The organism is Haliea atlantica, assembly GCF_054779855.1.
On the sequence record NZ_BAAGXL010000003.1, the window covers coordinates 1 to 115,343 of the forward strand.

The 115,343-nt window shown below is 65.5% G+C and carries 90 protein-coding genes (1 of these 90 running past the window's edge); 28 read left to right on the forward strand and 62 right to left on the reverse strand.

Features of this window, described 5'->3' with window-relative positions; translation table 11 throughout:
• Nucleotides 1–273: 273 nt before the first annotated feature.
• Entirely contained in the window at nucleotides 274–1,104 is an 831-nt protein-coding gene (locus ACYVGS_RS00140) for an endonuclease/exonuclease/phosphatase family protein (protein WP_460586597.1), read from the reverse strand.
• Nucleotides 1,101–1,661: a CDP-alcohol phosphatidyltransferase family protein gene (locus ACYVGS_RS00145; protein WP_460586598.1), complete on the reverse strand. Its 561-nt coding sequence runs from the start codon at nucleotides 1,659–1,661 to the stop codon at nucleotides 1,101–1,103. Before ACYVGS_RS00145 ends, ACYVGS_RS00140 begins: the two co-directional genes overlap by 4 nt.
• 188 nt (nucleotides 1,662–1,849) lie before the next feature.
• Here ACYVGS_RS00145 and ACYVGS_RS00150 point away from each other — a divergent pair, with 188 nt between their 5' ends.
• Together ACYVGS_RS00150 and ACYVGS_RS00155 are read left to right on the forward strand one after the other, a co-directional pair.
• Entirely contained in the window at nucleotides 1,850–2,716 is an 867-nt protein-coding gene (locus ACYVGS_RS00150; protein WP_460586599.1) for a phytanoyl-CoA dioxygenase family protein, read from the forward strand.
• A gap of 117 nt (nucleotides 2,717–2,833) precedes the next feature.
• Complete coding sequence (locus tag ACYVGS_RS00155) at nucleotides 2,834–3,226, forward strand: hypothetical protein (protein WP_460586600.1); 393 nt, start codon at nucleotides 2,834–2,836, stop codon at nucleotides 3,224–3,226.
• Between the two features lie 118 nt (nucleotides 3,227–3,344).
• On the opposite strand, the gene ACYVGS_RS00160 is transcribed toward ACYVGS_RS00155, so the two are convergent.
• From ACYVGS_RS00160 to ACYVGS_RS00175, 4 genes are all read right to left on the reverse strand, one after another.
• The gene (locus tag ACYVGS_RS00160; RefSeq protein WP_460586601.1) at nucleotides 3,345–3,959 is read right to left on the reverse strand and encodes an AAA family ATPase; all 615 of its coding nucleotides are present in this window, start codon (nucleotides 3,957–3,959) and stop codon (nucleotides 3,345–3,347) included.
• On the reverse strand, nucleotides 3,956–4,408 hold the full coding sequence (locus tag ACYVGS_RS00165) for a hypothetical protein (protein ID WP_460586602.1): 453 nt from the start codon (nucleotides 4,406–4,408) through the stop codon (nucleotides 3,956–3,958). Before ACYVGS_RS00165 ends, ACYVGS_RS00160 begins: the two co-directional genes overlap by 4 nt.
• Nucleotides 4,409–4,781: 373 nt before the next feature.
• Entirely contained in the window at nucleotides 4,782–7,778 is a 2,997-nt protein-coding gene (locus tag ACYVGS_RS00170) for a Tn3 family transposase (protein ID WP_460586603.1), read from the reverse strand.
• 20 nt (nucleotides 7,779–7,798) lie between these two features.
• Complete coding sequence (locus tag ACYVGS_RS00175; protein ID WP_460586604.1) at nucleotides 7,799–9,055, reverse strand: site-specific integrase; 1,257 nt, start codon at nucleotides 9,053–9,055, stop codon at nucleotides 7,799–7,801.
• Between the two features lie 283 nt (nucleotides 9,056–9,338).
• Here ACYVGS_RS00175 and ACYVGS_RS00180 point away from each other — a divergent pair, with 283 nt between their 5' ends.
• Nucleotides 9,339–10,340: a DNA-binding protein gene (locus ACYVGS_RS00180; protein ID WP_460586605.1), complete on the forward strand. Its 1,002-nt coding sequence runs from the start codon at nucleotides 9,339–9,341 to the stop codon at nucleotides 10,338–10,340.
• Nucleotides 10,341–10,393: 53 nt separating this feature from the next.
• Here ACYVGS_RS00180 and ACYVGS_RS00185 read toward each other — a convergent pair whose 3' ends face one another.
• From ACYVGS_RS00185 to ACYVGS_RS00195, 3 genes are read right to left on the reverse strand one after another with little or no spacing between them, the layout of a single operon-like run.
• The gene (locus tag ACYVGS_RS00185; RefSeq protein ID WP_460586606.1) at nucleotides 10,394–11,590 is read right to left on the reverse strand and encodes a CaiB/BaiF CoA transferase family protein; all 1,197 of its coding nucleotides are present in this window, start codon (nucleotides 11,588–11,590) and stop codon (nucleotides 10,394–10,396) included.
• Between the two features lie 37 nt (nucleotides 11,591–11,627).
• Nucleotides 11,628–13,433, reverse strand: coding sequence for an acyclic terpene utilization AtuA family protein (locus ACYVGS_RS00190; RefSeq protein WP_460586607.1), 1,806 nt, complete (start codon nucleotides 13,431–13,433; stop codon nucleotides 11,628–11,630).
• Between the two features lie 8 nt (nucleotides 13,434–13,441).
• The gene (locus ACYVGS_RS00195) at nucleotides 13,442–14,263 is read right to left on the reverse strand and encodes an enoyl-CoA hydratase/isomerase family protein (protein ID WP_460586608.1); all 822 of its coding nucleotides are present in this window, start codon (nucleotides 14,261–14,263) and stop codon (nucleotides 13,442–13,444) included.
• A 245-nt stretch (nucleotides 14,264–14,508) separates the two neighbouring features.
• Between ACYVGS_RS00195 and ACYVGS_RS00200 the strand changes: the two genes are divergently transcribed.
• The 3 genes from ACYVGS_RS00200 to ACYVGS_RS00210 all read left to right on the forward strand — a co-directional run bounded on the left by ACYVGS_RS00200 (nucleotide 14,509) and on the right by ACYVGS_RS00210 (nucleotide 19,276).
• On the forward strand, nucleotides 14,509–15,204 hold the full coding sequence (locus ACYVGS_RS00200) for a TetR/AcrR family transcriptional regulator (protein WP_460586609.1): 696 nt from the start codon (nucleotides 14,509–14,511) through the stop codon (nucleotides 15,202–15,204).
• A gap of 326 nt (nucleotides 15,205–15,530) precedes the next feature.
• A complete protein-coding gene (locus ACYVGS_RS00205; protein ID WP_460586610.1) occupies nucleotides 15,531–17,756 on the forward strand; it encodes a TonB-dependent receptor in 2,226 nt (741 codons plus the stop codon).
• A 68-nt stretch (nucleotides 17,757–17,824) separates the two neighbouring features.
• A complete protein-coding gene (locus ACYVGS_RS00210; RefSeq protein WP_460586611.1) occupies nucleotides 17,825–19,276 on the forward strand; it encodes an MFS transporter in 1,452 nt (483 codons plus the stop codon).
• A 356-nt stretch (nucleotides 19,277–19,632) separates the two neighbouring features.
• Here the strand turns inward: ACYVGS_RS00210 and istB are convergent, their stop codons facing one another.
• The gene (gene istB, locus ACYVGS_RS00215) at nucleotides 19,633–20,388 is read right to left on the reverse strand and encodes an ATP-binding protein (RefSeq protein ID WP_460586612.1); all 756 of its coding nucleotides are present in this window, start codon (nucleotides 20,386–20,388) and stop codon (nucleotides 19,633–19,635) included.
• Nucleotides 20,389–20,399: 11 nt separating this feature from the next.
• Nucleotides 20,400–21,920, reverse strand: coding sequence for an IS21 family transposase (gene istA, locus ACYVGS_RS00220; protein ID WP_460586613.1), 1,521 nt, complete (start codon nucleotides 21,918–21,920; stop codon nucleotides 20,400–20,402).
• Between the two features lie 166 nt (nucleotides 21,921–22,086).
• Between istA and ACYVGS_RS00225 the strand changes: the two genes are divergently transcribed.
• Genes ACYVGS_RS00225 through ACYVGS_RS00235 form a run of 3 tightly spaced genes read left to right on the forward strand, consistent with a single transcriptional unit; the run spans nucleotide 22,087 to nucleotide 25,360 of the window.
• Nucleotides 22,087–23,352 carry a site-specific integrase gene (locus tag ACYVGS_RS00225; protein ID WP_460586614.1) on the forward strand — a complete coding sequence of 422 codons (1,266 nt, stop codon included), beginning with the start codon at nucleotides 22,087–22,089 and terminating at the stop codon, nucleotides 23,350–23,352.
• Nucleotides 23,349–24,347, forward strand: a complete 999-nt coding sequence (locus ACYVGS_RS00230) for a site-specific integrase (protein ID WP_460586615.1) — start codon at nucleotides 23,349–23,351, stop codon at nucleotides 24,345–24,347. Before ACYVGS_RS00225 ends, ACYVGS_RS00230 begins: the two co-directional genes overlap by 4 nt.
• Entirely contained in the window at nucleotides 24,344–25,360 is a 1,017-nt protein-coding gene (locus tag ACYVGS_RS00235; protein ID WP_460586616.1) for a tyrosine-type recombinase/integrase, read from the forward strand. The genes ACYVGS_RS00230 and ACYVGS_RS00235 overlap by 4 nt, the downstream gene beginning before the upstream one ends.
• Before the next feature lie 219 nt (nucleotides 25,361–25,579).
• Here ACYVGS_RS00235 and ACYVGS_RS00240 read toward each other — a convergent pair whose 3' ends face one another.
• The 6 genes from ACYVGS_RS00240 to ACYVGS_RS00265 form a co-directional block, all read right to left on the reverse strand.
• On the reverse strand, nucleotides 25,580–25,912 hold the full coding sequence (locus ACYVGS_RS00240; protein ID WP_460586617.1) for a hypothetical protein: 333 nt from the start codon (nucleotides 25,910–25,912) through the stop codon (nucleotides 25,580–25,582).
• On the reverse strand, nucleotides 25,884–26,270 hold the full coding sequence (locus ACYVGS_RS00245; RefSeq protein ID WP_460587571.1) for a transposase: 387 nt from the start codon (nucleotides 26,268–26,270) through the stop codon (nucleotides 25,884–25,886). The genes ACYVGS_RS00240 and ACYVGS_RS00245 overlap by 29 nt, the downstream gene beginning before the upstream one ends.
• 103 nt (nucleotides 26,271–26,373) lie before the next feature.
• On the reverse strand, nucleotides 26,374–27,063 hold the full coding sequence (locus ACYVGS_RS00250) for an RES family NAD+ phosphorylase (protein ID WP_460586618.1): 690 nt from the start codon (nucleotides 27,061–27,063) through the stop codon (nucleotides 26,374–26,376).
• Nucleotides 27,057–27,452 (reverse strand): antitoxin Xre-like helix-turn-helix domain-containing protein, encoded by a 396-nt coding sequence (locus tag ACYVGS_RS00255; protein ID WP_460586619.1) that lies wholly within the window; start codon nucleotides 27,450–27,452, stop codon nucleotides 27,057–27,059. The genes ACYVGS_RS00250 and ACYVGS_RS00255 overlap by 7 nt, the downstream gene beginning before the upstream one ends.
• A gap of 264 nt (nucleotides 27,453–27,716) precedes the next feature.
• Nucleotides 27,717–30,584: a YbcC family protein gene (locus ACYVGS_RS00260; protein ID WP_460586620.1), complete on the reverse strand. Its 2,868-nt coding sequence runs from the start codon at nucleotides 30,582–30,584 to the stop codon at nucleotides 27,717–27,719.
• Nucleotides 30,581–32,137: an NADH dehydrogenase subunit L gene (locus ACYVGS_RS00265; protein WP_460586621.1), complete on the reverse strand. Its 1,557-nt coding sequence runs from the start codon at nucleotides 32,135–32,137 to the stop codon at nucleotides 30,581–30,583. Before ACYVGS_RS00265 ends, ACYVGS_RS00260 begins: the two co-directional genes overlap by 4 nt.
• A gap of 120 nt (nucleotides 32,138–32,257) precedes the next feature.
• Here ACYVGS_RS00265 and ACYVGS_RS00270 point away from each other — a divergent pair, with 120 nt between their 5' ends.
• The gene (locus tag ACYVGS_RS00270; protein ID WP_460586622.1) at nucleotides 32,258–33,157 is read left to right on the forward strand and encodes a LysR family transcriptional regulator; all 900 of its coding nucleotides are present in this window, start codon (nucleotides 32,258–32,260) and stop codon (nucleotides 33,155–33,157) included.
• Between the two features lie 57 nt (nucleotides 33,158–33,214).
• Here ACYVGS_RS00270 and nspC read toward each other — a convergent pair whose 3' ends face one another.
• The 3 genes from nspC to speA all read right to left on the reverse strand — a co-directional run bounded on the left by nspC (nucleotide 33,215) and on the right by speA (nucleotide 37,716).
• Nucleotides 33,215–34,405, reverse strand: a complete 1,191-nt coding sequence (gene nspC / locus ACYVGS_RS00275) for a carboxynorspermidine decarboxylase (RefSeq protein ID WP_460586623.1) — start codon at nucleotides 34,403–34,405, stop codon at nucleotides 33,215–33,217.
• Nucleotides 34,406–34,430: 25 nt separating this feature from the next.
• Nucleotides 34,431–35,651 carry a saccharopine dehydrogenase family protein gene (locus ACYVGS_RS00280; protein ID WP_460586624.1) on the reverse strand — a complete coding sequence of 407 codons (1,221 nt, stop codon included), beginning with the start codon at nucleotides 35,649–35,651 and terminating at the stop codon, nucleotides 34,431–34,433.
• 157 nt (nucleotides 35,652–35,808) lie between these two features.
• Nucleotides 35,809–37,716, reverse strand: coding sequence for an arginine decarboxylase (gene speA / locus ACYVGS_RS00285; protein ID WP_460586625.1), 1,908 nt, complete (start codon nucleotides 37,714–37,716; stop codon nucleotides 35,809–35,811).
• A 309-nt stretch (nucleotides 37,717–38,025) separates the two neighbouring features.
• On the opposite strand from speA, the gene ACYVGS_RS00290 reads away from it, so the two are divergent.
• Together ACYVGS_RS00290 and ACYVGS_RS00295 are read left to right on the forward strand one after the other, a co-directional pair.
• Nucleotides 38,026–39,192 carry a GNAT family N-acetyltransferase/peptidase C39 family protein gene (locus ACYVGS_RS00290; protein WP_460586626.1) on the forward strand — a complete coding sequence of 389 codons (1,167 nt, stop codon included), beginning with the start codon at nucleotides 38,026–38,028 and terminating at the stop codon, nucleotides 39,190–39,192.
• Nucleotides 39,189–40,475 (forward strand): flavohemoglobin expression-modulating QEGLA motif protein, encoded by a 1,287-nt coding sequence (locus ACYVGS_RS00295; RefSeq protein WP_460586627.1) that lies wholly within the window; start codon nucleotides 39,189–39,191, stop codon nucleotides 40,473–40,475. The genes ACYVGS_RS00290 and ACYVGS_RS00295 overlap by 4 nt, the downstream gene beginning before the upstream one ends.
• Nucleotides 40,476–40,547: 72 nt before the next feature.
• On the opposite strand, the gene amt is transcribed toward ACYVGS_RS00295, so the two are convergent.
• Nucleotides 40,548–43,952: an ammonium transporter gene (gene amt / locus ACYVGS_RS00300; protein WP_460586628.1), complete on the reverse strand. Its 3,405-nt coding sequence runs from the start codon at nucleotides 43,950–43,952 to the stop codon at nucleotides 40,548–40,550.
• A 266-nt stretch (nucleotides 43,953–44,218) separates the two neighbouring features.
• On the opposite strand from amt, the gene ACYVGS_RS00305 reads away from it, so the two are divergent.
• Together ACYVGS_RS00305 and ACYVGS_RS00310 are read left to right on the forward strand one after the other, a co-directional pair.
• Nucleotides 44,219–45,421, forward strand: coding sequence for an acetyl-CoA acetyltransferase (locus tag ACYVGS_RS00305; protein ID WP_460586629.1), 1,203 nt, complete (start codon nucleotides 44,219–44,221; stop codon nucleotides 45,419–45,421).
• A 122-nt stretch (nucleotides 45,422–45,543) separates the two neighbouring features.
• On the forward strand, nucleotides 45,544–47,706 hold the full coding sequence (locus ACYVGS_RS00310) for a fatty acid beta-oxidation multifunctional protein (RefSeq protein WP_460586630.1): 2,163 nt from the start codon (nucleotides 45,544–45,546) through the stop codon (nucleotides 47,704–47,706).
• Here the strand turns inward: ACYVGS_RS00310 and ACYVGS_RS00315 are convergent.
• The 19 genes from ACYVGS_RS00315 to leuC all read right to left on the reverse strand — a co-directional run bounded on the left by ACYVGS_RS00315 (nucleotide 47,703) and on the right by leuC (nucleotide 70,616).
• Nucleotides 47,703–49,739 (reverse strand): HNH endonuclease signature motif containing protein, encoded by a 2,037-nt coding sequence (locus ACYVGS_RS00315; RefSeq protein WP_460586631.1) that lies wholly within the window; start codon nucleotides 49,737–49,739, stop codon nucleotides 47,703–47,705. The two genes, ACYVGS_RS00310 and ACYVGS_RS00315, sit on opposite strands and share 4 nt — an antisense overlap.
• A 229-nt stretch (nucleotides 49,740–49,968) precedes the next feature.
• Nucleotides 49,969–52,017: a transglutaminase TgpA family protein gene (locus ACYVGS_RS00320; RefSeq protein WP_460586632.1), complete on the reverse strand. Its 2,049-nt coding sequence runs from the start codon at nucleotides 52,015–52,017 to the stop codon at nucleotides 49,969–49,971.
• The gene (locus tag ACYVGS_RS00325; RefSeq protein WP_460586633.1) at nucleotides 52,014–53,006 is read right to left on the reverse strand and encodes a DUF58 domain-containing protein; all 993 of its coding nucleotides are present in this window, start codon (nucleotides 53,004–53,006) and stop codon (nucleotides 52,014–52,016) included. The genes ACYVGS_RS00320 and ACYVGS_RS00325 overlap by 4 nt, the downstream gene beginning before the upstream one ends.
• Before the next feature lie 5 nt (nucleotides 53,007–53,011).
• On the reverse strand, nucleotides 53,012–53,950 hold the full coding sequence (locus ACYVGS_RS00330; protein WP_460586634.1) for an AAA family ATPase: 939 nt from the start codon (nucleotides 53,948–53,950) through the stop codon (nucleotides 53,012–53,014).
• Between the two features lie 24 nt (nucleotides 53,951–53,974).
• Nucleotides 53,975–55,174, reverse strand: a complete 1,200-nt coding sequence (locus ACYVGS_RS00335) for an O-succinylhomoserine sulfhydrylase (protein WP_460586635.1) — start codon at nucleotides 55,172–55,174, stop codon at nucleotides 53,975–53,977.
• A gap of 3 nt (nucleotides 55,175–55,177) precedes the next feature.
• Complete coding sequence (gene purF, locus ACYVGS_RS00340; RefSeq protein ID WP_460586636.1) at nucleotides 55,178–56,701, reverse strand: amidophosphoribosyltransferase; 1,524 nt, start codon at nucleotides 56,699–56,701, stop codon at nucleotides 55,178–55,180.
• A 22-nt stretch (nucleotides 56,702–56,723) separates the two neighbouring features.
• The gene (locus ACYVGS_RS00345) at nucleotides 56,724–57,245 is read right to left on the reverse strand and encodes a CvpA family protein (protein ID WP_460586637.1); all 522 of its coding nucleotides are present in this window, start codon (nucleotides 57,243–57,245) and stop codon (nucleotides 56,724–56,726) included.
• A gap of 13 nt (nucleotides 57,246–57,258) precedes the next feature.
• The gene (locus tag ACYVGS_RS00350; protein ID WP_460586638.1) at nucleotides 57,259–57,912 is read right to left on the reverse strand and encodes an SPOR domain-containing protein; all 654 of its coding nucleotides are present in this window, start codon (nucleotides 57,910–57,912) and stop codon (nucleotides 57,259–57,261) included.
• Complete coding sequence (locus tag ACYVGS_RS00355; protein WP_460586639.1) at nucleotides 57,909–59,195, reverse strand: bifunctional folylpolyglutamate synthase/dihydrofolate synthase; 1,287 nt, start codon at nucleotides 59,193–59,195, stop codon at nucleotides 57,909–57,911. Before ACYVGS_RS00355 ends, ACYVGS_RS00350 begins: the two co-directional genes overlap by 4 nt.
• Nucleotides 59,188–60,144: an acetyl-CoA carboxylase carboxyltransferase subunit beta gene (gene accD / locus ACYVGS_RS00360; RefSeq protein ID WP_460586640.1), complete on the reverse strand. Its 957-nt coding sequence runs from the start codon at nucleotides 60,142–60,144 to the stop codon at nucleotides 59,188–59,190. Before accD ends, ACYVGS_RS00355 begins: the two co-directional genes overlap by 8 nt.
• A 47-nt stretch (nucleotides 60,145–60,191) precedes the next feature.
• Nucleotides 60,192–61,022: a tryptophan synthase subunit alpha gene (gene trpA / locus ACYVGS_RS00365; RefSeq protein ID WP_460586641.1), complete on the reverse strand. Its 831-nt coding sequence runs from the start codon at nucleotides 61,020–61,022 to the stop codon at nucleotides 60,192–60,194.
• Between the two features lie 9 nt (nucleotides 61,023–61,031).
• The gene (gene trpB / locus ACYVGS_RS00370) at nucleotides 61,032–62,246 is read right to left on the reverse strand and encodes a tryptophan synthase subunit beta (protein WP_460587572.1); all 1,215 of its coding nucleotides are present in this window, start codon (nucleotides 62,244–62,246) and stop codon (nucleotides 61,032–61,034) included.
• Between the two features lie 2 nt (nucleotides 62,247–62,248).
• On the reverse strand, nucleotides 62,249–62,893 hold the full coding sequence (locus tag ACYVGS_RS00375) for a phosphoribosylanthranilate isomerase (protein ID WP_460586642.1): 645 nt from the start codon (nucleotides 62,891–62,893) through the stop codon (nucleotides 62,249–62,251).
• 86 nt (nucleotides 62,894–62,979) lie between these two features.
• Nucleotides 62,980–63,819, reverse strand: coding sequence for a tRNA pseudouridine synthase A (truA, locus tag ACYVGS_RS00380; RefSeq protein ID WP_460586643.1), 840 nt, complete (start codon nucleotides 63,817–63,819; stop codon nucleotides 62,980–62,982).
• On the reverse strand, nucleotides 63,812–66,244 hold the full coding sequence (locus tag ACYVGS_RS00385; protein ID WP_460586644.1) for a FimV/HubP family polar landmark protein: 2,433 nt from the start codon (nucleotides 66,242–66,244) through the stop codon (nucleotides 63,812–63,814). Before ACYVGS_RS00385 ends, truA begins: the two co-directional genes overlap by 8 nt.
• Before the next feature lie 140 nt (nucleotides 66,245–66,384).
• Nucleotides 66,385–67,410, reverse strand: a complete 1,026-nt coding sequence (locus ACYVGS_RS00390; protein ID WP_460586645.1) for an aspartate-semialdehyde dehydrogenase — start codon at nucleotides 67,408–67,410, stop codon at nucleotides 66,385–66,387.
• A gap of 36 nt (nucleotides 67,411–67,446) precedes the next feature.
• Nucleotides 67,447–68,526 carry a 3-isopropylmalate dehydrogenase gene (leuB, locus tag ACYVGS_RS00395; RefSeq protein ID WP_460586646.1) on the reverse strand — a complete coding sequence of 360 codons (1,080 nt, stop codon included), beginning with the start codon at nucleotides 68,524–68,526 and terminating at the stop codon, nucleotides 67,447–67,449.
• A gap of 3 nt (nucleotides 68,527–68,529) precedes the next feature.
• Nucleotides 68,530–69,186 (reverse strand): 3-isopropylmalate dehydratase small subunit, encoded by a 657-nt coding sequence (gene leuD / locus ACYVGS_RS00400; protein WP_460586647.1) that lies wholly within the window; start codon nucleotides 69,184–69,186, stop codon nucleotides 68,530–68,532.
• On the reverse strand, nucleotides 69,183–70,616 hold the full coding sequence (gene leuC, locus ACYVGS_RS00405; protein ID WP_460586648.1) for a 3-isopropylmalate dehydratase large subunit: 1,434 nt from the start codon (nucleotides 70,614–70,616) through the stop codon (nucleotides 69,183–69,185). Before leuC ends, leuD begins: the two co-directional genes overlap by 4 nt.
• Nucleotides 70,617–70,723: 107 nt before the next feature.
• On the opposite strand from leuC, the gene ACYVGS_RS00410 reads away from it, so the two are divergent.
• Nucleotides 70,724–71,623, forward strand: a complete 900-nt coding sequence (locus ACYVGS_RS00410) for a LysR family transcriptional regulator (RefSeq protein WP_460587573.1) — start codon at nucleotides 70,724–70,726, stop codon at nucleotides 71,621–71,623.
• Here ACYVGS_RS00410 and ACYVGS_RS00415 read toward each other — a convergent pair.
• The 7 genes from ACYVGS_RS00415 to ACYVGS_RS00445 form a co-directional block, all read right to left on the reverse strand.
• Complete coding sequence (locus ACYVGS_RS00415; RefSeq protein ID WP_460586649.1) at nucleotides 71,601–72,104, reverse strand: PaaI family thioesterase; 504 nt, start codon at nucleotides 72,102–72,104, stop codon at nucleotides 71,601–71,603. The two genes, ACYVGS_RS00410 and ACYVGS_RS00415, sit on opposite strands and share 23 nt — an antisense overlap.
• Before the next feature lie 48 nt (nucleotides 72,105–72,152).
• Nucleotides 72,153–72,599 carry a flavodoxin gene (locus ACYVGS_RS00420; protein ID WP_460586650.1) on the reverse strand — a complete coding sequence of 149 codons (447 nt, stop codon included), beginning with the start codon at nucleotides 72,597–72,599 and terminating at the stop codon, nucleotides 72,153–72,155.
• Between the two features lie 290 nt (nucleotides 72,600–72,889).
• Nucleotides 72,890–75,214, reverse strand: coding sequence for a 23S rRNA (guanine(2445)-N(2))/(guanine(2069)-N(7))-methyltransferase (rlmKL, locus tag ACYVGS_RS00425; RefSeq protein ID WP_460586651.1), 2,325 nt, complete (start codon nucleotides 75,212–75,214; stop codon nucleotides 72,890–72,892).
• A 1-nt stretch (nucleotide 75,215) separates the two neighbouring features.
• Nucleotides 75,216–76,346, reverse strand: coding sequence for a hypothetical protein (locus tag ACYVGS_RS00430; RefSeq protein ID WP_460586652.1), 1,131 nt, complete (start codon nucleotides 76,344–76,346; stop codon nucleotides 75,216–75,218).
• On the reverse strand, nucleotides 76,322–77,011 hold the full coding sequence (locus ACYVGS_RS00435) for a hypothetical protein (RefSeq protein WP_460586653.1): 690 nt from the start codon (nucleotides 77,009–77,011) through the stop codon (nucleotides 76,322–76,324). Before ACYVGS_RS00435 ends, ACYVGS_RS00430 begins: the two co-directional genes overlap by 25 nt.
• A gap of 46 nt (nucleotides 77,012–77,057) precedes the next feature.
• The gene (locus ACYVGS_RS00440; RefSeq protein ID WP_460586654.1) at nucleotides 77,058–78,182 is read right to left on the reverse strand and encodes an acyl-CoA dehydrogenase family protein; all 1,125 of its coding nucleotides are present in this window, start codon (nucleotides 78,180–78,182) and stop codon (nucleotides 77,058–77,060) included.
• A 13-nt stretch (nucleotides 78,183–78,195) separates the two neighbouring features.
• Nucleotides 78,196–79,383, reverse strand: coding sequence for an acyl-CoA dehydrogenase family protein (locus ACYVGS_RS00445; RefSeq protein WP_460586655.1), 1,188 nt, complete (start codon nucleotides 79,381–79,383; stop codon nucleotides 78,196–78,198).
• Between the two features lie 189 nt (nucleotides 79,384–79,572).
• On the opposite strand from ACYVGS_RS00445, the gene ACYVGS_RS00450 reads away from it, so the two are divergent.
• The 3 genes from ACYVGS_RS00450 (at nucleotide 79,573) to ACYVGS_RS00460 (ending at nucleotide 83,750) form a co-directional block, all read left to right on the forward strand.
• On the forward strand, nucleotides 79,573–80,460 hold the full coding sequence (locus ACYVGS_RS00450; protein WP_460586656.1) for an LLM class flavin-dependent oxidoreductase: 888 nt from the start codon (nucleotides 79,573–79,575) through the stop codon (nucleotides 80,458–80,460).
• A gap of 270 nt (nucleotides 80,461–80,730) precedes the next feature.
• Nucleotides 80,731–83,337, forward strand: a complete 2,607-nt coding sequence (gene ppdK / locus ACYVGS_RS00455; RefSeq protein ID WP_460586657.1) for a pyruvate, phosphate dikinase — start codon at nucleotides 80,731–80,733, stop codon at nucleotides 83,335–83,337.
• 80 nt (nucleotides 83,338–83,417) lie between these two features.
• Nucleotides 83,418–83,750, forward strand: a complete 333-nt coding sequence (locus tag ACYVGS_RS00460; protein WP_460586658.1) for a cupin domain-containing protein — start codon at nucleotides 83,418–83,420, stop codon at nucleotides 83,748–83,750.
• A 32-nt stretch (nucleotides 83,751–83,782) separates the two neighbouring features.
• Here ACYVGS_RS00460 and ACYVGS_RS00465 read toward each other — a convergent pair whose 3' ends face one another.
• On the reverse strand, nucleotides 83,783–84,820 hold the full coding sequence (locus ACYVGS_RS00465; RefSeq protein ID WP_460586659.1) for a metal-dependent hydrolase: 1,038 nt from the start codon (nucleotides 84,818–84,820) through the stop codon (nucleotides 83,783–83,785).
• A gap of 134 nt (nucleotides 84,821–84,954) precedes the next feature.
• Between ACYVGS_RS00465 and ACYVGS_RS00470 the strand changes: the two genes are divergently transcribed.
• A complete protein-coding gene (locus tag ACYVGS_RS00470) occupies nucleotides 84,955–85,587 on the forward strand; it encodes an OmpA family protein (protein ID WP_460587575.1) in 633 nt (210 codons plus the stop codon).
• Between the two features lie 48 nt (nucleotides 85,588–85,635).
• On the opposite strand, the gene ACYVGS_RS00475 is transcribed toward ACYVGS_RS00470, so the two are convergent.
• The 3 genes from ACYVGS_RS00475 to ACYVGS_RS00485 are packed head-to-tail and all read right to left on the reverse strand — an operon-like array spanning nucleotide 85,636 to nucleotide 91,476.
• The gene (locus tag ACYVGS_RS00475; RefSeq protein ID WP_460586660.1) at nucleotides 85,636–89,100 is read right to left on the reverse strand and encodes a translocation/assembly module TamB domain-containing protein; all 3,465 of its coding nucleotides are present in this window, start codon (nucleotides 89,098–89,100) and stop codon (nucleotides 85,636–85,638) included.
• The gene (locus ACYVGS_RS00480) at nucleotides 89,097–90,860 is read right to left on the reverse strand and encodes an autotransporter assembly complex protein TamA (RefSeq protein WP_460586661.1); all 1,764 of its coding nucleotides are present in this window, start codon (nucleotides 90,858–90,860) and stop codon (nucleotides 89,097–89,099) included. Before ACYVGS_RS00480 ends, ACYVGS_RS00475 begins: the two co-directional genes overlap by 4 nt.
• A complete protein-coding gene (locus ACYVGS_RS00485; protein ID WP_460586662.1) occupies nucleotides 90,847–91,476 on the reverse strand; it encodes a class I SAM-dependent methyltransferase in 630 nt (209 codons plus the stop codon). The genes ACYVGS_RS00480 and ACYVGS_RS00485 overlap by 14 nt, the downstream gene beginning before the upstream one ends.
• A gap of 105 nt (nucleotides 91,477–91,581) precedes the next feature.
• On the opposite strand from ACYVGS_RS00485, the gene ACYVGS_RS00490 reads away from it, so the two are divergent.
• Nucleotides 91,582–92,067 (forward strand): asparaginase domain-containing protein, encoded by a 486-nt coding sequence (locus ACYVGS_RS00490; RefSeq protein ID WP_460586663.1) that lies wholly within the window; start codon nucleotides 91,582–91,584, stop codon nucleotides 92,065–92,067.
• Between the two features lie 9 nt (nucleotides 92,068–92,076).
• On the forward strand, nucleotides 92,077–95,907 hold the full coding sequence (gene putA, locus ACYVGS_RS00495; protein ID WP_460586664.1) for a bifunctional proline dehydrogenase/L-glutamate gamma-semialdehyde dehydrogenase PutA: 3,831 nt from the start codon (nucleotides 92,077–92,079) through the stop codon (nucleotides 95,905–95,907).
• Here the strand turns inward: putA and ACYVGS_RS00500 are convergent.
• Both ACYVGS_RS00500 and ACYVGS_RS00505 read right to left on the reverse strand, forming a co-directional pair.
• Nucleotides 95,904–97,955 (reverse strand): site-specific recombinase, encoded by a 2,052-nt coding sequence (locus ACYVGS_RS00500; RefSeq protein WP_460586665.1) that lies wholly within the window; start codon nucleotides 97,953–97,955, stop codon nucleotides 95,904–95,906. The two genes, putA and ACYVGS_RS00500, sit on opposite strands and share 4 nt — an antisense overlap.
• Nucleotides 97,956–97,992: 37 nt before the next feature.
• The gene (locus ACYVGS_RS00505) at nucleotides 97,993–98,451 is read right to left on the reverse strand and encodes a L,D-transpeptidase family protein (RefSeq protein ID WP_460586666.1); all 459 of its coding nucleotides are present in this window, start codon (nucleotides 98,449–98,451) and stop codon (nucleotides 97,993–97,995) included.
• Nucleotides 98,452–98,666: 215 nt separating this feature from the next.
• On the opposite strand from ACYVGS_RS00505, the gene ACYVGS_RS00510 reads away from it, so the two are divergent.
• Entirely contained in the window at nucleotides 98,667–98,927 is a 261-nt protein-coding gene (locus tag ACYVGS_RS00510) for an Lpp/OprI family alanine-zipper lipoprotein (RefSeq protein WP_460586667.1), read from the forward strand.
• Between the two features lie 20 nt (nucleotides 98,928–98,947).
• Here ACYVGS_RS00510 and ACYVGS_RS00515 read toward each other — a convergent pair whose 3' ends face one another.
• On the reverse strand, nucleotides 98,948–99,928 hold the full coding sequence (locus ACYVGS_RS00515; RefSeq protein ID WP_460586668.1) for a L,D-transpeptidase family protein: 981 nt from the start codon (nucleotides 99,926–99,928) through the stop codon (nucleotides 98,948–98,950).
• A 75-nt stretch (nucleotides 99,929–100,003) separates the two neighbouring features.
• Nucleotides 100,004–100,720, reverse strand: a complete 717-nt coding sequence (locus tag ACYVGS_RS00520) for a murein L,D-transpeptidase catalytic domain family protein (RefSeq protein WP_460586669.1) — start codon at nucleotides 100,718–100,720, stop codon at nucleotides 100,004–100,006.
• An 87-nt stretch (nucleotides 100,721–100,807) separates the two neighbouring features.
• Here ACYVGS_RS00520 and ACYVGS_RS00525 point away from each other — a divergent pair, with 87 nt between their 5' ends.
• The 3 genes from ACYVGS_RS00525 (at nucleotide 100,808) to ACYVGS_RS00535 (ending at nucleotide 104,407) form a co-directional block, all read left to right on the forward strand.
• Nucleotides 100,808–102,385, forward strand: coding sequence for a L,D-transpeptidase family protein (locus ACYVGS_RS00525; RefSeq protein WP_460586670.1), 1,578 nt, complete (start codon nucleotides 100,808–100,810; stop codon nucleotides 102,383–102,385).
• Between the two features lie 18 nt (nucleotides 102,386–102,403).
• Nucleotides 102,404–103,015 carry a PaaI family thioesterase gene (locus ACYVGS_RS00530; protein WP_460586671.1) on the forward strand — a complete coding sequence of 204 codons (612 nt, stop codon included), beginning with the start codon at nucleotides 102,404–102,406 and terminating at the stop codon, nucleotides 103,013–103,015.
• Nucleotides 103,016–103,096: 81 nt separating this feature from the next.
• Nucleotides 103,097–104,407, forward strand: coding sequence for an NAD(P)/FAD-dependent oxidoreductase (locus ACYVGS_RS00535; RefSeq protein WP_460586672.1), 1,311 nt, complete (start codon nucleotides 103,097–103,099; stop codon nucleotides 104,405–104,407).
• 78 nt (nucleotides 104,408–104,485) lie between these two features.
• Here the strand turns inward: ACYVGS_RS00535 and ACYVGS_RS00540 are convergent, their stop codons facing one another.
• The 6 genes from ACYVGS_RS00540 to ACYVGS_RS00565 all read right to left on the reverse strand — a co-directional run bounded on the left by ACYVGS_RS00540 (nucleotide 104,486) and on the right by ACYVGS_RS00565 (nucleotide 112,640).
• Nucleotides 104,486–106,633: a fatty acid beta-oxidation multifunctional protein gene (locus tag ACYVGS_RS00540; RefSeq protein WP_460586673.1), complete on the reverse strand. Its 2,148-nt coding sequence runs from the start codon at nucleotides 106,631–106,633 to the stop codon at nucleotides 104,486–104,488.
• Between the two features lie 35 nt (nucleotides 106,634–106,668).
• The gene (locus ACYVGS_RS00545; RefSeq protein ID WP_460586674.1) at nucleotides 106,669–107,877 is read right to left on the reverse strand and encodes an acetyl-CoA acetyltransferase; all 1,209 of its coding nucleotides are present in this window, start codon (nucleotides 107,875–107,877) and stop codon (nucleotides 106,669–106,671) included.
• 205 nt (nucleotides 107,878–108,082) lie between these two features.
• Nucleotides 108,083–108,802 carry a dienelactone hydrolase family protein gene (locus tag ACYVGS_RS00550; protein ID WP_460586675.1) on the reverse strand — a complete coding sequence of 240 codons (720 nt, stop codon included), beginning with the start codon at nucleotides 108,800–108,802 and terminating at the stop codon, nucleotides 108,083–108,085.
• The gene (locus tag ACYVGS_RS00555) at nucleotides 108,799–110,754 is read right to left on the reverse strand and encodes an aminotransferase class I/II-fold pyridoxal phosphate-dependent enzyme (RefSeq protein WP_460586676.1); all 1,956 of its coding nucleotides are present in this window, start codon (nucleotides 110,752–110,754) and stop codon (nucleotides 108,799–108,801) included. Before ACYVGS_RS00555 ends, ACYVGS_RS00550 begins: the two co-directional genes overlap by 4 nt.
• Before the next feature lie 27 nt (nucleotides 110,755–110,781).
• Complete coding sequence (locus ACYVGS_RS00560) at nucleotides 110,782–111,570, reverse strand: lysophospholipid acyltransferase family protein (RefSeq protein WP_460586677.1); 789 nt, start codon at nucleotides 111,568–111,570, stop codon at nucleotides 110,782–110,784.
• Nucleotides 111,567–112,640 (reverse strand): alpha/beta hydrolase, encoded by a 1,074-nt coding sequence (locus ACYVGS_RS00565; protein WP_460586678.1) that lies wholly within the window; start codon nucleotides 112,638–112,640, stop codon nucleotides 111,567–111,569. The genes ACYVGS_RS00560 and ACYVGS_RS00565 overlap by 4 nt, the downstream gene beginning before the upstream one ends.
• 137 nt (nucleotides 112,641–112,777) lie before the next feature.
• Between ACYVGS_RS00565 and ACYVGS_RS00570 the strand changes: the two genes are divergently transcribed.
• A complete protein-coding gene (locus tag ACYVGS_RS00570) occupies nucleotides 112,778–113,116 on the forward strand; it encodes a hypothetical protein (protein ID WP_460586679.1) in 339 nt (112 codons plus the stop codon).
• 6 nt (nucleotides 113,117–113,122) lie between these two features.
• Here ACYVGS_RS00570 and ACYVGS_RS00575 read toward each other — a convergent pair whose 3' ends face one another.
• Complete coding sequence (locus tag ACYVGS_RS00575) at nucleotides 113,123–113,575, reverse strand: hypothetical protein (RefSeq protein ID WP_460586680.1); 453 nt, start codon at nucleotides 113,573–113,575, stop codon at nucleotides 113,123–113,125.
• Nucleotides 113,576–113,714: 139 nt separating this feature from the next.
• Between ACYVGS_RS00575 and ACYVGS_RS00580 the strand changes: the two genes are divergently transcribed.
• A complete protein-coding gene (locus ACYVGS_RS00580; RefSeq protein WP_460586681.1) occupies nucleotides 113,715–115,118 on the forward strand; it encodes an SDR family NAD(P)-dependent oxidoreductase in 1,404 nt (467 codons plus the stop codon).
• Nucleotides 115,119–115,192: 74 nt separating this feature from the next.
• Nucleotides 115,193–115,343, forward strand: the 5' end (the start) of a protein-coding gene (locus ACYVGS_RS00585; RefSeq protein ID WP_460586682.1) for an epoxide hydrolase family protein. It continues 1,004 nt past the right edge of the window; the window shows 151 of its 1,155 coding nt (coding positions 1–151); it begins with the start codon at nucleotides 115,193–115,195; its stop codon lies off the right edge, out of view.

Below are 115,343 nucleotides of genomic sequence, written 5' to 3' on the forward strand. Positions count from 1 at the left end.
TAGCAAACACGGGGGCTTCGGAGGTTTTTGCAGTATTTGGAGGCAAAATCCCTAGGACCCCCGTGAGGCATTTTCTTGTTGTCACGGGTGTCCCCTTGCAGCCAAAAGAGGACTGTTGGCCGAATACGATATCCGCCGCTTCGGATCGCCCCCTGTTCTAATTTTCTCGAGCATAGCGCTTCACCGCCGCGCTGTCAGGCACGGCCGTGGCGAAATGTGATGTCTGTCAGGCTGTATGCCGGGTGGATACGCGCCCGGCTGCTTGTCCCCGGCTTAATCCAGTCCTGGTTGACCCAGGGATCCATCCAACGCAAAGCGCCCCAGCAGCGCCGCATGGTCCGAGAGATCGCGCCAATGCCCCTTGCCCAGGCGCTCGCAGGCAAGCGGAGTCAGGCCGCGGAAGTAGATCCGGTCCACCGGGAAAAGCGGTGCCCAGACCGGGAAGGTGCGGGCGTGGCGGCCCTGCAGGGTGACGAAGAGCTCGCGCATCTCCAGGCTGCTCTGCAGGTGATGCTCGGCGCGGCGGCGCCAGTCGTTGAAGTCCCCGGCCAGGATCATCGGCTCGTGGTGGGGCACGTGGTCCTCGATGCGCTGGGCCAGGGTCTGCAGTTGCTCGCGCCGCTCCTGCTCCAGCAGCCCCAGGTGGACACAGAGGGTGTGCAGCCGGGTGTTCAGGTGCGGCAGCTGGATCACCCCGTGGAGAATGCTGCGGCTGGAGCGCGGGAAAATCGAGACGTCGATGTTCTCCCAGTCGAGGAAGGGGTAGTTGCTGAGAATGGCGTTGCCGTGGTCGCCCTTCCGGTAGATGGCGTTGCGGGCGTAGGCGTAGTGCGGCCAGACCTGATCCGCCAGGTACTCGAAGTGGGGCTGGTCGGGGTAGGAGAAGCGCCGGCGCTTGGCGGCGCTCTTCACCGCGGTGCCGTGGACCTCCTGCAGGAACACGATGTCGGCGCCGGTTTCCTGGATGCGCTCGCGAATCGCGTCCAGCACAAAGCGCCGGTTGCCGGTGCAGTAGCCCTTGTGGATGTTGTAGGTCAGCACCCGCAGCTCGCGCTGGGGCGCCGGTGCGGCCTGCATTGCCCGGGCGTTTGCCGTCGCGGTCATGCGCCCCTCCGTCCGGCCAGGCGCGCCTTGCGGCTCCACAGCAGCACGTATTGCAGGCCGCTGCCCAGGGCCATGCCGGCGACCACTGCCATCAGCAGCTGCAGCAGCGCCACCGGCAGCCCGCCCAGCAGGGCGCCGGCCAGCAGCAGCACCAGGAAGCCGATCTGCAGCGCCATGTTGGCCTTGCTGAGCAAGGTCGGGGTGATCTGCAGGGGGCCGATCAACAGGCGGTAGGCGAGGGCGCCGCCGACGATGACCAGGTCGCGCAGGATCACCAGGCCGGTGAGCCACCAGGGCAGCAGCCCCACCACCGCGGCGCTGACGAAGACCGCGAGGATCAGCAGTTTGTCGGCGATGGGGTCGAGGAGGGCGCCCAGGCGCGATTCCGCCTGCAGACGCCGGGCCAGGAAACCGTCGAGTGCGTCGCTGATACCGGCCACCGCCGCCAGCAGCAGGGCCTGGTCGTAGCGCTCCTCGAGGATTACCCAGGCGACCGGCAGGGCCAGCAGCAGGCGCAGGCCGGTGAGCAGATTGGGCAGGTTGCGCAACAGGTTCATGCTGCCAGTATAAAGGCAAAAAGGGGGCCGAAGCCCCCCTTGTCGTGTGATTCGCATGGGCAGATCAGGCACCGCCCCCGCCGGATTGCCAGGGCAGGTGTTTGCCCGGGGCAGGTAGCTCTCTTATGCTGGCAGCGGTGGCGCTCCCGCGCCCGTCATCGCGAGAACAATAAGAGAGAGGAAGCACCATGGCAGCAGCATTGAGGGCGTTTGAGGCGTCCGACAGTATTTCGGAGATTGTGCAAAGTCTGGAAGAGCAGGGCGCCGTGATCGTTCACGGCCTGCTGGATAAGCCCCTGCGGACCCGCCTGGGCGCCGACCTCCAGCCACTGCTGGACGCCGCCGACCCGGCGATGGAGCATCTGAACCCGGTGATTGGCGCGTTTTTCGGCGACCGGGTGCGGCATATCAGCGGCATGGCCGGCAAATCGCAGCTGTTTGCCGAGGAGGTGATGTGCCACCCGCTGTTCCTGTCACTCTGCGATCACTTTCTGCTGCCGAACTGCGCGGATTATCTGCTGAATCTCGCCCATGTCATGGACCGCGGGCCCGGCGCGCCGCAGCAGATGCTGCACCGGGACGAGGACATCTGGATCCATGTGCCCCGGCCGCACCCGGAGTTACAGCTGGCGTCGGTGGTGGCACTGGTGGACTTCACCCGCGAGAACGGCGCCACCGCGCTGGTACCCGGGAGTCATCGCTGGCCTCGGGAACGCGAGGCAAGGCCCGAGGAGCTGGTCTACGCCGAGATGCCCGCGGGCTCCGCGGTGATTTACCTGGGATCGACCATTCACGCCGGCGGCACCAACAGCACCGCGGACCAGTGGCGCACCGGGTTTCATCTAAGCTACTCCCTGGGCTGGCTGCGCACGGAGGAAAACAACCTGCTGGCGGTGCCGCCGTGGCAGGCGCGGGAACTCTCGCCGCGGGCCCAGCGGCTGCTGGGTTACGGCGTCCACGACGCGATTGCCGACCAGGGCGGCTATCTGGGCATGCTGGAGCTGCGCAATCCGCAGGAATTGCTGCGCGAGGGGGTGCTTTGGGCGCGGAACTGAGGCGTCGCTGGCCCCCGCCAGGGTTTCAGGACCCGTTTCACACTTTCGCAGCGGCTGTTTTACATCCGCTGAAATCGCTGCCTATAGTTTTGCGGGCTTTCAGGGGGAGGTTGCGGCGTGAAGCTCGTTTTGCAGATGACATTGGCCTTGGTGCTTGCATTCAGTCTGCTTACTTTGAGTGGCTGGGCCTTGACGGCATTTCTGGTGCATCAGGGTGCCAAGGCCATTACAGAAACGCTCGAGATTTCCCAGCAGGAAGCCGAGCACGCCCGACAGATTGCCGAGCGCCGCAGGCTGCAGATCGAAGCTCAGAAACTTGCTCAGGCACGGGCGCAGCGACAAGAGCAGGCACGAAAAGCCGCGGCTGAATCGGCAAAGCGTGCCGCGTGGTCAGCCTACTATCAAGATCCACCCGAATGTCTGAACCCGCGCTCGGAGCGGCATGCGGTTGAGTGTGTTAACCAGAAAATGCGAGCACGCGACCAGTTCAACCAGCAGTATCGTCCCTGATTGCCTGATTGCCTGATTGCCTGATTGCCTATCGACACAGAGCAGGCCAGTAAGAGATCTGTGGGTAAATCCATAAGTGCGCATAATGTATATTATGTTAAATTGTGCATCGGTGTCGTCAAACGCGACTTACATGCTTCATGGCTACCACCGCCAGAGGCTTCGCCCAGTCTGGCATCGGATCTACAGGGGGCCTGCTGAACTGTCCCTCTTGAAGGGAAAACAGACAAACTGGAAATGGGCCTTCCCCGGTATCTTGCGCAGAGTTATCAAACACGGTCACAGCCGCACAGCGTGGGATCAGGCCCATGAGATTGTGTATTGCCGTGACCCAGCGCTGCCGAATCTTGTCCTCTGGGATTCGGTGACCACCCCTGCTAACTCGTGCAGCTACTCGTGCGACATGCAAATCCGAGGATTCCAGTCCAACAAAAAAGACTCTTACCTGGCCTCCTTGGTCGATCGCCTGGTGCAGGGTCTCACAGATGGTGCTGCCGCCAAGGGTGGTTTCGAAGATATAGTCTCGCCCCTCTTCGATCGCGCGTAATAATAGCCTGTACCCTGTTTGCCAGGCCTCGGCGTCGGCCTTGGTCTTTGACAGCTGAGGGTTTTCAGCGCGTAGCTGCTGGGAGATTTCGTCCGGATTGAAGTAGTCAGCCCCCTGTTGACGGAGGTAGGCGCCTGCCACGGAGCTCTTACCTGCACCGTTTACGCCAGCGATGACCGTGATCACGCGTTTTCTGTCCGCCCGGGCTTGTAGGATTGCCTCAGATCCTCACTGTCGGCCGAAAACAGGGCATCAGAGGCACGGCGTGAGGCCTGTGAGGTGATGCGCTGGTACAAGGCGTCGTACTCGTCGCTGGCCCGGGAAATTGCCTGCTCTTTCACCTGCATCAGCAGTTCATTGTATTCCTGCTTCAGCTTGAGTAGCTCTTCGTAATGAGAAATGGTGAGCACGACTGCAGCATCCCGTTTGCGCAGTTTGAGGCGCACGACACCGGTATCGCGATTCATTTCGTCGATAGCGTCCTCAATCTGACGACCAAACTCACTACCGCCCTTGGTTCGAAGCAGTGCTGCAGGCTCAAGCCAATCCAGTTCTTTAACCACCTCTCGCTGCCTGCGGAATGCTTTCTGCTCTTCGGGGCTGTTGCCCGCTACTTTCACTGCTTCTGAGCTCATAACCCCTCCTGGCGCAATGCCTGACGATCCATTATAGCCCACTCTGCCGGAATCGGCTTTAGTGGCACAACTGCCACTATTGGTGGTGGGGTTTTGCGACCCCACCAAATCACTTCACCCAGTTTGCCAAGCGTATGTCTGGCGCCTTTTCAAATTGCTTCAAGTTATTCGTAACAACGATCAGCCCTTGCGAGCGTGCCCCGCAATCATTTCATCGTAGAGACCCATCGGTCGCCCGATCTTCCGGAGTCAGGCACTTTGATGTGCTCCTGTGTCAGGCCGTGATCCGATGAAGCGATGACACCGCGCCGTTCCAGATCATTTCGTAATGACGGGTCTGTACGAGGGCTGGCAACCAAAACGTAAAATTCGCTCAGAAATCGCCTAACTCACTGTTTTTAAAATCGAAATCGAGATTATAGCGCGGCTGTATCACCTGCCGCGACAGGTTCAGGGTATAGTCTCCGAAGCGGTTGATGTGGCTGGTTCGGTACGGCGACAACGTCTTCAATACTTCTTCGGTGATCGGCAGTCCCTCGTCCGCCATTTCCCGCAACACCCGTGTCAGGGACGCGACGTTATGCAAGATTAGTAGATTCGCCACCAGGTGGTTGTACTTCACCACCTTCTGCTGCTCATGTTGCAGGTTGGCGGTGATCACCCCTTCTCCGCCGAAGAAGCACCATTTGGTAAAACCATTGAACTGTTCATTCTTATTGGTCGCTGAGTGAATAGTCCGGCGCATGTGTGCGTCATTGATATATTCCAATAGGAACATGGTCCGAACGACCTTCCCCAGCTCCTTGAAGGCAAAGTACAGTTTGTTTTTCCGGCTATAAGTACCCAGGCGCCGTAGAATGGTGGAAGCGGATATCCTGCCAAGCTTGATCGATACCGCCACCCGAAGCATGTCCGGGACATGACGCTCGATGAGTTTCCAGTCGATTTGGCCACTGAATAGGGGGTCGATGTGATCATACCGAAATCGTCGGTCTGGCCGAAAAAAGCGTAAGTCCTTGATGTTCCGTATCCGCGGCATCAGTTTGATACCCAGCAAATACGCCAGGGCAAACACCGGGTAGCTTTGTGCCTGGGTGTCCCCGTGCACCGTGTCCGGCTGGATATCGCTTTCATTTTTCAGTAGACCATCCAGGATGTAGACGGCTTCGTGGACCCCACAGGGGATGAAATGGCTGAACAGTGCGATATAGGTATCGGAGACATGGTAGTAGCCAATACCGCCGTAGCTGCCATATCGCAGGTGGTACTCGCTCAGCAGGTTTTGTTCATACAGGTTCCATTTGGTCCCGTCAGCGGCCGCATGTCGGCCGGTGCCCCAGTACGCCGGCAGTTCGTATTTTTTGTAGGCGTTAATGACTTTGACGATGGCGCGGCCCAAGCGGTCTGCGGTGACGTGGCTCAGGTTGAGCCACGCGACCTGTCGGCGGCTCAATTGCTTGATAGAGTCGGCGGTCTGGGATGGCCCGAGATTACAGCCATAGCAGAACACCGTGGCAATAAACCGCATCTGGGCGTCGTCCAGCCGCTGCTGGTGTCCGGATAGTGGCCCGAAGCCTTTATGCAGGTCCAGCCATCGCTCAGTATCCACCAGCACGTCGAGGATACTGGTTTTGCCCAGGCGCTGGGTGATCTGGTCATCCAGCGCCTGCCAGTCTGACGGCAGTGCCATGGCTTTGGCGCGTTTGATCCTCAAACGCCCCTCGACAAGTGCTACTTCGCTATTGTCCGGAAAGGTGCTATCCACCGACCGACTGGTTTGTGTCAGTTGTTCCTTCAGGTGGCGGCAGAGCAGCTGGGATTCCACCGGCAACTCTACTTCCTGGCCATACTGCGGAAGCTCGGCTTCGAACGTGTCCTGATCGACCAGTTGCTCACGGTAGTCGTCATAGCGTTCGCTGTGCCGGACAGCGAGATCACCGGACCGCAGTTCCTGCTTCACAAGCGTGAACACCGCGAGCTCAAAGTATTTCCGGTCCACAACGGATAATTGACTGTCGACAAACACCAGGCGGCGCCATTTTTCTGGCGGCCATTTGGCATCGACGAGCTGTTGCGCGAGATCGGGTGCTTCGGTCGCCAGGCTGATGGTAGCCTCCTTTCTCCGTCGCTGGTGTTGGAGGAAATCCAGTAGCTCCACCGACACGGTGTCATTGGATGTACTGTGCAGTTCCAGGATGGACAGGCAGTTGTACAGTAAGCTGCGCTTTGCCCGAAACGGCTGCAACATGAAGGGCAAGTAGTTGTTGCCGGCGTAGGCCAGGTGTTCCTCGCAGGCCACCAGCAAGTGTTGATGCTCGTCGCTAAGCGCGGCCCGAATCGCGTCGACCGAGCCGGGCTCCGTCTCCAGGACTTGCAAGACCGCTTTCAATTCGCCGACCAGGCGATCGGCGCGGTCCTGATGGGCAAGCTGGTACTCCCGTAGATGTAGCTGCGCGGTGTTTTCCACCTGCTGCATCATACGAACCAGCAGTTCCGCAGTATCATCCAGCGCTTGTGCATATTGGGCGCGGATGAAGATCACCGCGAGTGCATATCGCTTTTGCCGCGGCAGACGGCGCATCTGGGCAAGGTTCAGCGCCCGTGCTTCATGCGTAAATTGTCGGCGCTTGGTGTCGGGTACACTCTGCGTGCCGGGCAGGGCCAGTGCCATGCCCTTGAGCCATTTCAGGTGCTGCAGATAACCCCGTACTTCTTTATTGGTGGGTTTTCGGGGCTCCCGCTTCAGTCGCTGCCAGCCGCTGAGGACGGCAGATGTGGAGGCCAATAGCTCATCAATTTGCGCTTGGCCTTCTGGGGTGAGTTCAGCTCCAATGCTTTGGAAACAGTGGTCGTTGAGTTGCTTGCGTGCGGTTCGAGCGGCCTTGACCAGTACCGAAAACGGCGGCAGCTCGAAGCGGTGACGCACGAGTTCTTCCAGGAGGATATTGATAATGTCGGCGAGAATATCCCTAGATTCTGCAGCTTTGACCGCGATAATGCTCAGCCACTGACGATCCGAATCCGCCAGCAGCCGAGTTCCTCGATAGTCGCGTATCCAGGCGGCATGTCGCCGGCGGGTACTGCTGCTGTCGAATGCCTTTACCTCGCGCTTGGAGGGCGATTGGGTCAGCGAGATCGCTTCGGCCACCAATTCACATAGGGATTCAGGGATTTGGTCGGTCGGGATCACATAGCCGAGTTTCTGGTAGACCTTCAAGTGGAGCAGCAGGTAATACCGCTGCCGGGGATGTTTGACCCGCTTGTCGGCCCATCGCCGCTCCGCGGTAGTGGGTGTGTACGCAGCGGCCAGTTCCTCCACTGGAATGTCGGAGCGGAAGCGTGGATAGGCAGTGTCCTGGATGGCAGGCACAGGACTGTCAGATTACCGCTTCAATCCCAGACCCGCCCCGACACTGGATCGGTGATGTGGGCCTCGACCCAGCAGTTTTGGTCCTCGGCGAGGTGGTGGATCTCCTCCAGCAGGTCGTACAGTCGCTCATCTTGCACTTCCTCGGTTGCGGCGAGCAGCTGGATACGATAGTCGCCATCGGCACCGCGCTCCATGCCCAAGGGTGTGAGACAGTGCGTCTCAATGATTTCACGCGCCCGGTGGTGCTTCCGACTGCGGGGGCGGTGCGGCGCCAGTTCAAGGTACACCTGGAGGGTCAAGACGGGCTCGGTGTCGGGGGCACCCAGCAGGGGTTGCCCCAGGCCAGATGCATCCGGGATTTGCTGGAGCGCGTGCTCGAAAGGCGAAGCCGATTCCACATAACGCAACGCCGACTGGACATCGCGCCACCCCACATAGGTCATCAGGGCTTTGAGGTCCCAGCCGCTGGCATGGGCCCAGGTAGCGAAGCCGCGCCGCAGAGAGTGGCTGGAAAAGGCCTCGACCTCCTCCAACCCCGCCGCCTGCATGACCTGGCGCAACAGCGGGATCAGGCTGTTGGGATTCAAGCCGTGGTCGCCGATATGCCCCCAGCGATCGACGCGTCGGAACAGCGGCCCGCGCGCCAGGCCGGTATGCGCTAACCAGTCCTGGCAGGCCGCCACCGGGCAGCATTGCTGCAGCGCCGGCACCTTGACCGTGCGGCCTTTGGCTTGCCGATCCCCCTTGCTGCGCCGCAGAAACAACGCCATGCCGGCGCCCGGTGTGATCGACAGATCCTCGATCTGCAGGCGACACAGTTCATCACTGCGAAAGGCCCGCCAGAAGCCGAGCAGGATCAGCGCGCGGTTACGGTACAGGGCCGCCAGCCGCTGCGGTCCCGCGGTAGAGGCTTCCGCAATCGCCCGGGTCAGCCATTGGTCAATGGCCCGCAGCTGGTCGAGCTGCAGGGGGCGAGCCTGGCGGACGGTCTGTGGGTGTTCCTCGCGGATGCCCTTCAGGACCGCCCGCACGACCGGCGCCTGGGTCGGGTCGGTAAAGCCCTGGTCCCGGTGCCAGCGGGCCAGGGCCGCCAGGCGCTGCCGCAACGTCGCCACCGACAGGGTCCCGGCGTGGTCCGCGAGGTAGCGGGCAACGCTATCCGGGGTGGCCGGCAGGAACCCGCCCCAGCTCACTTCAAAATGGGTGATCGCCGAGCGGTAGCTGCGCCGGGTGTTGTCGCGGGTGGCCGCGTGGACATAGCGGTCGATGGCGCTCATAGGCCGCCCCGGCAAGTTGACGACCGCACCACCGCCCCGCCTGGTTCCGGAGGAAGTACATACCGTGTACGGGTTGCCGGTCGGCCCATCGAATCGCCTCAGTCGCCGCCGATGGCGGCATCGTACCGTGTGAGGACCATTATAGGCACCTCGACGGCCCTCACAAGGGATAAATCGGGATTATTACATGTGTATATTAAACAATGTTTCGCCAATTTGACGACTCATTCAGATACGTATATACATAATACATACCACACTACGAAATCGACGGAGATTGCCCATGGCCCGCGGCGGCATTAATCGAGCATTGGTGGAGAAGGCCCGCGCGGCCCTGCTGGCCCGCGGCCAGCACCCCTCCATCGACGCTGTGCGAGTCGAGCTGGGCAATACCGGCTCCAAATCGACCATCCATCGCTATCTCAAAGAATTGGAAGAAGGTGATGCCAGTCGGCTGGATGATGTCGCGCTGTTGAGCGAGCCCATCAAAGACCTCATCGGCCGGCTGGCCGCTCGATTGCAGCAAGAAGCCCAGGAGAAAATCGATGAGACGAGTGAGCGCCATGCGGAAGCTATTGCGGACTGGGAGGCGCGATACGCGCAACAAGTCGATGCCCTGCAGGCCGCAGAGCAAACATTAGCTGCAAAACAGGCCGACCTGGAGACGGCTCGGGCGGACATTCAGGCATTGCGCGATCAGTCTGAGGCCCAGCTACAAGAGGTCCAATCCGCCCGGCAATTAGCAAAGGAGTATGAAGTCCGGGTCGAGGAGCTGCGCCAACAAGTCTCCTCCCTGGAAGAAAAGCACGTCCATGCCCGCGAGGCCCTGGCACACTACCGCCAATCGGCCAAAGAACAACGTGAGCAGACCACCCGCCAGCATGAACACCAGGTTCAACAATTGCAGGCCGAGATCCGTCAGCTGAACCAGACCTTGTCGATCAAGCAATCGGAGATTCTGTCCCTCAACCAAGACAATGGGCGCCTGGTTGCCGAGCGCAGTGCAGCACAGAAGGAGTTTCAAAGGGCGGAAAATACCATTCACGATCTTGAAGCAAAGTCTGAGGCAGTTGACGTCGCGCAAGAAGCGGCTATCAGAGAAAATCACGAGCTTCGTGATGAACTAAATGCGTTACACTCTCACAATGAATCAGAAGCCGACGCCCATGAAAAACTGTCTCACGAACATCGATCACTCACAGAGGCATTTACTAAACTGGAAGCAGAGCTCAGTGTAAAAAACGAGTTCATCGACAGATTGCTAGCACCTCAAAAGCGTGAATAGCAAATCCCGAGCTCAAACAACTGAGTCACCGGAAATGCCGAGGCGATTCACTTTCAGGATGAGCGTACCACCCGGTCATTGACCAGACGCGCAATCTGTTCCTGATTGAAACCCGCTTGTTCAAGTATCTCCAATGTGTGTTCACCAAGCTTAGGGGGATGCAAATCGGCTAGTTTTTCCACATTATGTACGTTAACCGGAGAGCGTAACGCTTTAAGCTTACCCTCACTAGGGTGCCGGTAATGCTCAAACATTCCGACAGCATTGAGGTGTTCGTCGTTCTCAAGATCCTCTAAAGTATTTACCGGAGCACAAGCAATGCCAAGCTGATCGAAAACTTGCTCCCACTCATCGGTGGTCTTCTGCGGTAAAATTTCCTCTGTCATGATGTGGTAGAGCTTGTCGATATTTTTAGCCAACGCGACCTCATCTATCAGGTATTGCTCATCCAATAGATCCTGGCGCCCTAGGTGCTTTAGAAAAGTAAGCCAATCAGAGTATTTATACACACCGTGAATGATGTAGCCGTCTCTGGTGGGTGAGGGATGGCGATAGGGAGTCAATACACGCTTGTAGCCATAGCTACCCAGTGGAGGGTCGAACATCTGTCCGTTGAGATGTTGATTGAGCACGATGCTCGCTGCGGTCTCAAACATTGGCACTTCGATATAAGCGCCCTCTCCGGTACTTCTCTGCTGATAGAGGCCCGCGAGCAGTGCCTGGCCGAGAGTGAGACTGACGCAAATATCGGCCATCGCAATGGGAATTAGCGAAGGTTTTCCCAGCGAGGTGATACTAACGCCCGCCATTCCAGAATATCCCTGTATCACATCATCAAAGCCCTGATTGTCACGATACGGACCATCCTGCCCGTAGCCTGCAGAAAAGCAATACACAATGTTTGGATTGATTCGCTTGACTTCGTCGTAGGAAAATCCAAGACGGTCCAGGGCCTGAGGACGCATATTATGAACAAAAGCATTGGCTCCCTTTAACAATGATCGCAATATATCTTTTCCCTCATCAGACTTTAAATCGACAGCGACACTTCGCTTATTACGGTTTACATTCATCCATGGCGCCCCCATACCACGATGCCTGCTAATACCTACTGATCGGTAATAGTCACCTTGCAAAGGTTCCACTTTAATTATCTGGGCGCCGAAGTCACCGGCCATCTGCGTCGCGTAGGGCCCCAGCAGGATATGGCCAAGCTCGACAACCTTGACGCCTTTTAGTAGTTGATACATTGACTACCTACCTATTTGTAAAACCGGGAAAGTGGGATCAGCTAACATTGTGAACTAAATCGGGGTGATCCATCAGAGAAAGCGGCACTTCCAATTCCATATCCAGCAACATACCACCATAGCCTTTGCCTTGTGGGTCAAAGCGCAATGAAGCCGTTCCGCCCCCTCCCAAGGCTTCGGTCATGACATAGTTAACTGCATACAGTTTCGGCAGGAAATAGCGCTTGACTTCGCCTTCGACCAAGTGGGTAAAATATCGCTTCACTTTGTCGGCAGTAATTTGGCTTACCAGCAGAGGATAGAAATCCTCGTGTCGGGCTGCGAGGCCAATATTAGCGCCATCGCCTTTATCGCCACTACGAGCATATGCTACCGCCATCAATGGCATTTTCACCGTGTTTTGCGTATGCGTGACCGCTGCACACTCGGGAATCCAATCTTCAGGAAACATATTCTCTTCACACAGAGCGCGATCATGACCTGGGAGCGAAAGCTCTTCCCCTTCGATAAACACTCTTGCTTCTACCATAGATTTCTCTACCAAAAAGGAGTGCAGACGAATATAGGGAGTCGGTGAAGGCCGACCCATCCCTCCCCCGCTGATTCCCTGAGCCGTAGACAATCCAGCCGCGGGGAATTCCTTTGCTACGAGTACGAGTGCAGCCTTATCCATGTGATGCACACTAACTCTCAGCAGAACTTCCCGGCAATTATCAACTCGCGAATGGGGGCCGTAGCACTGCTCGGCACCCACCACTTCAACAAGACATTTCTCGAAATCGCTAAAACCGTCTCTCTTTAGAGCCCGACGAACTCTCTCCAACATCTGTTCGCCGACTCGCCGTGCACGCTGATTCGAATTCGGGCCGACAATAAAAAACATGCTCGACATTCGATAACCTTCCTGTTGGTGAGCGCAGGCCTTCAGGAACGACGTTGGTGCCCGGCCCGTGGCTGAAGTAACACGCACCCGATCACGCTCTAACTGCTCGACCGCTACCTGACTAAAATCGCAGACAACGTCCGGCAGATGATATGCTCTGGGATCGCCGATTTCATAGAGAATCTGTTCAGTAACCGTTTTCGTGTTGACCGTCCCGTCCGTGCCTTCTGCGATAGTGATGGTAAAATTGCCGTCACTCTCACACTCGACAATGGGAAATGCGCTTTCGACCCAACTGGGTACTGATGCCCAGTCAGTAATCAAGCCACCTGTGGCTTGGCTGGTGCATTCAAGTAAATGCCCTGCAAGACTGCCTCGGGCCAGCTTGTCGTAGTCGGAGGGCTGCCAACCAAATTCATAAATAAGGGGCCCCAGTGCCAGGGCGCTGTCAACGCATCGACCAGTAATCACCACCTCGGCATCGGCACGCAATGCCTCAGCAATGGGAAAGGCACCTAAATATGCGTTGAAACTAATGATGTCCTCAGGCAGGGGGGTACCATTGAACATCTCCGTAATGTTTCTGTCCCGAAGCTGCCCCAATGATGGTAGCAGATCGTCGCCTTCCACCACAGCTATCTTCAGGTCGATGCCCTGTTTTAAAGCGATTTCTTTTAGCGCATTAGCTGCCGCCTTGGGATTGACCCCACCGGCATTTGTAATCACTTTGATTCCTTGACGTTTTATCTCTGGTAACGCACGGCTGATTACCGGATCGATAATGTCGATCGCGTAGCCCCGATCACTCGATTTTTGCTGCGCCCGTGTAAGAATTGCCATTGTTATTTCTGCGAGGGCTTCGAAAACCAGATAGTTCAGTTTGTTTGTTCTCAGCAGCTGTTCTGTGGCGTGACTCGAGTCCCCCCACATGCCGGCAGCACATCCGATAGTAACGGCCATGTTCCCTCCTATGCTTGGTAATCGATATCCACGTGCCAGGCCGGCGCTCTACGTTCCGAAAACGAGGCAATCCCTTCTTTAGCTTCCTCGGCGAGCAGCACGTCAGCAAAACCTGCTCCGAGCTCATCTGCGCGTGCAGTAAAGTCTGCCTTGGCAATATCAACCAGCAAGGCCTTGGTGAATGCATTAGACTTGGGCGCGGCTTTCAGGCTACGCCTTACCAATTGCGCCACTCGAAATCTCGCTGCCTCCTCGCTATCTTCAGCGTAGTGAACCAGGCCAACATTCAAGGCCTCTTCACCATTGAGCCTGGCACCGGTCAAGGCCAGTGCGCGGGCCTGGGTTAGGCCCGTGCGCATGTAGACGTAAGGTAGGATCTGTGACGGCGGCAACCCCAGAGTAGTTTCCGTCAAGCTGAATTTAGCGCTTGGAGCGGCAATGGCGACATCCGAGATGGAAGCCAAGCCGACACCGCCACCCATTACACCACCTTCAATGAAGGCGATGACAACCTGCGGCAGTTTCATCCAGCGGCCCAGCATATGACCGAAACCCGCATTGAATGCAGCTATGCTCTCACGGTCCTTTTGTCCCGCGTGATTCATCTTGCCCATTGAGCCCAAATCGCCACCAGCACAGAAATTTCCGCCGGCGCCGCGAAGCACAACCACGCGAATCTCTTCGGTACCGTGCAGCAACTGCAACACCTCATTCAACTCTTCGCTCATCGCAGCATTGATGGCATTGCGCACTTCTGGACGATTTAGGGTGATGGTCAGTACCGGGCCATTTTGCTCGAGTCTGACATGATTTAACTCTGGACAATGCATGCTGCACCTCTGTGTCTGTATTTATTGTGAGCACCGAATCCTGAACAGCTCACTAAAATGAGTTTTACTCATTTAAATATCGAATGTCAAGCCATTCCACCTCGACTTGTTGAAGAATCTGACTTGTATCGTTCACGTCAAAGCTAGACACTGACAGGCCTCTGACCCAACCGCAGCACCTCCCGGTACTGTGAGTGGCAAGACGCGAAACCAATTGACAATTTGCGGAATGGACAACTAGCGCGATGAACGACACATTCAGCGGCAAACGGAAGCTTCAGCGACGTACCGTGGAAAATCGAAAAGCCATTCTTTCAGCAGCAAAAAAGGTGTTTTCAGAAAACGATTACGATGATGCGAAAACGTCTGAAATTGCCCACCTGGCGAACGTCGCTGAGGGGACGGTATTTCTGAATTTTAAGAGCAAGGCAGGCCTTATGCTGGCGGTTATGGAGATGCATTACAGCGAGTTAGTACGCCAGTCCGAAGAGCTGGTCGCCCGGTATGAAGACCCCGAAAAGCGCTTACGTGCCTTCCTTTTTTTTCGCTGCATGGAGCTATGGGAAGAGTGGGGTCTGGTGAAGCGCATAGCCCTCACCTCACGCTACAAGAGCTCAGATATAAGGAGCAGATTTGACGAATTTAACCGCCAATTCTTAGCTATTTTTAAGCGCATCTTCGATTCTCTTATAGATGAAGAGAAGTTTCGTGACGACATTTCCTTTCGCATTTTTCGAGACATGCTCCTCGGTGCGATCGAGCATTTCGCAATGAGTCATTACGACAGCATATCCAGCAGGACTGAAATCGAGGCAATGATCGATCAGTATGTCGATAACCTGATTGAAGTCCTCTATAACGGATTAGGCAAGCATAATCACAAGGACGCACTCAGATCCATTGAAGATAAGCTCAATCTACTCCTTCATAAAGAAGATTGAGCTTTAGGCAGTAATCCGAGCCATCAGAGAAAGACACCGCCAGTTACAAGCCAGAATTAGTTTCAGTTAACACCACCCTCCCCCAGGCAGAGGCGGAACCAGCGACCAAATCATTGTGAGCCACCTCGTCATCCTCACAAGAACAGGCAAGTGACTTATAAAACAGAACCAACCTCCAGGCGATGCGCGATAGGGCTTGCTACGAAAGCTATAAATGAGTTATGCTCATTTTGTAGATGGCCGTCCCGCCGCGTTTAAATATAATCAATTATCGGTGCGCCCTGCACTGGAAGTTTCTATTCAGGGTCTATCCGGAGGAGCATAAGATGTTTCATCACAGTCACATTTACACTTCCGTCGTGCTGGCCACTATAGGCTTTGGTAATAGTGGGGCATTGGCTCAAAGCCAGGAGCCGTCGCCGCGAGCGCTATCAGCACTACTTGAAGAAGTCACTGTGTACGCCCAGAAAAAAAGTAGCGCAGAGCAAATCCAGGATATACCTGTCGCTATATCCGCAGTATCAGGTGCCCAGATAGAAGCCGTTGGCGCTACCGACCTGACCGATATCAGCTTTCGGATGCCCAATGTCAGGCTCAAAGGCGTTGGCACCGTTCCCGGTGCTGCTGCTTTTACAATCCGCGGCATGGGCACCATCAGTTCTATTCCCTCTGTCGACCCAACAGTCGGACTGTTCGTGGATGGAATATATTATGGCGTCAGTTGGGGCATGTTACTGGAGTTGTCCGATATCGAAAGTATGGAAGTACTTCGTGGTCCACAGGGCACTCTGTTTGGTCGAAATGTCACAGGTGGCGCGGTGTTAATCCACAGTAAGAGACCAACAGAGGAATTTGAAGGGCGCATCAAGGTCGATGTTGGTAACTATGGCACCTACGGATTCAGCGGTTCGGTTTCAGGTTCATTGATTGAAGATAAACTTCTCGGAAAGATAACCGTCCTTCACCGTGAAAACGAGGGTTACTACGATAATCTAGCAGCCGATGCGGGTATCGATGTAGAATCCGAAATAGGTGAGTTGGAAGCCAATGTCATCAAACCGAGCTTGACCTTCCGCCCCAGCGATGACTGGGAATTTACGCTTCTAACCGAGTTCGGTAAGCAAAAATTTGACTCGCCGGCACTTAAAGCAGACCAGGACAGAGTCAATTCTGTCACCGGTAGCTTGCTTGCTAACGGCATCGGGCGGCTCGGAAAATTCGAGGTTGCAAACGACTTCATTGGCAATGGAGAATCGGAGTGGACTAACGCCGTTCTTGATTCTGTGTGGTACGTCGGTGAAGGCACTCTCAAATCGATAACCGGTTACCGCGAAATCGAACAGAACTTCCCCCTGGATGTCGATGGCTCACCGTCTCACCTGTTCCATACGTCCGAGGCAAGCGGCCTTGATCAATCGCAATGGTCTCAGGAATTCGTCTATTCCAGTCCAATCACTCAGACAATCGACCTGACTAGCGGCTTGTTCTACTTCTCTCAGGAAATGGAATATTCCGACCAACGCCTGATTCCTGTGAGTTCATTTAGTGATCGCCAGAGCAGGGGTATTCAGGATCAGACGACGCTAGGAGTTTTCGCCCAAGGTGATTTCCATCTGAATAACAACTGGATCGCCACTGTTGGTGCGCGATACAGCTATGAAACCAAGGATGTAAAAGTTGCGCCTTTTGGTAGTTGCAACGGCAATCCAGCCTTTTCGGAGTGCGACTTTATACTGAAAGATGACGCCAGCTTCAGCACACTGTCCCCAAAGGTAGGAATTCGCTGGCAACCCAACGATGATCTCAACATCTATGCCTCTTTCACTAAAGGGTTCAGGAGTGGTGGCTTTAATTTGCGCCCCTCCTCAGCGGCTGATGGTATTGGCCCATATGATGAGGAGTCAGTAGAAGCTTTTGAAATTGGACTGAAAGGCGCTTTCGCCGATGGGAAAGTACGTGCCAATCTAGCTTACTTCTACAATAGCTACGAGGACCTACAACGCTCTGCTGCGCAAATTACTAGTAGCGGAGATCTTCAAAATACCATCGATAACGCAGCTTCGGCCACCATACAGGGACTTGAGCTAGACGCCACATTTGCGGTTACCGATTCATTTGTCATTATGGCTGTCGCAGGCTATACCGATGCTTCCTACGACGAATACAATATTGATATCACCGGTGATGGCATCCCCGATCCCCAGCAGGCTAAGAAGCTGGAACTTACCAACGCTCCGGAGCTGACATGGTCATTGAGTACGGTTTACGACGTGCCCCTAGACTTCGGAAACTTGACGCTGAGAGCTTCCTACTCCCACACCGATGACTTCTTCATCAATGAAACCAATCTTCGTTCGGTAGATAGCTTCGGTATCGTCAACGCCAATGCTTCACTGGCGTTATTGGGCGGCGATCTGGAAGTCAATCTATATGGTAAAAATCTCTCTGACGAGGAGTACTTTATGAACGGCGTTACTCCAGGAAGCATCACTGGTGGTGGTTTCCTGAATCCGCCCCGTACTGTTGGCGTGTCCGTGAGTTATTACTTTTGATAGTGGCTTCATATTCTGATTCTGCTGCCCACTTCGGGCAGCGGTATTGCTAGCCGTGGAATAGCTCTATGCAGTTTTCGTCACGACACACAATAAGAACTCGCCTTGCTTACGGTATTGGTGGTATTCCCGAAACGATAAAGAACACTGCCTGGGATATGTTCGTACTGTTCTATTACAGTCAGGTGCTGGGGCTATCTGGTAGCCTGACAGGATTGGCGATCTTTATCTCTCTAGCGATCGACGCCATCAGCGATCCCTTAACCGGAATGATCTCCGACAACCTGCAGAACACCAGACTCGGGCGAAGACACACTTTGATGGCTGCATCGATCCTTCCCGTTTTGATTTCTATCTACTTTCTATTCAGTCCACCAGCGGACCTCAGCCAATTACAACTATTCGCCTGGCTGTGTTGTTTCGCGGTCCTCGCCAGGGTGGGTATTACGCTGTACACCATTCCATACTACGCAGTCGGAACCGAACTGAGCCGCTGTCCTATTGAACGCCCGACATTGATGTCCTTTAGAACTATCATCGGCAATCTTTCGCGATTTGCGTTGATTTACATAGCATTCACTTTCTTCTTTTTCTCGTCCGAGCAGTTCCCCAATGGGCAGATGAACCTCTCAGCTTATCCCCCGTTTGGCCTAACTGCGGCGCTAATCATCATCCTCACTATGGTTTTGGCCATTTTAGGAACCTATAAACCTTTACTTCAACTTGAACGTATGGAGGCTAGACATACGCCAACCAAAATCTCTATTGGCAGTTTCTTTCGGCAAACTTCGCAAGCATTGAAGATTACCCCGAATGTGCGCTGGGTCATCTTAACTACTATTCTTTTTGCCATGGGGCTGGCAGTCGTCAATATACTAACGTTACATCTGAGTACCTACTTTTGGAAGCTGGACTCCGACAGCATCAAGTACATGAATATGGCTATGGTTCCTGGCACGCTTGCCGGAGCAGTAGTAAGCCGCTATTGGGCGCTAAAATTTGAAAAAAAGCACATCATGTACTTCGGTGGCTGCGGCTTTTCCCTTTCCTTGTTCCTCGCCATATTTCTTCCGCTTGTAAATTTTTTTCCCGAACCTGGCAGCGTTCCCACGACCTACTGCCTGATAGGACTTAAATTCTGCGCGGGTCTCTGTTACGGCATCTTTTTTATCGCTCTGGCTTCTGTCACCGCCGATGTCTCCGACGAACACGAACTGCAATCAGGCAGCCCTCAGCAGGGACTAATATCCGGCCTGTCGTTCTTTTCCCTGAAGTTAGCCAGTGGCCTAGTCAATATCATCAGTGGTTTGACTCTCGATATTATCGACTTTCCGCTAGGAAAGGAGGTCAGCAGCGTTTCCACCGAGATTATAAATAAACTCGCAGTAACTACTAGCTTTATGATTGTGTTTTCCGGAGTAGCAGCAATGTATTGTGTTCACAGATTCAATATATCGAATACAATGCAGAAAGAGTTGTCCAATCGACTCTACGATCATAAGACTCGACAAACAAGTTAGCAGGCTGTTAGTACTACTGTGTTAAAAAATTGGCCCCTCCCTGCCGCGTCCGCAGCAGGGACACCAGTGCAGGGTTCTGGCAATTGCGCGAGCCAGGCGAAACCGGCAACTGGCGATCGACGTGGGCTCATGTCGCTGCATCGGTCCCAGCCCCGCGCGGTTGAAAGCCTTTGGGTAGGACAGACGCTTTGAATCGAGCGGCGTTTTTTTTCTGCCGGAGAGCCGCTCCAACATCAAAAATCCATAAGCTGCTGCGTATACCGCTGAAGCCTGCCACCCATTCCATTTGAAGGCTGCCACCCGGACCGGAGCAAAGCTGCCACCCAACGGAGCGTAGCGACGCGGGGTTTGCATTGTTACTCGGAAGCGGTGGTGCCCGTCAACTTGGTCTGGCGCTTTCGCATGGACTCTCCTCTCAGATTGATCTTGTAGGCGTTGTGCACCAGCCGGTCCAGGATCGCATCTGCCAGGGTCGCGTCGCCGATGACGCCGTGCCATTCCTCAATGGGTAACTGACTGGTGGCAACAGTGGAGCGGAGTCCGTGGCGGTCCTCCAGTACTTCCAGCAGGTCGCGCCGGTTCTCGGCGCTCAGTTTCATCAGGCCCCAGTCATCAAGGATCAGCACATCGACCTTGGCGAGGTTGGTCAGCAGCTTCGGGTAGCTGCCATCGCCCTTGGCGATCATCAGTTCCCGCAGCAGGCGGGTCAGGCGGACGTACTGCGCGGTGTAGTCCTCCCGGCAGGCCTTGTGAGCCAGCGCGCAAGCCAGCCAGGTCTTGCCCGCGCCTGTGGGGCCGGTGATGAGGACATTGAGGTGCTCTTTCACCCACTGGCAGGCCGACAGTGATTGGATCAGTCCCTTGTCCAGGCCCCGCGGATTACGGTAATCGATGTCCTCGAGAGTGGCCTGGTGTCGCAGTTTGGCCCGGCGCAGCCGGTTGCTCATACGCCGGTTCTCTCGCTCGGTGATCTCCCGGTCCACCAGCAAGCCGAGGCGCTCCTCGAAGGCCAGTTCATCGATCTCGGGCGAGGTCATCTGATCCGCCAGTGCTGCCACCATGCCGGTCAGTTTGAGGGTCTGGAGCTTGTCCAGGGTGGGGTGCTTCAACATGGTTTGCTCCTTCAGTGGTAGTACGCGGGGCCGCGGATGTTGTCGTGGGTGTCGGGCAGCGAGAGCTCTTGCTGCTCTTCCAGAGGCTGCTCGTCCAGGCGGTGCTTGAGGATCGACTCTAGGCTTTTGTAGCGGCAGCTGCCCAGGGTCAGTGCTCGCCGGCAAGCGGCTTCCAGGCGTTCATCGCCGTAGGCCTTGCCCAGGCGCAGGATGCCGAGACAGGACCGGTAGGATTGCTGCGGGTGCTTGCGCGATGCGAGTACGGTGCGGATCAGCTTCTCCGTGGCCGGCCCGGTTTTAGCGGCCCACTGCGTCAACCGTTCAGGCGACCACTCGCCGGATTGGCGGTGCGACTCCGGCATGTGGGCAGGTACCGTGGTGTGGCGCCCCTTTTGCTCGGAACGACGGTGGCTGGCGACCCGGTTGCCCCGGTGGAAGCACTCCACCGTGTTGCGGGTGATGCGGACCTCGACCTCCCGCTTGATCAGTGCACAGGGCACCGAGTAGTAATGCCCGTCGATGGCCACGTGGTAATCGATATGCACGCGGGCCTTCTTCCACTCGGCGTAGACGTAGGGCTCTGCCGGCAGGGGCTGCAACGCCGGCCGGTCCAGTTGCTCGAAGTGGTCCCGGCGACAGCCCGGCAGCTTGCGGAAGGGGCGTTGGTTGAGTGCACCGAGCAACTCACTGATGGCGGCGTTAAGTTCTGCCAGGGAGAAGAACTGGCGGCGACGCAGGGCGGCGAGTATCCAGCGTTCAACCACCAGCACACCATTCTCCGCCTTGGCTTTATCACGCGGTCGGCGCACCCGGGCGGGCAGCACGGCCACACCGTAATGGGACGCCATATCCTGATAGGTGGGATTGATGTCAGGCTCGTAGCGATGGGCTTTGCTGACGCCGGATCGCAGGTTGTCCGGCACCACCACCTCGGGCACACCGCCGAGGAAGCGGAAGGTGCGGACGTGGGAGCCGATCCAGTCCGGCAGGCCCTGGCTCCAGGTGGCCTCGGCGTAGGTGTAGTTGGAGGCACCCAGCACGGCGACAAAGACCTGTGCTTCGCGCACCTCGCCGGTGGCGCGATTAATGACCGGTACCGTCTGGCCAGCGTAGTCGACGAACAGCTTCTCGCCGGCGCGGTGATCCTGGCGCATCACGACATCCAGTTTGCCCTGCCAGCTACGGTAGTGCTCGCAGAACCAGCTGTACTGGTAGCCGTCGGGGTGGGCCTGGCGGTATTCCTGCCAGAGCAGGAACAGGGTGACACTCTTGTGCTTGAGTTCCCGATGGATGTGTTGCCAGTCAGGAATGCCGCGCGACTCGGCGGGTAAGTCAGGTGGTGGCGGGAACAGCAGCCGTTCCAGTCGAGCCTCGTCAAGATCGGCCGGCAGCGGCCAGCTCAAACCGGCGTCGGCAGCGCGGCGCAGATACTCGCTGACGGTGGGGCGGCCAATGCCGCAACTGGTGGCAATCTTGCGATTGCTCATGCCCTGGGCCCATTTAAGGCGCAGGACCTCTTTGATTTTACGCATGGATTATGTGCCTCGGCACATAATCCATGTAATGTTGCCGCCCGCGTTATGTGGCTTTGGACTCCGACTTGTCTGATAAACAGGAGGTTTTTCGCGGCACACGGCACATATTAAATCGCGACAGCTTCGAAGACCTCCATTCAGTTCAGTCAGAACGGAGGTTGTCATGTTAGAACACTATTTCATCCGCCCCCAGACCGTCGACCGGGTTCGCAATGCTTGGCTGGGTGAGCCGATCGAGCAGTATGTGGCCTGGCTTCATGAGAACAACTATGCGGCCAGAAACGTCCATTCCCGCGTGCCATTGTTGATGAAGTTTGGCGAGTTCGCACAGAGTCATGGGGCGTCGTCATGGGACCAGTTGCCCGATTACGTAGATGGCTTTGTTGCCGATTGGGTTCAGAAGCACAGTCGATGGTGCCGGAACGCAGCTGATCGACGATGCGTCGAGAACGCTGCGCGTAACCCCCTCATGCAGTTGATCCGGCTCATTCTCCCCGGTCATACCTTGCACACACGACAGACAATGCCCGATCCGTTCACGGTCTCGGTCACGGGGTTCTTCTCGTACCTACAACAGGAGCGAGGGCTTCAGGAAACAACCATTAGTCAATACCGGCACTTCCTACGCCTCTTTGAGCATTATCTTGAGAGGCTCGAACTGACGGAGCTGCATGCCCTGTCGATCCCAGTAGTCAGTGGTTTCATCACCGAGAGCAGCGGCCATCTCGGTAAAGACGGTCTGCGCTATACAGTGGGCGTGCTACGAGTTTTCTGTGGCTATCTCTACCGGGAACGCCTAATCACTGAGAAGCTTGCCGTGAGTATCGAAGCACCCCAGAGGTATCGGCTGGCAAACGTGCCCAGATCGATCTCGTGGGCGGAGGTCCGGTGTCTGTTGGAGAGTGTGGATCGGCGGTCCGCCGTGGGCAAACGAGACTATGCGTTACTGTTGCTTTTGGTGACCTATGGCCTTCGCGCCAAGGAAGTGGCGGCATTGACCTTGGATTCGATCGATTGGAAGCGAGAACGCCTGCTGGTGCCCGAACGTAAGGCTGGTCATAACACGGCCTATCCGCTCTCTCCCGTGGTGGGTGAAGCGATCATCGACTACATCAGGAACGGGCGTCCGGCGAGCCAAGGACGCGACTTGTTCTTCCGCGCGATGGCGCCATACCGGCCGCTTGCCTGGTCCGCTATTTCCCAGCGGGTCACGCACCACCTTCGTCATGCCGGTATTCACGTGCATCGCGCGGGTGCCCATACGCTGCGCCATACCTGCGTTCAGCGCCTGGTTGATGCCGAGTTTCCGTTGAAGACCATTGGCGATTATGTCGGGCACCGTTCACCTGAAGCCACCGAAGTCTATACCAAAGTAGCGATCGAGACCCTGCGCGCTGTCGCCCTTGGCGAAGGGGAGAGTGTGCTATGAACACGGGCCACAATCATGAATTTCAGAGCGTCCTGGCGGGGCAGATTATTGAGTTTCTCACAGCAAAGCGGGCGCTGGGTAAACGCTTCATATGTGAAGAGAAGGTACTGCGGTTGTTGGACCGTTACCTGATTGAACAGAAAGTCGAGGCGTTGGGGCTCATCACACCTGCGTTGATCGAGTCATTCCTGGCTTCCCGTCCGCGCCATTCGTCGAAGAGCTACAACCAGCTACTCAGCGTTCTGCGCCGATTGTTCGATTGGCTGGAACTTCGCAAGCTGATCACTTGCTCACCCGTGCGCGTTCCACCACGGCGCGTGACGGTTCACCAGGCCCCCTTCATTTTCGATGCAGACCAAGCCCGCTTGTTGCTGGACGCCGCCGCGCATCTACCCACCCGATCAACCGCGCCGAACCGTGGTGCGACCTATCGCATGATCTTTGCCTTACTGTATGCGCTTGGTCTACGGGTAGGCGAAGTTACACGGCTACAGGTTCATGACGTTGATTTCCAGCGTGATTTGCTGGTCGTCCGTGAGACCAAGTTTTCCAAGACCCGGCTGGTACCCTTCGGGCCACGCCTGCGCACGGCACTAAGGGATTACATCTGGCTACAGACAGAGCAATACGGCGGATTGGCACCGGAGCAGCCGGTGTTCTCGTTCTCCAGAGCCACGGCCCGGCCGATCAACCCGAACACGATCAGCTGGACATTCCATCAGTTAATGCCGGGAATCGCACTCGACATCCCGCCCGGTGTTTCACCGCCGCATCTGCACTGCCTGCGCCACTCATTCGCCGTCGGTACCCTGTTGCACTGGTACCGGACAGGGATCGATCCGGCGACACGCCTGATCCATCTCTCGACATTTATGGGGCATGTCTGTCCAAGCTCCACTGCCGTATACCTAACGATCACATCAGAGCTGTTGCAGTGCGCGAACCTACGTTTTGAGCAATTCGCGGCCCCGATACTGCTGGAGGTAAAGCCATGAACACGCCAGCAGTCGGTGTGCTGATCCGTAGCTTTTTCGAAGATTACTTAGTCTGCCAGAAGGGTTTGAGTGCGGCCACCATCAAGAGCTACCGCGATGGTCTGCGTCTGTTTTTGGGGTATGTTGCAGAGGACCGCGGTCACCGGATTACCCGACTGACCGTGTCGGATCTTACCGCTGACCGGGTAACCGCTTTCCTCAACGAGATAGAACTCAAGCGCAGCAACCATATCCGTACGCGCAACCAACGTCTGGCGGGACTCCGCTGCTTCTTCGGCTATTTGGCCTCTCGTGTCCCGGAGGCCTTGCATGAAGCGGAGCGCGTGGCGGCCATACCGCGCAAGCGGGTGGCACCGGCGGTTACGGGCTTCTTAGAGCGTGATGAGATCGAGATGTTGTTCTCATTGCTACCGAGGGTGGGGCGTTTTGCACTTCGTGACCGCGCGTTAATATTGTTCCTCTATAACACCGGTGCGCGGGTCCAGGAGGCGGCGGAACTACACACGGAGAATCTTGAACTGTCCGCCCCGCCGCGCGTACACCTCCACGGCAAAGGCGATAAATGGCGTGTCTGCCCATTGTGGGAGGAGACCAGCCAACTGCTGCGACAGCTGCTGGAGCAGACAGGTGCGATCACGCATCCTGAACAAGCCGTCTTCGCTTCCGCCCAGAAACAACCGCTAACCCGCTTCGGGATCTATAAAATCGTCTGCAAGCACACGCAGTTTCTGAGGGATCAGCAACCATCGACACCAAGGCGAATTTCCCCCCATTGTCTGCGACATTCCACAGCGGTCCACCTGCTGGAAGCGGGTGTCGAGGTCAACGTCATACGGGCGTGGCTGGGGCATGTCAGCCTGGAGACCACTAATCGCTATGCCGAGCTGACCTTGCGGATGAAGACCGAAGCTCTGGCACAGTGCGAACCACCGACGCAGCCATCCGATTTATCACTCGGAAAACTACACTGGCGCGATGATGCGGCCTTGTTGAAATGGCTCGATTCACTGTGAAGGTAATGTTGCCAAAAACCAGGGCACCACCCGATTGCTGCGAGCTTACAGGCCTGATGGACACATAACGCGCACGGCAACATTACATGGATAACCTCTTTGCTGGCATCTGTTCCCCTCCGTGTGGAAAGGCGCAGAGTACCGGTTAGTTATCCCGAGTCAGGGCGCTCTGTTGAGTGACCTCAGGCTGCCTGCCGGGGTGGCAGGCTTCGTCTGGAATCAGTGGCAGCTTTGCCGTGGAATGGGTGGCAGGCTTCGCGTGGAATCAGTGGCAGGCTTGGTCTGGAATACGCAAGCTGCTATGCAGAGACTTGCGTGATGATGAAAGCCCCGCCAATTGCGGCCCTCGTAATGCCCCAGCCCGAGTTCCTGCTTCAGTTCCTCATAATCTCGCTCGATACGCCAACGACTCATCACCGTGTCCACCATCTCTGACCAGGCCATGCGCCGGGGCAAATTGCTGAACCAGTAGTGAGCCGGCTCCTTGGCGCCTTCCGCCCACTCGATGATCAGCCATTCCTCGTCAACGGGGCTGGTCTCGATGGGCGGCACGAACCCGTACCCGGGCAAAGCGCGAACTCAGCGGTCCCGATGTACCATCGCGCCACGTCACATTCCGCCAAGCCTGCCCCGGCAAGGCGCAAGCCACCTCCGCTATGGTGATGGGCTGGTGACTCTCATCACGCTGCAGGCGACGACGCGGTCGGTCCCGCTGGCCGCCGGATGCAGGTTCGGTCAAGGGCTGATGCTCGCCCCACCACACCGTCGTGCCGGGGCGGACACCCACCGCGCAGGTCAAACCATGGCCGACCAGACGCTCGCGCCAAGCCGTTTCATCTCCGTAGGCGGCATCCGCCAGCACGATGCCGCGCGGATAACCGGCAGCCAGCGCTGCCTCGATCTGCTCCATCGCCAGTGCAGGCTTGGTCTTGAATACGACCACATCAACCGCTTCGGGGACTATACCCTGAACCTGTCGCGGCAGGTGATTCAGTCACGCTATAATCTCGATTTTATTTTAAAAACAGTGGCTTAGGCGATTTTTGAGCGGATTTTACGTTTTGGTTGCCAACCCTCTGTACCACGGACTCCACGGGTTTCGGCGTGAACAAGGCCCAGCAGCTTGCCCCCGGCGCACGCACGGAACGGTAGCGCAGTCCCGGACTTCCCTGCGCCCTGAGTGCGCTACCCAGTGGGCGCGAGGCGGTATAGCTGTCACTGGCGTAGACGGGGTCCGCGGCGTCGAGAACCAGGCCATCGGCCAGTCCGCCTTGGTCAAAGGTGCAAGTCAGGCCACGCAGCACGATGCGATCGAAATGCAGTTCGGGCACCCTGCCCCAGTACTGGCCCTGGTGATAGGCCACCTCCGCCAGTGCCGTCGACGCTTCATCCGCGACATAGAGCACGCCGAAGCTGCCGTCGCTGAAACGGGAACCGTCGGGGTTCACGTGCGTAAAAGGCGCCACGGCGTAGGAGCAGCCCGGGATGCCGAAGGGAATCTCCCGCTGGGAAATCAGGCTCAGATCCCCCGCCAGGTTGCGCAGGCGGGGATTGGTGAGGGCCTGGATTTCATAGATTGCCGCAAAATCTTCGGGGCTGGCGACATCGTCGAAGATCGCGATGGGCGGGAACTTTGAATTGACCACCCGGTGGCCGGTCACGCGACGGCCAGGCAGTACCGGCAAGGCCGAGGCCGCTACCACTGGCCACCCCTGAGGGCATCGAGGCGGCGGAAGGTTTCATACAGGGCGACAAAGTCGCCCCCGGCGATGACCTCAAGCGGCGAGCGGCCCTCAAAAAAGGGGTTGTGGTTCTTCATGCCCATGAAACCGTAGAGGTTCTCGGGATTGTCGAACAGGACCCGCAAAGCGGCGTGGATGTTCAGCACCAGGCTGACTCGGGTGAGCTGGTCCCGGTCGAGGCTGACGGCTTCGCCCCGCTTGGCCCGGGTATAGGTGCTGCGAGACACTCGCAGTATCGCGGAGCCGGTATCACCGCCGGCGCCCCATTTCTCCAGAATGTTAATGGCGGTTCGGAGCCCCGCCGTTGACGGGGAGCCGGACGCCAGGCTGGTGGCTGCGAATGCTTGCATGGGTGGTCCTCCCTGATCCAGAGACCAAATTGTAGCATATCATGGTCTGGTGGTCAGGTTTGGGCCGCCGCTACCCGGTAAAGTTGCTACTCCGGCACCCGATATCCGGCACCGGCACCGGCACCCGGCACCCGGCACCACGGGGAACCAGGCCCGCGGGGAACCAGGCCCGCGGGGAACCGGGGCCGCGAGGAACCGGGCCGCGAGGAACCGGGCCGGGGGGAACCGGAGCCGGGGCCCGACCGGGGCGCGGCGGCGGCCGGCTCAGTCGGCCAGGGGCCGCAACTGGATGTCGCAGTGCACTTCCAGCGACTGCCCTGCCCTCGCCGCCCGGTCAATCGCCTCGCGGATGCGGCCCTTGGTGGCCAAGAGCTCCTCGATGCGCTGCTCGCGCGCCGGGTCGTTTTCCTCCCCGAAGCGCTCGCGACGGCTCCACAGGTAGCGCCGGTGGAAGGTGATCTTGTCCTCGATCAGGTTCAGCAGAACCTCGCGCGCCTCCTCGGCGCTGAAGGTGCCGCGCACCAGGGAATAGCTGCCCGCCTCTGCCGGTGTCAGGTTGGCGCGGTCGTGGCCCTGCTCCCGGATATCGTCGGGGTGTTGCGGGGTTGCGTTGACAAGCTCGGTGGTCATCACACCATCTCCGCTTCTGCTTTCACAGGTCCGGTCGGTGTCCGCCCGGTGTTCAAAGTCTTCCCAGCGGCCGTCGCGGCGGATCTGCAGTGACTCGCCGGCGAAGCGCAGCAGGTAGAGCCACTGGTTGTCCACCAGCTGCCGCAGCATCGGGTGTTTTTCGATGATCCGGTCGATGCGTTCCGCCGGCGCGTCGATCACCACGCTCAGGCGCAGCGGCGTGTGCAGCCAGCGCTGGCCGTCGTGCAGGGACTGCAGCGCCAGGCCGATGCGCAGGTCGCCGCCGTTGCCCTCGAACAGTCCCAGTCCGCCGCCGGCGACGTTGTGCAGGGTCTTGTTGCCGCTGCCGTAGCGGCGGTTGTCCACCGTGGAGGCGTAGTACTGCATGTTGATCCAGTGGGTCACCACCATGGGGCCGGCCATGATGGCCTCGAGAATGCTGCCATCGCTGTCCCGGCGCGGCTGGTAGTCGTGTAGGAAGCTGCGCCCCTGCAGGTCGACCCCGCGGGTACGCGCCCGGGGCGCGATGACAAAGGCCGCGTTGTTGGCCAGGCCCCACTCGGGGCGGGTCTGGGCCCAGTCGTTGGCGCGCTGGCGCAGTTTGCGCTGGAGCTTTTCCGGCTGCTCGACCAGGTGGGCCAGGCCCAGGCTGGGCGCCCTCTCCCGCCGGGTCCGCTCCCCCGCGGCGGCCAGGTGTGCCTCCAGCGCGACCAGATCCTCCCGGTGGCTGTCGGGCAGCAGGTCGGTGTCGAAGAGCTGCACCTCGTCGGTGGTGGTGTTGTGCAGCCCGGCGACAAAGCGGGTGGTGTCCGGCAGTTCAATGCCCTGCTCCACCAGCGCCGAGCGCACCGCGGCGTCGTTGAGCAGTGCCGCCAGGGCCCGGGCATTGACCTCGCCGGTCTGTCCGCAGCAGGCGCCGCAGTCGAGGCCCGCCCGCTGGGGGTTGTTGCGGCTCTGGCTGCCGTGCCCCGCCAGCAGTACCAGACGGGCAAAGGGCTGCCCCAGACTCATCGCCGTGAGAACCTGGGCCGCCAGCTGGCTGCGACTGGCCAGGCTGCCAGGCAGTTGCGGGCGCAGGGCGCAGCGCTCGGCCTGGCTCAGGCCGATATGGTCATCCGAGCTCGCGGCCCGGGTATCCGGCATGCTGCGCCGGACCAGTTTGCCCAGGTAGGCCAGACCCATGGACTCCACCAGAGTGAAGCTGGACAGCGGTGTGGACTGGAAGGTCTGCCAGTTGAGCAGGCCGCGCAGGCGCCCCACCCGGCTCTGGCTGATGGCCTGGTCCCGCTCGGGGTCGCCACTGGAGTCGGAGAGCGCCAGGGCCGGTGCCAGCAGGCCGGGCAGTTGCGGGCGGCTGGCATCGGTGCCCAGTGGCGCGTAGCTAATCGGCAGGCCGAAGAAGCCGGCGAAGCCCAGGGTCTGGATGGCCGGGGAGCAGGCTTCCAGGTGGCGCCGGAAGACTTCCGAGCGCACGTCGATGCAGAACACCGCCTGTACCGCCGGCACGCTGGGCAGGGCCGGCGCCGGCGAGTGCAGCAGGCGCCAACGCAATTCGCGCTGCCAGGCGGCTTCCCGGGCCCGCTGCCAGAGCAGGTGTAGCTCGAGCCCCTGCCAGGCGCTGCGGCGCATGCCCTGCTCCCAGAGGCTCTGCCACTTGGCCCACAGGCTGTCGCTGTCGCGCTTGCCGTCATCCAGCAGGACCTCCCAGCTCAGCCGGATGGCCAGCAGGTCGACCAGGGTCTGATCTTCGCCACCCGCCAGGCGCGCCTGCCAGCGGCGGTAGGCACACCAGGCGCCCCAGCCGCCGATACGCAGCAGGACCGCCTCGAGGAAATCCGGCCACTCTGCCGGGGCGACGCCCAATTGCTGCAGTGCGCGATGGATTTGCGCCTCCGGAGCCGGCGCCAGTTGCCCGGCGCGGTGATTGAAGCCGGGCACGCGCATCAGGCCGGCGACACTGTGGTCGTCCGCCAGTGAGCTGCGCCAGCTGGCGTAGAGACGGTCCTCGCGGTCCGGGTGCCAGTCGGCCTGGGCGCAGTCGAAGTAGGCGGCGCAGAACTGCGAGATCTGGTGGGTGATGGTGTCGCACCAGGCCGGTTGGCTGTGCAGGTCGCGCTGCTGGTCCAGGGTGTCGCAGAGCAGTGGCACCGGGGTCGGCGCCGGCCAGTGGCTGTCCAGGGCCGCAATCAGCGTCTCCGCGGAGGTGTCGGCGCCGGCCTCGCGGAGCGCCAGCTGCAGGTCTTCCGCTCGTATTTCTCCCCGCTGCCAGGCCTCGCGGTAGTCCGCCATGCTGGCGGTCATGGGCGAGCCCCCCAGGCGCGCGATGGTCGCGGCGGTGGCGGCGAAAGGCTTGCCGATATGGCCCCAGTAGGGGTTGACCGCGATCATGCGATCGAGGGGCCAGCTGGGGGCGATGCTGTCGGTGGCGGCGTCGATGGCCGCCGCCAGGGCCGCCCTCTCCTCCGCCGTGGCGGTGACGTCTGCGTGCACGGGTGCGTTCACAGCAACTCTCCTTTCTGCAGGGATTGACGGTTGACCAGGGTTTGCGCCTGGGCGGGGCTCAGGCGTATCGGCCAGAGCTTGAAGGTGGTCCGGGTGAAGGCTTCATCCAGGTAGAAGCCGGCGTAGGCCCAGGGAAACAGCGTGCGCGCGATGCGGCCGCGGGGGTGGTAGCGCAGCCAGATCTGGGCCGCGTAGAGGGCGGCGAAGCTGAGCAGGACCCAGGCCACCATCCCCGGATGGGCCGGTGCCGGCGCCGGCGCCAGGCCGGCGAAGAGCGTGTGCCAGAGCAGGTAGAGCTGGGTCAGTGCCAGCACTTGCAGGCTGGCCCGCAGCATCAGCCGGGCTTCCCTGCCCTGCTCCAGCCAGAGCAGTGCAGTGAGGCCGAGTACCAGGATCACCAGGGCCGCCGGGGGCACGCTGAGAGCCGGCAGCAGCCACTGCCAGGCGGCGACGAAGCCCAGCACCAGTGCCGCGGTCAGCAGCGGCACGCCGAGGTACCAGGCCGGGGAGCGGGTGCTGCTGGCGTCGGCCGGCAGGTAGTTGCGCAGACCGGCACTGCGCACCGTCTCGCCGGCGGCGAGGAAGGCGTAGGCCTTGTAGAGGGAGTGGGCCACCAGGTGCAGCAGGGCCAGCTCGTAGAGGCCGAGGCCAATTTCCACCAGCATGAAGCCCATCTGGGCACAGGTGGACCAGGCCAGGCGCACCTTGATGCTGACCCGGGTCAGCATGACCAGGCCGGCGAGTACCGCGGTGATGCTGCCCACCAGCACCAGCAGGGTCTGGGCCGCCGGCGCCAGGTTGAGCAGCGTGGCCAGGCGAATCAACACCAGCCCGCCGATGTTGACCACGCCGGCGTGCAGCAGCGCAGAGACCGGGGTGGGTGCCTCCATGACCTGGATCAGCCAGCCGTGCAGGGGCAGCTGCGCGGTCTTGAGGATGACCGCCAGGGCCACCAGCAGCGCGGCGATGTGCAGGGAGGCCGGCAGGCTGTCGGCGCCCGCGAGGTGGCCGGCCAGGGCCTCCAGGGAGAAGCTGCCGACGGCGGCGTAGATCAGCCCCAGGGCGATCAGCAGGCAGACCTCCGCCAGGCGGCTGACGAGGAATTTCTTGTGGGCGACCACCTGTGCCGCCTTGCGCTCGGGGTAGTGTGTGAGCAGGTAGTGCAGGCCGATGCTGGTACCGCTCCAGGCCAGCACGATCACCGCCAGGTTGGCGCTGGCGACCAGGATGCCGACCATGCAGAGGGTGAAGAGCATGGCGCGGACAAAGCGCGCCTGGCCGGCGTCGCCGTCCAGATAGCGCGCGGAGTAGCGGACGATGGCCCAGCCGAGGACGGCGACCAGGGCGCTTGCCGTGAGGCCGAGGGGATCCAGCGCCGGCCCGCCCCGGGTCGACCACAACCAGCCCGCCGGGATCAGCAGGAGGGTGGCCCAGAGACCGGTGCGCGCGGTCCAGCGCGCGGGCAACCAGGGGCGCTCCCCGGCGCCCCAGGCGCAGGCGAAGCCCACTGCATAGATCACCCATAACCACTGGCCTGCCAGTTCGCCTGTCATGTCTGTCTCCTCTGCTTCAGGTCTCGATGGGGCGCTATCCTCGGGGCTGGCAATAATTTTGTAAAATATATAGTTTGTGTATTATCGTTCTTTATAAGTGAACTAAATCGGAGCGGGCCCATGCGACAGCTGAACTTTCACCACCTGTATTACTTCTGGATGGTGGCCAAGGAGGGGCATCTGACCCGGACCGCGGAGAAGCTCCACGTGTCCCAGTCCGCCCTCTCCTCGCAGATCCGTCAGCTGCAGGAGCAGCTGGGCCAGGAGCTGTTTACCCGCGAGGGGCGCAGCCTGCAGCTGACCGAAGTGGGCCACCTGGTGCTGGAGTACGCCGAGCGCATTTTCAGTCTCGGCAGCGAACTGCTGGCCCTGACCGAGCGCGGCGAATTACAGCAGGTGCAGCACCTGCGGGTGGGCTCCGTGGCGACGCTGTCGCGGAACTTCCAGGAGAACTTCCTGCGCCCGGTCATCGGCCAGGCGGCGGTGCAACTGGTGATCCGCTCGGCCAGCCTGGAGGAGTTGCTGGAGCAGCTGCGGGTGCACCGGCTTGACCTGATTCTGTCCAACCGCGCCGTGGCCGCCGACAACTCGACGCCCTGGCGCTGCCGCCAGATCGCCGAACAGAGTGTCTGCATTGTCGGCCCGCCGGGCACGCTGGCGGCGGACTTCGATCTCGCCCGGGACCTGGGTAAATTGCCCCTGCTGCTGCCGGGCACCCGCAGCGACATCCGCAGCCAGTTCGACCTGCTCTGCGAGAAGCGGGGTATCGATGTCGATCCCTGGGCGGAAGTCGACGACATGGCCATGCTGCGACTGCTGGCCCGGGACTCGGGGGGGCTGGCGGTGGTGCCGGAGGTGGTGGTACAGGACGAGCTGCAGAGCGGCCGGCTGACCCGCTACTGCGTGCTCGAGGATGTGGTGGAGCGCTTCTTCGCCATCACCGCCCGACGCCAGTTCGAGCTGCCCGCGGTCCGGCAGCTGCTGGAGGATGCGACGGCGACAAGGCCGCACCCGGGATGACCCGCGCTGGCGGAAGATCGAGTGTGCAGCGGTGGGCGCTGAGAGCCGGCTGGCGGGCTAGCCCAGGCGCAGGCGGAAGTCGTCGTAGCCGAACTCGCGGACAATTTCCAGCGCGTCGCTGCGCGAGTTCCACAGGGCAATCGCCGGCAGGCGGGTGCCGTTGAAGGTGCTGGTTTTCACCATGGTGTAGTGGGCCATGTCGCGGAAGACCAGGCGCTGGCCAATCTGCAGGGGCTCGGCAAAGCTGTAGTCGCCGATCACATCCCCGGCCAGGCAGGTGAGCCCGCCCAGGCGGTAGGTGTGGGGGTGCTCCCCGGGCTCCCCTGCCCCGGCGACCTCCGGCCGGTAGGGCATTTCCAGGGTGTCGGGCATGTGGCAGGTGGCGGAGCAGTCGAGAATCGCCTGGTCCAGGCTGTTCCAGGCCAGATCCAGTACCTCGGTGACCAGTACGCCAGTGCCGATCGCCACTGCCTCCCCGGGTTCCAGGAAGACCTGCACCCCGTGGCGGGCGCTGAAGTCGCGAATGCAGTCGACCAGGGCATCCACCTGGTAATCGGGCCGGGTGATGTGGTGACCGCCACCGAAATTCACCCAGTCCATGCGCGGCAGCAGGTCGCCAAAGCGCTCCTCGACCGCCGCCAGGGTGCGCTGCAGGGGCGGAAAGTCGTGTTCGCAGAGGGTGTGGAAATGCAGGCCGCTGATGCCCTCGAGGCTGGCCTCGTCCAGCTGCGAGCGGGGAATGCCCAGGCGCGAACCGGGGGCGCAGGGGTCGTAGATTGGCACGTCCCCTTCCGAGTGCTCCGGGTTGATGCGCAGGCCGAAGCGCAGATTGGGTCGCTCCCGCTGGGCCTCCAGGCACAGGGGCCGGAAGCGCAGCCACTGGCCGCAGCTGTTGAATACCACATGATCAGCAATCTGCAGAATCTCCCGCAGGTCCTGCTCGTGGTAGCCGGCGCCGAAGACATGCACCTCCCCCGGCTGGTCGTCGCGGCGGTAGTACTCGTGGCCCAGGCGGGCCTCGTAGAGGCCGCTGGCGCAGGTGCCGTGCAGGTATTGCGTGGTCAGCTCACCCAGCCTCCAGCAGGAAAAGGCCTTGAGCGCCGCCAGTACCTTCGCCCCGCTGCGCTTTGCCACATCCTGCAGGATCGCCAGGTTGCGCTCCACCGCCACCTCGTCGATCACGTAACAGGGGGACGGCAGACGCGCCAGGTCGAGACGGCTGAAATCGGTGAACTGGAGGATCTGCATCTTGGAGGTCCTGTTCGGGGTTGTGTCAGAGGTCCTGGCCCTTGACCACGTCGAGGCGGAAGGCCGGGTCCAGCTCCACCACCTGCCAGGGCAGGCCGTAGCGGTTCATGTCGTCCATGAAGGGGTCGGGATCGCACTGCTCCACGTTCCAGACGCCGGGGCGCTTCCAGTGGTTCTCCAGCAGCATCTTGGCCCCGATCATCGCCGGCACGCCAGTGGTGTAGGAAATTGCCTGGGACTGCACCTCGCGGTAGCAGGCCTGGTGGTCGCAGATGTTATAGAGGTACATCAGCTTCTCCTGGCCGTCCTTGACCCCGCGCACGATGCAGCCGATGCAGGTCTTGCCCTTCGTCCGCGGGCCGAGGCTGGCCGGGTCCGGCAGCAGGCTGGCCAGGAACTGGATGGGCACGATCTTCTGGCCCTGGTAGTCCACCGGCTCGATGCCGGTCATGCCCACGTTTTCCAGCACTTCCAGGTGCTTCAGGTAGTTGTCGGAGAAACTCATCCAGAACTGCGCCCGCTTCAGCGAGGGGTAGTGCTTGCTCAGCGACTCCAGCTCCTCGTGATACATGCGGTAGATGTTGTAGCTGCCCACCTCGTCCGGGCACTCGAAGCGCGCCTGCTTGGACATCGGCGGCGTGGTCACGAACTCACCGTTTTCCCAGTGGCGGCACTCGGCACTCACCTCGCGGATATTGATCTCCGGGTTGAAGTTGGTGGCGAAGGGGTAGCCGTGGTCACCGCCGTTGACGTCGATGATGTCCAGCTCGTGGATCTCGTCAAAGTAGTGCTTGGCCAGATAGGCGGTGAACAGGTTGGTGGCGCCGGGGTCGAAACCGCTGCCGAGGATGGCGGTCAGGCCGGCCTGCTCGAAGCGCTCCTGGTAGGCCCACTGCCACTTGTACTCGAACTTCGCGGTATCCGGCGGCTCGTAGTTGGCGGTATCCAGGTAGTGCACGCCGGCGGCCAGGCAGGCGTCCATGATGGTCAGGTCCTGGTAGGGCAGCGCGACATTGATCACCAGCTCGGGCTTTTCCCGCTCCAACAGCGCGGTCAGCTCGGGCACGTTGTCGGCATCCACCTGCGCGGTGCGGATGGGGCGCGACAGCTGGGCGGCAATCGCCTGGCACTTGGCCTCGGTGCGGCTGGCCAGCACGATCTCGCTGAAGACTTCGGGCAGCTGGGCGCACTTGTGGGTGACCACGGCCCCCACGCCGCCGGCGCCAATAATCATGACCTTGGACATCTCGGGTTCCTCCTGTGGCATCCCGTTCAATCAGAGTGTCTGTGCCCGGCCCGCCTGCGGGCAATGCGCTTGTGCACTGCCCGCGGGGCCCGGGACATTCCGGCTAAGGGTTCCCTGCCCCGGGCCGGGGCAAATCCCGACCCGACGGCAATTGTCATCAATGATGTTCGAAATAGGTATAGCCGTGCAGGCTATCATGAAACGCGCGCAGGATGACCTGGCGCTCGGCCACCGAGATGCGGCCACTGCGCACCGCCCCTTCGGCGACCTGGCGGAACTGCTCCTGCAGGTGCTTGGGTTCGTACTCCACGTAGCTGAGGACATCGGCGATGCTGTCGCCGTGGAACTCCCGGGCGAAATCGAAGCTGCCGTCGGCATTGATGGCGACGTTGACCACGTTGGTGTCGCCAAACAGGTTGTGCAGGTCGCCCAGGGTCTCCTGGTAGGCGCCCACCAGGAACACCCCCAGGGTATAGTCCTCGTCGTCGCGCAGGGGGTGCAGGGGCAGTGTGCTCACCGCGCCCTCCGGCAGCGAGAAATTGTCGATCTTGCCGTCGCAGTCGCAGGTCAGGTCCGCCAGCATGCCGCGGCGCACCGGCTCCTCGTCCAGGCGGTGCAGGGGCATGATCGGGAAAACCTGGTCGATGGCCCAGATATCCGGCAGTGACTGGAACAGGCTGAAGTTGCCGTAGTAGATATCCGACAGCAGTTCCGGCAGGTTCTCCAGTTCCGGCGGCACCCGCGACAGCTCCGGCACCAGGGCGGCGATGCGCTGCAGGATGGCCAGGCAGATATCGTCCGCCAGGGCCCGCTCCCGCAGGCTGGCCTGCCCGTGCTGGAACTGCTCGCGCACCTCGTCGCGGTAGAACAGCGCGTCGTTGTAACACTCCTGGAAGTTGTCCCGGCCGACCACCGAGAGCACCTCCTGGATGTTCTTCAGGGCCTCGCTGCAGTCCTCGGGCAGGGAGGCCTTGCGCAGCTGCGGCTCCCAGCTGCGCACGTCGAGGACATTGAACAGCAGCATGGAGGAATAGGCCACGGTGGCGCGCCCGGATTCGGAGACGATCACCGGATGGGGAATTTCCAGCGGGTCGAAGGTCTCGCGGATGCTCTCCACGATATTCACGCAGTACTCCTCCAGCTGGTAGTTCATGGAGTGGGTACTGTTGGTGCGGGCGCCTTCGTAGTCGACCGCCAGGCCACCGCCGAGGTCGAGGTAGCCCATGGGCGCGCCCTCCTCCACCAGCCCGGCGTAGAAGCGGCAGGCCTCGAGGACGCCGTTGCGCACATTGCGGATGTTCGGCACCTGGGAGCCCAGGTGGCAGTGCAGCATCTGCAGGCAGTGCAGCATGCCCGCCTCGCGCAGCTCGTCAATCGCGGTGATCAGCGCCGGCGTCGACAGGCCGAAGATCGAGCGGTCGCCGCTGTCCTGGCTCCAGTGGCCGTCCACCTTGACCGAGCTCTTCATGCGCACGCCGATCAGCGGCTCGACTTGCAGCGCGCGGCTGCGCTCGATGATCATGCGCAGCTCGCCGAGGGACTCGAGCACGAAGAAACAGGGGTAGCCCATGCGCCGGGCGTAGAGGCCGAGGTCGATGAACTCGGCGTCCTTGTAGCCGTTGCAGACAATCAGGCTCTCAGTATCGCGCAGCTGGCTGAGGGCAATGATCAGCTCCGCCTTGCTGCCCGCCTCGAAACCGTGGTGGTAGCGGGAACCGTAGGTGGCGATTTCCTCGATCACGTGGCACTGCTGGTTGACCTTGATCGGAAACACGCCGCGGTAGACATTCTGGTAGCCGCCGCGCTCGATGGCCCCGGCAAAGGTCTCGTTGAGCACCTTGATGCGGTGGTCGAGCAGGTTGCGGATGCGCAGCACCACGGGCATTTCCAGGCTGCGGGCGCGCATGCCGGCGACGATGTCCATCAGCGAGACCGTGGCTTTCCCGTCCTCCGTGGGCACCGTGACCTGGGCGTGCCCCTGCTCGGAGACACTGAAATAGCCGGCGCCCCAGGCGTTGACACCATAGAGTTCGGCACTGTCGGCCACGGTCCAGGAGTTGTGCACGATAGGGGAGCCTCCCTGTGGAGTGAATGGGGGTGTCCGGCCGGCGCCGGGGAGCGGCAAATTCTAGGGCCGCCCCGCGTAAACGCAAGGGAAAATTGCGGCCTCACGCCGCCCAAATTGTTGTCCCGCGTCGCCCGAAGCAGTGTAGTGCATCTGGTCCCGGGCGCTCACACCGCGAGTACCGGCCTGGCGACAAGTCACCAGCCTACCCCCCGCCTTTGGTAGTTTTCAACCACGCGCCGGGAGGATGCTGGTCCCGCGCCGCCCCTGTCCACTATAGTGTGGGCGTCCACGATCAAGGGTACTGCCGTGTCTTCCCCCTCCCCCGCCATTGCGCCCGCCGGCGCCGCGCAGATTGACGCCGCCGCGCCGGACGACCTCGAGGCTTTGCTGGCCCTGGAGGCGAACTGCTTTGCCACCGACCGGCTGTCCCGGCGCAGTTTTCGGCGCTGGCTGCGCCGGCAGGACCGGGTGTTCCTGGTCGTGCGGGAAGGCAGCCAGCTGCTGGCCTATGCTTTGGTGCTGCTGCGCCGCGGCACGCGCCTGGCGCGACTGTATTCCCTTGCGGTGTCCCCCGCCGCCCGCGGTCGCGGCCTGGCGCGTGAATTACTGCTGCGGGCGGAAAAGGAAGCGCGCGAAGCCGGCGCCCTCTACCTGCGCCTGGAGGTGGCCAGCGACAATACCCCGGCGATCCGCCTCTACCGGCAACTCGGCTACAGCCAGTTCGGCCTCTATCACGATTACTACGAAGACCACGGCGATGCCCTGCGCATGGAAAAGTGCATCCGCCCCTTCGAGCCCAGTGGCGACACCCGGGTGATCCCCTGGATTGCCCAGACCACTCCCTTCACCTGCGGGCCGGCGGCGCTGATGATGGCCATGGCCGGCCTCGACAGTCGCTACACGCCGACACCCCTGGAGGAGATCGAGATCTGGCGCGAGGCCACGACGATCTACATGACCTCCGGGCACGGTGGCTGCCATCCCCTGGGCCTGGCACTCGCCGCCCGGCGACGGGGTTTCCGCGCCGAGGCCTGGGTCAATCTCGAGGGGCCGCTGTTCCTCGAGGGCGTGCGGGACGAGGAAAAGAAACGCGTGATGAGCCTGGCCCACCAGGGCTTCACCCAGGCCTGCGCGGCGGCCGGCATCGCCGTGCACCACCAGGAAGTCGACCAGCAGCAGCTGGTGGAGGCCTTCGATGCCGGCGCCAATGTGCTGATCCTGATCTCGACCTATCGCCTGGACAGCAAGAAGGCGCCCCACTGGGTGGTCATGAGCGGGCACGACGACGACTGCCTTTACGTGCACGACCCCGACCTCGAGGATACCGGCCCCCCGCGTCAGCGCGGCGAGGCGCGCTCCTCCCTGGACTGTCAGCACCTGCCCATTGCCCGGGCGGATTTCGCCGCCATGAGCCGCTTCGGCGGCAACCGCCTGCGCACCGCGGTGGTGATATATCCAGGACCATCCACATGAGCGCGCCCGACCCCGACTACCTGGCGCTGGTGCGCGAGCTCTCCGACCGCATCGTCGAGGCACAGCGGCCGATTCGCATCCTGGATGCGATCAAGTGGCGCCCGGACATCAAGCGCGGCTTCTTCGCCGCGGGCTGTCGCGAGCTGCCCGCTGTGGACGCCGACTACTACCGCCGCCACAACCCGCTGGACTTCGACCCCGCTGCCAAGCGCCAGGAGTTGCAGCAGATCGAGCGGGACATCGCTCGCCGCCTGGGCCAGCTCAACCCCTTGGCGCAGATCATGCGCCGCATGTGCCGCGACTACCGCACCGTGGTGCGCCTGCTCGAGGTGCGCGGGGAAGCCGAATTCGGCGCCCTCTCCATCGACCTCTACGGCTCCTCCTCGGATGTCTTCCACGCCGGCGACCCCACCCTGGCCGATCTGGGCACGGTCATGGAGGGTACCCTGCGCAACCTGCTGCAGAACGACTCCATGCAGGAGGCGCCCAAGGACATCCCCGCGGCGGAGGCAGTGGAAATGCTCAACCAGCGGCTGCTGCAAGTGTTTCCCGACGCCGGTATCCGCGTGCTGCTCAACGACCAGATGACCGCCGACGCCGCCGCCGGCTCCGATTACCTGAAGATCCGCAGCGATGCGCGCTTCAATGCCCTGGATATCGATGTACTCGAAGTCCACGAGGGCTGGGTGCACCTGGGCACCACCCTCAACGGCAGCGCCCAGACCGCCTGTACCTTCCTCGGCAAGGGCACCCCTTCTGCCACCACCACCCAGGAGGGGCTGGCGGTGCTCACCGAGATCCTGACCCTGAAGTCCAGCCCCTCCCGGCTCTATCGCCTGATCAACCGGGTGCGCGCGGTGACCCTGGCCGAGGAAGGCGCCAATTTTCTCGAGGTCTTCCACTACCTGCGCGACCACCGCATGAGCGACGACGAGGCCTGGAGCATCGCCATGCGGGTCTTCCGCGGCAGCACACCGGAGGGCAGCCCCTTCACCAAGGATCTCGCCTACATGCGCGGCTTCGTGCAGACCTTCAACTTCCTGCGCCTGGCGATCAGCGAGGGGCGCCTGGACAGCCTGCCGGTGCTGTTCTGCGGCAAGATTACCCTCGAGGATATCGCCACCTGGCGCATGCTGGTGGAGGACGGCGTGGTGCAGGCGCCGCGCTTCCTGCCGCCCCACTTCGCCGACCTCAAGGGGCTGGCGACCTGGATGAGCTTCTCCCGCTTTATCGCCTCCCTCAGTTTTGATCAGCTGGAGGCGGACTACGGCGCCCTGCTGTAGAGAGCCCCTCCCCCGCCGGGGCACCCGCGGTGGCGGCCCGTCCCGCCGGCTTTCACCGGCTGTGCCACCCCTCTAGCGCGGCATCATGCGCAGCTGCCCCAGGTGCTCCAGCGGCTGGGGCTTGCCCAGGAGATAGCCCTGCACGTGGTCCACGCCGATCTGCCGCAGCAGCTCCAGGGTGCCCGTGTCCTCCACGAACTCGGCGACCGTCTTCAGGCCCATGATGTGGGCGATATTGTTGATCGAGGCAACAATCGCCTGGTCGACCTCGCTCTTGCACAGGTCGCGCACGAAAATGCTGTCGATTTTCAGGTAGTCGACGTCCAGGCTGCGCAGGTAGCCAAAGGAGGACAGGCCGCTGCCGAAATCGTCCAGGGCAAACTGGCAGCCCAGTGAGGTCAGCTCGCGGATGAAACGGCGGGCCGCCTCGAGGTCGCTCATGGCCGCGGTCTCGGTGATCTCGAAACAGAGGTAGTGGGCCGGGATGCGGTGCTGCTCGATCAGCTGCTTGATCAGGTCCAGGCACTCCTGGCTGCCAATCGAGGTTCCCGAGAGGTTGATCGAGCAGCACAACTGGCGGTTGTTTACCCGCAGGTTGTCCCCCAGCCAGGCCAGCGTGTTGCGGATCACCCACTGGTCGATCAGCGGCATCAGCCCGTAGCGTTCCGCCGCGGGGATAAAGGTGGTCGGCGGGATGGTCTGCTGCCGGTCGTCCAGCATGCGCACCAGGATCTCGAAGTGCGGCGCCCGGGAGGGCGAGGCCAGGGGCTCGATTGGCTGGTAGAACAGTCGCAGGCGGTCTTCATCGATCGCCTGCTGGATACTCGAGGCCCAGTGCATCTGGCCCTTGCGGTGTTGCAACTCCTCGTCGCCGCTGGCATAGAAATGCACCCGGTTGCGCCCCCCGTCCTTGGCCGCATAGCAGGCGGCGTCGGCGGTGCTCAGCAACTCGTCCAGGGAACCGCTTTCCGCGTTCACCGGGACCATGCCAATGCTGACGCCGACGGAGAACACCTGCTCGTCCCAGAAAAAGCGGAAGTCCTTCACCGTGGTGCGAATCTGCTCGGCAATCTCCAGGCCCCGTGTCGCCGGGCAGTTGGCCAGCAGGATGCCGAACTCGTCGCCACCCAGGCGGGCAAAGGTATCGCTCTGGCGCAGGTGCTCGCGAATCAGGCGCGAAAGCTGTCGCAGCAGATTGTCCCCGGCGCGGTGGCCACAGGTGTCGTTGACAATCTTGAACTGGTCGAGGTCCAGGTAGCAGAGCAGGTGCTCGCTGAGGTCGGTGCGGGCGGCGATCATCAGCTGCTCCAGCCGGCGCTCGAACTCCCGCCGGTTGAGCAGCCCGGTCAGCGCATCGTGAACCGCCTGGAAGGTCAGGCGTGCCTGCAGTTCATTGCTGTGGGTGACATCGCGCAGGGCGATCAGCCAGCCGATACTCTTGCCGCCCGTGTCCTTCAGCGGCGCCAGATTGCACTGCACAATGGCCCGCTCCCCCTGGCGACCGGTGAGTTCCAGCTGCCCGGCCTCCGCGGCCTCCCCCCGGTCGCGCAGGGACCACAGGCTGACCGGCTCGTTGCCGGTACTTCGCAGCTTGAGAATGTTCTCCACCGGCTGCTCAAAGGCCTCTTTGTTGGACCAGCCGGTAAGCAGGCTCGCCACCGGATTGAGATAGACCGTGCGCATCTGCCCGTCGCAGGTGATTACCGCTTCGGTAATCGCCTCCAGCGTCACCTGGGCCAGCTGTGAGTGCTGGTATAGCTGTGCCTCCATGCGCTTGCGCTCGCTGATGTCGCGCAGCACCGCACTGTACTGCACGCCCTCCCCGGTGGGGCTGGCGGTGGCGATCACCTCGATCGGGACCGCGGCGCCGCTGCTGCAGCGGCCGGCAATCTCGTGGGGCCCCTCGCGGCGGCCGGCGGCGATCACCGTCATTAGGTTTTCCCGGGCGATGTTCGGGTAGAGGTTCCTGCAATCCTCGTGCAGCAAGTCCGCGACCGGTATGCCGATCAGCTGCTGCGACGGACGCCCGAAAATCTGTTCGGCCCCGGGGTTGGCGCTGGTGACAATGCCCAGCTCACTGAAGGTGATGACACCGTCGCGCATGTCCCGGAGAATCAGGTGGGTGCGCTTGACCATGCGCTCCAGCCTGGCCATGACCCGGTTGTACTTGCGCGCGATCTGACCGACCTCGGTAAAGGGCTCCACCGGCACACGCAAGCGCATGTCGCCGGTCGACTCCTGTTCATTCATCGCCTGCAGGAGCTGGGTCAGCTCCGTGGTCGCGCCGTGTTCGGAGCTGTTCAAACCCTCCTGTTCCGCCTCCGTGGAAACCCGCAGGGGCGTCATTCGACCCATGATGCGCAGGAATAGCAGAGTCAGCAGCAGCGCCCAGAGGCCGCACAGCACAATGCCCAGCAACTGCGCGCCCAGCTGACCCAGGTAGCCCAGTCCGGTGCCCAGAATGGCCGGGTCGCCGAACAGGGCCACCGCCAGGGTGCCCCAGATGCCGGCACCCAGGTGCACCGGCACCGCGCCAATGGCATCGTCCAGGCGCCAGCGCAGCAGCAACTGCTCGGTAAAGCGCATGCACAGTGCCCCGCCACCGCCGATGACCAGCGCCTCGGGGGTGGTAACCGCGTGACAGCTGGCGGTGATGGCCACCAGGCCGGCCAGTGTCCCGTTGATGGTCTGCGCGGGCCCCTGTCCCGGCCTGCCCAGGTGCCCGAGCAACATGCCGATCACGCCCCCGGTGGCACCCGCCAGCAGGGTGTTGGCGATGATCGCCGGTATTGCCGGACTGAATGCCAGGGCGCTGCCGCCGTTGAAACCGATCCAGCCGATCATGAAGAAGAGCATGCCGAGCATGGCAAAGGGCAAATTGCTGCCGGGGATATCGCGTACCTCGCCGCCCTCGAAGCGCCCATCCCGCGGGCCGACCACGATGATCGCCGCCAGTGCCACCCAGCCGCCCAGGCTGTGCACGACGGTGCTGCCGGCGAAATCGACAAAGCCCCGCGCCGCCAGCCAGCCGGGCAGCCCCGACAGGGCGCCGCCCCAGGCCAGGTGCCCGAACACCGGGTAGAGCAACAGGGCCAGCAGCGCCGTCAGGGCGACGTAGGTGACAAAGCGGCTCCGCTCGGCGATGGCGCCGGAGACGATAGTCGCAGCGGTGGCGCAGAAGGTCAGCTGGAACAGAAAGAAGCACGCGACCCAGACACCGCCGTGGGTAAAGTCCGCGGCGATCAGGCCGGTATCGAAGACACCCGCACGGTGCGCTCCGAACATGATGCCAAAGCCCAGCCCCCAATAGAGTACGCTGGTGACCAGGAGGTCGAGGGCATTTTTCAGGGCCACATTGATGGCATTCTTGCTGCGCGTCAGCCCCGATTCGAGGCAGAGGAACCCGCACTGCATGACCAATACCAGTACGGCGGAAAAGAGCAGCCAGAGGGCATCCAGAGTCGGCGGCTGGGACACATCACCTTCCTTGCGCTATGTGACGAGTCGTCTGCTGCAAGTTCCGGGCCACTGCGTGCTCGGGGGCAGATTCCAGGCTCGGCCATGGCCTGCTGGGTGCCGTGAATGCCGCGACAGTGGCTGGGCCAGGCCCGGGGCATGACATATTCATCAGCGAACTTGACCGTTCACGTCATTGAGCGCGCCCTGCCGCCGGCTACACTGACGCCTCCATCCATCGCCGGTGCCGTCAGGCGTCCGGCCACATCCGACACCAGAAGCCGTTTATGCCTGATTCAGCCTATATCTACGACGCCATACGCACGCCCCGTGGCAAGGGCAAACCCGGCGGTAGCCTCTACGAGGTCAAGCCCATCGATCTGCTGACCAACCTGCTGGAGGCCCTGAAAAGCCGTCACGACCTGGACACCTCCCGGGTCGAGGACCTGATCGTTGCCACCGGGGAGCCGGTGGATGAACAGGGTCAGAATATTGCCAAGACCGCGCTGACCTATTCGAGCTGGGACGATGCCACCACCGGTGCACAGTTGCACCGTTTCTGTGCAGGCGGCCTGGATGCGGTCAATCTCGCCGCGGCCAAAGTCGCCGCCGGTTTCGAGGACCTGGTTGCCGCCGGGGGCGTGGAGTCCATGTCCCGCCTGGGCATGGGGGCCAGCGGCGCTGCCCAGGCGGATCCCTGGGTGGCCATGCATACCCACTTCATCTCCCAGGGGCTCGGCGCGGACCTGGTGGCGACCCTGGATGGCATCACCCGCGAGGATGTCGACCGCTATGCGCTGATGAGCCAACAGCGTGCCGCCGACGCGCGGGCCCAGGGCTACTTCCGCTCCCTGGTGCCGGTCACCGATCTGAATGGCGTGACCATTCTGGATCACGACGAGTTTATCCGCCCGGACACGACGCTCGAGGACCTTGGCCGGCTCAAGCCCTCTTTCAAGATGTTTGCCGACTACGGCCACGGCGCCGTGGCGAAAATGCGCTACCCCCAGGTCGAGGCCTTCGATCACGTGCACACCCCCGGGAACTCTTCCGGCATCGTCGACGGCGCGGGCCTGGTGCTGGTGGGCAGCGAAGGGGCCGGCAAGGACTTGGGGCTGACACCCCGGGCGCGGATCGTCAGCTGCGCCCTGACTGGCACCGAGCCCACCATCATGCTCAACGGTCCCGCCCCGGCGACCGAGAAGGCCCTGCGCAAGGCCGGTCTGTCCGTGGCGGACATCGACCTGTTCGAACTCAATGAAGCCTTTGCCGCGGTCGTGTTGCGCTATCAACGGCTGCTGGGCATTCCCGACGAGAAGATCAACGTGAATGGCGGTGCCATTGCCATGGGGCACCCGATCGGCGCCACCGGTGCCATGATCCTGGGCACCCTGCTGGACGAGCTGGAACGCCGCGACCTGCGCCGCGGGGTGTGTACCCTGTGTGCCGCCGGGGGGATCGGCATCGCGACGGTGATCGAACGCGTTTGAACACTGACTGAACCGCGCGACGTGAGGAGCCCGGGCACCGCCCGCCTGCACGCAGCCGCGCATCACGACTGAACCGCGCGTCCCGGCGATGGCCGGGCGGGGCGCCACGAGCGAGAGAGACCATGAGCTACATTCGACTGGAACGCGACGCCGACGGCATCGTGGAACTGATTTTCGACCAGCCCGGCAAGTCCGTGAACACCATGGGCAATGAATACGACGAGGCCATGCGTGCTGCCGTGGCGGACCTGCGGACGCAGGTTGCCGCGGGCGGGGTCAGCGGCGTCTATGTCCGCAGCGGCAAGCCCGGCCAGTTTTTTGCCGGGGGCGACATCAAGCAGATGCTGGAGATGGATCTCGACCCGGACAGTGCCGAACGCGAGCGCATGTTCGCGGCCATGCTGGGGACCAAGCGTCCCCTGCGGGAGCTGGAGACCCTGGGTGTGCCGGTCGTCGTGGGGATCAACGGGCCGGCCCTCGGCGGTGGCTTCGAGATCGCCCTTGCCTGCCACCACCGCATCGCCCTGGCAGGCGTGCAGGTGGGCCTGCCTGAAGTCCAGATTGGCTTGATGCCGGGTGCCGGCGGCGTGGTGCGGCTGACGTCCTTGCTGGGCATCCAGGCAGCGCTGCCACTGATTGCCCAGGGGAAGCGGCTGAAGGCGGAGAAGGCGCTTGAAATGGGGCTGCTGGACGCATTGGCCGAGAGCGAAGAGGCCATGCATGCCCAGGCGCGGGCCTGGATCAAGGCCAACCCCGAGGCGAGCCAGCCCTGGGATCGAGAGGGTTTCAAGCTTCCCGGGGGCTCGCCCAAGGACAAGCATCGCCAGGACCTGCAGGGCTTCCTGTTCTTCGGCCCCAGCAATGTGATGGCCCAGACCAAGGGACTGATGCCGGCCCAGCAGGCAATCTTTGCCTGTATCTCTGACGTGGCCCGGGTGGATTTCGATACCGCCCAGAAGATCGAGTCGCGCTACTTCATGAGCCTGCTGCTGGACCAGACCGCGCGCAACATGATGCTCGCCTTCTTCGTGCAGATGGAGGCGCTCAACCGGGGGGCGAGCCGCCCGCAGGGCGTGCAACGGCGCCAGGTGCGCAAGCTGGGTATTCTCGGCGGTGGTCAGATGGGCTCGGGGATCGCCACGGTCGCCGCGCAGAAAGGCATCGCGGTGGTGGTCAAGGACATCAGTCTGGCTAATGCCGAGAAGGCCAAGGATTATGCCGAGCTGGCCTACGGCAAGAACCGCCGGGTCAGCGAGGAGCAAGCGGCGGAGTACCTGAACCGAATCGAAGTCACCGACGACTACGCGACACTGGCGGACTGCGACCTGGTCATCGAGGCGGTGTTCGAGGATCGCGGGGTCAAGGCTGCGGTAACCCGGGATACCGAGGCGGTACTCGCAGAAGGCGCGGTATTCGCCTCCAATACCTCGGCCCTGCCCATCACTGAGCTGGCCGATGCGAGCTCACGCCCGCACAACTTCATCGGCATGCACTTTTTCTCCCCGGCGGAGAAAATGCCGCTGGTGGAGATCATCCGCGGTCGCGAGACCAGCGACGAGACCCTGGCGCTGGCCTTTGACTTCAGCCAGCAGCTGGGCAAGACACCGATCGTGGTGCAGGACGCTCCGGGCTTCTTCACCACGCGGGTGATCGGGCAGACCATCTCCCAGGGCGCGATCTTGGTCACCGAAGGCATCAATCCGGTGCTGATTGAGTCAGCTGCACGTGACAACGGTTCGCCTGTGGGGCCGCTGGCTGCAGTGGACGAAATCAGCCAGGAAACCGCATACAAGAACGGACTGCAGGCAAAGGCCGACGCCGAAGCGCAGGGGAAAGTCTGGGAAGACAATGCTGTCAGCCGCCTGATGGACCGGATGGTCAATGAATGGAAGCGCAAGGGCAAACGCCATGGCGGTGGTTACTACGACTACCCGGAGGGCAGCCAAAAGCGGATCTGGCCCGGTTTCCGCGAGCACTTCGCGCCGGATGGCTGGACCGAGATCCCCTACCAGGATATCCGCGATCGTCTGCTGTACAGCCAGAGTCTGGAGGCGGTGCGCATTCTCGAGGAAGGTACGATCACCAGTATCGCGGACGGCAATATCGGCTCCATCATGGGCATCGGTTTCCCGCCCCACACCGGCGGTGTGTTCCAGTTCATCAACGCAGTGGGGCTGCAGGTTTTCGTCGATCGCGCCCGGGAGCTTGCCGAGCGTTACGGCGATACCTTCGCACCACCTGCGCTGCTGGTCGAGCGCGCTCGCCAGGGTGAGCTGTTTCTCTAGGTCGCGGGTCTGTTCAGCGCCTGAGGGGTAGCGCGCTGACTCCCGCTGCCCCTCGAGAGATCGCCGCGGTGTCGGCTTGATGAGGGCTTTTGGGCCCGATCAAACCACTCCGCGGAGGCGTTTTCACCCTTGCCGCATGGTTGCGCGGTAGCATTTGCTCCGGTCGCGCCAGTGCTCGACGGGGTGCCGGCGCTCTTTTGCCGAAACACTTCCGCGGTATCGCCTTTCAGCCGGATATCGAAGCACCCCCGGTGCAACTCCCGATGGTGAAAGCGGCAGAGCGTCACCAGATTATCCAGGCGCGTCTCGCCACCTTCGGACCAGTGCTGAATATGGTGGGCATCGACGTACTCGGACTCCTGACAACCGGGGTATTGGCAGACACCATCCCGTTCGCGCAAGGCGCGCCGAATCGGTGCCGGGACTATCCGTGATCGTCGGCCGACATTGAGCACCTTGCCCGCGTCGTCTTCCAGCACAGTCACCAGCGATGCGTCGCAACTCAGACGTCGGGCCGTGGCTGCTGAAAGCCATGGCTTGTCCTCAAAGTGCGCACGGCTGTGGGTGCAGCAGGCCCCACTGCGCTGTTCACGCAGTGTATTGAGATCGACATGCATCACCACCTGACAGCGCTCGGCGCCTTTCAGCCCCTGTAGCGCCGCGTAATCCGGCGCCGAGGCGAGAAAGTGCTCGACCATCGCCACCAGCGCATCGGCCCGCACCTGGTCCATGTGTCGAGAGAAGGTTTCCGCGGAGATTTTTTCCTCGGCGCGCGTGTACAACAGATGGTTGGGCAAGGGCATGTAGCGGCTGCCATCCTGGTCCACCCAGGCACCGGTATCGGGGTCGACTTCCGGCGTGACAGCTTCTGGCGCCGCGACTCTCGAATCGGTATTCGCAGGCGACGCAGGACGGCTGCCCGTGATTTCCCGGTCATGTCCAGGGCCGTCTACGCCCAGCGGGGCGGAAGCAAAACTGTCTGCCTCCCGGCTCTCCCTGACCAGGCTGTCGACATCCCCATCCCCTGTAGCCATCGGCGTCGTACCCGACTTCCCACCGAGCCCCGCCACAGCGTGATACCGCTGCAGCAACTTGCGCGCCACGGCCTGCATGCGCGATTTCTGCCTGGCTTTCCAGGCATCCTGGCGCGCCTCCTCGATGGGTCGGACAACGGCCTGCAGAGCCTTCATGACCAGCTGTCCCTGTTCTGGTGGCAGTTTGGCGTGGATGATCCACATGCCGTCCTTGTCCTGGAACCAGTAAGCCTCGCGGGCGAGTTCCCGGGCGATTTCGGGGTCCAGTTGCGGCGTTTCACTCGCTGCCGCCGGGTTCTGCTCAGGCGCGACCGCAGCCTGGCCGTCGGCGCCGGTTGAAGCGTTTTCCGGCTGTCCCTGGGAACCCCCTGCCTCCTCAGTTTCACTGGCTCCGATAACAGAATTCCCGGCATTCCCGGCATTCCCGCACGCGCCTGCGCCGTGTGCCGCAAGCTCGCCCGCATCTCCGCCACACCCAGGATCGCCAGCTCGCCAGGGCGAATTGGCCAGCGACTGGCCCGGGTCGCTATCCAGGAGGTCTTCCAGGCCAGGCTCCGGGACAGGTTCGAAGCGGCTCAACAGCTTTTCCAGGTGACCGGCACTGTTCTTCTGTGCCAGGTGCAGGAGAAAGGCCTCGTTGTCCGGTCGCGCCACCCGGGTAACGGCGCGCACCTTGGAGTAGGAGAGCTCGCCCGCGGCGAAAGCTTCCTCGACGTCGGGTAAGAACTCGAGCTGCCGCGCCACGCGCACTTTCTCGCGTGCGGCGCCAAGGGTGATGCCGCAGTGGGCGGCCAGCCAGTGGGCGCAGGAGCGCATCGTGGCCTGTTGGCGCCAGCCACCGCAGCGATCAAACTCGCCGATCAATCGCAGCAGGCGACAGTTTGCGGTATGGATCTGAGTCGACAGCTGGGTAATCGCCTGGCCCAGACGAATGCCATCGCCCTGCCGCTCTCCGTTTTCCTGCTGCGCCCTGGTTTCCGTGGATGCCGGTATCTCCATCGATTCAAGCCCATGACTGTATGCCTGTACAGTAGGCTAGTTAACGCAAGCTCAGCATCCAAGTTCCGTTTTCTATCAAATCCGCTCACGGGCCCGACCGGGCGCGGAGCCTCACAGTCACCCAACAGTCAGTGCGCAGGCCGCAGGCCGCGGCATCGCATCTGTCCCGAACACACGCAGCCCCGGTTGGCTTCACACCCCGCCAGCAACCGCGACAGAACCCGCAGCCTTACAGCTGACCGATCGCCCGGCGCAGCTCCCGCAGCCGCTCGCCACGTTCCCCGGGAGGCTGCTGTGGCGCATAGACAAGCGCGCTGTAGATCGCAGTCGCCCGCCGCACGGCGGCTGCCAGCTCGGGCCGCTCTGCCGCAACCCGTTCGGCGAAGTGCCCCGGCGCCTCCCCCGGGTGCCGCTCCAGTCCGCGCCGGGCCAGGCGCCGGCAGAGCCGCTGGTAGAGGCGCTCCTCCGGCAGGCGCCGCGGGCGTCCCCCGCGCAGTAGCCACCAGGCGGCCGGAGCCAGCACCAGGGCCGCGCTGCCCAGCAGAAGCAGGGCCAGGTCGCGGGCGCGGACTTCGCCAAAGAGGCGCTGGAGCAGGTTTAGCTGCTGCTCGCTGTCAAAGCCCACCACCCAGCTTTGCCAGCGGTAGGTCAGCGCGTCGTAGCGCAGTCGCAGGCTGTTGATCCAGTCGATGCCGCGGTAGCGCAGGGGCGACAGCGGCGATTCGGCAAGGAAACTGCCCTCCTCCGCCAGGGCCTCCTCGAGCCCCAGGGTCACGCGCTCCGGGGAGACAACCGCTGTGGGGTCGACACGCACCCAGCCCTGCCCCGCCAGCCAGACCTCCGCCCAGGCATGGGCGTCGAACTGGTGCACGATGACGGTGCGATTGACCGGGTTGATTTCGCCCCCCTGATAGCCGGCGACCACCCGCGCCGGCACGCCGGCGGCGCGCATCATGATGACGAAGGCGCTCGCGTAGTGCTCGCAGAAGCCGCGCTGTCGCTGGAACAGGAATTCGTCGATGGGGTCGTCCCCCAGCACGCCCGGTTGCAGGGTATAGACGAAGGGGCCGTTGCGGTAATAGTCGAGCACCCGCTGGACAAAGTCGCCATCGCTCTCGGCCCCGAGCCGCAGCTCCCGTGCCAGGGCGCGGGTGCGCGGATTGCCCTGCTCCGGCAGGCGCAGCTCGGTTTCCCGGCGCCAGTCGCTTAGCACCGGGTCCAGGGGCAGCTCGGGCCAGCTGCGCACGCGGTAGCGAAAGCGCTCCTCGACTTCCACGGGGGAATACAAGCGGTAGTCCCCCATGGCCATGACGCCGGGGTCGAGCGGCTGTGGATAGCGCAGGGCATAGAGCCAGTGCTGTTGGGTAGCTTCCATCAGCACCTGGTAGTCGAGTGCGCTGCCCGCGCCGTTCTTCTGCGCCAGGCGCCATTCCCGTGGCGGGATTTCCTGGTAACGCAGGCTGCGCCAGGCGCCCTCCTCCAGCACGCTGAAGACCAGTCCGCGCCAATACAGCTCGCCGCGCGGGGGAATCTCCCCCGCGAACTGCACCCGGAAGGCGACGGCATCCGACTGGCTGAGGCTGGCGACGTCGCCGGGCTTCATATGGTCACTGACCCCGGTGGTCGCAGCCTGGGTTTTCAGCGGCACGCTCCACAGGGGACCGATGCGGGGGAAGACGAAGAACAGGACCAGCATGACCGGCACGGCCTGCAGGAGCATGATCGCGGGCAGCCGGCCGCTGCGCCAGTTGAAGCGATCTTCACCCGGCCGGTGCAGGGCGACCAGGGCGCTGGTGAGCAGCCAGAGGCAGCCGACCATGTAGAGAACCAGCAGCAGGTCCTGGTTGAACAGGAATACGGTGACGGCGATGAAGTAGCCGAGGAAGATCAGCACGTAGGCGTCCTGCCGCCGCTGCAATTCCAGCAGTTTGAGGGCAAAGGCGGTCAGCAGGAGCGCCACGGTGGGCTCGAGACCGAGCAGGCTGCCGAAGCTGAACCAGACCGCGGCAAAACCGGCCAGTATGAGTGCCAGGCGCAGGGGCCGGGAGGGCCAGGACCACTGCCCGCGCAGGACCATGCCGCGCCAGAGCGCCGTGCACAGGTAAACCGGAACCACCCAGATGGGCAACTGCGGCAGGTGCGGTAACAGCAAGGCGAACTGGCTGAGAAGGATCCACACCAGGGCGTTGCGGGGGATCGCCGCGCCCGGGGCGCGCCCTGCCGGCCGCTGCCCGGTGCGGGAGGCCCGTGGCGGGAACCAGCGCTTTCGTGCCTTCATTCGCCGGGCGCCTCGCGGCGGTACAGGGCCAGCGCGGTGAGCACGGCCTCGAGATGGGCCGGACCGCGGTCGGGCTGCAGGGTGCTCCCCGGCAGGCGCAGGCCAAAGGGCTGCTCGCGCCGCTGCCACTGCAGGGCCAGGTGGCAGAGCTGGGAAAGCCGGGTTTCCTGGGGCAGTCCGGGGTAGTCCTCCCAGTCCAGCCAGCGCTCGCGACTGGCCCAGGCGTGATACTGCTTGCTCTGCATGCTCTGTCCCCGGGCCAGTCCCTTCCAGTGCACGTGGCGCAGGGAGTCGCCGGGACGGTAGTCGCGAAAGCCCTGGAAATCCTCGTTGCCCGGCCGCGGCAGGCTGCTGCCGCCACTGCCGTCGACCGCGGCGCCGAGCGCCGTCTCACCGGTGTCCCGGGGTGCCGGGTAGACCACCGCGGCGAGGTCGAGGTCGAGCCAGGTCCAGCAGCGCAGCAGGCCCAGCGGGTAGCGGCTTTCCACCAGCAGCCGGCCGGGATGGAACCAGCCGCGCTCCGCCACCGGCAGGGAGAAGTGCAACAGCCGGTGCTCGCCGGGCCCGAGGTTGACCTCTTCGCTCTCGCCGTCGGCCCAGCTCAGGCGCAGGGCGTAGCGCGCCCGGTTCTCGCGCTGCCCCAGGCGCAGGGAGAAACGGCTGCGCTGCCCCGGGAAAACCGCCCCGGCGCGCACCGCTTCCACGGAGAGCCCGGCCAGGTTGGCGTAGGTGTGCAGGACGGCGACCACGAACAGGGAGGCCAGCAGGAAGGCGACGGCGTAGGCCAGGTTGTTCTGGTAGTTGATGCCGATCAGCAGGATCAGCAGCAGCAGGAGCGCAAACAGCAGCCCCATGCGCGAGGGGAAGATGAACAAGCGCCGCTGGTTAAGCAGGATGCGCCGCCCGCGGGGATTGCGGCTTGCCAGCCAGCGCCCGAAGCGCTTGCGCCAGGCTGTTCGCAGGGGCTCTGCCAACGCCGCCAGAGGCATCGTGGTCAGCCCCGCACCGGGTCCACCGTCTGCAGCAGCAAGGCGGCCAGGGCGTCGCCGTCGCCGGCGTACTCGTGCCCCGGCACCAGGCGGTGCCCGGTGACTGCCGGCAACACCGCCTGCAGGTCTTCGGGAACCACGTGCTGGCGGCCGGCCAGGTAGGCCCAGGTGCGGGCCGCATCCAGCAGTGCCAGGGCGCCCCGGGGCGAGAGCCCGACGGCAAATTCGCCACCGGCGCGGGAACGGGCGACCAGGCGCTGCAGGTAATCGAGCAGCGCGTCGGCGCAGTGCACGCTGCCGATGGCCTCGCGCACAGCGACCAGCTGGTTGCTGTCCATGCACTGGCGCAGGGGCACGCGGTTTTGGGTGTTGCCCTGCGCATTGTGTTGCTCGAACAGCTGGCGTTCGGCGCGGGGGTCGGGATAGCCCAGCTGCAGGCGCATCATGAAGCGGTCGAGCTGGCTTTCGGGCAGCGGATAGGTGCCGGACTGGTGCAGGGGATTCTGGGTGGCGATGACAAAGAAGGGCTGCGGCAGCGGGCGGGTTTCCCCCTCGACCGTGACCTGGTTCTCGGCCATGGCTTCCAGCAGCGCGCTCTGGGTGCGCGGCGTGGTGCGGTTGATTTCGTCGGCCAGCAGCAGCTGGGTGAACACCGGGCCGGGGTGGAAGCTGAAACTGGCGTCCTTGGGGTCGTAGACGGAAACCCCGAGGATATCCGCCGGCAGCAGGTCACTGGTGAACTGTACCCGCTTCCAGGACAGCCCCAGCACGTCCGCCAGGGCGTGTGACAGGGTGGTCTTGCCCATGCCGGGCAGGTCCTCGATCAGCAGGTGCCCCCCGGAAAACAGGCAGCACAGGGCGAGCCGTACCTGGGCCTGTTTGCCCAGCAGGACCTGGCCCACTTCCTCCACGGCCCGGTCAATCAGTGCCTGGTGCTGGTGCATGGGCGCCCTCCTGGCCGTCCGGGTTCAGCCCGCTGCCTGCAGCCCCCGCTGCAGGTCCGCGCGCAGATCTTCCACGTCTTCCAGGCCCACCGCGACCCGGATCAGGTTGTCGGCGATGCCCGCGGCGGCGCGCTGCTCCGGGGTCAGCCGGCCGTGGGTGGTGGTCGCCGGGTGCACGATGGTGCTCTTGGCGTCCCCGAGGTTGGCGGTCAGAGACAGGATGCGGGTGGCGTCGATGCAGCGCCAGGCGGCGTCGCGCCCGCCGCGGACCTGGAAGGACAGGACGCCCCCGAAGGCCCGCTGCTGCCGCGCCGCCAGGGCGTGACCGGGGTGATCGGGCAGCCCGGCGTAGTAGACCCGTTCGACCTGTGGCTGCTTCTGCAGCCATTCCGCCAGTGCCTGGGCGTTGCGGCTGTGGGCCTCCATGCGCAGGCGCAGGGTTTCCAGGCCCTTGAGAAAGACCCAGGCATTGAAGGGGCTCATGGTGGGCCCGCAGGTGCGCAGGAAGCCGAGCACTTCCTGCATGTCCTCCCGGCGGCCGACCACGGCGCCGCCGACGCAGCGGCCCTGGCCATCGAGATACTTGGTCGCGGAGTGCACCACGATATCCGCCCCCAGTTCGAGGGGGCGCTGCAGCGCGGGGGTACAGAAGCAGTTGTCCACCACCAGCAGCGCACCGGCCTCCCGGGCCAGAGCCGAGAGCTCCGCCAGGTCGGCCACTTCGCACAGCGGGTTGGAGGGGGTCTCGGCGAACAGCAGCGCGGTCTCCGGGCGCAGCGCCTGCCGCCAGGCCGCGCGGTCGAGCAGCGGCACGAAGTCCACCGCCACGCCGAAGCGGGCCAGGTAGCGGCCAAACAGGTTGCTAGTGGTGCCGAAGACGTCCCGGGAGCAGACCACGTGGTCGCCGGCCTTGAGCAGGGCCATGCAGGTGCTGAGGATCGCGGCCATGCCGGAGGCGGTGGCCACGGCGGCCTCCCCCCCTTCCAGGGCAGCGATGCGCTCCTCGAAGGTGCGCACGGTGGGGTTGGTGTAACGGGAGTAGACGTTGCCCGGCGAATCGCCGGAAAAGCGCGCCGCCGCCTCCGCCGCGCTGCCGAACACGTAGCTGGAGGTGGTGTAGATGGGCTCCGCGTGCTCCCCCTCCGCGCTCCGGTGAATGCCGGCGCGAATCGCCAGGGTGTCGATCCCCGCCCCGCTCAGGGGGTCCTGATCATCGTGCAGCATGGTTCACGTCGCGTCGTTGTGCAGGCCCACCACCGCGCCGTCGGCCAGGGTCTTGGCGCGCTCGCGGTTCTGGGCATCGTCATTGCGCAGGGCATCCAGGCGGTCCAGGTAGTCGCGGTCGACGTCCCCGGTCACGTAGTTGCCGTCGAAGACCGAGCAGTCAAAGCCGCTGGCCTTGCGGTTGCCCTCCCGGGAGCAGCGTATCAGGTCCTCGAGGTCCTGGTATACCAGCCAGTCGGCGCCGATCAGTTCGCAGACCTCCTCCACGGTGCGGTCGTGGGCGATCAGCTCGCGGGCCGAGGGCATGTCGATGCCGTAGACGTTGGGGTAGCGCACCGGCGGCGCCGCGGAGGCAAAGTAGACCTTCTGCGCACCGGCGTCCCGGGCCATCTGGATGATTTCCCGACAGGTGGTGCCGCGGACGATCGAGTCGTCCACCAGCATCACGTTCTTGCCCTCGAACTCCAGGGGAACCGGGTTGAGCTTCTGGCGCACGGATTTCCGCCGCTGGCTTTGCCCGGGCATGATGAAGGTGCGCCCGATGTAGCGGTTCTTCATGAAACCTTCGCGGAACTTGATGCCCAGCTCGTGGGCCATCGACTGCGCCGCGGTGCGGCTGGTGTCGGGGATCGGGATCACCACGTCGATGTCGTGCTCCGGGCGCAAGCGGCGGATTTTCTGGGCCAGGGCCTCCCCCTGGCGCATACGCGTCTTGTACACCGAGATGCCGTCCATCATGGAGTCGGGACGGGCAAAGTACACGTGCTCGAAGATGCAGGGCAGCAGGCGCGGGTTTTCGGCACACTGGCGGCGATGCAGCTGCCCTTCGCGGTCGATGAACACGGCCTCGCCCGGGGCCAGGTCGTCGATCAGGCGGAAACCGAGCACATCCAGCGCCACGCTTTCTGAAGCGACCATATACTCGTCCCCTGCCTCGGTCTGGCGCCGGCCAACCACCAGGGGGCGAATACCCAGGGGATCGCGGAAGGCCACGACACCGTGGTCGACGATCATCGCCACCGCCGCATAACCGCCGCGGCAGCGCCGGTGTACCGCGGTCACCGCGGCGAACATGTCGTCCGGGCCGGGGCTCAACTTGCCCAGGGTTTGCAGCTCGTGGGCAAAGACGTTGAGCAACACCTCGGAGTCGGAATCGGTGTTCAGGTGGCGCAGGTCATCCTGGAAGATCTCCCGGGTGAGCTGCTCGGAATTGGTCAGGTTGCCGTTGTGGGCCAGGGCGATCCCGTAGGGGGAGTTCACGTAGAAGGGCTGCGCCAGCGCCGGGCCGGAGCTGCCGGCGGTCGGGTAGCGGACGTGGCCGATGCCGATCGGTCCCTTCAGGCGCTGCATGTGCTGTTGCCGGAACACATCGCGCACCAGCCCCTCGCTCTTGCGCTGGTGAAAACGACCGTCCAGGCAGGTCATGATACCCGCCGCGTCCTGGCCTCGATGTTGCAATACCGTGAGGGCGTCGTAGATGTCTGCGGCGACATCTCCCCGGCCCACCAGGCCCACTAAGCCACACATGCGATGCTGTCCTCGTTGTTGCTCATGTATCACCCGTCAGCGCCGGCGGCGGCATGTCCCACCGCCCCAGCAGCTGCAGGGCCCAATTCATCAATGCGTCAATCTGCGGCATCAGCTGCGCCTGGTAGAGCCACTGCTGGTCCCGCGGTGCCAGCAGCTCGCGGGCCAGAAACACCAGTACCAGCACGATCACCACGCCGCGGGCGAAACCGAAGACCATGCCCAACAGGCGGTCCAGGGCGCCGAGCCCGGTCGCGCGGACCACCTGCCCCACCAGCACGGCCAGCAGGGTCGCCGCCACCAGGGTCGCGGCAAAGACCAGCAGCCAGGCGGCAATATAGCGCGCGCTGAGGTTGCTGATGGCCTCGCTGAGGTGGCTCGCCACGCTGCTGGCGAACAGGTTGGCGAGCACGAAGGCCGCCACCCAGCCGAGCAGGGAGAGCGCCTCCCGGGTGAAGCCTCGCAGCAGGCTAAACAGGGTCGACAGGGCGACGATGACCACGAAGCCCCAGTCCATCCAGGTAAATGCCTGCCAGCTGATCACGCCGTCCCCTCGCTCACGGCAGGTACCGGCGGATCATCGATTTGACCCCCAGACGCGCGTCCAGCTCAGCCTGCAGCGCCTCCAGCTGGGCACGCTCTGCCTTGGGGCCGATGTGCACCCGGTAGAGGGGCTTGCCCGCCACAGTGACCGCCTTGACGTAGGCCTTGTGGCCGTCGTCGATCAGGTCCTGGCGCAGGGCCTCCGCCTTGATGCCGTCGCTCAGGGTAACCAGCTGCAGGGTCCAGACCACCGGCAGGCCCTGGGCGTCCATCTGCGGCTCGGCAATCGGCGCCTCGCGTGTTTCCCCCGGCGTCGGTACGGCGGCCTCGCCTGGCGTATCCGCAGCGTCGGCGTCGCGCTCCGAGTCGGCTGCCGGCTCGACCGCGTCAGCCGCAGCCGCCGCCCCGGGATCCTCGGCAGGCAGCGCCTCCCCCGGCGCGGGTTCCGCTTCCGGCAGCGCCGCGTCGTCCCGGCTGCCGGGGGCGGCCTCGTCGCCCTCCTCCGGGAATGCCTGGAAACCCTCGGGGGGCGCCGGGCGCGGCGGCATCTGCAGGGTCTCGATGTCGATGTCGGTATCCGGGTCGACGAAGATGATGGGCCAGAAGATGACCCCCAGCGCCACCAGAATCAGGGCGCCCACCAGGCGTTGTTTGACCACTTCCTTCATGCCTTGACCTTGCGGGCCTGTCGATCGAGCGCGTCCAGGGCGGCACCCACGGTGGTAAAGGAACCGAAGACCACCAGGCGGTCCGCGGGGCCCAGCAGGCTGCGGGCCCGGGACAGGGCCTGGCGCAGGTTCCGGCTGACGCTGATCATGCCCTGCCCGTCCGCGTGCAGCAAGCGCGCAATGTCGGCGGCGGCGGCGGCCCGGGGAAGTTCCGGCTGGTCGGCCAGGAACCAGGCGTCGAAGACCCGTCCCGCGGCGCGAATCATGCCCGGAATATCCTTGTCAGACATGCTGGAAAACACGGCAATAGTTCTTCCCTCGCAGGGGCTTAGCTCCAATTCCTCGCGCAGTTTCTCAACCGCTTCCGGGTTGTGGGCCACGTCCAGCAGCCACTCGCGGCCGTCCACCTGTCGCCGCTGGCGACGCCCCGGGGGCGACAGCGTGGCCATCAGCCCGGGCAGGTCCTCCGCCGCGGGGAGCAGATCCAGGCAGGCCAGTGCCTGCAAGCCCGCGCAGAGGTTGACCGGCAACAGTGCTCCGCGCGGCAGCGCCGGCAACTCGATCCGCCGCCCCTCGGCAGCCTGTACCCAGCCCGACCACTGCGATGGCGACTCCGCCACCCCCAGGGCCTCTCCCAGCCACAGGGTCTGACAGCCGGCCGCTTCGACCGCCTCGCGCAGGGAGGCGGTGGGCTCCGGATCGGCGAGCACCGCCCAGGCCTCGCGGCGCAGGATGCCGGCCTTTTCCAAGGCAATGGCCTCCCGGGTGTCCCCCAGCCACTGCTGGTGATCCAGCGCGACCCGGGTGATCACGGCGACGCTGGGGTCGACGATATTCACGGCATCCAGGCGCCCCCCGAGCCCGACTTCCAGCACCAGCACATCGACCGTGGCGCGGCGAAACAGCCACAGGGCGGCCAGGGTGGCAAACTCGAAATAGGTCAGGGAGATTTCGCCCCGGGCGGCGTCCACCGCCTCGAAGGCTTCGACAATGCCCCGGTCGTCCGCCTCGATGCCGGCGATGCGGATACGCTCGTTGAAACGCTGCAGGTGGGGCGAGGTATACACGCCGGGCCGGCGCCCCGCCGCCAGTAGCCCGGCCTCGGCCACCGCTACCACGGAGCCCTTGCCGTTGGTGCCGGCGACCGTGATCACCGGCACCTTGACCGGCAGCAATTCCAGCCGCCGGGCCACGGCGTCGACGCGCTCCAGGCCCAGTTCGATCTCCCGGGGGTGTAGCGACTCCAGGTGCCGCAGCCAGTCCGCCAGGGAGGCGTCAGTCATCCCGGTCGTCGGGCAGGTAGTCGACCGCGGCCTCACCGGCCTCGTCGCTGGCGCTATCGTCCTCACTGTCGCTGTCACTCTTGGAGCGCTCGACTACCGGCGTGCCGGCGAACTTGGCCAGCAGCCGGGCAATCGTGTCGCGCATGTCGTTGCGGTGCACGATCATGTCGATGGCGCCGTGTTCGAGCAGAAACTCGCTGCGCTGGAAGCCCTTGGGCAGCTTCTGGCGGATGGTCTGCTCGATGATATTCGGCCCGGCGAAGCCCGCCCGGGCATCCGGCTCGGCGATGTTGACGTCGCCCAGCAGGGCCAGTGACGCGGACACACCGCCATAGATCGGGTCGGTGAGTACGGAAAAATAGGGTACACCCGCCTGCTTGAGGCGCTCCAGCACGGCGCTGGTCTTGGCCATCTGCATCAGCGAGATCAGGGCCTCCTGCATCCGCGCCCCGCCGGAGGCGGAGAAGCACACCAGGGGAATCTGCTCGCGCAGTGCCAGCTGGGCGGCGCGGGTAAATTTCTCCCCCACGGCGTAGCCCATGGAGCCGCCGTGGAAGGCGAACTCGAAGGCCACGCAAACCAGCGGCTGGCCCGCCAGGGTGCCGCGCATGGCGATCAGTGCGTCCTTTTCCCCGGTTTCCTTCTGGGCCTGGGACAGGCGGTCGCGATAGCGCTTCTTGTCCTTGAACTTGAGCCGGTCCACCGGCTCGATGTCAGTGAAGACTTCCTCGCGACCATCCCGGTCGAGAAAGATGTCCAGTCGGCGCCGCGCGCCAATGCGCATGTGATGGTCGCACTTGGGGCAGACATCGTCGTTGCGTTCCAGGTCGGGACGGTAGAGCACCGCCTCGCACTTGACACATTTCTTCCACAGGCCTTCCGGCACGCTGGAGCGCTTGGCACCCTCCCTGCGCACACCGGACGGCAGAATCTTGTCAATCCAGCTCATGGCATCTCCCGCTTGCGAGGGCGTAGTATAAACGTCGCAGCGGTGCTCTAGGAAGCGATGCTGTCCAGTCCCCGGCGAATCGAGCCCATCAATCCGCTCGCGGCATCCAGCAAAGCAGCTTCCTGGCCCTCGGCATCGACATCGGCGACGGCTGCCGCCAGGTGGTTTACCAGGGCACTGCCCACCACGACGCCATTGGCCAGCTGACCGATGCGGGCGGCGGAGTCGGCGTCCTTGATGCCAAAGCCGACCGCCAGTGGCAGTTCGGTGTGGGCGCGGATATGCGCCAGGTGTTCCGCGACGTCATCGACATCCAGGTGACCCGCGCCGGTGACGCCCTTGAGGGCGACATAGTAAATAAAGCCACTGGCCTGTTCGACGATGGCGCGGATGCGTGCCTCGGGGGTGGTCGGCGCCACCAGGAAGATGTTGTCCATCTCCACCCGACGCAGTTCGCGATTGAGGTCGGCCACTTCCTCGGGCGGCAGGTCGACGGTGAGCGCGGCGTCGACTCCGGCCTCGGCGGCGGCATCGGCAAAGGCCGCGTAACCCATGTGCTCCACCGGGTTGGCATAACCCATGAGCAGCACCGGGGTGTCGGGGTCCTGCTGGCGGAATTCCGCCACCATCGCCAGCACATCCCGCAGGCGGGTATGGTGGGTCAGCGCCCGTTCGTGGGCCAGCTGGATCACCGGCCCCTCCGACATCGGATCGGAGAAGGGAACCCCCAGCTCGATGATGTCCGCACCGGCACCCACCAGGGCGTGCATCAGGGGCACGGTGGCCGTCCGCGACGGGTCCCCGGCGACGATGTAGGGTATCAGTGCCCTGCGCCCCTCGGCGGCGAGTTGTGCAAAGCGTCCCGCAATCCTGCTCACTGCTGCTCCTTAGAAGTCGATTCCGTCGATACTGGCTACGGTGTGGATATCCTTGTCACCACGGCCGGAAAGATTGACCACGATGTTCTGTTCGGGGCTCATGCGCGCCGCCAGCTGCCCCGCCCAGGCCAGGGCGTGACTGCTCTCCAGCGCCGGCATGATGCCTTCCGTGCGGGTCAGGTCGTGGAAGGCCCGCAGGGCTTCGTCATCGTTCACCGTCACGTAGTTGACCCGCCCGACATCCTTCAGCCAGGCGTGCTCGGGGCCCACGCCGGGATAGTCGAGACCGGCGGACACCGAATGGGTGTGCAGAATCTGGCCGTCCTCGTCCTGCATCAGGTAGGTGCGGTTGCCGTGCAGGACGCCGGGGGTGCCGGCGGTCAGGGGCGCGGCGTGCTCACCGGTGTCGACACCGTGGCCGCCCGCCTCCACGCCGTACATGGCGACCCCCTCGTCCTCGAGGAAGGGGTGGAACAGGCCGATGGCGTTGGAGCCACCACCCACGCAGGCTACCAGGGCATCGGGCAGGCGACCGGTCAGTTCCAGGCTCTGGGCCCTGGCCTCGCGTCCAATCACGCACTGGAAGTCCCGCACCAGCATGGGATAGGGGTGGGGGCCGGCAACGGTGCCGATGATGTAGAAGGTGTCGTCGACATTGGTGACCCAGTCGCGCATCGCCTCATTCATCGCATCCTTGAGGGTGCGCGAGCCGGAGGTCACCGGTACCACGGTGGCCCCCAGCAGTTTCATGCGGTAGACGTTGAGCGCCTGGCGGCGGACATCTTCCTCGCCCATGAAGACATGGCACTCCAGGCCCAGGCGGGCGGCGATGGTCGCCGTCGCCACGCCGTGCTGGCCGGCGCCGGTTTCGGCGATCACCCGCCGCTTGCCCATGTGCTTGGCCAGCAGCGCCTGGCCCACGGTGTTGTTCACCTTGTGGGCGCCGGTGTGATTGAGGTCTTCCCGCTTGAGCCAGATGCGCGCGCCCCCGATGCGGTCGGACCAGCGCTCGGCTTCATACAGCGGCGACGGGCGGCCGACGTAGTGCGCCAGGTCGCGATCCAGTTCGCGCTGGAACTCGGGATCGGCGGCGAGCCGGCGATAGAGTGTCTCCAGTTCGTCCAGGGCGGACATGAGGGTCTCGGCGACAAAGCGGCCGCCGTAGACGCCGAAACGCCCCTGGGCGTCGGGCACTGATGCGTAGGGCTTACTGCTGGTTTGCATAGTCATTGCTGCTGTCCCTGGCTGGCATCCGCGGCACGCACCGCGGCGATGAATTGCTGAATCCTGGCGGGATCCTTGACGCCCTTGCGGGCCTCTACCCCACCACTTACGTCCACGGCGGCCGGTCGGACCTGCGCGATCGCCGAGGCGACGTTGTCGGCATCCAGGCCCCCGGCAAGCACCAGGGGGCGCGGCAGCTGCGCCGGAACGCGCGACCAGTCGAAGCGCTCGCCGGTTCCCCCGGGCACCCCGGGCCGGTAGCTGTCGAGCAATAGCGCCCTGGCACCGGCGTAGCTGCCAGCCGCGGCGGACAGGTCCAGGCCGGGCGCCACCCGCAGGGCCTTCATCCAGGGCCGCTGGAAGGCGGCGCAGAAGTCCGGTGACTCTTCGCCGTGGAACTGCAGCCAATCTATCGGCACGGCGCGCAGAATGCCATCAATCGCGTCTTCGCTGGCGTCAACAAACAGGGCCACAACCGTGACAAAAGGCGGCAGGCTGGCGACGATGTCCCGGGCCTGCTGGAGGCTCACCGCACGCGGTGACGGCGGGTAGAATACCAGGCCAATGGCGTCAGCCCCGGCGTCGGCCGCCACCCGGGCGTCGCGCACCGAGGTGATGCCGCAGATCTTGATCAGGGTTCGCTGCACGGTGGAAGGAGGACACAAGCGCTAAAAGCGGCATGATACCAGAGGCGCCGGCCGACTGTCTCCCGGTGCCGCGCATCCCGCTCCCATTAGTCCCCCAGCCAGACCGGCCCGGGCGGGCTTGCCGGCAGGCCGAAGCCCGCGGGGTAGTCGACATCCACCAGGTAGAGCCCGTCCGGCGGCGCGGTGTCGGCGGCGCGGGTGCGATCGCCGGCGGCGAGCAGCTCGGCGATCCAGTGCGGCTCCCGGATGCCGCGTCCGACCAGCATCAGGCTGCCGGCGATGTTGCGCACCATGTGGTGGAGGAAGGCATTGGCGCGAATGTCGATGCACAGCAGCGCGCCGCGGCGCCAGACGCTGACCTCGTGCACGCAGCGGAAGGGCGTATTCGACTGGCAGGCCGCGGCCCGGAAGGCACTGAAGTCACGCTCCCCCGGCAGGTACTGGGCGGCAGCGTGCATGCGCGCGGCGTCCAGTGGATGGCGCTGCCAGGTGACCCGACCGGTCAGGGCCGCCGCGTGTACGCTGCTGTTGAGAATAAGGTAACGGTAGCGGCGGGCGGTGGCGGAAAAACGCGCGTGAAAGTCCCCCGCGACCGGCTGCGCCCAGTGCAGCCTCAGGTCGTCGGGCAGCGCGCTGTTGCCCCCCATGACCCAGGCCTTGGGGCTGCGCGCGCTGGGCGCATCGAAATGCACGATCTGGGCATGCCCGTGGACCCCGGCATCGGTGCGCCCGGCGCAGTGCACGCGCACGGGTGCATCCGCTACCCGCGTCAGTGCCGCTTCCAGGGTCTGCTGGACAGTACGCCCCTCCCCCTGGGCCTGCCAGCCCCGGAAGGCCCCGCCGTGGTACTCCACGCGACAGGCCAGTCGGGTGCCGGCGGGAAGAGGGTCTGGGGAGAACTGGGGGAAGGCCTGGAGATCAGCCAAGCCGGTCCAGCAGCGTCCGGGCGTCCTGCTGCTGCTCCGCACTGCCGACCTGGAGAACTTCCTCGAGGATTTCCCGGGCCCCCTCCTCGTCACCCATGTCGATGTAGGCGCGCGCCAGGTCCAGCTTGGTGGCGATGGGATCACCGTCGTCGGCGAAAACAAAGTCGTCCTCGTCGCTGGTGGCGGGACCGCTGTCCCGGGTCAGGTCCAGCTCCTCGTCGCCCTCTTCGATCTCCAGCCCGAGGAATTCGGGTTCGTCGTCACCGACTGCCGGGACCTGCTCATCCAGGCCGTCCCCGGGCGGGGACAGATCGGGCAGTTCCTCGCTCAGATCCTCGACCGGGTCCTCGCCGCTGCCGTACTCGCTCAGGTTGCCCTGGAAGTGGGAATCGGCCGCTGGCGACCGTGCAAAGGCCTGCTCGCCTCCCGTCGCACCCGCGCCCGGCCCGGCGTCCTCCGCGGCGCCGTAGACAGCCGCGAGGTCGGCGGCCAGGTCGTCCGCTTCGGCGGCTTCCGCTGGCTCTGCCCCGGCTGCGACACCCCGGTGGTCAAAGACCGCGCCACCGAGCATGAGGTTTTCCGCCGCTTCGATGCTGCCACCGTCACCGATTCCACGCAGGGCCTCGAGCTGCTCCTCGGCCTCCGCCCGGTTGCCGGTTTCCACCGCCAGCTCCAGCAGGCGCAGGCGGAAGGCGGCGTTGTCGGGGTCGGCGCTGATGGCCTTGCGCAGCAGCTCCATCGCCTGGGGAAAGCGACCGTAGGCGACATAGATATCCGCTTCTGCCAGTGCATCGCTGGCCTCGACATCGGCCGCGTATTGATCGTGCTTGCGCTCGCCGTAGCCGCGCTGGGGGCCGGCGGTGGGCTTACCGGGGGCGACGACAGGTGCTGCCGCGGCCATTTCCTCGTCCAGGTCGAGTTCCACGTCCTGGTCGCGCAGCTCGACACCGGCAAAGGCGTCGGAGCTGGACGCACCCTGCCCGGCGGCGGCCCGGAGGCCCCCGGAGGCAGTGGCAGTGTCGGCCTTGTCCTCATCCGCTTCCCGGCGGCGCCAGGCCAGCAAGCCCAGTAGCGCGGCAATCGCCGCGGCACCGAGGCCATACCACCAGAGGCGACTGCCCTCTTCCGCCTCCTCTACCACAGGCTGCTGCTGGGGAGTGACCACCTGGGTGTCGGTGTCGGTGGCGGGCCGGGCCTGGGCCTCGGCCAGGGCCGCCTGTAGCTCGGCAATCTGGGCGTCGCGCAGGGTGACCATGCGTTCGAGGGAAGCCAGCCGCTCACCGAGACTGTTCAACTGGGACGCCAGGGCATCCCGTTCCTGCTCGGCACGGGCCAGCTGCGCCTCCTGTTGCGGCGGCGCGCCTGCGGCAGCCTCCTCCGCCGCTGCACTGGCGGCGGTTGCAGGTGCACCAGGCGCCTCTTCGCGCGCGGGATCGCGCCCGTCGCTGGCCTGTCCCGCGGGCACGGCCGCCGACGCCGGTTCGGCGGGGGGCTGGGTGGCCGCGCCATCGTCACCGGAGGCCAGGCGCAGGGCGGCACGCGAGGCCTCGGGATCCGAGGCCCGGCCAGCGCGCCAGTCGGCGTTCTGCTGACGGATCTGTTCGCGGATGGCCTCGACGTCGGCGCGACTCATGTCGTCGCGCTCGGGCAGGTAGATGATGTAACCGGCCTTGATCCGGTTGATGTTGCCGTCGATAAAGGCCTCGGGGTTCAGCCGCTGGATTTCCAGCATGGTCTGTTGCACCGAGGCGCCCTCGGGCCGCGCCCGCTGGGCGATGGTCCACAGGGTTTCATCGCGGCGAATCATGTAGCGCGCCCCGGGCTGGGGGGCGTCCGCGGTACCGGCGCTGTAGGGGCGCCGGGGCATTTCACCCGGCGCCAGTCCCGACTCCCGCACATCCACCCGGTCGCCGCGGGTCACGGCGGGAGCGGGTTCGGGCACGGCGGTGGAAGCAGAAGCCGGGGCGGCGGGCTCCTCCTCCTTGAGCTGTTCGCGGGCGGACACCGTCCGCGAGCCCGGCAGCTGGGCCGGCGGATCCACCAGCACGGTGTAGTTGCGCAGCAGACGGCCGGCGGGCCAGCGCGCCTCGAGAATGAAGTCCAGGTAGGGTTCGAGGACCGGGTCTTCCGAGGTCAGCAGGATCTCGCTGTTGCCCTGCTCGTCGAGGCGGACTTCGAACTTGATGCTGGTCAGGAAGTAGGCGCGCTCCACGCCCAGGCGATCAAAATCCTCGCTGGTCGCCAGACGCACCCGGATCTGGTCTTCGTGCAGGTTGCCGGCGTTGATCAGGTTGACACTGGCCCGCAATGGCTCGTTGAGAAAGGAATGCAGGGTGATCTCACCCAGGCCGAGCGACCAGGCCGGTGCCACCTGCAGGTAACCCACTGTGGCCAGGGCTGCTGCCAAAGTCCGTTTACGCGCCATAACCCCGCCTTGTTATCGTCCTCAAGCTGGCTCCCCCTGCCCGTCGTGCTGACTGCTCCAGTCCGACGGACTGTTGCCCCGGAAACTTCAGCAGTCCCCGGGACGACCATACCACAGCAAGTATGTTTTAAGCCCGTGGCTTAATCAAGATAACGGGCAATCAGCACCTCGGCAATTTGCACGCTGTTAAGGGCCGCGCCCTTGCGCACGTTGTCGGAGACCACCCACAGGTCGAGGCCGCGGGGGTGGGAGATGTCCTCGCGGATGCGCCCGACGAAGACCGGATCCTTGCCCGCCGACTCGGTCACCGCGGTGGGATAGCCACCGTCCTTGCGCTCGTCCATCACGACCACGCCGGGGGCCCCGGCGAGCAGCTCGCGGGCTTTTTCGGCGCTCAGCTTCTCGCGGGTCTCGATGTGCACTGCCTCGGAGTGCCCGTAGAACACCGGCACGCGCACGCAGGTGGGGTTGACCAAGATCGACTCGTCGCCGAGGATTTTCTGGGTTTCCCAGACCATCTTCATCTCTTCCCGGGTGTAACCGTTGTCCTGGAAGGTGTCGATGTGCGGCAGGGCGTTGAAGGCGATCTGCTTGGGATAGACTTCACAGCTGATTTCCTGGCCGTTGAGCAGGCGCGCGGTCTGCCCCGCCAGCTCCTCGATGGCTTCCTTGCCGGTGCCGGACACCGCCTGGTAGGTGGCCACGTTGATGCGTTCGATGTGGGCGGCGTCGTGCAGCGGCTTCAGCGCCACCAGCATGCCGATGGTGGAGCAGTTGGGGTTGGCGATGATATTGCGCGTGGTGTAGCCGGCGATGGCGTCCGGGTTGACCTCGGGTACCACCAGAGGAATATCGGCCTCGCGGCGGAACTGGGAGGTGTTGTCGATCACCACGCAACCGGCCGCGGCGGCCTTGGGCGCGAACTCCTCGGAAATGCTGCCGCCGGCGGAGAACAGGCCGATCTGTACCTGACTGAAGTCAAAATCCGCCAGATCCTGGATGGTCACCTGCTTGCCGCGAAAGGTGATGGTCTTGCCGGCGGAGCGGGCGCTGGCCAGGGGGTAAATGTTGCCGACCGGGAAATTGCGCTCCTCGAGGATGGCGAGCATGGTTTCGCCCACGGCACCGGTGGCACCGACGACGGCGACATCATAAAGCTTGCTCATAGTAGTCTCCTGTTTGCGTTGAATACTGGGGCTGGCTCAGGCGTCCAGGGCGGCGAGTACCGCGGCGCCCATCTCGGCGGTGGACACCGCCTGCTGATCCGCGGTGGCGATATCCGCCGTGCGCAGGCCCTGGTCGAGTACACGGCTGACTGCCTGCTCGATGGCCTCCGCCGCGGCGGGTTCCGCCAGGCTGTAGCGCAGCATCATCGCCACCGAGAGAATGGTGGCCAGCGGGTTGGCGATGCCCTGCCCCGCGATGTCCGGCGCCGAGCCGTGGCAGGGTTCGTACATGCCGCGGCCGTCCTTGTCCAGCGAGGCCGAGGGCAGCATGCCGATGGACCCGGTGAGCATGGCCGCGGCGTCGGAGAGGATGTCACCGAACATGTTGCCGGTGACCAGCACGTCGAACTGCTTGGGTGCGCGCACCAGCTGCATCGCGGCGTTGTCCACGTACATGTGGCTGAGCTCGACGTCCGGGTACTCCTTGCCCAGCTCCTCCATGATCTCCCGCCACAGCACCGTGACCTCGAGGACATTGCTCTTGTCTACCGAGCATAGCCGACCGCCGCGCTGTTGCGCCAGGCGGAAGGCCAGGTGGCCGATGCGGCGGATTTCCGACTCGCGGTACACATAGGTGTTGAAACCCTCGCGCTCGCCGTTCTCCAGGGTGCGGATTCCCCGGGGCTCGCCGAAATAGATACCGCCGGTCAGCTCGCGGACGATCAGGATATCCAGGCCCGCGACCAGCTCCGCCTTGAGCGAGGAGGCCTCGGCCAGCTGCGGGTAGAGTAGCGCGGGGCGCAGGTTGCCGAACAGCTCGAGTTCCTTGCGCAGACCCAGCAGGCCGCGCTCGGGGCGCAAGTGGCGTTCGACCGTGTCCCACTTGGGGCCGCCCACGGCGCCGAGCAGGATGGCGTCCGCCGCGCGGGCCGCCGCCAGGGTCGCCTCCGGCAGCGGGGTGCCCTCGGCGTCAATGGCGGCGCCGCCGAGTAGGCCCTGTTCCAGGCTCAGCCCGAGGTCGAAGCGATCGTTCACCGCCTCCAGCACCTTGACCGCCTCGGCCATGATTTCCGGACCGATGTAGTCCCCGGGCAATACCAGTATCCGTCTAGCCACGTGTCAGTGTCCTCTGTTGCCGGCGCCGAACAGCCAGGGCGCCTGTTGTTGCCAGCGCGCCTCGAAGCTGCGGATGGTCTCCGCACTCTCCAGGGTCACGCCGATGTCGTCCAGCCCGTTGAGCAGGCAGTGCTTGCGGAAGGCGTCCACCTCGAAGGTAAAGGCCTCGCCGGCGGGCGTGGTCACCGTCTGTGCCGGCAGGTCCACCTGCAGCTGGTAACCCTCGGTCGCATACAGTTCGCGGAACAGCTGCTCCACCGCCGCCTCGCTCAGTACCACCGGCAGGATGCCGTTCTTGAAGCAGTTGTTGTAGAAAATGTCGGCGAAGCTCGGCGCAATGATGCAGCGGAAGCCGTAGTCCTCCAGCGCCCAGGGCGCGTGCTCGCGGCTGGAGCCGCAGCCGAAGTTCTCCCGGGCCAGCAGCACGCTGGCGCCGCGATAGCGGTCCTGGTTCAGGGGGAAATCCGGGTTCAGCGGACGCTGGCTGCAATCCTGCCCCGGCTGCCCTTCATCCAGGTAGCGCAGCTCGTCGAACAAGTTGGGGCCGAAGCCGCTGCGCTTGATCGATTTCAGGAACTGCTTGGGAATGATCAGGTCGGTGTCGACGTTGGCCCGGTCCATGGGCGCCGCCAGGCCGTCGAGTACGGTGAATGCTTTCATGCCAGCTCCTCCTCCAGGCGGCGCACGTCGACGAAGTGACCGGCGACGGCTGCGGCGGCAGCCATGGCCGGGCTGACCAGGTGGGTGCGCCCCCCCATGCCCTGGCGGCCCTCGAAATTGCGGTTGGAGGTGGAGGCGCAGTGCTCCCCGGCCCCCAGTTTGTCGGCGTTCATCGCCAGGCACATGGAGCAGCCCGGCTCCCGCCACTCCATGCCGGCCTCGATAAAGATGCGGTCCAGGCCCTCGGCCTCGGCCTGGGCCTTGACCAGCCCGGAGCCCGGCACCACCAGGGCCTGCTTGACCGACGCCGCCACCTTGCGGCCGCGCACCACCTCGGCGGCGGCGCGCAGGTCCTCGATACGGGAGTTGGTGCAGGAGCCAATGAACACGCGGTCGGGCCGAATGTCGCGGATGCGCATCCCCGGTGTCAGGCCCATGTATTCCAGTGCGCGCTGCACCGCGGCACGGCGCGAGGCAGTGTCCTGGCTTTCCGGGTCGGGGAGCACGCCGTCGATCGGCAACACCATTTCCGGCGAGGTACCCCAGGTCACCTGGGGCTGAATGTCTGCCCCGCGCAGCACCACCTCGCGGTCAAAGACCGCGTCGGGGTCACTGTGCAGGTCAGCCCAGGCACTGACCGCGGCGTCCCACAGTTCGCCCCGGGGGGCGCCCGGACGGTCCTTCACGTAGTCGATGGTGGCCTGGTCCACCGCCACCATGCCCATGCGCGCGCCGGCCTCGATGGACATGTTGCACAGGGTCATGCGCCCTTCCATGCTCATGTCGCGCACCACGTCGCCGCCAAACTCGATGGCATAGCCGGTGCCGCCGGCGGTGCCGATCTCGCCGATGATGGCCAGGGCCACGTCCTTGGCGGTCACCCCCGGCTGCAGCTGGCCGTCGACCCGCACCAGCATGTTCTTCATCTTCTTCTGGACCAGGCACTGGGTGGCCAGCACATGCTCCACCTCGGAGGTGCCGATGCCGTGGGCCAGGGCGCCGAAAGCGCCGTGGGTCGAAGTGTGGGAGTCGCCGCAGACCACGGTCATGCCGGGCAGCGTGGCCCCCTGCTCCGGGCCCACGACATGCACAATCCCCTGGCGCCGGTCATTGATCTGGATCTCGGTGATGTCGAAGGCCAGGCAGTTGTCGTCCAGGGTCTGCACCTGCAGACGGGAAATCGGGTCGAGAATCCCGGCCACGCCGCCGGCGCGCTCGGCGCTCTCGGTGGGCACATTGTGGTCGGGGACTGCCAGGTTGGCGTCGCGGCGCCAGGGCTGGCGGCCGGCCAGGCGCAGGCCCTCGAAGGCCTGGGGCGAGGTCACCTCGTGGATCAGGTGGCGATCGATGTAGACCAGCGCGGAGCCGTCGTCGCGCTGCTCCACCAGATGGTTGCGCCAGAGCTTGTCATACAGGGTCAGTGCGGCCATGCGCCGGTGTCCTCGTGTGCGGGAAAACAGCTGCAGTTTACCGCTTGACCCAAGGATAACTCAAATTTATTATTTTTATTCGATGCATTCCTTGGGGGAATCTAAAGCTGGATACCCAGAACCTTCAGACCTTCCTACTGGTGGCGGAACAGGGCTCCTTTTCCCTCGCGGCGGAGCGCCTGCACCTGACCCAGCCCGCCGTCAGCAAGCGCATCGCGCTGCTGGAGCAGCAGCTGCAGTGCAGCCTGTTCGACCGCATCGGCCGGCATGTCAGCCTGACCGAGGCGGGCAGCGCCCTGCTGCCCCATGCGCGGCGGATCGTGCAACAGCTGGATCAGGCGACCCAGGCCGTGCGCGACCTCTCCGGTGGCGTAGCCGGGGAACTGCGTCTGGCCACCAGCCACCATATCGGCCTGCACCGACTGCCGCCGGTACTCAGTCGCTTCAGCCGGCACTATCCCGAGGTGCAGATCGATATCGACTTCCTCGACTCGGAGCACGCCTACGAATTGATTCAGCAGGGCAAGGTGGAACTGGCCGTGGTCACCCTGGCGCCCGGGGGGGATGGCAGCGTGATTGCGCGACCGGTCTGGCACGACCCCCTGTGTTTCATGGTCGCCCCGGACCACCCCCTCTCCAGCGCGCCCCAGCTGACCCTGGCGGCACTGGCCGACTTCCCCGCGGTACTGCCGGGGCTCGGCACCTACACCGGGCAGATCGTCAAGGGCCTGTTCCGCCAGCACCACCTGGCACTGCAGGTCTCCATGGCCACCAATTACCTGGAAACCCTGCGCATGATGGCCTCGGTGGGCCTGGGCTGGACGGTACTGCCGGCAAGCATGCTGGATGATTCCCTGCGCAGCCTGGAGGTGGAGGGCGTGACCATGGCCCGCAGCCTGGGGACGATCTACCACCGCGGGCGAAGCCTGTCCCGGGCTGCCCAGGCCTTTCTGGCCACCCTGGAGGATGGCGCACAGGCGCCGCCTACTCCCCCGGCGGATCGCTGAGCAGATCCGCCGCCGGACGCTCCCGCTTCCAGATGCCGGCGTGATCGGGCAGATAGATCGTGCCATTGAAGCGCGCCACGACGCCGCTGGAACCCTCGATCAGCCCGCTGCAAAAGCCAAAGCGGCGTTTGACGTCAACCTGCATCACCGTCGCCTCGAGCCAGTCGCCGAGGCGGCCGGCGCCGATGAAGTCCAGCGACAAACTGATGGTGGGGTTGCCAGCGCGCTCGCCGCGGGCGTGGTTGACCCCGGTGGCGGCCGTGATATCGGCCAGGGTGGCCAGCACCCCGCCGTGGCAGATGCCCATGATGTTGGCGTGGGCCTCGATGACACGCAGGCCGAAGCGTACCCGGTCTCCCTCCAGGGAGCGATACAGGGGTTGCAGCACATCGGTAAACCCGAGGCCTGTCGGCACGCGCTGGAAGCCCGCGGGGACCGCATCGCGCCCCGCGCCCGCCTGCTGTTGTTCGTCTGCCGCCATGGCGACTCCTACACGGGACCGCCGGTCAACCCGCAGCCCTTGCCTGATTCAGAAAATCCCCATCGCCAGGCCGGTGGCAAAGGCCTCGCCCAGCTCCCGGGCCCGCTGCAGGGACGTCGCATCGGGCTCGCCGCGCACGATCAGCGTGTCCGTGGCCCGGGTCAGAGGGTAACCCGAGAGCATGGTCTCGGCCAGGCGCCGCGCGTTGCGCCCATCGTTGCCGGCACTGATCACCATGGCGTAGGGAATTACGTGCTCCCGCGCCGAGACCGGGTAGAAGGTGCGATCGAGAAAATCCTTCAGCCCGCCGCTCAGGCTGCCCGCATTCTCCGCGCCCACCAGCAGCAGCCCGCGGGCCGCCAGCAGCTCGCGGCTGCCGGCGTCCCAGCTGCGGAGCACGCTGACCTCGCCGGCATCGGCAGCCAGCGCGCCCTGCCAGGCCGCGCGCGCCAGCGCCGCGCTGGCGCCGCTCTGGCTGTAGTACACAATCAGCACATCGGCCTCCTTGGGTCAGCGTGGCGCCCGCTGTGGACAACTCTGGGGGCAGCCTCTGGGCAAGCTGTACTTATCCACGGCCCATCGGCGAGTTTCACGCAGAACATTAAGTCCATAAAAATTCTATTTATTAATAGCTTGGGTAAAATTTCTAAGCCACTGCATTACGCGTGGAACAGGCCATGGACCCGCTTTGCCACCCCCGCCGCATTGTGGACAAGTTGGCGCAGGTGAGCCGTCCACTGCCGCCGCGGCGCCCCGGGTTGTGCCGGAGCCGTCCGGCACTGGCATCAGGCCGGCGCATGCCGAATCCGCCAGCACTGGTGGATGCGCGGGTTGCGCTGGAAGTCCGGGTCCAGGGTTTGCCGGGAAATATCCTCGCAGTGGAATGTTGCCTCCAGTTCCGCCGCGAGCTTGAAGCCCCGCCGGTTGTTGGAAAAGTAGAGGGTGCCGCCGGGGGCGAGGCGCGCCATGGCCAGGCGCACCAGCTCCACCTGGTCGCGCAGCACGTCGAAGGTGTCCGCAACCTGGCGCGAGTTGGAGAAGGACGGCGGGTCCAGCAGAATCAGGTCGAAGGTGTCGCGGTTTTGCCCCAGCCAGGCCAGGCAGTCGGCACGCTCCAGGCGATTGCGGTTTTCATCCAGGCCGTTGTGGGCCAGGTTTTTGCGCAGCCAGCCCAGGTAGGTGTTCGAGAGGTCCACGCTGGTGGTTTGTCGCGCGCCCCCCAGGGCCGCGTGTACGGTCGCGGTACCGGTGTAGCAGAACAGGTTGAGGAAGCGCAGCCCGGCCGCCTCCCGGGCGAGGCGCAAGCGCAGCGGGCGGTGATCGAGGAACAGGCCGGTATCCAGGTAATCGGTGAGGTTGACCAGCAAACGCGCCTGCCCCTCGCGCACGGAGCGCAGCTCCCCGCGGTGGTCCTGGCGGGTGTACTGCTCGCTCCCGCGCTGGCGCTGGCGCGTCTTGAACACGATGCGCGCCGGGGGTACCCCGAGGGCCACCGGCAGGGCCTGGCGCACCTCTTCCCGGTGCAGCTCGGCCTGGGCCTCGGAGACCGAGCGCGGCGCCTGGTATTCCGCCACGTGCACGTGATCGCCGTAGAGGTCTACCGCCACGGCGTACTCCGGCATGTCGGCATCGTAGAGGCGGTAGGCCTCGATGCCCTCGCGCTTGACCCAGGATGCCAGCTTGCGCCGGTTCTTGCGCAGCCGGTTGGCAAACATCTCCGCCCCGGGAGTCAGTGCGGCTGGCGTCGCCTCCGCCACCGTGCCCGGCGCCGCGCTCGCGGCACCCGGCCCACCCGCCTCGCTCGCGGCATCCGACCCAGCCGCCCGGGCCGCACCACCCGCTTTTCGCTTCGGCTGATCGTCGACCAGCCCCGCGGCGGTCAAAGCCTCGTCGGGGCGACGGTCGCTGAGGCGGTTGTCCTGCAGATCAAACAGCAATACCTGCGAGGCCAGGGCCCCGTTCCACAGTTTGTACTGCTTGTGACTGCGCAGGCCGGTGGCGCGCCCGAGGGCGGCATCGGCGGTGAAGATGGCCGCCTGCCAGCCGGGAAATTCCCGCAGCATACATTCACCCAGCTCCCGGTAGAGGTAGGCCAGGCTGGACCGCTCCCCCAGTCGTTCGCCGTAGGGCGGGTTGCACACCAGCAGCCCGATTGGCAGTTCTCGATGGGTCGGTTTTTTCAATTTAGACAGTGGCTTGCAGCTAATTCTTACGACCTTCTCGAGACCGAGGGCGGCGACGTTTTCCTGCGCCCGCCGGACCACCGCGGGGTCGGCGTCGTAGCCGCGGATTTCCGGCAGCTGGGCGCCCAGGCCGCGATCCGCCCGCTGGCGGGCGTCCTGCAGCAGCACCTCCCACTGCCGCGGCTGGTGGCCGCGCCAGGCGCTGAAACCCCAGTGCCGGCGCCCGAGGCCGGGGGCGATATCCGCCACCATCATCGCCGCTTCCAGCAGCAGCGTACCGGACCCGCACATGGGGTCGATCAGCGCGCCGCCGCGGGCCGCCATGCCCGGCCAGTCAGCCCGCAACAGAATGGCCGCGGCCAGGTTTTCCTTCAGCGGCGCCTCGCCGGCCTTGAGACGGTAGCCGCGCCGGTGCAGGCTGCCGCCCCCCATGTCCAATGCCAGCAGGGTGCCCTGCTTGCCGAGGCGGACATTGAAGCGCAGGTCGGGTTTCTGCCGGTCCACGGTGGGTCGCTCGCCGAGGCTCGCCTGGAACCAGTCGACGATGGCGTCCTTGCTGCGCTGGGCGCCAAAGCGGGTGTTGCGGATGTCCGGACTCTCGCCGCTGAAGTCGATGGCAAAGCGCTGCCGCGGGCTCATGATGGCACCCCAGTCGACCTCCCGCAGTCCGCGGTAGAGACCGTCGGCATCGGTGGCGGCAATCTGCGCGAGTGGCAGCAGGATCCGGTTGGCCAGGCGCGACCAGAGGCAGGCGCGGTAGCCCAGGGCCAGGGGCCCGGCGAAGTGCACGCCAGCCACCGTTTCCCGGGCCTCGCTGGCTCCCAGGGCGCTCAGCTCCTCGGCCAGCAGCTGCTCCATGCCCTTGGGGCAGGTGGCGAACCAGGTCCGGGACGCGCCGGGCGCCGGTGTCGCGGAATGCTCTGTCACGTCAATGGGTCTCCTGTGGTGTTTCGAGTTCGAGGGCCAGTATCCGGCCGAGAATATTCCGCCACTCCGCGTACTGGCTCGACAAGCTGCCGCTGAGCCGGTAGACGCGGCCGTCCACCGACAGCACGGTGGGGCGGACTTCGTTGACAAAGCCCCGGGCCAGTTCTTCCAGGTCCTGCTCCTGAATGCGGCTCCAGCGGAAGGCATTGTAGGCCTGCTCCATGGCGGCGTAGCTGCCGGGGGGGCCGGCGGCCTCGCGCTCCGGCAGGCGGGCGCGATAGCCGGCCCGGTACTGCGACTGCTCGCGGGTGAACTGCCGCCAGAGGTCGTAGGCGGGCTGCAGGGCCTCCGCCAGCTCGAGGTACTGTTCATCCACCGTGTCGACAAACAGGTATTCCCGGTCGCGGATCATCTGCACCCGGGCCAGCATGGGGTCGTCCGCCGCGGGCAGGCGGCGCAGCTGCCACTCCCCCGCCGCACCCCGGGCGAGATAATCCTCGAAGGCGCCCGGCAACAGGCTGGCGGCATAGCGCAGGGTCGCCACCCGGGGCAGCTGCACGAGGGACGCCGGAGGCTGTGCTGCCCGGGCCGCCAGCAGGTCATTGGCCGCGGCGCGATAGAGGTCGGCGAAGGGGTCGCGCCCGGGGGCCACGGGGTAGTCCCCGGCAGTGCTGATGTCGTGGTAGGTGGCATCCAGCCAGACCCGGCCGCGGGCATCCTCGGCGCGCAGGGCGAGCACCAGGCGCTCTCCGTCGCTGTGCAGGATGCGGCCGCGCACCTGAAGGTGGGCGCTGGTCCGGGCATCCGGCTGCACCCGCACCGCGCCCCAGGCGCCGCTGGCCTCGAGGGCCTGGCGCAGGCGAACCGGCAGCAGGCGGGTCTCGTGGCGGCGAATGCCGGGGAACACCCCGTCGGCCGCGGTGGCCTCCTCCGCCAGGCCCGCCTCGAAGACCACCAGCCCGACATCCAGCAGGGGTGTCAGCGCTGTGTCGCGCACCTGCAGGACCACCTCCCCCACCGGCGGCGGCCAGTTTTCGGCGAGGTCGGCCTGCGGCGGCGACACCGGCCCCGGGGCGGCGCAGCCGGCAAGGCAGAGCAGGAGCAGGCTCAGGGCGAGGCGGCGGTGGTACATACCTTGCCTCGGGTGATGGTCTGCTCGCAGTGATACCCGGCGGCCTCGGGGTCGAAGCGCTGGTAGACGCGGCTGACGGTAAAGGGGGCGGAGACCTGACGGGAGCTCAGGCTGGTGGCCACGTGCAGCCAGTCACCGGCCGGGCCCAGGGTAAAGCGGTAGTGAATACTGAGCCCATCGGGCAACTGGATGCTGTGCACGTACTGGTGGCCGTCCCAGCCACAGCGCTCCGCACCCAGCATGTCGCGGCGCAGGGGCGCGCTGCCACTGCCGGTGTCACAGCGCAGGGTAAAGTCGTTCTCCCGGTGAATGCGCAGGCGCGCACTGTCCTGCTCGATGTTCAGCAGGGGGCTGCCGCTGACCTTGTCGGCCATGCGCGCCAGGGCGATGATCGCCTCGCCGCGATCGGACACCCCGCCGACCGAGGCAGCGAGAACCGGTCCGCGCCCGTCCATGTCGGCCCGGGCGCGGCGCTCGGCCTGCTCGCGCAACTCCCGCAGGAGCACATTGACACGCTGCTGCAGATTGTCGCTGCGAGCGTAGTCCAGCGACCAGTCCCCGGCCAGGTTCACCCCGGCATGGGGGGTGGCGGACAGCCCTCCCCCGCCGCTGGCACAGGCGGTGAGGCAGGCAAGGGCAATCGGCAAAAGCAGGCGCGTCATCATCAGGCGCGCAGTGTAACCCAGCCCGCGAGCGGGGCAGAGCCCCGACTCAGGTAAAAAGCCCCTCGCCCCGGGCCAAGTCCCGGCCGATGGTCTCGAGCTGCTGCCCGGCACCGCCGAGCACCATTTCCTGGTAGCGCAGCCACTGGCAGTAGCGCCACAGCGGATAGTCGCGGTCAATGCCGGTACCGCCGTGGACATGCTGGGCGGCGTAACTGAGCCGGTGACCGGTATCCGCGGCGACCACCGCGGCCATGCGGGTCTCCAGCTCGGCGTTCTCCCCGGCAGCGAGCCGGGAGATTGCCTGCCAGCTGGTGAGGCGCAGGCACTCGACGTCGATAAAGGCGTCCGCCAGGCGATGGCCGACCGCCTGGAAGGTGGCTACCGGCACGCCGAACTGGTGGCGCTCGCTGGTGTAGCCGGCACTCATACGCAGTACCCGCTCGGCGGCGCCCAATTGCTGCACGCAGAGCCCGGCGCGCAAGCGCAGGCGCACCCAGTCCCACAGCGCGTGGGCCTCCTCCCGGCACACCACCCGCTCCAGGGGCAGTGAGACGCCCTCCAGCGCCAGTGCCGCCTGGGGCTCGAAATGGGTCAGCTGCAGGGGTGTCAGCGTCAGGCCCGGGCTGTCCCGGTCCAGCAGTACCACCGCCAGCTCACCCTGCAAGCGCACCGGCAACAGCAGGTGGTCCGCCTGGGCCGCCCAGGGCAGGGCCGGATAGCTGCCGGAAAGACGAATTGCGCCGTCCTGCAGTTCCGCCTGCAGGCTGGTTGGGGGCGTATCCGCGGCCTGCCAGAAGGCGCCGGTGAGGAGACGCTCCCCGCGGCAGGCCGCCGGCAGTATCGCCGCCTGCAGGGCCGGGGTGGCGTAGCGCTGCAGGGGTAGCAGACCGGTCACCGTATGGGCCAGTGCCGGCACCGGCGCCAGACTGTGCCCCACCGCCTCCAACAGGAGGCAGAGCTCGACCAGGCCCTGGCCGCTGCCCCCCAGCTCCTCGGGCACCGCCACACCCGGCAGCCCCGCATCACACAGGGTTTGCCAGAGGCCAGCATCAAAGCGCAAGTCGCGGAACTCGTCGTAGCGGGCGAGCCCCGTTGCCTCGACGCCCTCTTCACAGATGCGCCCCGCCAGCTCGCGGATGGCGGTCTGGGTATCGCTGAAGGCAAAGTCCATTCTGCTTCTCCTCTCAGCGGCCCGACCGGGGCATCCATAGCCCGGCCGCCGCGATGATGTCCCGCTGGATCTCGTTGGCCCCACCGCCGAAGGTGATGATCGAGGCGGTGCGATAGAGGCGCTCCAGGCGGCCGCCGACGGCGTTGGCACCCGGGCTGCCGGCCCGCTGCACAGCCGCGGGACCCACCACCTCCCCCAGCAGGCGGAAGATCTCGATAAAGGCCTCGGAGCCAAACACCTTGATGGCCGAGGCCTCGGCCATGCCCAGCTGCCCGGTGCTCATGGCCCAGCTCTGCTTGTAGACCATCAGCTTCATGCACTCGATCAGGGTGCGGCAGCGGGCCAGGTGTTGCTGCACCCAGGCCTGCTCGATGACCCGGCCACCGCTGGCCGCGTCGGTTTCGGCGGCCCAGTGGTGCACGGCGTTGAACAGTTCGGACACCGGGCCGAAATTGATCAGGCTGAGGCGCTCCCGGTTGAGCTGCCCGGTGATCAGCTTCCAGCCCCCGTTTAGCTCACCCACCCGGTGGGCGTCGCTGACCCGCACGTTGTCGTAGAAGGTCGCGTTGGTGCGGACACCGCCCAGGGTATGCACCGGACGGCAGCTGAAGCCGGGGTCGCTGGTGGGAACCAGGAACAGGGAAATGCCCTTGTGCTTGCGGCCGGCGTCGGCGTCGGTGCGCGCCGCCAGCCAGATGTAGTCGCTGAAGTGGGCCAGGGAGGTCCACATTTTCTGACCGTTGATGACCCAGCCGTCGCCGTCGCGTTCGGCGCGGGTGCGCAGGGCAGCGAGGTCGGTGCCGGCCTCGGGCTCCGAGTAGCCGATGGCAATCACCAGCTCGCCGCGCAAAATGCGCGGCACCAGGGTTTCCTGCAGCCAGGGGTTGCCGTGTTCCGCCAGCATCGGCCCCACGGACTCCGTGGTCAGGAAGGGGAAGGGATAGCCCGCGCGCATCACCTCCTCGACGAAAATGAACTGCTCCAGGGGGCTGAGCCCGCGCCCGCCCAGGGACTCCGGCCAGCCCAGGCCTATCCAGCCGTCCCCCCCCATGCGCCGCAGTGCCTCGCGCCAGAGCGGGCCTCCGCCCTCCCCCATGTCGCGCTCGCATTCGGCCCGCAGCGCCGGTGTCATCAGGCCGGCAAAGTAGCCCCGCAATTCGTCGCGCAGCGCGCGCTGGGCGGCGTTGAAACGGATGTCCATGCGCATTCCTCCCGCTGTCTGACGCATCCTAGCCCGGGCCACCCCGCTGTCGCAGCAGGCGCGGGGGCCAGATTCGCTGTCGAAAATGTTCACTGCCCCGCAGCATGCGCGGGCGGTTCACTGCGCTGGACCACGGCTCTGGGGCCAGCGGTGCATAATGCCCCCTCAGGCAAGCAATCGGAGACCATAATGAAAATAGGCGTCTGTCTTCCCTACATGAAAGCCGATCTCGACCGGGCGACGTACCTGGAGTGGTTCCGGCGTATCGACCAGGGCCCCTTCGACAGCCTCTCCTGCGGCGAGCGGGTGCACGGCCCCACGGTGGACATGCGGGTCCTGCTGGCGGCAGCTGCCGCCTGCACCGAACGGGTGGAGATCACCCCGACACTCTATGTGCTACCCATGCACAGTGCCGCCCGGGTGGCCAAGGAGGTCGCCTCCCTGCAGCTGCTGGCCCCGGGGCGGGTGAACCGGGTCTGCGTCGGTTACGGCGGCCGCGAGAAGGACTATGCCGCACTCGAGGCCCCCTTCGAGGGCCGCTACGGCCGCATGGACCGCCAGGTGGAGGCGCTGCGGCGGGTCTGGCGGGGCGAGGAAATCATCGAGGGCGGCGGGCCCATCGGGCCGCGCCCGGAACAGCCGGAGGGCCCGGAGCTGCTCGCCGGCGTGCTCGGCCCCAAGAGTATCCGCCGCTGCATGCGCTGGGCCAACGGCCTCTATGCCTGGTCTGGCAACGCCGAACGCGGCGAGCTGGAGAGTGCCTTCCAGCGCGCCGACCAGGCCTGGGACGAGGCCGGCCGCGGCGGCCGTCCCTACCGCCTGGGGGGCTTCTGGTGCAGCCTGGCGGACAATGCCCAGCAGCGCCTGCACGACTACGTCTACGACTACCTGGCCATCGCCGGCCACGAGATCGCCGAGTGGATGGCCAATTCGGTCAGCCGCAGTAGCCCCGACGCCGTGCGCGAGGGCCTGGACAACGCCGAGGCCGCGGGCTGCGAGGAGGTCTTCCTGGTGCCGGCGACCGCCGACCTCGCCGAGATAGACCGCCTGGCCGAGGTCGTCGCCGCGCGCCGCTGAGCGGCGCGCTCACCCGCCCCGCCCGCGAAACTCACCCGCCGGGTCGCTCACCGGGGTCGCCTCGCACCGCCGGTCACGGCGGGCCGCCCGGTAGTATTACTACCGGTTTTCCCGCTCGGCGGGGCGGGCCCCGGGAAAAATCCCCCGGACCGGTAGTTTGACTACAAGCTACTGTTTCACAAGGCATTTTTACTCCCGGCAGCCGGGTGGCTGGGGTATACTCCCGCGGTCCTTTCGGGCAGCCACCCATTCCATGCAAGCGGAGACACCATGGCCAAACGCGTTTACCTGTTCAACGAAGGCAGCAAGGACGATCGCGACCTGCTCGGCGGCAAGGGCGCCAACCTGTGCGAGATGACCTCCCTGGGCCTGCCGGTCCCCTATGGCTTCGTCATCACCACGCCCACCTGCCGCGAGTTCTTCGAGGCGGGCAACCAGCTGCCGCGCCTGCTGGAACAGGAGTACCGGGTGGCCCTGGACCTGGTGGAAAAGAAAATGGGCGCCCGCTTCGGCGACCCGGAGAATCCCCTGCTGTTCTCCGTGCGCTCCGGCGCCCCGGTGTCCATGCCGGGGATGATGAATACCATCCTCAACCTGGGCATGAACGACGAGATTGCCGCCGGCCTGGCGCGCCGCACCGACAACCCGCGCTTTGCCTACGACAGTTACCGGCGCTTTATCCAGATGTTTGCCGACGTGGTGCTCGGCGCCGACGGCGAACAGTTCGAGCACGAGATCGAGAAATACAAGGCCGCCCACGGCAAGCAGACCGACGTCGACATGACCGCCGAGGACTGGCAGGCGATCATCGCCATCTACAAGACCCTGGTGGACTTCCCCGAGGACCCCTTCGAGCAGTTGCGCCTGGCGGTGGAGGCGGTGTTCCTGTCTTGGCACACTCCCCGCGCCCATGTCTACCGGGAGATGAACAACATCCCCGACAGCCTGGGCACGGCGGTCAACGTGCAGGCCATGGTCTTCGGCAATTTTGGCGACACCTCCGGCTCCGGGGTGGCCTTTACCCGCAACCCCTCCACCGGCGAGCCGGAATTCTTCGGCGAGTTCCTGTTCAACGCCGCCGGCGAGGACGTGGTGGCGGGTATCCGCACGCCGCTGCCGGTGGCCGCCCTGGAGGAGCGCCTGCCCGAGGCTTACCAGGAGCTGTTCCGCATCCAGGCAATTCTGGAAAAGCACTACCGCGACATGCAGGACCTGGAGTTCACGGTCCAGGAAGGTGTGCTCTACATGCTGCAGACCCGCAGCGGCAAGCGCACCGGGCGCGCCGCGGTGCGGATTGCCGTGGACATGGTCAACGAGGGCCTGATCAGCGAGAGCGAGGCGCTGATGCGGGTCTCGCCGGAGCATGTGGAGGCCTTCCTGCACCCGATGGTGGACCCGGAGAAAAAGACCGACGTGGTCGCCACCGGCCTGCCCGCCAGCCCCGGCGGCGCCACCGGGCGCGTGGTCTTCTCCGCCGACGAGGCGGTCGAGGAGGCGGCCAAGGGCCACAGCGTGGTGCTGGTGCGCCGGGAGACCACCCCCGAAGACATCCACGGCATGAAGGTGGCCGCCGGCATCCTCACCGAGCTGGGCGGCATGACCTCCCACGCGGCGGTGGTGGCCCGGGGCATGGGCGTCTGCGCCATCACCGGGGCCGGCGGTCTGCGCATCAACTATGCCGAGGGCACGGCGACCACCGCCGGCGGTGTGGTGATTCACCGCGGTGACGTGATCACCCTCGACGGCACCGCCGGCGAGGTGATGCTGGGGGACGTGCCCAAGACCGAAGCCAGCTCCAGCGAAGACTTCCAGACCCTGCTGTCCTGGGCCGACCAGCACCGCCGCCTGAAGGTGCGCGCCAATGCCGAAACCCCCGAGGACGCCGCCAAGGCCCGGGAACTGGGTGCCGAGGGCATCGGCCTGTGCCGCACCGAGCACATGTTCTTCGAGGCGGAGCGCATCGACGTTATGCGCGGGATGATCCTGGCGGAGACCCGCGAGGAGCGCCAGGGCTTCCTCGACCGCCTGCTGACCTTCCAGGAAGACGACATGCTGGCCCTGTTCCGGGTGATGAACGGCCTGCCAGTCACCGTGCGCCTGCTGGATCCGCCGCTGCACGAGTTCCTGCCCCACGACGAGGCGGACATGCGCTCCCTGGCCGAGCGCCTGGGCAAACCGGTGGAGAAAATCCGCGAGATCACCGCCAACCTCAGCGAAGTCAACCCGATGCTGGGCTTCCGCGGCTGCCGCCTGTCCATCGTCTACCCGGAAATCACCGAGATGCAGGTGCGGGCGATCATCGGCGCCGCGGTGCGGGCCACCGAAGAGGGCCTCAAGCCGCTGCCGGAGATCATGATCCCGCTGGTGGTCAACGTGCGTGAAATCCGCCTGATCAGCGAGATCATCGACCGCGGCATCCAGGCGGTGATGCAGGAGAAGCACATCTCCATCCCCTACAAGATCGGCACCATGATGGAGACACCGCGGGCCACCCTGGGGGCGGATCGCCTGGCGCCGGAGGTGGAGTTCATGAGCTTTGGCACCAACGACCTGACCCAGATGACCTACGGCTTCTCCCGCGACGACGTCGGCAAGTTCCTGCCCCAGTACCTGGACAAGAAGCTGGTGGAGAGCGACCCCTTCGTCTCCCTCGACCAGCGCGCCGTGGGCCGGCTGATGGAGATGGCGGTGCACGAGAGCCGGGCCCGCAAGCCGGGTATCAAGTACGGCATCTGCGGCGAACACGGCGGCGACCCGCGCTCGATCCAGTTCTGCCACGATCTGGGCCTGGACTACGTTTCCTGCAGCCCCTTCCGGGTGCCGGTGGCGCGCATCGCCGCGGCCCAGGCCAGGGTGCGCCGGGAGCTGGGCCTGTGATATAAAGAGCGGAGGCAAGGGGCAGGCTCCCTTTTCGCGATGGGGCCTGTCCCCTTTTCCTCCAAGGCCTGGTGAGGTGAATGAGCAAGGATAATTGGAAGGTCTTCGACCTGGCGGAGATTCGGCAGCGGCTCAAGGGCCAGCCGGTGGAATACCAGGAGTTTCTCAAGGTGCCCGCACTCAGCTGCGGGCTCTATCGTCTGGTCGCGGGCAGCCGCGACATGCAGGCGCCCCACGACGACGACGAAGTCTACCTGGTGCTGGAGGGTCGCGCGCGCATGCGCCTGGGCGACGACGCCGAGAAGGTGGTCGGCCCCGGTGCACTGCTCTACGTCAGCGCCACCACCGAGCACTCCTTCTTCGAAGTCGAGGAAGACATGCTGCTGTTGGTGTTCTTTGCCAGCAACAATTGAGTGATAGCGCGCACCACTGAATCCGGGTTGCGCTAGCCGCCCCCGATCGCCAGTGGGCGCGCCTCGACGCCCTCCCCCAGGATCATCGCCCAGAGCTCGCCCGCACGCTCGCGGCCACCCTCGCGCTGGGTGAGCCACTCCACGTGCGCGTCCGCTTCGGCATTCGGCCGCAGGCGGATGCTCCACAGCGGGCGAATCTCGTTCGGCAGCATGGAGTAGCGCACGTCCATGACCTGCTGCGGGTCCCGCGGGTCCAGTGCCACGTAGCCGTTGCTGAACCAGGTGAAACGCGCCAGATCCCGGGCCTGCTGGGAGTCGGGGTCGAGCCAGGGCAGGTCCCGCTCCGGCGCCAGTTTCGGCACCGATTCCCCCGGATACCAGCGCGGCGTGGGCCAGATCCGCAGGCCGTCGACATGAAAGGCCTGCGGAGTCTCGTAGACCACCTTCCACACCAGCAGATTGCCAAAGCCGGGTTTGGCCTCCAGCCGCAGGACTTGGTGGCCGCGCTGTTGCGCCAGCACCGTGCCCAGCTCCACCGCGGTGTCCCGGGCCTGCCAGCCCAGAGCCAGGTAGCACGCGGCCCAGGCGACGCCCAGGCGCGCCAGCCAGGGCTGCCGGCGCCTCGCCGCCAGCACCACCAGTGCCAGCAGCGGCAGGGTAAACAGGGGGTCGATGATGGAGATGCTGTTCCAGGCGAAGCGCTGATCGCTGAAGGGCCAGAGCAAGAGGGTGCCGTAGGTGGTGCAGGCATCGAGCAGGCCGTGGGTGGCATAGCCCAGGGTGCAGAACAGCAGGCTCTGGCAGAAGCGCAGGCCACCGCGGCGACCGATCAGCGGGTGCAGCACCAGGGCGCAGAGCAGGCCACCCACGGGAATGAAGACCAGGGCGTGGGTGAACTGGCGGTGGTACTCGAGAAACAGCAGGGGATCGCTGCTGGAGCGAATCAGCACATCCAGGTCCGGTGCCATGCCCCCGAGCAGGCCCAGGATGGCCGCCACGACAACCTGTCGCGGCCGGGCGGAGGACTGCGGTACGACGGCGCCGACGACGCCCTGGGTCAAGGGATCCACTGCTGCTCTCCTGTCTCTGACTCTGCCATTATCCGGTTTTTCCCGGCTTTTTGCTCGCTTGTCGGTGGCACTGGTTTACACTGGCGGCCAGTGTCAATGGCACGTCACCAACAGGGAGAGCATTGCCCATGTCCATGCGAATCATCAGCAGTCTGTGTCTCGCCGCGCTCGCGGCCGGCTGTACCGTCAACCCCTACACCGGCAACCAGCAGGCCAGCAAGGCCGCCACCTATGGCGCCGGTGCCGCCGTCGCCTGCGCCCTGGTGGGCTCGATCGAATCCTCCAAGTGGGCGCGCAATGCCGCCCTCGGCTGCGGCCTGGCGGGCGCCGGGGTCGGCGCCTACATGGATGTGCAGGAGGCCAAGCTGCGTCAGCAGCTGGAGGGAACCGGCGTGCGGGTCAGCCGCGAGGGCGACAATATCCGCCTGATCATGCCCGGCAACATCACCTTCGCTACCAACTCGCACACGCTGCGCAGCGAGTTCTACCCGGTGTTGAATTCGGTCGCCGAGGTGGTGACCAAGTATCCCGACACGACGCTGCGGGTCAGCGGACACACCGACAACACCGGGGGACGTGCCCTCAACCAGGAACTCTCGGAACGCCGCGCGGGTAGCGTGGCCGACTACCTGGTCACCCGGCAGGTGGACCGCTCGCGGATGCTGGTGGAAGGCCGCGGCTTCGAGGAGCCGATCGCCGACAACAGCAGCGAAGCCGGACGCGCGCAGAATCGCCGCGTCGAACTGCACATCCTGCCCCGCACCTGAGCCCCGCACCTGAGCCCTGCCCCGGGGCCCCGCTCGCGGGGCCCCGCCTCAATCGATATCAAAGCTGTAATACAGGTCGACCGAGTTCTCGAGGCGACTGACCACTTCCAGCCACAGGCGCGTCTGCAGGTAGAGGCGCGCCGTCAGCACATTGACCGGCTCGTAGAGCCCCACCCCGTAGGACAGGTAGAGACGCTCGCCAAGGTAGCCGCTGACCGTGGCTGCCGTACTCTCCTCGCTGCCCTGGGTGCCGAATTCGATCTCGCTGACCCCGGGCAGGCGGTTCAGGCCGGATACCAGGGCGCTGCGATTGATCAGGCCGGTCCCCAGGGACAGGGCCAGGGCACTGCCGTCGGTGCCACCGCCCGCGTCGAGGCCCCGGCCGCGCACCAGGTAGGAGAGCGCCTCGGTCTGCGAGGTCACCGGGTCGGTGTAGATCTCCAGCTGGGGCTGCTCCAGGGTGCCGGTGACATGCACCCCCGCGCGCAGGTCCTCGGCGCGGATCTCCCGGGAGGCGCGCAGATCCAGCTCCGGATTGCCCGGCAACCCGGAAAAGGCCACCCGGCCGGGTTGCACCGACAGCCGCTGGCCATAGGCTTCCAGTTCGCCGCCCAGCACCTTGAGGTTGCCAAACAGCTGCAGGGGGCTGCCCGGGGACTGCTGCAGGCTGAGGTCGCCCCCGACGCGAACCTCCACGTCCTTGCCCTGCACCAGGAAGCGGTCGCGGATGCGCAGGCGCAGGCGGACATCCCGGTCCAGCCCCTGTGACTCGCGGATGACCTCGCCGCTGTAGTCCACTTCCACCACATCGCTGGACAGATCGACGCCGCCCTCGGGCAGGTGCTCGTAGGCGAGTACGCCCTCGAGCACCTCCACTTCCCCGCGCAGGGTCACCAGCCCCGGGCGCCAGCCCAGGGAGAGGTCGGGGCTGATGGTGGCCTCGGTGTCCGGCGGATAGAGCAGCCGGTTGCCCTCCCCCCGCAGTGTCAGTGACGCCTGCAGTTCGGGCTCCAGGGCAAGCTCCCCCTGCCAGTTCAGGGGGCCTTCGCCGAGGCTGCCCTCCCCGCTGACCCGCGCACTGCGTCCCTGGAAAACCAGTTCGCTGCGCGCCGCGAGAAGGGCCGTCGGATTGCCCTGCAGGCTGAGCCGCCCCTCGCGCCACTGCAGTCGACCATCCAGCTGCGGCGAGGCAAGGCTTCCCCCCAGTTGCAGCTGGCCATCCAGGTGCCCCGCGAGGTCCGACAGGGGCGTGATCAGGGGCTCCCAGGGGGCAAGTTCGAGGGCGTCCAGTTCCAGGCTGCCACGCAGTTCCGCCGCCTCGCCGGGCGTGCGGGTGGCCTGCAGCGAGACCCGCGGGCTGCCGTTCTCCACCAGCTGCGCCGTGACAGCCACCCCCCCATCCCGGAGGGCGATGGTGCCGGCCAGGCGCTGCCAGGACCAGCTGGCGGACTCGCCTTCCGGCAGCCAGTGGGTCAACTGGCCGTTCTCGCTGCCGAGGCGGGCCTCCAGCACCGGGGGCCGGTCGGGACGCCAGGACGCGGACAGTGCGCCTTCCAGTGGGCCCTCCAGGGTAAGCCGGGTGGGCAGCAGTGGATCGAGTACCGCGAGCTCGCCGTCCAGCTGCACTCGGCCCTGCCCCTCCGGACCCAGGGTCCAGGCCTCGCTGCAGAGCGACAGGCTGGGCAGGTACCAGCAGTGGGCCGCCAGCTCGCCACGGGATTGCGACCAGTCCAGGCTTACCTCGGGATCCGTGCGCAGGGGCCCCAGGGGCGTGTCGAAGGCCAGGGACTGCAGGCGGAACTGCCAGCCGGCGTCCTGTTGACGGGCCTGTAACGACAGTTCCCCCTCGATCACGCCGCGGCTCTCCAGGGCGAGTCGCGGCGCGGTGGCCGGGCCCTCCAGGCGCAGGGACAGGCGCTCCAGCGCAAGTCCGCCCAGTTCGGGCCCCTCGAGCAAGAGCGTGCCGGTCTGCATGCCCTCCCGGTTCAGGGCGAGCTCGGCCTGGAGGCTGGCGGAGGGCAGGCGATTCCCGGCCCAGGCAAGCCCCTCGGCATCGCCTTCCAGTCGCAGCGTGCCCAGCCCCCCGGAAAGCTCGCCGAGGAGCTGCAGGCGACCGCGGGCCCCGGGCTGCCAGCGGCCCAGCTCGGGCACCTTGAGTGCCAGTGCGGCGGCGCTGTCCTCGCCCTCGGCACCGGCCAGGGCCAGGCTGGCACCGTTGGCCTCCAGCAGCAGGCGTCCCTCGCGGATCCAGGCCTCGCTGTCGACCTCCAGGTCGCCACGCAGGGTGGCAGGCAGGCCATTGATATCCCCCGCCAGATCGGCATCGCGGATACTCAGCGCCCAGCTCTCCCCGCGCCAGTGACCCGCAGTGCGCAGACCGCCCTGAACCTGACCCTGCAGGTACTGGCTCAGATCCGGTAATTTCAGGGCTTCACTGTTCAGCTGTAGCTGCCAGGCAATGCCCTCCTCGGCATAGTTCAGGTCTCCCGCCAGCTCGAGCCGGGCGGGGCCCTGCTGCAGGCTCAACTGGTCGAGGCTCAGTTGGCCCGTCCGGTGACGCAGGGCGGTCACCAGGGAGAGCTGCGGATAACCGGGTAGTGCCAGCCCCCCCTCGATGCGCGCCGACTGTTCCTCGAGGTCACCCTCGACGTGCAGGGTCAGGGCCTCGGGCAGACCCGGTGCGGGCAGGTCTTCGGGCCACTCGGGCAGTGTCTGCAGTGCGCTGGCGGAGACCGCTTCCACCCGCGCCTCGAGCACAAAGGGCAGCTCGCTTGCCAGGGCATCCAGGCGCAGGCGAGTCTGTACCTGCAGGGGGCTGTCCAGGGCCAGCTCAACCTGGAGTCGGGAGAGCTTGCCGTCGAGGAGCAGGGACACTTCCCGCTCGCGCAAACTGAGCGGCAGCGGGGCCTCCGTTGCAGGGGTGATACTGCCGCGCCAGTCGACCGACCAGGGCTCCGCCATGCGCAGCTCACCCTCGCCGCGGGCGCGCCCAAAGCCCTCGGCGTACAGGTCCACGGATTCCAGGGCAAGGGTCACGCCCTGCCAATAGACGCCGGCCTGCCCCGATAGCCGGAGCCATTCATCGCCCTCCCTGGAAACGCGCAGGGACCCCAGGCGCAGCTGTCGCAGCTCCAGTGGCAGCGGGTTGACCACCGCCGGCAAGCCGACGCTGTCGGCGCTCGCCTCGTCCGGTTCGGGCTCGCCGCGCAGCTCAATCGCGACCTGACCCAGCTCGAGAAGCTCGAGACACAGGGTACTGCGCCACAGGCAGCGGGGATTCACCACACTGCGCCAGTCCCGCAGCTCCACTGACAGCGCCGGCAGGGTCAACTGGACGCGATCCAGCGCCAGTTCTCCCAGCAGCCGCCCCCGGCGGTAGTCGATCGCCACCGGCACTGACTCGGGCAACCAGGCGATGGCGCTGCGGGTACCGGCGGCGGTGAACAGCACCGCTACCAGCGCGAACAGTGGCAGGGCCATGAGTATCAGCAGGGCCAGGGCCAGGCGTCTCAAAATTCGGCTCCGATGTTGATGTGCAGGCGCCAGCCCGGCTGGTCCTTGCTCAGGCTGCGCGCCACTTCCAGTTTCAGCGCCCCCACGGGGGTCAGGTAGTGGAGGCCGGTGCCCAGGGCGTAGTTGAGGTCGAGCTCACCCTCGTTAAAGGCGTCCCCGGCATCGGAGAAGACCGCCAGGCGCCAGTCGGGCCGCACCCGGTACTGGTATTCCAGGCTGCCCAGGAGCAGGCGGTCGCCGCCGAGCACGATATCCCGGCGCTGGCCGTCGCGGGTCAGCACCGGAAGCGGGTTGCCGATGGACTGGTAGGCAAAACCGCGCAGGCTCTGGGAACCGCCGGCGAAAAAGCCCAGGGAGGGGGCCAGGCGGTCCCGGTCTTCCTCGTCCAGGTAGACCGCCCCCGCCTCCGCGCGGCTGACCACGCGGTGCCTGTCGCCGAAGGACATCACGTGCACCCAGCGGGCGTGAAGGCGCACCAGGTCGAGTGTGCCCCCGAGAGACTCCGACGCGCCTTCGAGACTGTAGTACTGACTGAAGCCCCGCTCGGGATTGACCAGCGGGCCCTCCCGCCATTTGTGGGCCAGGCTGATCCCGGGCAGCAGGTAGTCCTCGTTGCCGCGCACCGGATCGGCATCCCAGCGCTCGTTGAGGAAACGCAGGGACAGGCTGCGCACCCACTCGCCGCTGCGCTGCTCCCGGCGCACCGCCAGTTCCTGCTGGCGGCTGTCGAGATCGCCGAACTCGTTTTCCTCGACCCGGGCCCGCAACTGCAGGACATCGTCCAGGGGGTGCGTCAGGGGAATGTTCCAGGTCACCCGGCCGCTGGGGTTCACCGCCGAGTACTCGAGGCGTGTCTCCTGGCTGTGGCCGTAGCGGTTGATCCGCGGGGTGCGCCAGACCATCGAGACCCGTTCCTCGGTGTCGGTGCTGTAGCCGAGGCCCACATCGATGCTGTGCCGGGGCGCCGGGAACAGCTCCAGGCGCAGGGGGATCTCGCCGTCGCTGCGCTCGTCCAGTTCCGGGCGCAGGGTGATACCGGAGAAGTAGCCGGTGCGCTGCAGGCGCGACTGGAAAGTCTGCAGGGCCTCCAGGCTGAAGGGCTCGCCCTGCTCGAAGGGCTGCAGCGCCTGGCGGTGACGCACCGCCAGCAGGTCGGCGGGCTCCTGCTGTATGGCACCGAAACGGTAGCGCGTGCCGCTGGCATAGAGCAGATCGATGTCTGCGCTGCCGCCGGTGGCCTCGACTTCGACCCGGTGTCGCTGCAGGCGCGCGTCGAAGTAGCCGCGTCGCTGGCCGAGGGTCAACAGGGCATTCTTCATCGACTGGTATTCACCGTGGTGGAACACCTCGCCCTCGCTCAGGGGCAGGGTCTCCCGGAAGCGCTGGAAGGCCGGGTCCTCAGCGGCCTCGCCGGTCACCGCCAGGGACAGCTCGCGGATGCGCACCGGCTCACGGGGGTCGATACGCACCGTCAGTTGCCAGGGTTCGCGCTCCCGGTCCAGGCTCAGGTCGACATCCGCGCGATAATAACCGAGGGCCTCCAGGCTGCGGTTGATACGCTCGCGGGCGCCGGCGACCAGGTTGGCACGGGCGGAGGGGCTTTGCGGCGCCTCCCCCAGCCAGGCCTCGACATTCTCCCGCAGGGCACCGTCGACGCCCTCGACGCGGTACTCCAACAGTGGCTCCTCGGCCCGGGCGCCGCACAGCACCAGGCTGGCGAGCAGGCACAGGCCCGCCCGCCAGCCCTTACGAGGCAACATGAAGTCCGGCGCTGCCCCAGACATTGAAGCCGGCAATGCGCGGGGTGCGCGGCAGGTAGCCGGTGGCCAGATCCCCGCAGGCAAAGCCCGCGTTTGCCAGCAGGCCGGGGATGTCCCGGTTCAGGTGGCAGCCCCCCATGACCCGGTGCCAAAGGGGATCCAGACGCTCCTGCCAGCGGCGCACGCCGGCATCGGGAGCCTGGCCGTGTTCACAGAAGTGCAGCTGCCCCCCGGGCCGCAACACCCGCGCCACCTCGCGCAGGGCCTGCGCGGGGTCGGGAATGGTGCACAAGCTGAAGGTGATCACGGCACAGTCGACACTGGCCGCGGGGAGCGGTATCGACTCACCCGACAGGCCGAGGAATTCCACCGGGAAGCTCACGCTGGCCGCCCGCTCACCGGCCAGCCGCCAGGAGGCTTCGGAGGGATCGACGCCGATCAGTCGCTCAACGCGCCTGCTGTCGTAATACGGCAGGTTGTGGCCGGTGCCGATGCCGACCTCCAGCACCACCCCGCGGGCCAGCGGCACCACCTTCTCTCGCTGCCGCATCATCACCGCGTTGCCACACCCGCAATTGATCAGATGGGGCAGCACCCTGTTTTCGTAGAAACCCATGTATCGTCCGACTCCTCGCCACGCGGGATTATAGCCATGCGCCTGCCCGCCGCCTACGCTATAGTCTGGACAGTCGACAGGCGGCGTGCAATCCACGGGAGGATCATGAAACTGCACATCATCACCACCGGCGGCACCATCGACAAGATCTACTTCGACGCCAAGAGCGACTACCAGGTCGGCGAGCCGGTGATTGGCGAGCTGCTGCAACGCATGGGGGTTGGCTTTCCCTTTACGGTGGAGTCCGCCATGCGCAAGGACAGCCTGGATATGGATGACGCGGACCGCGCGCTGATTCGCCGGCTGGCAGAGGCCTGCGACGAGCGCTGCGTGCTGATTACCCACGGCACCGATGGCATGGTGGCCACCGCGCGGGCACTCGCCGGTCTCCCCGACAAGTGCATCGTCCTCACCGGCGCCCTGCAGCCCGCGGCCTTTGCCGACAGCGACGCCATCTTCAATATCGGCTGCGCCATCGGCGCGGTGCAGAGCCGGCCGCCGGGGGTCTACATCGCCATGAATGGCCTGGTCTTCGAGGCTCACCGGGTGGTCAAGAACCTCGCCGCCAACCGCTTCGAAGCCACCGGCTGAGGCGACTGCGTGTTGCTGCGCCATCCCCCCGGAGACGGCGACGCCCTGCGCGAGGACATGCGCCTGCGCTACCGGGCCAGTGAAACGGCGGTACTGGATAGCCTCCTGCCCCACGCCACCTTCAGTGCCGCCTGCCGCAGTCGCGCCTGGGCCCGCGCCCGGGCACTGGTGGAGGCCGTGCGCGCCACCCGCCACCAGCAGAGCGGCATCGATGCGCTGTTGCAGGAATACGCCCTGTCCACCGAGGAAGGCGTGGTGTTGATGTGCCTGGCGGAGGCCTTGCTGCGGGTCCCCGATCCCCACACCACCGACCGCCTGATCCGCGACAAGCTGGCCGCGGGGGACTGGAGTGCGCACCTGGGCAACAGCGACTCCCTGTTTGTCAATGCCTCCGCCTGGGGCCTGCTGCTGAGCGGCCACCTGGTGGACTACAACGACGCCGACAACCCGCGCCGCCTGGGCCTGCTCAAGCGCACCCTCGGCCGGCTGGGCGAGCCGGTCATCCGCGCCGCGGTGCGCCAGGCCATGCAGATCATGGGCGAGCAGTTTGTCATGGGCGACAGCATCGACGCGGCCCTGTCACGGGCGCGAGCGAGCGAAGCCCGGGGCTACCGCTACTCCTACGACATGCTCGGGGAAGCGGCGCGCACCGGGGCGGACGCCGAGCGCTATTTCCGCAGCTACCGGTCGGCCATCGCCGCGATTGCCGCGGTGTCGGCGGGACGGGGGCCTATCGACAGCCCGGGCATTTCCGTCAAACTGTCGGCACTGCACCCCCGCTACGAGGAGGCCCAGCGCGAGCGCGTCATGCTGGAACTGCTGCCACGCTTGCGCGAACTGGCACTGGCGGCAGCGGAGGCGGATATCGGCCTGACCATCGATGCCGAGGAAGCGGGCCGGCTGGAGCTCTCCCTCGACCTGATCAGCGCCCTCTGCCACGACCCCGCCCTCGGGGACTGGCAGGGCCTGGGCCTGGCGGTCCAGGCCTACCAGAAACGCGCCCTGTGGCTGGTCGACTGGATTGTGGCCCTGGCCGACCACAGTGGGCGGCGGCTGATGGTGCGCCTGGTCAAGGGCGCCTACTGGGACAGCGAGATCAAGCAGGCCCAGGTCGAAGGGCTGGCGGATTACCCGGTGTTTACCCGCAAGGCCGCGACCGACATTTCCTACCAGGCTTGCGCCGCCCGCTTGCTGGCCGCCCGCGACCGCGTCTATCCCCAGTTTGCCACCCACAACGCCTATACCGTGGCGACCCTGCTGGAGCTCGACGAAAGCCGCGAGGGCTACGAGTTCCAGCGCCTGCACGGGATGGGCGAGTCGCTCTACGCGGCAGTCCTGGCCGACGAGCCGGTCGCCTGCCGCATCTACGCACCCGTGGGCGTTCACGCCGACCTGCTGGCCTACCTGGTGCGGCGGCTGCTGGAAAACGGGGCCAACACCTCCTTCGTCAATCATATCTACGACGACAATGTGCCGGTCGAGCGACTGCTCGAGGACCCGGTGGATCTCGCCCGCGACTGGCAGCAGGCGCGCCACCCGCAGATTCCCTTGCCCCCGGCGCTCTACGGCTCTGCGCGAGCGAATGCCCGTGGCCTGGACCTGACGGATCCCCTGGAACAGCGACGCCTGCGGCCCGCGCTGATGGCCGCCGATGCCGCACTGCCCCTGCACTACCCGGGGCCGGGACGCGCCTGCGTCGCCCGCGACCCGGCCACCGGCGAGGTCATCGGGCAGTTTTCCCTCGCCGATGCCGCGGCGGCGGAGGCCGCCCTGGCCCGTGCGACTGCCGCCCTCCCTGCCTGGTCCGCTGCACCGGCGAGGGAACGCGCCGCCTGCCTGCGGCGCCTGGCCACGCGCCTGGAGGACGCGGCACCATCGCTGATGACCCTGTGCTGTCGGGAGGCGGGCAAGACCCTGCCGGACGCCCTGGCGGAGGTGCGCGAAGCGGTGGACTTTCTGCGCTACTACGCCCTGCAGGCGGAAGCCCTCGAGGGGGAAAAGCCCCGCGGCGAAGCCCTCGGGGTGGTACTCTGCATCAGCCCCTGGAACTTCCCCCTGGCCATCTTCCTCGGCCAGCTGAGTGCCGCGGTGGCCACGGGCAACACGGTCATTGCCAAGCCGGCGGAACAGACCAGCCTGCTCGCCCTGCGTACCGGCGAACTGCTGCGGGCGTCGGGTTTCCCCGAGGGGGTGATCAACATCCTGCCCGGCGAGGGCCGCGCCATCGGTGAACAGCTGTTGCCCGATCCGCGCATCCGCGGCGTGCTGTTTACCGGCTCCACGGCCACGGCCCACCGCATCAACCGCTGCCTGGCGGCGCGTCCGGACGCGCCGGTGCCGCTGATTGCCGAGACCGGCGGCCAGAACTGCATGATTGTGGACTCCACGGCCTTGCCCGAGCAGGTGGTACGGGATGTCCTGGCGTCCGGTTTCCAGAGCGCCGGACAGCGCTGCTCGGCACTGCGGGTACTCTACCTGCAGGAGGATGTCGCCGACCGCATCATCCACATGCTGGTAGGCGCCATGCGCGAGCTGCGACTGGACTCCCCCGCCTGGCTGAGCAGTGACCTGGGGCCGGTGATCGACCGCGCCGCCCACGAGCGCCTGTGGGAGCATGTGCACTATCTGGACGCCACGGCGCGCTTGCTCTACGCCTGTGAGGCGGACCCGTCTGCGGGCCCCCTGGGCTTTCCCCCCCGGCTCTACGAAATTCCGCGGCTGTCACTGCTGCAGGGGGAAGTGTTCGGGCCCATCGTTCACGTCATCCGCTATCGCGCGGAAAACCTGGATGCGGTACTGGCGGACATCAACAACAGCGGCTTCGGCCTCACCTTTGGCATGCACAGCCGCATCGAGCGCAGCTGTCAGCGCGCCGCCGCCCGCGTGGCCGCCGGCAACATCTATGTCAATCGCAACATGATCGGGGCGGTTGTCGGCGTACAGCCCTTTGGCGGTCGCGGCCTGTCCGGGACCGGTCCCAAGGCCGGCGGCCCCAACTACCTGCGGCGACTGCGGCGGGCGCCGGCGCCGACTGTGGTAGCGGGCAGCGCTGCGCTGCCTGCCGGCGGCGAGCGTGAACGTCTGTTCGAGGCGGTCTCCCGGTCCGCCGCCGCGACCTGGTCGGGGCGTCTCCTGGAGGAGCGCCTTCTCTGCCTGCGGCGACTGGTGGCAATCCTGGCCGGGCAATCCCCCTCACTCACCGGGGTAGCGGAAGCGGCTGGCCCTGGTCCCCTCGATCTGCAGGGTGACCGGTCCCTGGAGCGGATACTCCGCCTGCTGCGCCGGGCCCGGGAGCAGCTGTCCGCTCCACTGACCCTGCCCGGCCCCACCGGTGAGTCGAATACCCTGCGGTACGAGCCCCGCGGTCTGCTGCTGTTGGTGGCGGACACGCCGGACCCGGAGGGCGAGGCGCTGCTGGCCCTGGTCAGTTGCCTGGCGGGGGGCAATTCCGTGCTGCTGGCGGCGGACGACGCGCAGCGTGCGCGCTGGCAGCAGCGCCTGGACGCGGCCAGCGAGGCGGGCCTGCCCGCGGCTGCGGCCCAGCTTTTGCCCCTGGCGGCGCTGGGCGACAGCCTCCTGCTGCCGGAACTGGCCGGCGTGTGGATTGCCGCGGACAGCCCCCGCCGGGCCGCGGTGGCGTCCCGATTGGCCGAGCGACAGCAGGAGGGAGTCGCAGAGGCCGGCGCGGGCGGCCCCGGGCACCCAGGACCACTGCTGCCACTGTTCTGTGGCCTGCTGGCGGAGGATCTGCTGACACTGAGCCTGCATGAGAAGGCGGTCAGCACGGATACCACCGCCGCCGGCGGCAATGCCTCCCTGATGACCTTGACCGAGAGCTAACTGGAGGCCGGGCGGTCATTTTCCCTGCCACTCGCGCCCGTCGCTTCGGCATCCCCGTCGTCCTCGGCGACAGCCGCGCGCGGGGGCAGGATCAGCGAGGCCGGGCGCTCCCGCACGGCCCGCCACAGGGCGCGCGCCAGGGCCGGGAAGCGGCTGATACGGGTGTCCCGGGAGCGTAGGGCCACCGCCAGGGCGAGGGAAAAACTCACCCACAGGTTAATGGCGGCAATCAGCAGTACGAAAAGACAACCCAGCAACCAGGCGCCGGGACCGGGCCAGAGCGTGCCCGCGCTCATGCCGAGTTCCGCCGAGGAGAAGGCCACGTGGCGGATATCCAGGGGCAGCCCGAGCCAGCCGCCCAGGTAGGCGGTGCTGCCGAGCAGGCAGCCAAACACGAAATTGCTGGCGAGGGCGCCGTAGTTCTCGGCCAGGTAGTGGGCCACCCGCTTGCGCAGGCCGACCGGCAGCCAGGGGCGCAGCAGGGGGTGATGCTGCAGGCGCGACTCCAGTTCCACCCGGGCACTGCGGTTGTCGACATAGCCCGCCACCAGCCCGGAGACAAACAGCCACAGGCCGGCGATGGCCGCATGCACCACCGCCAGGCTCTGCCAGGGCTGCAGGCGGTACCAGAGATAGGCCGGCTCCTCGCCCTGGAGCAGGTTGTCACCCTGCCAGGCGGGCCAGTACCAGGCGGCCAGCCCGGCCAGCCCCATGGCCACCAGCACGTTGCCGGCAATGGCGATGAACTGGGAGCGCGACACCTGCAGCAAGAGCTCTGCCAGGCGCGATTCCCGGGCCCGGCCATACTCGCCCTGCTCCACCGCATTGGCGAAGCTCGCCGCGGTCATCGCCGGCTGCTTGGTAGCCACGGTGCCGCCGATCACGTGGATCAGCATGAAGCCAAGGCCGTAGTTGAGACAGACCAGCAGGGCTTCCAGCTCGGCCCCCAGGCCCTGGCGCAGGATCTGGATCTTGAGCAGGGCCATAGCGGCGATAATCACCCCGCCCAGCGCGGCCGAGGCGAACATGCGGCCGTATTCCGCCCAGGTCTCGGTAATGTAGTGCTCGCCGTGGTGGCTGGCGTTGTGGGTCACGCTGCGCGCCAGCAGGCGGCTGTTCTGGCGCCACAGGGCACCCAGGCTGTTGCGCTCGCCGGTGGCACGGACCAGGGTTTTCAACAGGCGCGCCGCACTCTCGGTGCGCTGGCCCGGCTCCGTGTAGCCACAGATGTCGAGCAGCAGCTCGATACGGGCCAGGGTCTGGTCCAGGCGTTCCAGCAGGTGCGTCAGCGCCACGCTGGAGCCCTTTACCACCATGCGCTTGCGCAGGCGCGCCAGGCCTTCCCGGCATTGCCCGAGCAAGACCCGGGCGTGGTCATCGTCGAGGCGATCACCCTCCTCCTGCAGCCACTGCTCATGCGCACGCAGGATGACGGCAAGCTCCCGCTGCTGGGCCACGAAGGCCGAATCCCGGGTGACCACACGGGCATCCAGGCGCAGGATTTCCGGTTCCAGCTCCTCCGCGGCCACCCAGATCGAGAGCATTTCCACCGCATACAGGAGGTCGCCGTGCAATTTGCGGCGCAGGCTCGGCCACTGATCGGGATCGCTCACCCAGAGGCAGGAGAGGAAATGCACCCAGGATTCGTCGGGAATGGCGCTGACCCAGGCAGTATCTGACTGGTGGTCGAAAAGCCGCGCCAGAACGTCCCGGATGTTGTCCATGGCCAGGGGCGCGGGGTTGAGGCGCTCATAGAGGCGGTCGGCGAACTCGCGACGGAAGCCGCGGCGCGACAGGATGCCGAGGGAGGTGAGCGCCTGGAACGGGGTGGCTTCCAGCAGCCAGTCCTGCAGGCACTTGGCCAGGCGAGCATGGCAGACCGGGTTCGACTCCAGGGCCTGCTGCAGCTCGATCATGCGGGCGATCACCCGCGCCGACTGCTCGCCCGCCGGACGCAGCCAGTCGACCACCTCGACCAGCAGCGGCACCGCCTCCAGCGGCTGCTCCTCGTCCGCCAGGCGCTGCAGCAGGTCGTCGGGGCCGGTCATCGCCCCGCCCGCTGGCTGGTCGCAGGGCGCGGGGGCATCAAGGCAGGATCTCGATCGGCGTTCCCAGTGGCACCGCCTGCCAGATCTCGTCCATGGCCTCGTTGCTCACGGCAATGCAGCCGTTGGTCCAGTTGAACAGCTGGGCGGTTTCCGCCTCCCATTCGGCGTCCGCCGGCTGGCCGTGAATCATGATATTGCCACCGGGGTCCACGCCCAGCTCCCGGGCTCGGGCGCGATCCTCCCGGTTGGGGTAGGAAATGCGTATCGACTTGTAATAGCGGCTGTCGGCATTCTTGAAATCCAGGGTGTAGCGTCCTTCCGGGGTGCGCTCGTCCCCCTCGCGTTCCTTGTGGCCCCAGGGCACCGGCCCAAAGGCGACGGTGTAGGTGCGCAGGGCCTCGCCGCCCCGCTTGAGGTAGAGCTTGCGTTCGGACTTGATCACCACCACCTGGTCCACCAGGGGCAGCAGTGTGGGGCTGAAATCGGCTCTCGGCACGGCAAACGCCACGCAGGAGGCCGCCAGGGAGAGAAAAAATACACAAAGTCGCTGTAACTGCATAGACGCCAGTAGTCGGAACCCCGGGAGAGTGGTAGTTTATTCCAGTCCTGTGTGCCCGGCCAAGCCGGGGCAGCGGGATGGTTTGCCAACCAGATTCACCACGCAAGTGGTCACACTGTCACGACAGGATCGTACGAACAAGGAGTTTCACCATGAAGTCAACGCTGATCAAAGCCGCTTCCATTGCCGCATTCACCGTGCTGGCCACTGGCTGCGCCAGCACGTCCTCTGTGGACGAAGTCCGCGCCATTGCCGAGGCTGCTCAGCGTTCTGCTGACGAAGCCAAGCAGTCTGCTGCCAGCGCCGAGCGCACCGCCGCCGACGCCAAGCGCACTGCCGAAGAAGCCAAGCGCGCTGCCGACGAGGCCAACACCAAGATCGACCGCGCTTTCAAGCAATCCATGCAGAAGTAATCGGTGTCACGCCGCGGGCCCTAGTGGCCCGCGGTTTTTTGTGCGGCGTGTTGAACGGCACTTTCACCCTCGCCCGCCATTGACCACACCGACCCCACCGGAACCGGCAGCCCGCTGGATTTCCGCAAAGCTTCCTCTGCCTGTTCCCAGGAAATACTCACATTCTCGCGGCCACTGACGGCCCCCATCAGCGCTTCCCGCAGCTGCGCGACGCGAGCTTCCCAGTCCGTCTCGCCACCCTCCAGGGGCTTGTGAGACTCGACGTAAAGCACCCCGTCCGACCAGCCCGCCTTCACCGGTTGATTGACAATGCTCACCTGGCTGCCCACCGGGACTCGCCCGAAAATGGATTCGATGTCTTCGGGGTACATGCGCACACAGCCGTTGGTCACCTGCATGCCCAGGCCCAGGGGATTGTTGGTGCCGTGGATCAGGTAGGCCGGCAGCCCGAGGTAGATGGCGTGGCGGCCGAGGGGATTGGCGGGGCCGGGGGGAACGACCTTGGACAGGCTATGCCCCCGGGCCGCGTGATCGCGCCGTATCGACTCCGGCGGGTACCAGGTCGGGTCCTTGGCCTTGCGCGTCACCCGGGTGGTCGCCTGGGGTGTCTCCCGGCCATCGCGGCCGATACTCACCGAATACACGCCGACATGGTCGGGGCGCTCGGGGTTGTTCTCGTAGTGGTACAGACGCAGCTCGGCGATATTGACCACGATACCCTCGCGGGGCGCCTCCGGCAGCAGATGCCGGGTGGGCAGCACCACCGGCGTGCCCTCCCCGGGCAGCCAGGCATCCACCTCCGGGTTGGCCGCGCGCAGGGCTTCGTAGCCCGTGCGGTACTTGCGCGCGAGGGCCACCAGGGTGTCCTCTTCGCGGGTCACCGTCTCCGCCAGCTCACCGACCAGCGCTTCATTCGGCGCCGGCAGGGGGTAGATGCCGCTGGCGGCAAACAGTGGGCCCGCCACCAGGGCGGAAAAAAGGAACAGGAAATAGCGTTTCATGACAGTCCGTGCGCGGGGTGTTGGAAGGTGCCCATGATACTCTGTGGCCGGGACCGGGCAACGCGGTCGTCCGCCTCAGGAACCGGTATTAGTACCGAGTCCGGCGAGCCGGGCCGCCGGGCAGTTGAGATAATCGGATGCCGCCAGCCAGTCGGGGTCGGGATACCAGGAGAATAAAAACTGTCCATCCTTGAGCGAGTCAACTACCTGATCGGCGACCTGCCGGGGTACCGCGGGACAGCCCAGGGAACGGCCGATGCGCCCCTGGCGGTCAATCCAGTCGGGGGCGACGTAATCGGCACCGTGAATCACGATGGCCCGCTGCCGGGCGGCATCGTTGATGCCCGGCTCCAGGCCGTCCATGCGCAGGGAGTAGCCATGCTTGCCAACGTAGCTCTCCGCCGTGCGGAACAGGCCGATACTGGATTGGTGACTGCCCTCGACATTGGAGAAACGGGTGGCGCGATTGCCCCCCGAGCCCTGTCCGTGGGCCACCAGCTCCCGCAGCAGCAGACGCTGCTCCGCGAGGTCGAAAATCCACAGGCGGGGTTGGCTGGAGGGCAGGGAAAAATCGATCACAGCCAGGGTTCGCGCCGGCTCCAGGCCTCCTGCCTCGGCGCAGCGGACCGCGGCCAGGGCGCGCTTGAGCACCGGACCGGACAGACCCGGCGCCTCCAGCGCGAGGGCCCGGGCGAGGCGCAGGTCGACAGCCCCTGCCGGCTGCGCCAGGAAGGCCAGAAACAACAACACGATCGAGGCGCGCCACAGGGGGCCCGGCGAGGCTTGGTACATGGTCTGTCCCGAGGGGTTTGTCGCAGTGTAACCCAGCCCCGGGGGGCTGGCCAAGCCCGCCCCGGCGCGCGTCTGGCGCACCTGCTGGTGCTCTGCCTCCTGCTCGGGCCGGTGCTGCCTGTCGGCGCCGCACCGCCACTGCGCGATGCCCTGCTGCAAGAGCCGGCCGGGCCTGAGCAGGTCGGCGCCGACCGCGGTGTGCGTTACCTCCCGCCGGCGCTGCTGCGCGATTTCTATGCGCAGCGCGACTGGCAGCCGCTCTGGGACAGTGCCGAGCGCCGCAGGGCTCTCGCCGAGGCCCTGGCGTCGCTGGCGGACGACGGGCTGGATCCCCGGGATTACCCCCTGCCGACAGCGTCCGAGTCCGGCAGCTGTGCGGAGCTGCGCCTGAGCCACAGCTGGGCGCTGGCGGTGTGGCACCTGCTGCGCGGCCGCCTGGTGCGCAATGCCCACGAGCCCCTGTGGCAGGCCCCGCAAACCCGGCCCAGTACAGACGCCGGCGTCCAACTGCTGGCCCTGCTGGCTGCCCACAGCAGCCAGCCCGCAGCGGCCGTGGCGGCCGCGAGCCCGGCGCTGCCCGCCTACAGCGCCCTGCGGGACACCCTGGCAGGGCTGCCTGCGCATCCCGAGGGCTGGACGGCCCTGGCCCCGGGTAAGCTGCTGCATCCCGGCGACCGCGACCCGAGGGTCACCGCCCTGCGGCAACAGCTCTACCACTACGGCGATCTCGCAGCCGGCGGCACGCCCCCCGACAGCATGCGCTACGACGCCGCCCTGGTCGCGGCACTGCGTCGTTTTCAATACCGCCACGGCCTGGCCGCCGACGGCGTTCTCGGCCCCCGCACCCTCGCGGCCCTCAACCAGTCACCGCAGACCCGCCGGGAACGCCTCGCGGTCAACCTGGAGCGCTGGCGCTGGCGGCGCGCGGAGCCCTTCCCCGACGGGGTTCTGGTCGACATTGCCGGGGCGCGCATTGAGCTCCGACAGGGCGGGCGCCCCCGCTGGCGGGCGCGCACCCAGGTGGGCACGCCCCAGCGCCCCACACCGCTCCTGCGTTCGGCGATCAAGCGGCTGACGGTCAACCCGCCCTGGGTCGTCCCCCCGACCATCCTGCGCCGCGACACGCTGCCGGCCCTGCGCGCGGATCCGGACTACCTGACCGCCCATGCCATGGAGGTGCTGGACCTGTCCGGCCGTGTGCTCGACCCGGCCACGGTCGACTGGGCGCGACCCGGCGGCATCATGCTGCGGCAGCGCCCGGGTCCGAGCAACCCCCTGGGGCGGGTCGCCCTGCGCTTTCCCAACCCCTTCAGTGTCTACCTCCACGACACCCCGAACCAGAGACTGTTCAGCGGTGCCCACCGCAGTCACAGCTCCGGTTGCGTGCGGGTGGAGGATGCCCTGACCCTGGCGCACTACCTGGTCGAGACAGGACAGGGGGAAGCCGGCAGTCTGCACAGCGCCCTGGAGAGCGCGCGGACACGGGAGCTGCAACTTTCCCGGGAGGTGCCGATTCTGCTGGATTACTGGACCGCGGATGTGGATGATGACGGGCGCGTGATCCTGCGCCCGGATCTCTACGGGCGCGACCCGGCCCTGGCCGCCGCGCTGAGCAGGCCATTGCCGGTGTCGCCGCTGCCGGGCTGCCGGACACCGCTGGACTAAGACAGACAAGGAAGCCCCATGCAGCTGAACCCCGACTTCTCCCCCGAGCAGCGCCAGAGCCTCGAGTCTCTGGTCGACAGCCTGCGGGAAACCCTGCGCCTGAGCGTCAGCCTGAACAGCGACCCCGCCACCCTGGAGCAGCTGAACACGCAGCTGCGGGCCTTGAATGAGGCCCTGCGCCCCCACGCCGGCCAGCGCGCGCTGGAGCACTTCAATGCCAGCCCCGGCGAGGACCTCGCGGCGATCCTGCCCTGCTCGCCGGTGACCGGGCGCTATCACCCCATGGCGCCACCGTTTCAGATACGCCGGGAGGCGCAACAGGTGGTTGGGGAGGTCACCCTGAACGAGGTCTACGAAGGTCCCCAGGGGCATGTACACGGCGCCTGGGTGGCTGCCATCTATGACCAGCTGCTGGCCATGGCCTGTGTCAGCAACGGCACCGCCGGTCCCACCGCAAACCTGTCGGTCGACTACCTGAAGCCCACCCCGCTAAACCGGCCACTGCGCTTTGAGGCCAGCGTCGACAGCGCCGATGAACGCAAGATCTTCGCCAGTGGTCGCTGCTATAGTGATGGCGAGCTGGTGAGTCGCTGCGAGGGGCTGTTTATCCGCTTTATTCCCCGACAGTAGATCGCGCCGGGACCACAGGGCAGCCCGCAGGTTCTGGCGGCTCCGCGACGACAGCCCCACTTTGCTTACAGGACTATAGCCATGCAAATCGTGATCGTAGGCGGTGGCGCCGGTGGACTGGAACTGGCAACCCGGCTGGGAAGGAAACTGGGCCGCAAGCACAAGGCGGAGGTGGTGCTGATCGATCGCAACCACACCCACGTGTGGAAACCCCTGCTGCACGAGGTGGCCTCGGGCTCCCTCGACGCCGACCTCGACGCGGTGACCTACCGCGCCCACGGTCACAAGCACGGTTTCGAGTTCGAGCTGGGCACCCTCTGCGGCATTGATCGCGGGCGCAAGGTGGTGGAGCTGGCCGCGCTGCTGGACGATGATGGTCGGGAAATCCTGCCGGCGCGGGAGCGTCCCTACGACACGCTGGTGCTGGCGATCGGCTCGGTGTCCAACGATTTCAATGTCGCCGGTGTCAGCGAACACTGTATTTTCCTGGACTCCCCGGCCCAGGCCCATCGCTTCCACCGGCGCCTGGTAGACGGCTTCATCCGCCTCAACCAGGCCCTGAAGAGCGGCGACAGGGACAGTAAACTGCGCGTCGCCATCATCGGCGGCGGCGCCACCGGGGTTGAACTGTCCGCGGAGCTGTACAAGGCACGGGAGTGGTTTTCGACCTACGGCCTGACTGCCATCACGCCCCAGCACCTCGAGGTGACCCTGGTCGAAGCCGGCCCGCGACTGCTGCCAGCCTTGAGCGAGCGCATTTCCAGCGGCGCCCGGGAAGAACTGGAGAAACTCGGCGTGCGGGTGATGGTCCACACCGCGGTGGTCTCGGCGAGTCCCCAGGGACTGCAGACCCGGGACGGCAACGCGATTCCCGCCGATCTGATGGTCTGGGCCGCCGGGGTCAAAGCCCCCGACTTCCTGCGGGCCATCGATGGCCTGGAGACCAACCGCGCCAACCAGCTGTTGGTGGAACCCACCCTGCAGCTCAAGGGCGACGCTGCCATATACGCCATCGGCGACTGCGCCGGCTGCCCGCTGACAAGGCCGGACGGCAGCGAGGGCTGGGTGCCGCCGCGCGCCCAGTCCGCGCACCAGATGGCCAGCGCCGTGGCGCAGAATATCCTCGCCGCCAGTCGCGGCAAGCCCCTCCAGCCCTTCCGCTACAAGGACCTGGGCTCGCTGGTGTCATTGAGCGAATACACGGCCTTCGGCCGACTGATGGGTGGCCTGGCGCGGGGCGGCATCAGCCTGGAGGGCAAGATCGCCCGGCTCGCCTACGTCTCCCTCTACCGGATGCACCTGGCGGCGATTCACGGCTGGCCGCGGGCCCTGTTGCTGGCGCTGACCGAGAAGATCAATCACTTTGTGCGACCGCGCTTCAAGTTACATTGATAGCGGCAGCCACCCCGACGACAAACACCGCCCCGCCTGCGCGGGGCTCGATCGAGCCCCTCCAGGCATGCCCCGGCGCTAGCTGAACACCTCGCCGGCAGCGGCCTTGTCCCGGGCAATCGCCGGCGGCGCAAAACGTTCGCCGTAGGCCGCCGCCAGCGCCTCGCAGCGTTTGACGAAGCGGTCGACGCCGTAGGTATTGACGAACTGGATCAGGCCGCCGGTCCAGGTGGGGGCACCGATGCCCATGATCGAGCCGATGTTGCCGTCGTCCACGCTGCGCAGCACGCCGCTTTCCAGGCAGCGCAGGGCCTCGATCACCTGGCGGAACAGCAGCCGCTCGCGCAGATCCTGCTCGTCGACGTCCAGGCCCGGCTGGTAGTAGAGCTCGAACAGGCGCGGCCAAATGTGCTTGCTGCCGTCTTCGGCGTATTCGTAGAAACCGCCACCGTGGTGGCGACCGCCGCGGCCGAATTCCTCGACCATGCGCGTCACCACCTCACGGGTCAGGCGGTTGTCGCTGAACTGGTCCAGCACGCCCATCTCGCGCCAGGTCTCCTCCGCCTTGCGGGTCAGCTCCAGGCTGACCTCGTCGTAGACCGCCAGGGGGCCCACCGGCATGCCCACGGCCTTGCCCGCGGACTCGATCTGCACTGGATGCACCCCCTCCCGGAGCATGCGCACGCCTTCATCCAGGTAGGTGCCGAAAGTCCGTGAGGTGAAGAAACCCAGGGAGTCGTTGACCACGATCGGTGTCTTGCGGATCTGGCGGGCAAAGTCATAGGCCCGCGCCAGGGTGTCTTCGCTGGTCTGCTCGCCGCAGATGATCTCCACCAGGGGCATCTTGTCCACCGGCGAGAAGAAGTGAATGCCGATGAAGTTGGCGGGCCGCGCGCTGGCTTCCGCCAGGCGGCTGATCGGCAGGCTCGAGGTATTCGAGCCCCAGACGGCGTTGTCGCCCAGGAGCGGTTCCAGCTCGCGGGTGAGAGCCTGCTTCAGGTCCAGGTTCTCGAACACCGCCTCGACCACCAGCTCGCAATCGGCCAGGCCTTCGGTGCCCGCGGTGGGGTGGATGCGCGCCAGTACCGCCTCGCGCTGCTCGGCGCTCATGCGGCCCTTGTCGACGCGCTTGTCCAGCAGGCGCTGGCTGTAGGCCTTGCCCTGCTCCGCCGCCTCCTGGCTGACGTCCTTGAGCACCACCTCGATGCCGGCCATCGCCGCGGCGTAGGCGATGCCCTGCCCCATCATGCCCGCACCGAGTACGGCGATCTTTTCCACGCGGCTTTTCGGCGGATCCTGGGGCCGGCTGCCGCCGCGATTGAGGCGGTTCATGGCGAAGAAGAAGGTCGAGATCATGTTCTTGGCCTCTGGCGTGACCACCAGCCGGGTCAGCCCGCGGGCCTCCACCCGCAGGGCGGTGTCGAGGTCGAGGCGCGCCGCCTCCACCGCGCAGTCGAGGATGGCCTCGGGTGCCGGCAGCAGGCCCCGGGTTTTCTTGAACAACACCGGCGCGGACAGGGTGATCAGCTGGGCGATATGCGGGCTCTTCACGTCGCCCCCCGGCAGGCGGTAGCCCTTGCGATCCCAGGGCTGGATCGCGGCATCGCTGTTGCCCGCCTGGCCGCGGATCCAATCCTTGGCTGCCGGCACCAGCTGTTCGGGGCCCTCCACCAGGGCATCCACCAGCCCCGCCTCCAGGGCCCTGGCGGGGTCGATGCGGGTGCCCTCCAGCAGGTAGGGCAGCGCCTTTTCCAGACCCAGCAGCTTGACCATGCGCACCACGCCGCCGCCCCCGGGCAGCAGTCCCAGGGTCACCTCGGGCAGGCCCAGCTGTACCCCGCGGTCGGCCCAGGCAATGCGGTGGTTGCAGGCCAGGCAGAGCTCGAAGCCGCCACCCAGGGCGGCACCGTTGATGGCCGCCACCACCGGCACCGGCAGTTTCTCCAGCCGCCGCAGGTCGCCCTTGATACTCAGGTTCTGGGCCATGAAGGCGTCCTGGTCTTGCGGCTGGACCGCCAGCAGGTCGTGCAGGTCACCGCCGGCAAAGAACACCTTCTTGGCCGAGGCGATGACCACCCCGGTGAGCCCCGTCTCCCGCTCCAGGCGGTCGACGGTTTCCTGCATGGCAGCACGGTACTCTTCGTTCATGGCGTTGACCGGACCGCTCATGTCCATGGTCACGGTGACGATGCCGTCGGCGTCTTTCTCGTACTTGAATACGCTCATCTCTGTCGCTTCCTCTTGTCTGCAGCCGCGGACGCTTACACGCGCTCGATAATGGTGGAAATGCCCATGCCGCCGCCGACGCACAGGGACAGCATGCCCCGGCGCAGCTGGCGGCGCTCCAGTTCATCCAGGACGATGCTCACCAGCATGCCGCCGGTGGCGCCCAGCGGGTGACCCATGGCAATCGCCCCGCCGTTGACGTTGGTCACCGCGTGGTCGATGTCCAGATCGCGCATGTAGCGCAGGGCCACCGAAGCGAAGGCCTCGTTGATTTCCCACAGGTCGATGTCCGCTGGCGTGAGCCCCGCCTTCTGCAGGCACTTTTTCGCCGCCGGGCCCGGGCCGGTGAGCATGATCACCGGGTCAGTCGACAATACCGCCGTCGCCACGATGCGCCCACGGGGGGTCAGCCCCAGGTCCTTGCCGGCCTTTTCACTGCCGATCAGCACCGCGCTGCTGCCGTCGACAATCCCCGAGGAGTTGCCCGGCGTGTGCACATGATTGATGCGCTCGAGGGTGGTGTATTTCGCCAGGATGACGTCGTCGAAGCCCAGCTGCCCGGGCATGACAAAGGAGGGCTTCAGGCCGGCCAGGCCCTCCAGGGTGGTATTCGGCTTGATGAAATCATCGCGCTCGAGAATGCCCAGGCCGTTGGCGTCGCGCACCGGCACCACCGAGCGGTCGAAATAGCCATTGTCCCGGGCGTGGGCCGCGCGGCGCTGGGATTCCAGGGCGAAAGCATCGACGTCCTCGCGACTCCAGCCCTCCAGGGTGGCGATGGTATCGGCACCGATCCCCTGGGGCACAAAACCGCTCTTCAGGCTGAAGCCGGCGTCGCCGCCCATGGGGCCGCCGCTGGAGCCCATGGGCACCCGGGACATGCACTCGATGCCACCGGCGACTACCAGATCCTCCCAGCCGGAGGCGACCTTCTGGGCCGCGATATTGACCGCCTCCAGCCCGGAGGCGCAGAAGCGGTCGAGCTGGACGCCGGCCACGGATTCGTCCCAGTCCGCGTTCTGCACGATCATCTTGGCAATGTCGCCGCCCTGCTCGCCCACCGGGCTGACACAACCGAAGACCACATCGTCGACATAGGCGGTGTCCAGCTGGTGGCGCTCCTGCAGGGCGCGCAGCAGGCCGGCGCCGAGGTCGACGGGCTTGACCTCGTGCAGGCTGCCATCGGCCTTGCCCTTGCTGCGCGGCGTGCGCAGGGCGTCGTAGATGTAGGCGGTATTGGTCATGGGGCTCCCCTGATTGACAGAGACGCTGCCGACAGCGTCGGTTGGCAATGATGGGGAGAGTCTGTGCCCGGGGGCAGGCAGTGACAATGATGCCAGCCGCTAAAAAAATTGACCGGAAATGACAGGCGCCCGCGGCGCCGGGGCAGCGGCGTTCCGGGCGCGGGGTTCGGAGCGCTGCCTGCGCCCCGGCCAAGGCAGTGCTCGCCTAGGCGAGTACCTCCTCGAGAAAATTGCGCAGGCTCTGCCAGGAGCGGCGGTCGGCGGCGGCGTCGTAGAGGGCCCCGAAATCGCGATCATTGGCGTTCGGGTTGGTGAAGGCATGCAGGGTGTTGCCATAGGCGTGAATCTGCCAGTCGGCACCCGCCTCACTCAGCTCCGCGGCCAGGGCCAGCACCGTGTCCGGCTGCGCCATCGGGTCGTCGTAGCCATGCAGGCAGAGTACTTTCGCCGTGATCGGCGTGCCCGCGGTGTTGCCCGGGGGATTGAACAGGCCGTGGAAGCTGACCACGCCGCGCACATCGGCACCGCTGCGGGCCAGGTCCAGCACCGTCAGTCCGCCAAAGCAGTAGCCGATGGCCGCGCAGCGTCCGGCATCGACTTCCGGCTGCTCGCGCATGACTTCGACCGCCCTGCCGATCAGTGCCTGCAGGCCGGCGCGGTTTTCCAGGTGAGGCGCAATCAGGGCGCGGCATTCCTCTGCGCCCTCGCCGCGCACGCCGCTACCGAAGAGATCGGCGGCGAAGGCGACATAGCCCAGTTCAGCCAGAGCCTGGGCCCGTCCCGCCTCGAAATCGCCGCGGCCGGCCCAGGTGTGGGCAATGGCCACGCCGGGACGCGAGCCCTGGTGGCTGTCGTCCCAGACCAGCAGCCCCTGGTAGCTGCGGCCGGCGTGCGTGTAGTCAATGCTTCGCATCTGGATGGTCATGCTCTCTCCTTGGTTGTCAGGCGTGCTGAATCGCTTGCCGGGGCCACCACCCGCAGTGAGGGACCGCTGTCACCTTGCTGCACCAGGCCGTGGATTTCCACCCCGCGTCGACTGTGCTGCAATGCGTGCAGAAAACCGAGAATTTCCCGGGTAATTCGCTGCCCGGGCACCAACACCGGGATGCCCGGAGGATAGGGAACGATCTGGTCCGCGGCAATGGCCTGCTCCAGCGCGGGGTTCGGGCCCTGGCGGGCGTCGCCCAGGGGCAACAGACTGCTGGCACCGAAGTAGGCCTCCCGCGGCGGCATCACGACGGCACTGAGGGGCGGCAGTGGCGGCGGGCCCTCCTCTGCCCGGGGGCGTCCTGCCGGCCCGGGCGCGTCCGCTGCCAGGCGGGCAAAAGCCTGCAGCAGACGCAGCAGTTTGCTTTCGGTGGTGCCCGGGGTGACCAGCAGGCTGAGGGTGTTGTGGGTCGTTTTTTCCACCTGGATGCCCGCCTCGTTGAACAGCCGCAGCTGGATCTCGCGGGCGCCCAGGCCGGAGCCGGAGACATCCACACTGACCTTGCAGGGATCCAGGCGAATGCCGTCGTCGAGGATTTCCGCGGGCAGCATGTCACCCAGCTCAAGTACCCGGAACACGCCGCTGCGCTGGATACCCTCGCGCAGCCGCCGCGCCAGATCAAAGGCGCGCTGCAGCAGGCTGAATCCCTCCAGGCTCATCTGCTTGCGGGCGACGTCGAGGCTGGCAATCATGGCGTACTGGGGGCTGGTGGACATGTGCATGTTGAGGTTTTCCCGGAAGCGGTGCTCGTCGAAATCCGGGTCGCCCACGTGGATCATGCTGGCCTGGGAGAAGGCCGAGAGCATCTTGTGGGTGCTCTGGCTGACATAGTCGGCGCCGCACTCCAGCGCGGTCGGCCTGAGTTCCGGGTGAAAGGCACCGTGGGCGTACCAGGCCTCGTCCACCAGCACCTTGACCCCCGCCGCGTGGGCCTCGGCGATGATCGGCGCCAGGTCATAGCGGAAGCCGTCGTAGGTGCAGCTGGTCAGGACCAGCAGGCGCGCATCCGGGTGCGCCGCGAGGGCGGCGCTGATACGCTGCCGCGGTACCGGCCCATAGAAGCCGTAGCGCGGATTGACCGAGGCGGCGAGGTAGACCGGCTGGGCACCGAACAGCACCACCGCGTGGTGGATCGACTTGTGGCAGGCCTGGTCCACAATCACCTTGCCACCGTTGCCCACCAGCTGCTGCAGGATGACCTTGTTGGCGGTGGAGGTGCCGTTGGTGAGGAAAAAACTGTGCCGGGCGCCGAAGGCCTCCGCCGCCAGCACCTGGGCCTCGTGAATCACGCTGTGGGGTTCGAGCAAGGAGTCCAGTGACTGCACCGAGACCGAGAGATCGGTGTTGAAAATGTGCTCGCCCATGAACTGGTAGAAGTCACTGACCCAGGGGCTGTCACGCAGGCTGCCGCCGCCGGAATGCCCCGGCGTATGCCACGCATCCCGGGCGCTGTAGACATAGTCCTTGAGGGTGTCGGCGAAGGGGGTGCGCGCCCGCCGCCCCAGGGCGTTGCGCAGCTGGCGGCACAGGTGCTCCGGGCGCAACTCGCGACGGTCCAGCAGAGCCACCCGCCCCGGGCAATCCTCGCCCGGCGCCCCGCCGGTCATCAGGAACAAATCCAGCTCCGGACGCCGCATGCGCAGGGCAGCGAGCGCCTCGCGGCTGGCGCTGACCGCGTCGCTGTCGACCACCACCGCCTGCAGCTCGCCACTCCGCGAAGCCAGCGCCAGGGTCGCTTCCAGGCTCGCGCAGTGCTCGAACTGCAGCATTGGCCCGCGACGCTCCAGGGCGGCACAGCTTGCCAGCGCTTGGCGCAGCGCCTCCGCTGCCGGCGTGTCCGGCAGCAACAGGGCCACCAGTACCCGACAATCCCGACTGATCCCGTCCACGACCACCCTCCCCTGCCGGCGCGCGGCCTAGGCCTTCGATTCACCGTCCTCTGCTACCCGAGCGCCACCACCGCGGCGGGTATAGGCTTCGGGGTCCAGTCGCCGCATCTCGGCTTCGATCCAGTGCTCGATTTCGTCCATCAACTCGCCGGGCTCGCGGCCGGTGGCGGAGACCGGCGTGCCGATAGAGACATCGATGACCCCGGGAATGAAGGAAAAAGTGCGCGCCGGCCAGCAGCGGCCGGAGGTGACTGCGATGGGAATCACCCAGGCACCGGTGGCCACCGCCAGCCGCGTGGCCCCGCTCTTGTAGTTGCCCTTGCGTCCGCGCCGGGTGCGGGTACCCTCCGGAAACATGATGATCCACTTGCCTTCGTCCATCAGCTGGCTGCCCTGGCTGGCGACCCGGGACCAGGCTTCGCTGCGCTTGCTGCGATCGATGTGGACCATGCGCAGACGCCCCAGCGCCCAGCCAAACACCGGGATCCGCAGCAGCTCCTGCTTGAACACATAGGCCAGGGGGTGCGGGGTCATGCTGGGAAAAAAGAAGGTCTCCCAGGTCGACTGGTGTTTGGCGCAGAGAACCACCCGCCGCATGTCGTCCGCGGGGGGCAGGTTCTCGGCCCCCTGCACCCGGTAGCGCACGCCACCGATCCAGCGCGCGGCGCCCATGACACCCCGCAACCAGGGCACAGCGATCATCCACCACAGGCGCTGGTCATTCACCAGCGGCGACAACAGCACCAGCAGCAAGCCCGCGGGCACCAGCGTGACCACAATCCAGATAAAGACCAGCAGAGAACGCAGCCACCTCATGTCGCGGCACCCTCACGCGTGGGCAGCCCCACCGCCTGCAGGAACTCGCCGACATTCAGCCAAGCCTCCTCGGCCTCGGGCAGCTCCGGGGTAAAGATCTGCCAGACATGTACCAGTTGCGGCCAGCTCTGCAACTCCACGGGGGAGCCCGCGGCCTGCGCCCGGGCAACGTAGCGGCGCGCATCGTCCAGCAGCATTTCCTGCTCACTGACCTGCAGCAGGACCGGGGGCAGACCAGCCAGCGAGCCGCGCAGGGGCGACACCTCGGGGACACAGGGACGGTGCCGATGCAGCCACCAGGTGAGCCACCAGAGCAGTGGACGCGGGACCCGCAGCAGCGGTCGGAACAGGGGCCCCAGCAGGACGTCGCTATCCGCGTTGCGGCGCAGGCTGGGGCTGGCGAAGGTGAGGTCCGTGGAAGGCGAGAAAGCCAGGGCTGCATCCGCCTGGCGCAGCCCCTGGTCGCGAATCCAGGCCAGCAGGGACAGGGTCAGGCTGCCGCCCGCCGAGTCGCCCGCCACCAGCAGGCTTTGCGCCGGGGACGGCCCCTCCGGGCCGTTCTCCAGCAGCCACTCCCAGGCCAGGCGAGTGTCCTCGATGCCGTCGCCGCGCCGGTGCTCCGGCATCAGGCGATAATCCAGGGCCAGCACCGCGGCGCCGGTCAGGCGCGCCAGGCGGTCAGTCATGGTGCGGTGGCTGCGCGGGCTGCCCGCGACCCAGGCGCCCCCGTGGAGGTAGAGCACCCGGTAGGCCGGGTCGACGTCCGGGGGCAGCACCCATTCACCGTGCACCCGACCGGCGGACACCGGGACCACCCGCGAGACAATCTCGCGCTCGCCACCCAGTCGATCCATGGCCTCGCGCAGGGCCCTCAGCCGAGCCCGGCCACGCAGCCCGGCGGCACTGCCCAGCAAGCTGCGCAGCAGGGCCACAACCTCGCCGTGTTCAGGGCTGGGCGGGTGCTCGGGCGCGGGCGGTGGCGGCAGGTCCCAACGGGACAGGTCCGTCCCGCCCAGTCCCCGCCAGGTCCACAGACCCAGCAACAGGGCCCCCAACAGCAGCCAGATCATGCGCTTACCTCGGCATCTCAGAAGGCGTGCATTAAAGCAGAATGCGCGGCGGCGGCACAATGCAACGGGACATTGATGACACAGACGCTATACTGAGACACTTTGCCCCGCAGTAACCCGGACTGATTGTAGCGCCAGTGAAGAAACCGCAGACCAAGGCAGAATTGCGCGCCACCCTGGAGCGGGAGATGCGGCGCTACCTGAACGCCGGCGGGCAGGTGGAAAGCGTGCCACCCGGCACCAGCGGTCGCGATCCCGATGGCTCCCGCTACACCACCACCAGCCTGTTCAACGAGCCGCGCCCCAGCCGCACGCCGGTGGATGGCGTGATTGCGGCAATCGAGGCCCGGCGCCAGGCGATGCGCCAACGGCCGCCCGCGCGCCGGGTGCGCAAGCGCGATGCCGGCGGTCGGCAACGGGTCATCTACGATGACTTTGGCGAGCCGGTACGGCGGGTTTGGGACGACAGCAAGTAAGCCCGCTCAGGGAGTCGCCCCGGCGCTGGCTTCGTCGCTCGCCAGGGGCTGTGCGGTATGGTCGGCCTCCAGCAGCAGGTCAAAGCGCTCCCGGGGGATGTATACCGTCAGTTGCTGCCCGGCGAGCAGTTCGCCGGCGCGGTATTCGCGCCCGTCTATCGTGGCCCGCCAGTCGGGAGGCACTCGCAGGCTGCGCTGGTGACCGGTGCTCCCGTCATTGTGCAGGGTCCTGATGGTAATGCGGTTCCCCGTGGTGCGGACCACTTCGATACTCGCCTTGGCGTAGAGGCGCCCATCCCGCTGATAGATCCCCTGGCAGATGTTCTCGACGTCGGGGTAGGCCCGGTGCACCGCCTCGGACCAGCGCAGGGTGGCGCAGCTGGGCAGGCGCGTGTCAATGTCGTACTGGGCGGATGCCGGCACGGCAATCCAGAGGGCGAACAACAGCAAAAACGGCATGGCCTTACCTCGTGCGTGCTCAAGGTCTACAGTGTAGTCAGGGGGCACGCCCGTGGCGAGCGTCCCGGTGCCGCAGGAGGGCGCAATCTGGCCACCGGCGAGCTGCGTATACAGGGCAATTGCACGAGAGGCCCCTGGCATGATTGAACTGCACGAGAAAATCGACGTTTCCCGCCCGCTGTCGGAGGTCTTCCGCTACGTGGCCGATTTTCGCAGTGCCGCGGAGTGGGACGACAGCGCTTTTGCCGCGAGTAAATGCACGCCCGGCGCTCCCGGGGTGGGAAGCGGTTTCCGCGTCAGCTGCTCCCTGCCCCTGGGCAGCCTGACACTGGACTACACGCTGACCCACCTCGAACCCGAACGGGCCCTGGAGTTGGTCGGGCACAGCCGCCTGATGTCCGTGCACGACACCATACACTTCAGCGAGCACGCCGGCGGCACCCACATCGATTACCGCGCGCGCTTCACCCTGCGTGCGCCCCTGGACCGCCTCGAGGGGCGACTGCGGGAAGGGCTGCAGCGCATGGGGCAGCGCTCGATTGAAGGTTTGCGGGAGGCCCTGGAGGACAACTTTCCCGCGCCGGAGGCAGCGCCCGACACCCGCCGCGCCGACCGCTGGCTGCTTCCCGGCCTGGCCCACTTCTCCCGCTGGGGCTATCGTCGCGGGAAGCGGCGCTGGAAGCCGATGAGCGCAGACCTGCGCGGGCGCCATGTGCTGATCACCGGAGCCAGTTCTGGCATCGGCCTGGCCACCGCGGAAGCGCTCGCGGCCCGGGGCGCCCAACTGACCCTGGTGATTCGCAATGAGAACAAGGCGCGAGACCTGCTGCGCCACCTGGAACGGGAAACCGGCAACCGCAACCTGCACGTGGAGCTGGCAGACCTCAGCCTGATCAGCGAAGTCGACCGTCTGAGCGCCTTGCTGCAGGAAAAACAGCGACCGGTGGACGTGCTGATCAACAATGCCGGGGCCCTGTTCGATCGCCACGAAAACACCCCCGAAGGGATCGAGCGCAGCCTGGCCCTGCTGCTGCTCAGCCCCTGGCACCTGACCGAGTCCCTGCTGCCCCTGTTGCAGCCCGGCAGCCGGGTTCTGAATGTGGTCTCCGGGGGCATGTACACTCAGCGACTGCGGGTGGACCGGCTGGAGATGTCCCCCGACCGCTTCGACGGCAGCGTCGCCTACGCCCGCGCCAAACGCGCGCTGATGGTGCTCACCGAACAATGGGCGCAGGATTGGGCGACGCGCGGCATTGTGGTCAACGCGATGCACCCCGGCTGGGCCGACACCCCAGGGATACGGGCGGCCCTGCCCGGCTTTCACCGCCTGACGCGGCCCATCCTGCGCAGCCCCGCCGAGGGCGCGGATACGCTGATCTGGCTGGCCGCCGCCACGGAGGCCGGCAAGGTCAGCGGCCAGCTCTTCCTCGACCGCGAGCCCCGCACCACCCACCTGCGCGAGACTACGCGGGAAAACCCCCGGGAGCGGGAACAGCTGCAGCCGGCATTGCAGGCCTGGCTGCAGCGAGCGCGCGGGGCCTGAGGGCCGACAACAAGGCGCTTGCACCGCGGCGACAGGCTACGCTACCGTAGCTTTTTCACCGCAGGAGTCGCCCCATGAGCGCAGCATCCCCGACACCTTTCCGGGTCGAGATCGATCAGGCCTCCCTCGACAGCCTGCGCTCGCGGCTGGCACAGACCCGCTGGCCCGATGCCGAGACCTGCACCGGCTGGGACCAGGGGCTGCCCCTGGACTACGCCCGGGAAC

Excerpts from the sequence above, each read along its gene's own strand:
- ACYVGS_RS00140 (WP_460586597.1), bottom strand. The coding sequence starts at position 1,104 with ATGACCGCGACGGCAAACGCCCGGGCAATGCAGGCCGCACCGGCGCCC.
- ACYVGS_RS00145 (WP_460586598.1), bottom strand. The coding sequence starts at position 1,661 with ATGAACCTGTTGCGCAACCTGCCCAATCTGCTCACCGGCCTGCGCCTG.
- ACYVGS_RS00150 (WP_460586599.1), top strand. The coding sequence starts at position 1,850 with ATGGCAGCAGCATTGAGGGCGTTTGAGGCGTCCGACAGTATTTCGGAG.
- ACYVGS_RS00165 (WP_460586602.1), bottom strand. The coding sequence starts at position 4,408 with ATGAGCTCAGAAGCAGTGAAAGTAGCGGGCAACAGCCCCGAAGAGCAG.
- ACYVGS_RS00175 (WP_460586604.1), bottom strand. The coding sequence starts at position 9,055 with ATGAGCGCCATCGACCGCTATGTCCACGCGGCCACCCGCGACAACACC.
- ACYVGS_RS00180 (WP_460586605.1), top strand. The coding sequence starts at position 9,339 with ATGGCCCGCGGCGGCATTAATCGAGCATTGGTGGAGAAGGCCCGCGCG.
- ACYVGS_RS00185 (WP_460586606.1), bottom strand. The coding sequence starts at position 11,590 with ATGTATCAACTACTAAAAGGCGTCAAGGTTGTCGAGCTTGGCCATATC.
- ACYVGS_RS00190 (WP_460586607.1), bottom strand. The coding sequence starts at position 13,433 with ATGGCCGTTACTATCGGATGTGCTGCCGGCATGTGGGGGGACTCGAGT.
- ACYVGS_RS00195 (WP_460586608.1), bottom strand. The coding sequence starts at position 14,263 with ATGCATTGTCCAGAGTTAAATCATGTCAGACTCGAGCAAAATGGCCCG.
- ACYVGS_RS00200 (WP_460586609.1), top strand. The coding sequence starts at position 14,509 with ATGAACGACACATTCAGCGGCAAACGGAAGCTTCAGCGACGTACCGTG.
- ACYVGS_RS00205 (WP_460586610.1), top strand. The coding sequence starts at position 15,531 with ATGTTTCATCACAGTCACATTTACACTTCCGTCGTGCTGGCCACTATA.
- ACYVGS_RS00210 (WP_460586611.1), top strand. The coding sequence starts at position 17,825 with ATGCAGTTTTCGTCACGACACACAATAAGAACTCGCCTTGCTTACGGT.
- istB (WP_460586612.1), bottom strand. The coding sequence starts at position 20,388 with ATGTTGAAGCACCCCACCCTGGACAAGCTCCAGACCCTCAAACTGACC.
- istA (WP_460586613.1), bottom strand. The coding sequence starts at position 21,920 with ATGCGTAAAATCAAAGAGGTCCTGCGCCTTAAATGGGCCCAGGGCATG.
- ACYVGS_RS00225 (WP_460586614.1), top strand. The coding sequence starts at position 22,087 with ATGTTAGAACACTATTTCATCCGCCCCCAGACCGTCGACCGGGTTCGC.
- ACYVGS_RS00230 (WP_460586615.1), top strand. The coding sequence starts at position 23,349 with ATGAACACGGGCCACAATCATGAATTTCAGAGCGTCCTGGCGGGGCAG.
- ACYVGS_RS00235 (WP_460586616.1), top strand. The coding sequence starts at position 24,344 with ATGAACACGCCAGCAGTCGGTGTGCTGATCCGTAGCTTTTTCGAAGAT.
- ACYVGS_RS00245 (WP_460587571.1), bottom strand. The coding sequence starts at position 26,270 with ATGGAGCAGATCGAGGCAGCGCTGGCTGCCGGTTATCCGCGCGGCATC.
- ACYVGS_RS00255 (WP_460586619.1), bottom strand. The coding sequence starts at position 27,452 with ATGCAAGCATTCGCAGCCACCAGCCTGGCGTCCGGCTCCCCGTCAACG.
- ACYVGS_RS00265 (WP_460586621.1), bottom strand. The coding sequence starts at position 32,137 with ATGACAGGCGAACTGGCAGGCCAGTGGTTATGGGTGATCTATGCAGTG.
- ACYVGS_RS00270 (WP_460586622.1), top strand. The coding sequence starts at position 32,258 with ATGCGACAGCTGAACTTTCACCACCTGTATTACTTCTGGATGGTGGCC.
- nspC (WP_460586623.1), bottom strand. The coding sequence starts at position 34,405 with ATGCAGATCCTCCAGTTCACCGATTTCAGCCGTCTCGACCTGGCGCGT.
- ACYVGS_RS00280 (WP_460586624.1), bottom strand. The coding sequence starts at position 35,651 with ATGTCCAAGGTCATGATTATTGGCGCCGGCGGCGTGGGGGCCGTGGTC.
- ACYVGS_RS00295 (WP_460586627.1), top strand. The coding sequence starts at position 39,189 with ATGAGCGCGCCCGACCCCGACTACCTGGCGCTGGTGCGCGAGCTCTCC.
- ACYVGS_RS00305 (WP_460586629.1), top strand. The coding sequence starts at position 44,219 with ATGCCTGATTCAGCCTATATCTACGACGCCATACGCACGCCCCGTGGC.
- ACYVGS_RS00310 (WP_460586630.1), top strand. The coding sequence starts at position 45,544 with ATGAGCTACATTCGACTGGAACGCGACGCCGACGGCATCGTGGAACTG.
- ACYVGS_RS00315 (WP_460586631.1), bottom strand. The coding sequence starts at position 49,739 with ATGGAGATACCGGCATCCACGGAAACCAGGGCGCAGCAGGAAAACGGA.
- ACYVGS_RS00320 (WP_460586632.1), bottom strand. The coding sequence starts at position 52,017 with ATGAAGGCACGAAAGCGCTGGTTCCCGCCACGGGCCTCCCGCACCGGG.
- ACYVGS_RS00325 (WP_460586633.1), bottom strand. The coding sequence starts at position 53,006 with ATGCCTCTGGCGGCGTTGGCAGAGCCCCTGCGAACAGCCTGGCGCAAG.
- ACYVGS_RS00330 (WP_460586634.1), bottom strand. The coding sequence starts at position 53,950 with ATGCACCAGCACCAGGCACTGATTGACCGGGCCGTGGAGGAAGTGGGC.
- ACYVGS_RS00335 (WP_460586635.1), bottom strand. The coding sequence starts at position 55,174 with ATGCTGCACGATGATCAGGACCCCCTGAGCGGGGCGGGGATCGACACC.
- purF (WP_460586636.1), bottom strand. The coding sequence starts at position 56,701 with ATGTGTGGCTTAGTGGGCCTGGTGGGCCGGGGAGATGTCGCCGCAGAC.
- ACYVGS_RS00350 (WP_460586638.1), bottom strand. The coding sequence starts at position 57,912 with ATGAAGGAAGTGGTCAAACAACGCCTGGTGGGCGCCCTGATTCTGGTG.
- ACYVGS_RS00355 (WP_460586639.1), bottom strand. The coding sequence starts at position 59,195 with ATGACTGACGCCTCCCTGGCGGACTGGCTGCGGCACCTGGAGTCGCTA.
- accD (WP_460586640.1), bottom strand. The coding sequence starts at position 60,144 with ATGAGCTGGATTGACAAGATTCTGCCGTCCGGTGTGCGCAGGGAGGGT.
- trpB (WP_460587572.1), bottom strand. The coding sequence starts at position 62,246 with ATGCAAACCAGCAGTAAGCCCTACGCATCAGTGCCCGACGCCCAGGGG.
- ACYVGS_RS00385 (WP_460586644.1), bottom strand. The coding sequence starts at position 66,244 with ATGGCGCGTAAACGGACTTTGGCAGCAGCCCTGGCCACAGTGGGTTAC.
- ACYVGS_RS00390 (WP_460586645.1), bottom strand. The coding sequence starts at position 67,410 with ATGAGCAAGCTTTATGATGTCGCCGTCGTCGGTGCCACCGGTGCCGTG.
- leuD (WP_460586647.1), bottom strand. The coding sequence starts at position 69,186 with ATGAAAGCATTCACCGTACTCGACGGCCTGGCGGCGCCCATGGACCGG.
- leuC (WP_460586648.1), bottom strand. The coding sequence starts at position 70,616 with ATGGCCGCACTGACCCTGTATGACAAGCTCTGGCGCAACCATCTGGTG.
- ACYVGS_RS00415 (WP_460586649.1), bottom strand. The coding sequence starts at position 72,104 with ATGGCGGCAGACGAACAACAGCAGGCGGGCGCGGGGCGCGATGCGGTC.
- ACYVGS_RS00430 (WP_460586652.1), bottom strand. The coding sequence starts at position 76,346 with ATGTACCACCGCCGCCTCGCCCTGAGCCTGCTCCTGCTCTGCCTTGCC.
- ACYVGS_RS00435 (WP_460586653.1), bottom strand. The coding sequence starts at position 77,011 with ATGATGACGCGCCTGCTTTTGCCGATTGCCCTTGCCTGCCTCACCGCC.
- ACYVGS_RS00440 (WP_460586654.1), bottom strand. The coding sequence starts at position 78,182 with ATGGACTTTGCCTTCAGCGATACCCAGACCGCCATCCGCGAGCTGGCG.
- ACYVGS_RS00445 (WP_460586655.1), bottom strand. The coding sequence starts at position 79,383 with ATGGACATCCGTTTCAACGCCGCCCAGCGCGCGCTGCGCGACGAATTG.
- ACYVGS_RS00450 (WP_460586656.1), top strand. The coding sequence starts at position 79,573 with ATGAAAATAGGCGTCTGTCTTCCCTACATGAAAGCCGATCTCGACCGG.
- ppdK (WP_460586657.1), top strand. The coding sequence starts at position 80,731 with ATGGCCAAACGCGTTTACCTGTTCAACGAAGGCAGCAAGGACGATCGC.
- ACYVGS_RS00460 (WP_460586658.1), top strand. The coding sequence starts at position 83,418 with ATGAGCAAGGATAATTGGAAGGTCTTCGACCTGGCGGAGATTCGGCAG.
- ACYVGS_RS00470 (WP_460587575.1), top strand. The coding sequence starts at position 84,955 with ATGCGAATCATCAGCAGTCTGTGTCTCGCCGCGCTCGCGGCCGGCTGT.
- ACYVGS_RS00480 (WP_460586661.1), bottom strand. The coding sequence starts at position 90,860 with ATGTTGCCTCGTAAGGGCTGGCGGGCGGGCCTGTGCCTGCTCGCCAGC.
- ACYVGS_RS00485 (WP_460586662.1), bottom strand. The coding sequence starts at position 91,476 with ATGGGTTTCTACGAAAACAGGGTGCTGCCCCATCTGATCAATTGCGGG.
- ACYVGS_RS00490 (WP_460586663.1), top strand. The coding sequence starts at position 91,582 with ATGAAACTGCACATCATCACCACCGGCGGCACCATCGACAAGATCTAC.
- ACYVGS_RS00500 (WP_460586665.1), bottom strand. The coding sequence starts at position 97,955 with ATGACCGGCCCCGACGACCTGCTGCAGCGCCTGGCGGACGAGGAGCAG.
- ACYVGS_RS00510 (WP_460586667.1), top strand. The coding sequence starts at position 98,667 with ATGAAGTCAACGCTGATCAAAGCCGCTTCCATTGCCGCATTCACCGTG.
- ACYVGS_RS00515 (WP_460586668.1), bottom strand. The coding sequence starts at position 99,928 with ATGAAACGCTATTTCCTGTTCCTTTTTTCCGCCCTGGTGGCGGGCCCA.
- ACYVGS_RS00520 (WP_460586669.1), bottom strand. The coding sequence starts at position 100,720 with ATGTACCAAGCCTCGCCGGGCCCCCTGTGGCGCGCCTCGATCGTGTTG.
- ACYVGS_RS00530 (WP_460586671.1), top strand. The coding sequence starts at position 102,404 with ATGCAGCTGAACCCCGACTTCTCCCCCGAGCAGCGCCAGAGCCTCGAG.
- ACYVGS_RS00535 (WP_460586672.1), top strand. The coding sequence starts at position 103,097 with ATGCAAATCGTGATCGTAGGCGGTGGCGCCGGTGGACTGGAACTGGCA.
- ACYVGS_RS00540 (WP_460586673.1), bottom strand. The coding sequence starts at position 106,633 with ATGAGCGTATTCAAGTACGAGAAAGACGCCGACGGCATCGTCACCGTG.
- ACYVGS_RS00545 (WP_460586674.1), bottom strand. The coding sequence starts at position 107,877 with ATGACCAATACCGCCTACATCTACGACGCCCTGCGCACGCCGCGCAGC.
- ACYVGS_RS00550 (WP_460586675.1), bottom strand. The coding sequence starts at position 108,802 with ATGACCATCCAGATGCGAAGCATTGACTACACGCACGCCGGCCGCAGC.
- ACYVGS_RS00560 (WP_460586677.1), bottom strand. The coding sequence starts at position 111,570 with ATGAGGTGGCTGCGTTCTCTGCTGGTCTTTATCTGGATTGTGGTCACG.
- ACYVGS_RS00565 (WP_460586678.1), bottom strand. The coding sequence starts at position 112,640 with ATGATCTGGCTGCTGTTGGGGGCCCTGTTGCTGGGTCTGTGGACCTGG.
- ACYVGS_RS00575 (WP_460586680.1), bottom strand. The coding sequence starts at position 113,575 with ATGCCGTTTTTGCTGTTGTTCGCCCTCTGGATTGCCGTGCCGGCATCC.
- ACYVGS_RS00580 (WP_460586681.1), top strand. The coding sequence starts at position 113,715 with ATGATTGAACTGCACGAGAAAATCGACGTTTCCCGCCCGCTGTCGGAG.